Below are 115,343 nucleotides of genomic sequence, written 5' to 3' on the forward strand. Positions count from 1 at the left end.
CTCAACTTCGGACGAACCGCCCGATCTGCTGCCTGCTGACGACGAACCACTGAACACCTCCACGACGAGGTGTTGCGACGACCAGTTGAATCCGCCTTGGGATCCGGCGTCGGAGTGATGCCGGAGCTGGCCGGGACCGACGGGATGCCCGTCCCGGTCACGCCGCCACAGCGCCATCCGCAGCGGGATCATCACAAGGTCCGTGTGCTTGCTGGTCTGCGCATGCCAGGCGACGATGCGTTGCGAGAACACGTCGAGGATGAACGCGACATACACCCATCCGGCCCACGTCCGCACATACGTGAAGTCCGTCACCCACGTGTGATCCGGGCGCGGAGCGGTGAAGTCCCGGTTCAGCAGGTCCCCGGCACGGACCCCATCCTTGGCGGGGATCGTGGTGCGGATCGCTTTCGCCCGCGTGACCCCGGAAAGGCCCAGGGCCCGCATCGCGCGGTCCACCGCACCGCGAGACACGTCCTGGAGCAGGGCATCATTCCCAACCGCCTCGTCCCGGACCTGGTCTCGCGCATTCTCGAAGCGCGCGACGCGTACCTTACGGCCCACGATCTGGCGTGTCGGATGGGTGAGGCCACGCCGCCGGTTCGTGTCCGCGACGATCAGGGCGGCTGGGTGTGGGTAGACCCCGACCCGCTCGCTACGGGAGATCGGCTGACGACGTCAGGTCACGGAGTCGAACACGCCACATTGCGAGGATGTTGTGTTGTTTGTGCGCCTCATACGGCGCCTGAACAACACAACATCGTGCGCTCAGGCGCGGTTCGTGGCTGCGGGGCCGGGGCGGACCGAGACCATGTCGAGGTTGGCGTCCGGCGAGGCCGTCAACGCAGCGCGGACGGCGCCGGCCACCGACTCCGGGCGCAGGTAGTTCTCCGCGTCGTACTCGCGCCCCTCGAAGTCGTTGAGTTCGATCTGCATGTCCGTGGCCACGCGGCCCGGGTGAACGGAGGAGACACGGATCCCCGCCGGTCGAAGCTCCTCGCGCATCGCGTCGGTGAGTGCGCGAGCCGCGAACTTGGACGCCGAGTAGACGCCGCCGGGCCCGTTGGCCGTGAGCCCCGAACCCGAGTTGATGACGACGACCGTTCCGGACGCCTCCTCGAGAGCGGGCAGGGCGAGCCGAGTCAGATCCGCGACGGCGAACACGTTGACCTCGAAGGTGCGACGCCAGTCTTCACGCGAGAGGTCGCGGAAGGCGCCGCTGCCGAGTAGGCCAGCGGAATGCACGAGACCGTCGAGCCGCTCGAGGCCGAGCTCGTCAACCGCCCGCTCGACGGCGTCGGCGTCCGTGAGGTCGGCCGCGAACGGGCGGGCCGATGCGTAGCGCTCACAGGCCGCAGCGACCGCAGCGGGGTCGGTTCCGCCGACGATCAACTCGTGGTCGGAGGCCAGATCGTCACAGATCGCACGGCCGATGCCGCGCGTTCCACCGGTGACCAGGATGACGGGACGTTCGCTCATGACTCCACGCTATCGGCGTCCCCAGACAGACCGCATCCCCGACCGGTTCACGACCTCGCGCGGCCGGGGCGTCATGCGCGCTCCGGGCGAGCCACCGAGCGCACCGCATCGCGGCGCGGCCGTGCGCAACGGTGGGCGCCTCCCTGTCCGGAACCTGCGCAGGGATACCTGCTCCCGAGCCGTGTCACAACCACACAGGAGGGGACGTGATGAACATCAAGCGCGCAGTTTCAGCAACTCTGTTGGCCGGAGGGATTGCCGTCAAGGGCACCGGCGTTGCATCGTCCGCGTCAGCGGGACCGTCGATCGGCAAGACCTGGAATGCCGGAACCACGCTGTACTACGCCTACTACGCCGCGACCGACACCTTCTGCATCGGGCGAGGTTCATCGTCGCCCGCGCGACTCAGCGTTGCGTTCTCCAAGGGTGGCAGGGGGCTGCACTCCCTGACGCTGAACGCCAAGGTAGGCAAACAAGCGTGTTCGCAACTCAAGAAGAACTCTTCCCGTCTCTACGAGAACGACCGCGTGAAGTTCACGCTCGCGAACTGCCTCGGCGCCAAGTCCACCGGATACCTGCGCGTCTGACGCGCTCCTCGTGGTTCTCCAGGGCGCCGCGAGGACCAGGAGGCCCGTTTGCGTGGGGCAATCCATCAACATTGCGCATGTCATGCGACGCGGAACGTCGACCGGATCGCCGGGGTCGCGGAGCGTCAGACCCAGTGGCCGCGAGCCGGTTGAGGCGTCATGAGGTTGACATGCTCCGGCGTCAGGTCGTCGATCGCGTTGACGCCGACCAGACGCATCGTGCGTCGCATCGAGGTATGCATGAGGTCGAGCATGCGTGTGACGCCGCGCTGACCACCGGCCATGAGGCCATACATGTAGGCGCGCCCCACGAGCGCGTAGTCGGCGCCCAGCGCGACGGCGGCTACGACGTCGGCACCGTCCATGATCCCCGTGTCGATGCCGATCGAGAAGGCATCGCCGAGTTCGGCACGCACCTCGGGCAACAGGTGCAACGGGATCGGTGCACGGTCGAGCTGACGGCCCCCGTGGTTGGACAGGATGATCCCGTCGACACCGCCCTCGGCGATGCGGGCCGCGTCAGGCACGCTCTGCACGCCCTTGACGACGAGGCGCCCCGGCCACAGCTGGGCGAGCCACGCGATGTCGTCGTGGTCGAGTGACGGGTCGAACATGCGGTTGACGAGATCGGCCACGGTGCCCGAACTACGGGAGAGCGATGCGAATGACAGCGGCTCGTGGGTGAGGAAATCGAACCACCAGTGCGGGTGCGCCGCTGCGTCGAGGACCGTCCGGGCGGTCAGCTGCGGCGGGATGGAGAAGCCGTTGCGCGTGTCGCGCAGGCGTGCGCCCGCGATGGCTGTGTCCACCGTGACGACGAGCGTGCGAAAGCCTGCCTGCCAAGCCCGCTCGACGAGTGCTGCCGAAGCCTCGCGGTCGTTCCACAGGTAGAGCTGGAACCAGTTGTCACCGTCCGGCGCATGGGTCGCGACGTCCTCGATCGAGGCGGTGCCCATCGTCGAGAGGCAGAAGGGGATGTCGGCGTCGGCGGCGGCTGCGGAACCGGCGTATTCACCCTCGCTGTGCATCATCCGGGTGAAGCCGGTGGGGGCGATGCCGAGCGGCATCGCGACACGTCGCCCGAAGATCTCGGTCGAGGTGTCGGCATCCGAGACGTCGTGCAGGACGTGGGGCACGAATTCCACGTTCCGGTAGCTCAGCCGCGAGCGCCGCAGGGAGATCTCCGCCTCGGCGGCGCCGTCGACGTAGTCGAACGGAGCCTTCGGTGTGCGTCGCTTCGCGATCTCGCGCAGTTCCCAGACGCTCGTGGCTTTCTCCAGCCGACGCCCGACGCGATCGGTCGACGGTTTGGCGAACCGCACGAGCGATGCCAGTTCACGAACATCCGGCATGCGGCGTTCCAGCGCGGCGGGGATGGGGCGGGAGTGGTGCGAGGACGTCATCGCTCAACACTACGACCGCGGCCGAACAGACATCGGGCCGCGCCCCTGATCCTCCGGGGCGCGTTTTCCTCACACCGTCGCCGCTCGCTACCATGGTCGTAACGACGTTCGAGCCGTCATCAGCGGCGAGTCCCCGGAAGAACAGTGCCACCACATGGAGACACTCAGTAGAACCGGGCGGGAGTGGCCCGTCACAGCCGGCATGAAGCGGTCAGATCGCTCCCTGTGCACGCGGGTTCGAGATGGCAAGCAAGGTGGTACCGCGAGGTTCCGACACATGTCGGTGCCGTCGTCCTTGCACCCGACCTGACCGCGCAAAGGATGCCGCCATGACCTACCCAAAGGTCGACCTCACCCAGAATGCCACTGCCGCAGATCAGCACGCCGGTGAGGCATTCGGGATCAAGGGCGTGCCCTCCTCGCCCGCGTTCCCCGACATCGAACGCGCCGTCCTCGACTACTGGGCGGCCGACGACACCTTCCGCGCCTCGATCGAACAGCGTGACGCCGGTGAGAACGGGGAGAACGAGTTCGTCTTCTACGACGGCCCGCCCTTCGCCAACGGTCTGCCGCACTACGGCCACCTCCTCACGAGCTACGTCAAGGACCTCGTGCCGCGCTACATGACGATGCGCGGCAAGAAGGTCGACCGTGTCTTCGGGTGGGACACCCACGGCCTGCCCGCCGAACTCGAGGCGATGCGTCAGCTCGGTCTGAAGACCAAGGACGAGATCGTCGAGATGGGCATCGAGCAGTTCAACGACGCCGCCAAGGCGAGCGTCATGAAGTACGCCGACGAATGGGTCGCCTACGTGGGCCGCATGGGCCGCTGGGTCGACTTCGAGCGCGGCTACCGCACGTACAACGCCGGCTACATGGAGTCGGTCATCTGGGCGTTCAAATCGCTGTACGAGAAAGGCCTCATCTACGAAGGCCTGCGCGTGCTGCCGTACTGCTGGAACGACGAGACGCCGCTGTCCAACCACGAACTGCGCATGGACGAGGACGTCTACCAGAACCGTCAGGACCCGGCCGTGACGGTCGGCTTCACCCTGGAGACGGGCGAGAAGGCCCTCATCTGGACGACGACGCCCTGGACGCTGCCGAGCAACCTCACCGTTTCCGTCGGCCCCGACATCGACTACGTCGTCGTCGAGGCTGACGCCCCGACCGGCTCGAGCGAGCGCTACGTCATCGCCGAAGCGCGCCTCGCGGCCTACGCCAAGGACCTGTTCGGCGAGAAGCTGGACGCCGACGCCCTCGCAGGCAAGGTCGTCGAGCGACTCAAGGGCCGCGACCTCGTCGGCCGCCGGTACACCGCACCCTTCACGTACTTCGCGAACGACGAGAAGCTCGCGGGCACCGCCGCGTGGAGCATCCTGTCCGCCGACTACGTCACGACCGACGACGGTACGGGCCTCGTCCACATGGCCCCCGCCTTCGGTGAGGAGGACAAGGCCGCCACGGACGCCGCGGGCATCCCACCGGTCGTTCCCGTGGGCCCCGACGGCCGCTTCACCTACCCGGTGAGCGACTACGAAGGCATGCAGGTCTTCGACGCGAGCCCGCACATCATCGACCACCTCAAGGCGGCGACGAAGGGTGCGGGGGAGAAGGGCCACGTCAGCGACGGCACGCTTCTCGTGCGCCGCGAGAGCTACGACCACTCCTACCCGCACTGCTGGCGCTGCCGTCAGCCGCTCATCTACATGGCGGTGAGCTCCTGGTTCGTCGAGGTGACGAAGATCAAGGAGCGCATGCTCGCGCACAACGACGAGATCACCTGGGTGCCCGGCAACGTCAAGCACGGCCAGTTCGGCAAGTGGCTGGAGAACGCACGCGACTGGTCGATCACCCGTAACCGCTTCTGGGGCAGCCCCGTTCCGGTGTGGAAGTCGGACAACCCCGCCTACCCGCGCGTCGATGTGTACGGCTCCTTCGCCGACCTCGAGCGCGACTTCGGCACGCTGCCGGTGAACGCCGCCGGCGAACCCGACCTGCACCGTCCGTTCATCGACGAACTCACGCGCCCCAACCCGGACGACCCGAGCGGCCAGTCCACGATGCGCCGTGTCAGCGACGTGCTCGACGTCTGGTTCGACTCCGGCTCGATGAGCTACGCGCAGGTGCACTACCCGATGGAGAACGAGGCCTGGTTCGAGAACCACTTCCCGGCCGACTTCATCGTCGAGTACATCGGCCAGACGCGCGGCTGGTTCTACACGCTCCACATCCTCGCGACCGCGCTGTTCGACAAGCCGGCGTTCAGCTCCGTCATCTGCCACGGCATCGTGCTCGGCAGCGACGGGCAGAAGATGAGCAAGTCGCTGCGCAACTATCCCGACGTCTCGGAGGTCTTCGACCGTGACGGCGCCGACGCGATGCGCTGGTTCCTCATGTCGAGCCCGATCCTGCGCGGCGGCAATCTCTCTGTCACCGAGCAGGGCATCCGCGACGGCGTGCGTCAGGTCATGATGCCGCTGTGGAACGCCTGGTCGTTCTTCGCGCTGTACGCCAACGCGGCCAACGGCGGCGAGGGATACGAGGCCAAGTGGACGACGAGTTCGACCGACGTCCTCGACCGCTACCTGCTCGCCAAGCTGCGCGACCTCGTCGAGACGATGCAGGCGCAGCTGGACGCCTATGACATCGCCGGTGCCTGCGAGAGCGTGCGCGGCTTCCTCGACGTCCTGACGAACTGGTACATCCGCCGCAGCCGCGAGCGCTTCTGGGGCACGGGCGCCTCGGCGCAGACCGGTGACTCGCACGAGTCCCTGTCGGCCGAGGCCTTCGACACGCTCTACACGGCCCTCGAGGTCGTGACGCGCGTCGCCGCACCGCTTCTGCCCTTCGAGACGGAGCAGATCTGGCGCGGTCTCACGGGTGGCCGCTCCGTGCACCTCAGCGACTGGCCGGTCGCGGACGACCTGCCGGCGAACGACGAGCTCGTCGCCGCCATGGATCGTGCCCGTGAGGTCTGCTCGGTGACGCTCGGCCTGCGCAAGGCGGAGCGCCTGCGTGTGCGTCTGCCGCTCGCGAGCGTCACGGTGGTCGGTGAGAACCCGCACCAGCTCGAGGAGTTCGCGAGCCTCGTCTCCGACGAGGTCAACGTGCGTCACCTCGTCCTGGCCGACTCGGCCAGCGCCGACGCCGATCGCTTCGGTGTGAGCCAGCGCCTGTCGGTCAACGCTCGCGCTGCCGGCCCGCGCCTGGGCAAGAACGTCCAGCAGGCCATCAAGGGCAGCAAGTCGGGTGACTGGTCGGTCGACGCGAACGGCGTCGTCACCGCCGGCGGGCTCGAACTCGTCGAGGGCGAGTACACGCTCGACATGGCTGTCGACGCCGACAAGGCCGGCGCCAACACGGCGGCAGCGATGCTGCCGAGCGGCGGTTTCGTCGTCCTCGACACCGAAGTGAGCCCGGAGCTCGCCGCCGAGGGGCTCGCCCGTGACGTCGTGCGCGCCGTCCAGCAGGCCCGCCGCGACGCCGGACTCGACATCTCCGACCGCATCTCGCTCACCGTCACCGGTGACGACGAGGTCTGGGGCGCCACCGTCGCGCACCAGGACCTCATCATGCGCGAGACGCTCGCCGTCCAGTTCGGTTCGGCCGGTGCCGCGCACCAGCTGCCCGAGGGCGTCGGTACCGAGGCCGAGGTCGGCGACAAGCAGAAGGTCCGCATCGTCGTGAAGAAGGTGGAGGGCAAGTGACGCCCACGAAGCGAAGCGGCGCTCCTGACGCCGAGGCCCGCGAGGCCGAGCACCAGGCCGCGCTGCGCCTGCGGGTGCGCGAGATCGAGGACTCGATCCTCGCGCGCACCCCGGAGAACAACCCGGAGCCGTCGCTCGAGCGCGTGCGCCGGGCGATGGAACTGCTCGGCGACCCGCAGAAGACGTTCCCGATGATCCACCTCACGGGCACGAACGGGAAGACGACGACGACGCGCATCGTCGAGCGGGTGCTGCGCGAGCACGGCCTCAAGACAGGCCGGTTCACCTCGCCGCACCTGCACGACTTCCGTGAGCGCATCACGCTCAACGGGGAGCCGGTCGACCCGGAGCGCTTCGTCGCGGTCTGGGAGGACGTGGAGCCGTTCATCGCGATGGTCGACGCCGAATGCCTCGCCGCCGACGAGCCGACGATGACCTACTTCGAGGTCCTCGTCGTCCTCGCCTACGCCGTGTTCGCGGACGCGCCCGTCGACGTCGCCGTCGTCGAGGTCGGCCTCGGCGGCGTGTGGGACGCCACGAACGTGGCTGACGGCGTCGTCTCCGTCATCGCACCCGTGGCCATCGACCACACGCGCCTGCTCGGTGACACACTCGAGGACATCGCGGGGGAGAAGAAGGGCATCATCAAACCGGGCGGCATCGCCGTCGTCGCCGAACAGGCCCCCGAGGTCGACGAGATCGTGCGCGAGTACTGCCTCGAGGTCGACGCCACGATGCTGCGCGAGGACGACGCCTTCGGCGTGACAGCCCGCGAACCTGCCGTTGGCGGACAGATGATCTCCGTGCGTGGCCTCGCCGCCGAGTACGCCGATCTGTTCCTGCCGCTCTTCGGCGAGCACCAGGCGCACAACACGGCGCTCGCGATCGCGGCTGTCGAGGCGTTCCTCGGCGGGGGCGAGCAGAAGATCGACGACGACGTCCTGCGCGCAGCGCTCGAAGGCGTGACGTCGCCGGGTCGTCTCGAGATCGTTCGCCGTTCACCCACGGTCGTCGTGGACGCCGCGCACAACCCGGCCGGTGCGGCCGCGTTGCGTAAGGCGCTCGCCGACTCGTTCCAGTTCAACCGCCTCGTGGGTCTCGTCGCCGTGCTCGCGGACAAGGACGCCGAGGCCATCCTCACGGCCCTCGAGCCGACGCTCGACCACGTCGTCGTCACGCGCAACACCTCGCCGCGCTCGATGGCGCCGCGGGAGCTGGGCACGCTGGCGGCCGAGCTGTACGGCGACGACCGTGTCACCGTCATCGAGAACCTGCCGGACGCGCTCGACCACGCCGCACAGCTGGCCGACGAAGAGGGCATCGGCGGTGGTGTGCTCGCCACCGGGTCGGTCATCACGGCCGCCGAGGTGCGCATGCTCCTGGGGGTGACGAACTCGTGATCGCCGAATGGATCCGGCGCCTGCGTTTCACCGGCATCGGTGAGCGCAAGACGCGACAGCTCGCCGGCGCGACGATCGGCTGCCAGGCGTTCATCCTGTTCTTCTTCGCCCTCACGGCGTGGGGTCTGGAGAACGCCGAGCACCCCGACGGCGGCGGCAACCAGAGCCTCTACCTCTGGGGTGGCCTCGGTCTGGCTGTGCTTTGTCTGTACGCCTCCGCGTCGATGCGGAAGTCGATCGGCATCCCCCTAGGGTGGGTGCTTCAGGTGGCTACGTTGCTCACCGCGTTCATCGCACCACTGATGCTCATCGCCGGGTTGCTCTTCCTCGCGCTGTGGATCACCGCGCTCGTGCAGGGCGACAAGATGGACGAACTGACGCGCAACTTCGTTGGGAGTAATACATGAACTGGCTCGAGGCGATCGTCCTCGGCGTGGTGCAGGGGCTCACCGAGTTCCTGCCGATCTCGTCATCGGCGCACCAGCTCCTCGTCGGGCGCATCTTCTTCGGCAACGACGGTGGTGGCGCGGCCTTCACGGCGATCAACCAGCTGGGCACCGAGGCAGCCGTCCTCGTGTACTTCTGGAAGGACATCGTCCACATCGTCAAGCAGTGGTTCGGGTCGCTGACCGGCAAGGTCGAGAAGAACGACCCGGACGCTCGCATGGGTTGGCTCGTCATCATCGGCACCATCCCGATCGCCCTGCTCGGCATCCTGTTCAAGGATGCGATCGAGGGCACGCTGCGCAACCTGTGGATCACCGCGACGATGCTGCTCGTCTTCGCGCTCGTCATCATGGTGGCCGACATCCAGTCCGACAAGCGCCTCGAGAACAAGCAGACGGAGAAGGACCTCGAGCACCTGTCGTGGGCCGACGGCCTCAAGTTCGGTCTCTTCCAGGCGCTCGCGCTCATCCCGGGTGTCTCGCGTTCGGGCGGCACGATCGCCGGTGGTCTGTTCATGGGCTACTCGCGTCCGGCGGCAACGCGCTACGCATTCCTCCTCGCCATCCCGGCCGTGCTCGCCTCGGGCGCGTTGCAGGTCGTCGAGGTCGCCTCGGCCGGTAAGGACGCCGACTCGGGCAGTTGGGGCATGATCGGTATCGCCACCGTCATCGCCTTCGGTGTCGGCTACGCCGTCATCTCGTGGCTGATGAAGTACATCTCGACCCACAACTTCCGCCCGTTCGTCATCTACCGCATCGGGCTCGCGCTCGTCATCTACGTGCTGCTCGCCACCGGCGTCGTCGACGCCGCCGTGCACGCCTGACATCATCCGAAGCAAGCATTCGAAAACTTCCTCTGGAGGAACCCGTCATGACCGCACAGACCGAGCGTTCGCTCGTCATCGTCAAGCCCGACGGCTACCGTCGCGGCCTCACCGGCGAGGTCCTGCGCCGCATCGAGGCGAAGGGTTACACCCTCGCCGCGCTGCAGGTCACCGAGGCCACGCGTGAGCAGCTCGCCGAGCACTACGCCGAGCACGAGGGCAAGCCGTTCTACGAGCCGCTCGTGGAGTTCATGAGCTCCGGCCCCGTCGTCGTCGCCGTCATCGAGGGCAACGACTGCATCAAGGGCTTCCGTTCGCTCGCCGGCGCCACCAACCCGACGGAGGCCGCCCCCGGTTCGATCCGCGGCGACCTCGGCCGCGACTGGGGCCTCAAGGTGCAGCAGAACATCGTCCACGGCTCCGACTCCACGGAGTCTGCCGAGCGCGAGATCGGCATCTGGTTCCCCAACCTCTGATCGACCACGTGACGTGAAGGAGCGGCGCGCCCCGGTGGGCGCGCCGCTGCGTTTGCTTTTGATGGGTCACCCGGGGTTGACCCCGGCTCCGGCCAGGTACGCCGGGAGCCACAGCCGCTCCCACTCGGGAAACTCGTGTGCCCAGCGCACGTCACGCTCCGGCACTCGCTCGGCCAGCCGGTAGATGCCGGCCGAGCGCGTCCGGTAGCCGACGTTGACGAGTTCGCGGCGCAGGTACGCGACGTCCTCATGGACCGGTGCGAGCACAGCGCCCACCTCGGCTTCGGTGTACTCGCGATGTGGCTCGAAATGCCTCACGAGATCGAGAAGCACGGCCATGCGGGTGCTTCGTTTGGTCGGGATGGAGAGCAAGCGGCGCCCCTCGGCGTCGAAGAACGGGCGAATCGTGCGGCGCTGCTGTGCCGCCGCGCGCTCATGGGCCGTTGCGCCGGCGGTGGACGATCGGACGTCTGCGGATGCGTCGGCGCTCGCTTCGTCGTGTGGAGCGTCGTTCCTGGCGGGGTTGCGCGAAGCGTTCTCGAAGTGGCTTCGTGCGAGGGTGTAGTTCTCACCCGTCTCGCGCATCCGAGCTCGCACGAGTCGCTTGAAATCCTGGTCACGTGTCATGTCACACCTCACGGTCTGCGTCATCCCCAGCATGAACCGCAGCCGAACGTGTGCATGTGCGGTGAAGGCGTTTCGGCTCGAGAATCTGCTTCCCTTCACGCCGTCCGCGTGAGCTGGGGTCACGCGGTGCGCTGGGCGCGAGCCTGCGCCGACCCTCATTCTGCCCGTGGCAGGGCGAACGGCGCGAGTGGTTTTCGAGAAGACGAATGGCAGACGTGAGACCCTGAACGCGGGCGCCCGAGTTCACCTCGAGGAGGCATCGTGAGCGCATCGTGGAACGACCTGACCGAGCGAACCTTGCGTGAGATCGAGGGCGTGAACGAGCAGTTCCGCCCGACGAACTTCTGGGGGCCCGGCCTGCGTGAGCTTCTCCACGACCTGCAGGAGCGGGGCCTCGAGGAATTCAAGCGCTGGCCAACCGCGTCGTTCTGGTTCTATCCGCTCTACGGAGACGGTTTTTCCCCGGCGTTGAGCGAAGAGCTCCTCGACGTGGCACGAACGAGCCGGGAGGGCGTCAACCCGGGATACTTTCGGGCCGCACTCAGCGGCAGTCGCGACGCGTGGCGCGATCACGACGTCGCGAGCGCGTGGTGGAACACCGAGCAGTGGCCGTTCGATCTGCGCTCGCACGGTGAGAGTCGCGTGGGCCGTCCGCCGCAGGCGTTCCCCGTGACGAAGGACGATTCGGCGGTCACCGTCGGACGTGCCTACAACAACTACCTTCTCGTTCTCGCCGCGCTGTCGCAGCACGTCGACGCACCGCCGTCGAGCTTTCTCGAGATCGGCGGCGGCTTCGGCGCCCTCGGCGAGATCCTGATGAGCCGCGACGAGAACGTGCGGTACGTCGATGCCGACATCCCACCCCTCCTGACCGTTGCGTCCTGGTACCTCACCGAACTGTTCGGTGATCGTGTGACGACGTACCTCGACCGGCCGGATGCCGGCCCGCTCACCGTGCCGAACAGCGGCGTCGTTCCGAACTACCGTCTGCCGGACCTCGAGGAGGATTTCGAGGTCTTCGTCAACTCCTTCTCGTTCCAGGAGATGGAGCCCGACGTCGTCGAGAACTACGTCGATCTCGTCTGCGGCAAGGGTATTCGCTATGCCGTCTCGCTCAACTCGCGCGAGGGCAAACAGCGTGCCGCCGCGCCGGGCGAGCACGGGGCCCTGGATCCGGTGACCTCCGAGCGCATCGCCACGATGTTCGCCCGTCACGGGTTCGAGGTGGCCGGTCGCTACAACGACCCGTATGTGCGCAGCGCCGGGGAACTGCTCGTCATGAAGCGGCGCGGGTGAACACCGCTGCCGCGTCGAGGTGTCGACCGCGTGGACGTGCCGCGAACGTCCAGCCGAGTTTGAAATACTCGGCGGCGTGTTCGAGCGCCTGAGAAACCCGTCCCGCGACCTCGCGATCGACCTCGGCACCGCGAACACCCTCGTCTACGAAGCGGGGGAGGGCATCGTCGTCGACGAACCGAGCGTGGTCGCGCTCGACGCTGCCACGGGCCAGCTCCTCGCCGCAGGGTCCGATGCCAAGGAGATGCTCGGGCGAGCTCCGGCGAAGGTGCGCATCGTGCGTCCGCTCGCCGCGGGCGTCATCAGTGACGCCGACGCCGCCGAGCGGATGTTGCGCTACTTCATTGCCCGCTCCCGACCGTCGCGCCTCATCCGCCCGCGCATCGTCGTCTGTGTTCCTTCCGAGGTGACGGGCGTCGAACGTCGCGCGCTCGAGGACGCGGCGATGCGCGCCGGGGCGCGGCGGGTCGACGTCATCGAAGAGGCGGTCGCAGCTGCCCTCGGTGCCGGCCTGAACGTTCACGGGACGGCCGGCGCGATGGTCGTCGACATCGGCGGCGGCACGAGCGATGTCGCGGTCACGAGCCTCGGCGGCGTCGTGCGTGCCCACTCCGTGCGCATCGGGGGCCACGACCTCGACGAGGCCATCGCGAACCACGTCAAGAACGAGTACGCGCTCCTGCTCGGCGAGCGCAGCGCGGAGACGATCAAGACGGCCATCGGCTCGGCTTTCCCCATGAGTCACGAACTCACCCACGAGGTGCGCGGTCGCGACCTCATCACGGGCCTTCCGCGTGCGGTCACGCTGACGAGCGGGGAGATCCGCCGAGCCCTCGAACCGCACCTGCTCACGATCTGCGAGACGGTGCGCTCCACCCTCGACTCCTGCCCTCCCGAACTGGCCGGCGACGTCCTCGACGGCGGCATCGTCCTCACCGGCGGGGGAGCGATGCTGCGCGGCCTGGACGTGCGCATGAGCCACGAGTTGGGCGTTCCCGTCCGGTTGGCCGAGGATCCACTGACCGCGGTCGTCACGGGCGCGGGCACGTGCGTCGAGGATCCAGCAGCGACGCGGTCGCTGCTGTCGCAGGTGGAGCGTTGAGACGAGATTCGGGTGCGTCCGCGGCGGTGGCTGCGCCGGGACGCGGTACCCGGTCGCGCGCCCGACGCAGGCGCATCGGTGTCGCCGTCCTCCTCGTCATCGCGCTCGTCGTCAACCTCGTTCCGCCGGTGCGCGACGGCGTCAGTTCGCTCCTGTCACGTGGCGTGACGTCTCTCGTCTCGTCCCTCACCGGGCGCGACGCGGAGGTGAAGCGCCTGACGAAGGAGAACCTGGCCGCGAGCGAACGCGCTCGATCGGCCGAGGAGCGACTCGCAGCGGTCGAGGAATCGGCAACGCTCTCCGAACGATTCGGGGGCGGCAAGCACGATGTTGTCGTCGGTCATGCCGTCGCCTTCACGCCGGCACCTTCAACGGGTAGCGAGCGGAAGGTCGAACTCGACATCGGCTCGCGCGACGGCATCTCACTCTCGCAGGCCGTCGTGGGTGATCGCGGCCTCGTGGGGCGCATCACCGCAGTCCGGGCCGACTCCTCCACGGTCACGCTGCTCGCCGACCCCTCGTCCGTAGTGGGGGCGCGCGTCGAGCGCACCCGTTCCCTGGCCCGACTCAGCGGGAGCGCGCCGGCGGGTGTGGCCAAGCGAAGCGGCAGCGAGGTCAGCCTCGTCGTGGCCGGCGGAGGTTCGGTACGCATCGGCGACACCGTCGTCACGGCAGGCAGCCCGAACGGGTTCCCGTACCCCGCCGGTATTCCGCTCGGGAAGGTGAGCCGCGTCGAGGCCGACCACGGTCAGGCGGAGCGCAACGCCGTCGTGCGTCCCTTCGTCGACCCCGGTGCGCTCGAGGTCGTGGGTGTTCTCGTGCCGCAGGAGAACCACTGATGGCGCGCGTGGCTGCTGAAACCCCCGGTGCTCCCGGTCGCACGCCCCTGCGCGAGCCCACGACGATCGTGGCTCGGCCCTCCGCCGTCACGTGGAGCCGCGTTGCGTGGCTCGTTCTGACTCTCCTGCTCGCCGTCACCGTGTTGCCCCTCGTTCCCACCTGGGCGCCGTGGATGCTCGTGCCCCTGCTCGTCACCGCAGGCGTGACCGGCGGAGCGTGGTCCGCCGTCGCGTGGGCGATCGCCGCGGCGCTCCTGCTCGACCTTGCGCCGCCCGCGTCGTCGGCGCCGGGCCTCGCGCTCGTTCCCGCGGTTGCGGCGGCGTTCGTCGTCACCAGGGCCGCGAGGTCGTGGAACAGCGCCGCGTGGGTGCCGGCCATCGTGGGCGGCCTCGGAGCCCTCACCGCCTCCCTTGTCGTTCTCGCCCTGCGAGTGGTGGCGTCCGGCTCGGTTCAGGTCGATCCGTACTCGCTGCTCGGGTCGACGGCCACGACGGCCGTTCTCACCGCAGCCCTCGCTCCGACCTGGGTGCGGTGGACGTTGCGCGAGCAGGAACGAGGACGCGCATGACCCGGCTGCACCGAGGCACGCCGAGGGAACGCCGTCCGTTCGGACCGTTCCTCGTGCCGAGCTTCCGTGGGGCAGGTTCGCGTGGTGGGCGAGGGACGTCGGGACGTGCGCGGTTGCTCGTCATGGCTCTCGTCGTCGCTCTCGTCGCGACGGTCATGGTGGGTCGTCTCGTCCAACTGCAGATCGTCGACGGCGCGGAGAACGCGCGCGCTGCGGCGGACATCAACACGCGCCACGTCGTCGTGCCCGCGCAGCGCGGACGAATCCTCGCGGCAGACGGCACCGTGCTCGTCGGCAACGGCTCGACGACGACGCTGACCATCTCCCCGCAGGCTCTCGCACGTGATGATGCCCCGAAGCTCCTCGCGCGGGTCGCCTCGGCCATCGGCCGTGAACCGCAAAGCCTCATGGCCCGCACCAAGGCATGCGGCACAGAGGGCGCCGCGCCCTCGCCGGTCTGCTTCGCCGGGCACCCCTTCGAACCAGTACCGATCGCGTCCGATGTCGACGCCTCGGCCGCGAACGCGTTGCTCGAGCGACCTGAGGCATACCCCGGCATCGCGGTCCGACCGGCGGCCACCCGCACCTACGGCTCGCGCGGCGACTCCCTGGCCCAGGTCGCCGGCTACCTCACGGCAGCGACGGCCGACGACACCGACGTCGCGACCTCGGGGTCGGGTGTGCCGACGCTGCTCGGTCGCACGGGTGTCGAAAAGCAGTACGACGCCGTCCTGCGCGGACGCGACGGCAAGCGCTCCACCGCCATCGGACCCGACGGAACGGCGCAACGTCAGGTGGCGGACGTGCCGCCGGTGGCGGGCCAGGACGTCGTCACCTCGATCCGCCCCGCCGTGCAGGACGCCGCAGCGAAGGCGCTCGCCGACGGCATCGCAGCAGCCCGAGAACGCGGGCAGAAGGCCGGTTCGGGCAGCGTCGTCGTCCTCGAGGCGAACAGCGGCAACGTCGTCGCCATGACGAACCAGCCCACCTACGACCCGTCCGTGTGGAACGGCGGCGTGACGCAGGCCGAGTACGACTCGCTGCTCGACACCAGGGCCGCCGACCCGCTGACCAACCGCGCCATGTCCGTGGCCGGCCCGCCCGCGTCGACGTTCAAGGCGTTCTCCCTCTTCGCCGCGGCTCAGACCGGTGTGGATCCGAACGGCTCGTACTCCTGCCCGTCGTCGGTCATGATCGGCAACCGCTCCTACAGCAACTTCGAGTCGCAGGCGCACGGCACGATCGACATCCCGAAGGCGCTCGAGGTCTCCTGCGACACGGTTTTCTACCGGTGGGCGTACGACGCCTGGGTCAAGGCCGGGGGAGTGAAGGCGTCCACCGACGCTCCCGACCCGTACGCCAGCGTGGCCCGCGAGTTCGGCTACGGCGCGCGAACCGGGGTGGACCTGCCCGCGGAGGCGAGCGGCTCCATTCCCGACCGCGCGACGAAGCGCCGTGAGTGGGAGGCGACGAAGGCGGCTTCCTGCCGGCGGGCGAAGAGCGGGTACCCGGAGATCGCTGACAAGGACCGTGCCTCGTACCTCACGCAGGTGGCCAAGGAGAACTGCACGAGCGGCTACGTCGTGCGCGCCGGTGACGCGGTGAACTTCGCCATCGGCCAGGGTGACGTCGCCGCGACGCCGATGCAGGTCGCCACGTCGTTCGCCGCGCTCGCGACGAACGGGCGCGTACCGACGCCCCGCGTCGCCGTGGCAACCGCGCGTTCGGATGGCAGCGCCCGCACGGCGCTCGCGTCGCCCGAGGCCCGTGCGCTCAGCCTCGATGCCCGGATGTACGCCCGTGAACTCGAGGGACTCAAACGGGCGGTCTCGACGGGGACGGCCTCCGAGGCCTTCCGAGGCTTCGACCTCGACGCGCACGCCGTCTACGGCAAGACAGGGACGGCCGAGGTCTACGGCAAGCACGCCACCGCGTGGTTCGCCTCGTTCGGCGGGGCGGACGAGGACGGCAAGCGCTACGTCGTCGTCGTTCGGGTCGACGAAGGAGGCGAGGGTGGACGGACCGCCGCACCCATCGCGCGCTCCGTCTGGGACGCGCTCGTCAGGCGCTCTCGCTGAGACGAGGGCGCACGGCGGCTGGTGATAGCCTGGACGCGATCTTCGGCTCGTGCCGGAGTGCCGAGAACGAGGGGAAGCCGGTCGAATTCCGGCGCTGACCCGCAGCCGTAGATCAGTCCGCTGATGAGCCGGAATGCCTCGTCTCGGCTGTGTCTGATCACATCTGCCTCATCACACCCGTCGAGGTCAGCGGGAGGGGCCCGGCTCGTCGTTCGAGCAGGGTGTCGCCCACCGGCCACGCACCTGCCCGGAAGGTCATCATGACGACCCACCTGCGTCGCGCCGGATTCACCAGCGCCGCCCTCGTCGCTCTCGCTGCCGCAGCTTCGGCCCCCGCCACCGCAGCCCCGGCGACGGGAACCGACGCCGCGGCGTCCTTCCTCGCCGGGCAGTTCGCGGCGGGCGGGCACCAGCTCAGCTCCACCTACGCGGGTCAGACCTACCTCGACGCGGGCCTTTCCGCGGACGGCATCCTGGCCCTTACGTCGGCCGGCGTTGCGAGCAACGAAGCCGGTGCCGCCACGACAGCGTTCGCCAAGGGTGTGGGTGACTACGCCATGCCGGGCACCGACGTGTACGCCGGAGCTGTGGCGAAGTCCCTCATCGTCGCGAAGGCACAGGGGCAGAACCCGCGCGCGTTCGGCGGCGTCGACCTCGTCTCGAAGCTGCAGGGCCTCGAGAAGCCGAGCGGCCGCTTCTCCGACGTCTCGGCCTACGGCGACTACTCGAACGCCGTCACCCAGTCCCTCGCCGTCATCGCGCTGCAGAAGGCCGGCGCGCCCGCTGACGCGAAGGCCACGAACTACCTCCTCTCGCTGCGCTGCAATGACGGCGGATTCCGCTTGGCCGACGACGGTTCGGCGTGCGTCTCCGACCCCGACGCCACGTCGTTCGCCGTGCAGGCGCTCGCCGCCGCCGGCGGTCACGGCGCCGACGTGACGAAGGCCGTGAACTTCCTCGCCACGAAGCAGAACGCCGACGGTGGCGTCGCCGGCGGAACGGGCACGACCACCCCCAACGCCAACTCGACGGGCCTCGCGGCGGTGGCGTTCACCCTCGGCGGTCAGGGCGCGCGCGCTGTCAAGGCGCAGTCGTTCGTCGCCTCGCTGCAGTACGGCTGCTCGTTCCCCGCCGCTGTGCGTGGCGCCATCGCCTACGACCGCGCCGCGTTCGCGGCGATGAAGAGCGCCGGTGCCTCCGGCAAGCTCGCCGGCAACGAGACCCGCGCCACGTCCCAGGGTCTCTACGCGTTCACGAGGGCGCCCCTCGTCTCGTTGACGAAGGGTGGCGCCACCGCGACTCCCGCCATCTCGTGCTCCTCCGAGCCCACGTCGTCGCCCAACACCTCGACGTCCACGAGGAGCGCGCCGAAGCCGACGACCACCTCGTCGAGCAACTCGACGTCCACCTCCGCCACGCCGGCTCCCACGAGCACCGCGAGCACGGACGCCACCGCAGCGCCGACCTCGACGACGAGCCCGAGCGCGCCGTCCACGTCCACGGTGCCGCAGTCGACGTCGACGACGCCCGTCACCGGCCCGATCGTGAACACCGACAAGGTCTCGGACAACACCGTGCCGTTCGGCTTCGCCTTCGGCGCCGTCATCCTCGTCACCGCGGGAGGTGCCGTTGCGTACGCGCGTCGCCGCTGATCTCGCGCGCCTCGGCGCACCGGTTCTCGTCGGCGCCTCGGCCCTCGCGGGCCTCGGTGCCGTGACGACGGGTACCGCAGCGCCCGCGTCCGCTGCGGGTGCGTGCACGAGTGCGACGAGCGGCGTGACCGTCGTCGTCCAGTTCCCGAGCGGCTCGGCCACCGGCTGCGCGCCGGGTAGTCCGGGCACGGCGCTCCAGGCGCTGCGGGCCGCCGGGTTCTCGACGACCGGTTCCACGCAGTACCACGACGGCGTGCTCTGCGGCGTCAACGGGTACCCGTCGAGTTCGCCGTGCCGGATGCCTCCGCCGAACGCCTACTGGACGGTCTTCAGCGCCAAGCGCGGCGGCTCGTGGAACTACTCGAACCTCGGTGTCGCCTCGCTGCCCGCCACCCCGGGCGGAGTCGTCGGATTCCGCTTCGGCAACGGCACCGCGCCGTCGGTGCCCGTGCCTGCTGCGATCACGTCGCCGAAGCCGAGCACGACGAAGCCCACGACATCGACTCCGAGGCCCAGCTCGCCCAAGCCGAGCAGCACGAAGCCGACCACGTCGCAGCCGAAGCCGTCGAGTTCGAAGCCCTCGTCCAAGCCGTCCTCGACGAAGGCCGGCTCCACGACGGCTGCGCCGAAGCCGACGCCGAGCAAGCCGTCGTCGACGGCGGGTTCGACGAGCAGCCCCCAGCCGACCACCTCGGGGTCGAAGCCGGGCCAGGGTGCCACGTCGACTCCCACGGTCAAGGCAACGGCCCTCGTGACGAAGGACGGGAAGCCACTCAAGGTCATCACCTTCAGTGACGGCTCGTCGACGACGCTCGATGCGAACTCGAGCGATGCCAAGAAGTACAAGGTCGGTGTGAAGAAGAAGGGCGGTACGCCCGCCGCCACCAAGATGACCGGTACGAAGGTGCCCCAGCCGAAGAACACTGCTCACCCGAGCATCTCGACGTCGGGCAGTGTGCCCGGTCTCGCCGTGCCGGAGAAGAAGAGCTCAGGCAGCAACAACCTTCCCGGCATCATCGCCGGTGTCGGTGTGCTCGGCGTCGCAGCCGTGGGAGCCGGATACGCGGCACGTCGTCGCGGATGACCTCGGCCTCCGGCCATCGCCGTCGCGTCGTCCACCCCGGTGCGTGGTGGATGTGGGCGACGGCGATGGCCGTTGCCATCGCCACGACGACGAATCCCGTCCTGTTGGCCCTCGTGCTTGCCGTCGTGGTGCTCACGGTCGTCGCTCGGCGCCCCTATGCGCCGTGGGCCCGTAGCCTGCGCCTCTACGCGGCGCTCGGAGCCTTCGTCGTCGTGAGCCGCGTCGTTCTGCATGTCCTCGTGGGCATGAAGACGAGCGACACGATCGTCCTTCCGCTGCCGCAGGTGGAGCTTCCCGAGTGGGCTCGCGGCATCACTCTTCTCGGCCCGGTCGGTCTTGGCGGCCTCGTCGGTGCCTTCCTCGAGGGCCTGCGCCTCGCCACGATGCTGTTCTGCTTCGGCGCAGCCAACGCCCTCGCCAACCCCAAGCGCCTGCTCGCGGCCACCCCGCCGGCCGTCCGTGACATCGGGACGGCCACCGTCATTGCGTTGTCCGTGGCACCCCAGCTCGTCGAGAGCGTCCAGCGGGTGCGCAAGGCGCGCGTGCTGCGTGGCGACGCCCGCCGCGCCACGCGCGTCAAGCAGGTGGCCCTTCCCGTGCTGCACGACACGCTTGACCGCTCCATCTCCCTCGCGGCCTCGATGGAGGCACGCGGTTATGGCCGTCGGGCCGAGCGGCCCTTCGTGACGCGCTTCGTCATCGGCCTGCTCATGCTCGGAGGTGCGCTGCTCACGTGCGTCGGCGTCTACGGCACGATGCAGGGCTTCGGAGCCGAGGGAGTCGTGAGCGACGTTCCCTGGTGGACGACGGCGCCCGTGCTCGTCGTCGGCATCGTGGCGAGCGTGGTCGGGGTGGCATTCGCGGGATGTTCGATGCGTCGCACCCGCTACCGGCGCGACCCGTGGGGCCTGCTCGAGTGGGCCGTCGTTGCCTGCGGCATCGTGACGCTTGTGGCCGTTCGTACGGTTCTCGAGGACCAGCCCGACGCGCGCAACCTCTCGGTTTCGCCCCTCGCCATGCCCGTGGTACCCCTGTGGCTCCCGCTCGCGCTCGTGCCTGCGCTCCTGCCGGCGTTCTTCACACCCGAACCGGAACGCCCGCGGCGTACGAGTGCGCCCGAACGCACCCTCGACGACGCAGCTCCTGGGCGCGACGCGCGGGCCCTGCGAGGAGCCATCTCATGACCGAAACACGCAACACAACTCCCGCGGGGGACGTGGGTGGGCGTGACGCCGCCGCCGTCTGGACCAGAGAACCCGCCGTCATCATCGACGGCGCGACGCTGACGTACGACGGGGCCGAACACCCCTCGCTTCGCGACGTCGACCTGCGCATCGAACGCGGTGAACTCGTCGCCGTCATCGGCCGCACCGGTTCGGGCAAGTCGACGCTCCTCGGGCTGCTCACCGGACTCGTCCCGCACTTCACGGGCGGACTCCTGCAGGGCAGGGCCGTCATCGGCGGGCTCGACATCTCCGAGAACAAGCCCAGCGAACTCGCCTCCGTCGTCGGGTACGTCGGGCAGGACCCCCTCGCCGGCTTCGTCACCGACACCGTCGAGGAAGAACTCGCCTACGGCATGGAACAGCTCGGCGTCGCGCCGGAGGTCATGCGTCGGCGTGTCGAGGAGACGCTCGATCTGCTCGGTATCGCCGAGCTGCGCGAGGCTCCGTTGCGCGACCTGTCGGGCGGCCAGCAGCAGCGCGTCGCCATCGGCAGTGTGCTCGTCATGCACCCGCAGATCCTCGTCCTCGACGAACCCACCTCGGCGCTCGACCCCACGGCCGCCGAGGACGTTCTCGCCGTACTCACGCGCCTTGTCCAGGATGTCGGTTCGACCGTCGTCGTCGCGGAACACCGCATCGAGCGCGTGCTCCCGTTCGCCGACCAGGTCGTGCACGTAGGGGCGAACGGCGTCGTCACCTCCGGCGCTCCCGGCGAGGTGCTCGGGGCATCCGACGTCGCACCGCCGGTGGTCGCACTCGGTCGTGCCGCCGGTTGGTCGCCGCTGCCGCTGACGATCCGCGACGCGCGGCGGGTGCTCGTGGAGCGCGCCGCGAGTGCGCCCTTCACAGTCGAGGCACCGCCCATCCGCGGGACAGACGTGCCCTCGACTGCGCCGGTGCTCGAGGCGCGGGGCGTACGCGTTCGCCTGTCCGGCCTCGACGTCGTCGCGGGTGTGGACCTCGACCTTTGCGCCGGCACGGTGACGGCGCTCATGGGCCGCAACGGCTGCGGCAAGTCGACGCTCATGTGGGCGCTTCAGGGAAGTGGCCCGCGTGACGGCGGCAGCGTCGGCGTGGTCTCCGCACGAGGCGAATCGCTCGACCCCGCGAAACTGAACCCCGCGCAGCGCCGCGGTCTCGTCGGCATGGTGCCGCAGACCGCCGGGGACCTCCTCTACCTCGACACGGTGGGGGAGGAACTCGCGCAGGCCGATTCCGACGCCGGCCGCGAGCCCGGTGCTGCCCAGGCGTACCTCGCGAACCTGGCCCCAGGCATCGACCCGGCCATGCATCCCCGCGACCTGTCCGAAGGGCAGCGCCTCGCGCTCGTCCTCGCCGTCCAGCTCGTGGCCGAACCTCAGGTGCTCGTGCTCGACGAGCCGACCCGCGGTCTCGACTACGCCGGCAAGGAGGCCCTGCGGGCGATCCTGCGCACGCGCGCCGACGAAGGGCGGGCCGTTCTCGTGGCGACGCACGACGTCGAGTTTGCCGCTGCAGTGGCCGACGAGGTCATCCAGATGGCCGGGGGAGAGTTCATCGCGACCGGCAGTGCACGCGACGTGCTCACGGCGTCGCCCGCCCTGGCCCCACAGATGGCGAAGGTGCTCGCGCCCGTTCCCGCTCTCACGTTGAGAGATGCGCTGACGGTGCTCGGAGTGGCGTCATGAGTCCGCAGGCTTCTGCGAACCCGGAAGAGCGCGCGGGCACCGCCCGGCCGGTGAAACGCGCCGCCCGCTCGAAGGCAACGAGCGCCGTCCGTCTGAAGCCGCGCAGCGCCGCCACGATCCTCGTCGTCAGCCTGATCGGGTTGCTCGCGAACCTGTGGCCCCTCCTCGTCGAGGAGCAGTCGGCCGTCGCCGGCCACAGCCGTGACGCCCCGATGCTCTTCGCCATCCTCCTGCCGCTCATGCTCGTCGTGGTCCTGGCCGAGATCGCGGACGGCGGGATGGACGCGAAGGCCGTCGCGATGCTCGGCGTCCTGTCCGCCGTGGATGCCGTCCTGCGCCCCCTCGGTGCGGGGACCGGCGGTATCGAGGTGATGTTCTTCCTTCTCGTCCTCGGCGGCCGCGTCTTCGGAGCAGGCTTCGGCTTCGCGCTCGGCGCGACGAGCATGTTCGCCTCCGCCGTGCTCACTGCGGGCATCGGCCCGTGGTTGCCGTACCAGATGCTCGGAGCGGCCTGGGTCGCCATGGGCGCCGGCCTTCTGCCGTGGCGGCGCGGGCTCAGGTGGCCGCTCGAACTGCTCCTGCTGTGCGTCTACGGCGCCTTCGCGTCGCTCGCCTACGGGTTCGTGCTCAACATGTCCTTCTGGCCGTTCGCCACCGGCGACGACCCGGCCATCATGCCGGTGCCCGGCGCGCCGCTGGGCGACAACCTCGCACGCTTCGTCGCCTACACCCTGGCCACGTCGCTGGGTTGGGACCTCGGGCGCGTCATCACGAACGTCGCCCTCATCCTCGTCGCGGGTCGACCGATCATGGTTGCGCTGCGCCGTGCCTCGCGTCGTGCCGCGTTCGACGCGACGCCGCGCTTCGCCGAGGGCTCCCGCGCTGATTAGGTCGGCACCCGGCCCCGCTGATAATCTGAACTCTGCCGTCGATCGGCCGCGGACCAAGAGCGCCCCAGTGAACAGGCCTGGGAGCACCGCGCAACGATGTGTTGAAGGAGTTGGGCATGGCCCTGAATGCTGAGACGAAGAAGAAGATCATCGCCGAGTACGGCACGTCCGAAGGCGACACGGGCTCGCCCGAGGTGCAGGTTGCCCTCCTCACGGAGCGCATCAAGGGCCTGACGGAGCACGCTCGTCAGCACCCGCACGACCACCACACGCGTCGTGGTCTGCTCCTGCTCGTCGGTCAGCGCAAGCGCATGCTTCGCTACCTCGAGTCGGTCGACATCGAGCGTTACCGCTCGCTGATCAAGCGCCTCGGCCTGCGCCGTTGATCGCATTGATCACCATGATTTGACGCCGGACGGCGGTCACTCGTCTACGAGTGGCCGCCTTTCGGTGTTTCGAGGGGCCCGGACAGGTCGCTCGGCAGCAAGAAACGGGTCGCACACAACGACGATGTGCGCATCCGAGACGTAGATGAAACAAGAAGGAGGGCCCAAATGGAGGGTCCCGAGATCCAGTTCGCCGAAGCCGTCATCGACAACGGCTCGTTCGGCACCCGCACGGTTCGCTTCGAGACGGGACGTCTCGCGAAGCAGGCCAACGGCGCAGTCCTCGCCTACCTGGACGACGACACCTGCCTGCTGAGCACCACCACCGCCAGCAAGCAGCCCAAGGAGCACTTCGACTTCTTCCCCCTCACGGTGGACGTCGAGGAGCGCAGCTACGCGGCCGGCAAGATCCCCGGCTCGTTCTTCCGTCGTGAGGGTCGTCCCTCCACGGACGCGATCCTCACCTGCCGCCTCATCGACCGCCCGCTGCGCCCGGCCTTCAAGAAGGGCCTGCGCAACGAGGTCCAGGTCGTCATCACGGTTCTCGCGCAGAACCCGGACGTGCAGTACGACGTTCTCGCCATCAACGGCGCGTCGGCCTCCACGCAGATCTCCGGTCTGCCGTTCACCGGCCCGATCGGTGGCGTGCGCGTCTCGCTCATCGACGGCCAGTGGGTCGCCTTCCCGAACTTCTCGGACATCGAGCGCTCGGCGTTCGACATGGTCGTCGCCGGCCGTCTCGTCGGTGACGACGTCGCCATCATGATGGTCGAGGCCGAGTCCACCGAGTCGACGTGGAACCTGGTGGCCGAAGGCACCCAGGCCCCGACCGAAGAGGTCGTCGCCGAGGGCCTCGAGGCCGCGAAGAAGTTCATCCGCGTGCTCTGTGAGGCTCAGGTCGAGCTCGCGCAGCAGGCCGCCAAGGAGGTCCAGGACTTCCCGGTGTTCCTCGATTACCAGGACGATGTCTACGGTGCGGTCGAGAAGTCGGCCAAGGACCAGACGTCCGCTGCGATGACGATCGCAGGCAAGGCCGAGCGCGAGGACAAGCTCGACGAGATCAAGGACGCGCTCAAGGCCGAGCTCGCCGGCGAAGGCCGCGAGTTCGAGGGCCGCGAGTCCGAGGTTTCCGCCGCGTTCCGTTCGCTGCAGAAGCAGCTCGTGCGCGAGCGCATCCTGCGCGAGAAGGTCCGCATCGACGGCCGTGGCCTGGCGGACATCCGTGCGCTCTCGGCCGAGGTCGAGGTGCTGCCGCGCGTTCACGGTTCCGCGATCTTCGAGCGCGGCGAGACCCAGATCATGGGTGTCACGACGCTCAACATGCTGCGCATGGAGCAGCAGATCGACTCCCTGTCGCCGGTGACGCGCAAGCGCTACATGCACCACTACAACTTCCCGCCGTTCTCCACGGGTGAGACGGGCCGCGTCGGTTCGCCGAAGCGCCGCGAAATCGGTCACGGTGCTCTGGCCGAGCGTGCGCTCATGCCGGTGCTGCCGACGCGCGAGGAGTTCCCCTACGCCATCCGTCAGGTCTCCGAGGCTCTCGGCTCCAACGGTTCGACGTCCATGGGTTCGGTCTGCGCCTCGACCCTGTCGCTGCTCAACGCCGGTGTGCCGCTGCGCGCCCCGGTCGCCGGTATCGCGATGGGTCTCGTCTCCGCCGAGATCGACGGTCAGACGCAGTACGCGGCCCTCACCGACATCCTCGGTGCCGAGGACGCGTTCGGCGACATGGACTTCAAGGTTGCCGGTACCCGTGAGTTCGTCACGGCCATCCAGCTCGACACGAAGCTCGACGGCATCCCGGCCCAGGTTCTTGCCGGTGCACTGACGCAGGCGCGCGACGCTCGCCTGCACATCCTCGACGTGATGAACGAGGCGATCGACGCTCCCGACGAGATGTCGCCGTTCGCCCCGCGCGTTCTCGCGGTGAAGATCCCGGTCGACAAGATCGGTGAGGTCATCGGCCCGAAGGGCAAGATGATCAACCAGATCCAGGAGGACACGGGCGCCGACCTGTCCATCGAGGACGACGGCACGGTCTACATCGGTGCCACGGACGGCCCGAGCGCCGAGGCTGCGCGCGCCGCGGTCAACGCGATCGCCAACCCGCAGATGCCCGAGGTCGGCGAGCGCTTCCTCGGCACCGTCGTCAAGACGACGACCTTCGGTGCGTTCGTCTCGCTGCTTCCGGGCAAGGACGGCCTGCTGCACATCTCCGAGGTGCGCAAGCTCGTCGGCGGCAAGCGCATCGACGCTGTCGAGGACGTGCTGAAGATCGGCCAGAAGGTCCAGGTGGAGCTCAAGGAGGTCGACCCGCGCGGCAAGCTTTCGCTCGCCGTCGTCGAGGAGGCCAAGGCCGAGCCCGCGAACACGCCGGAGAACACGGACGCCGCGACGGCCGAGGCTGCTGCCGAGGTCGCCGACTCCGCCGGTCACATGGACCCGCACTCGGGTTCGGAGGACGATTCCGGTGACAAGAAGCCGCGTCAGCGTCGCCGTGGCGGTCGCGGTCGTGGCCGTGGCGCCGAGCAGGGCGAGGGCAACGCCGCCGCCGACCAGCTCGTCGACGCAGGCTCCGACGGCAACGAGGCGAAGGCGACCTCCGAGGACGCCTGAGCCACACCGGTTCGAGCATGAAGGCTCCGCTCCCGACGTTCGTCGGGGGCGGAGCTTTCCGCATGCGTGGAAGACGTTCCCTTTCACGGCCACGACTTTTCGGCGGGATTCGGGCTTCGTGGGAGGATGGGCGGGTGAGAGCAGTCGACCGGGCGGACGCGTTTCAGCGCCGTCACCCCGTGCTCGGGTACCCGATCGGTGTCGTGTACAAGTTCATCGACGACCAGGGCGCGTATCTCGCGGCGCTCATCACCTATTACGGCTTCCTCTCGGTCTTCCCGCTCATCCTGCTGCTGCAGTCGGCACTCGGCTTCTTCATTCACGGCAACGAGCGGCTGCACAAGCAGATCCTCGACTCGGTGCTCGGCCAGATTCCCGTGCTCGGCAACACGCTGAGCAACGCCGCGCCGAGCGCGTTGCGCGGCAGCGTCTCCGGCATCGTGCTCGGTTCGATCGTGGCCCTCTACGGTGGCCTCGGGGTGGCTCAGGCGCTTCAGCACACGAGCAACACGTGTTGGTCGGTGCCGCGCAACTCGCGCCCCAACCCCATCCTCATGCGCGTGCGCAGCGCTGCCGTGCTGCTCTTCCTCGGCGTCGCTCTCGTGTCCCTGGGGTGGCTCCCTCAGACGTGGCACGCGCCCGGTTGGCTCGTGCTGGCGCTCAACCTCGTGTTCGGCACCGTCATCTTCCTGCTCCTCATGAAGATGACGACGGCTCGCGGGCAGGGGTGGGGTCGTCTGGCTCCTGGCGCGCTGCTCGTGACGGTCGTGTGGCAGCTGTTCATGGCGGCGGGCAGTACCTTCACCAAGATCTTCGGCGCGCGTTCGAGCGACATCTACGGCACGTACGGCAGCATCCTGACGATTCTCGTCGCCTGCTACATCATGGCGGTCGCGTTCGTCGTGGGGTGCGAGGTCAACGTCGTGCTCCACCGCCGTCTGTACCCACGCTCGCTCATGACGCAGTTCACGGACGACGTCGACCTCACCCTGGCCGACCAGCAGGCGTACACCCTGCAGTCCACGATGCAGCGCTTCAAGAACTACCAAGCGATCGACGTCGTCTTCGACAAGAACAACGACGGTGTTGCCGATCAGCCCTCGGACCTCGACCTGCGGTGGCACGATGCAGTGGACGCCCACGAGGAATGGTTGAAGCGTGGGCATCCGACGCGGCCGTCCGGGATGTGGGGACTCACGGCCGAAGTGGAAGACAACCGCAGTGTCGACGGAAGCGAATGATGACGAACGACCTCAGGACGAACGAGCCGATCCAGCTCGGCCCCATGGTGCGCTATGCGGGGGAGCGCGAGGCGACGCTCTGGGCTCAGACGCGTGACGCGGGTGAGCTCACGGTGCGCATCGGCGAGAAGTCGTGGAGCGCACCCACGTTCGCGGCGCACGGGCATCACTACGCCCTCGTCCTGCTCGACGGCCTCGAGCCCGGCCAGGTGTACGAGTACACGGTCGAGGTGAACGGCGAACACGCGTGGCCGCAGCCCGATTCGCCGTTCCCCGCGCCGGTCGTCAAGATGCTCAAGGCCGATCGTCCGACGAAGATTGCCTTCGGCAGCTGCCGCACGAGCGTGCCGCACGACGCCAAGCACAACCGCACCAACGGCATCGACTCGCTGCGCGCCTACGCGCACGAAATGGCGCGTCACCCCAGGGACGAGCGGTGGCCCGACCTCGTCGTCCTGCTCGGTGACCAGGTGTACGCCGACATCACGTCGGAGGCCATGCAGGAGTTCATCGAGGAGAAGCGCGGCCTCGACAGCGAGCCCGGCGAGGAACTCAAGGACTACGTCGAGTACGCCCACCTCTACCGCCTCGCCTACAGCGAGCCGGCGGTGCGCTGGATGCTCTCGACGATGCCGAGCGCGATGATCTTCGACGACCACGACGTGCGCGACGACTGGAACACCTCGCTCGCGTGGCACGAGGAGATGAACAGGACCTCCTGGTGGCACGGTCGCATCGTCGGCGCGCTCTCGTCGTACTGGGTCTACCAGCACTGCGGTAACCTCTCGCCCGAGGCGCTCGCCGAGGACGAGGTCTGGCAGAAAATCACCGCGCACACCGGCAGCGACGAGCTCGACATCACCGACATGATCGAGGCCTTCGCGGAGAAGGTCGATCGGGACGCCCAGTCGTACCGCTTCTCGTACACGCGCGATCTCGGCGAGAGCAAGCTCATCGTCCTCGACTCGCGCGCCGCGCGCGATCTGCGCCCCGGCCACCGCGCGATGCTGGACGCCGAGGAGCTCGACTGGCTCGACGGTGAACTGCGCGGGGACGTGGAGCACCTGTTCATCGGTACGTCGCTGCCGTTCTTCATGCCCGAGGGCATCCACATGCTCGAGGCGCTCGACGAGGCCGCGTGCGACGGCGCGTGGGGCAAGACGATGGCGAGCCTCGGCGAGAGGATGCGTCAGACGATCGACCTCGAGCACTGGGCCGCGTTCAGCGACACGTTCTTCAAGGTGTCCGACATGGTGCTCGCCGTTGCGCGCGGCGAGCGCGGCGAGGCCCCGCGGACCGTGACGTTCCTCTCGGGCGACATCCACAACTCCTTCCTCTCGGAGGTGCAGGACGCCGAGGGCACCAAGTCGCGCATCTTCCAGGCCGTGTGCTCGCCGATCCGTAACCCGCTGCCGCGGCACGTGCGTGCCGGCCAGTCGATCATCGGCCGTGGTCTCGCGTGGCCGCTGCGCGAGGTCGTCAAGCGCACCCATGCCGTGCGTACCCCGCACTTCACGTGGCGCACGACCCACGGGCCGTGGTTCGACAACAACCTCGCCACCGTGGAAGTGATCGAGAACGGGCTTGAGTTCCGTTGGGAGGCGGGGGAGATCGTCGACGGCGACCTCGAGCACCCGCGTCTGCGGCTCGTCTCGGAAATCCGTGTCGACTCAGATGGTGACAGCAACCGGATGGACAGCAAGGGCGATCGCGGCCGGCTTCGGACGTGGCAGCCACTCGGCATGCGGATCGTCGAGCAGGTCAAGAAGCTGCGTCGTTAGGCTCGGGCCCATGAGCGAGACGATCAAGGTTGCAGTGATCGGCGCCGGTGGGCGCATGGGCAGCGAGGCCGCGAAGGCGGTCGAGGCGGCCCCGGACATGGAACTCGTCGGTCGCTTCGACGTCGGCGACGACCTCGGCGACCTGGGGGGCGCCGACGTTGCGATCGAGTTGACCGTGCCCGACGCGTCGCCCGGCAACCTCGCCCACTGTGTCTCTCAGGGCGTTTCGGCCGTCGTCGGTACGACGGGGTGGACCGAGGAGAAGCTCGCGACGCTGCGCTCGCAGGTGGACGCAGCCGACGGCGTCGGTGTGCTCATCGCGCCGAACTTCTCCATCGGGGCCCTGCTCATGATGAAGTTCGCGCGCGAGGCGGCGGCCTTCTACGAGTCGGTCGAGGTCGTCGAGATCCACCACCCGAACAAGGTCGACGCGCCCTCCGGCACGGCCGCGCACACAGCGCGCGCCATCGCCGAGGGCCGCCGCGAGGCCGGTCTCGGCGACGTTCCGGACGCCACGGAACACGACCCGGACGGCGCGCGCGGAGCCCGCATCGACGGCATCCCGGTGCACGCCATCCGCATGCGGGGGCGCGTCGCGCACCAGGAGGTGCAGTTCGGCGCGGAGGGTGAGGCCCTTACGATCCGTCACGACAGCTTCGAGCGCGTCAGCTTCATGCCCGGTGTGCTCACCGGCGTGCGGAACGTCGTGAAGACGCCCGGTCTCACCGTCGGGTTGGAGAACTTCCTGGGTTTGTAGTTGCTGGTCGACTTGGCGATATGTTCGGAGAAGGGAACCGGTGCCTCTGCAACCGCGCGCAGACTTCAGCGCGTTCAACTGATCGTGGGATTTTTCAACTGGAACTTCGAGAAGTCACTCAGGACGACACCTGATGCGCATGCCGTGTGTAGAAAGCGGACGCCGCCCTCGCTCGGAGCAGGCGGGCGGGTCCCTAGGCTCCTCACCTGCTGTGGACCGCGCGCGAGCCCGGTCTGGCTTAAGGGCCTACTGATCGATTGAAGCCTCTGTTCGGCGCTCTGAGTTCCAAACCAGTGCGCCGCACGACCTAAACTTGGGTGCCAGAATGGCTGCATGGAGCGGGCTTCAGCGGCATTCTTGAGAAGACCTTGGTGGGCGGTAGCAGGTCTGGTAGGGGTAGCCTTATGGCTGGAGGTGGCGCAGCGATGGCACGAGCTTTTTCCCGGCGCGCACGCGGTTGGCGAGGTCGTTAGAAATCTTGCCTACGCCCTGTTGGGCGCGGTTATCTTCGAGCGGATCATTGTGGAGATGCCAGCGCGGCGACGCCGCAAGTCATTTACGAGGGGCTTCGCCAGCGCTTTGAAGTCCTGCTAATGCCTGCAGCACTTGTGTGTCTCTACGATCAGGGTGCCAAAGAGTTGGGGATCGAAATCAACGTGTGGGATCGGCAGTCGATCGCTCAGGTGGGTGCCCGCCTTGAAGAGGTCGCGTCATGGGTCTTCGGCGAGGGTCGCGCCGGAATCGTTCGCTCCGCGAAGGTTGGGACCACAGCTGCCCTGCAGGACATTGATCGCCAACTCGTCTACCTCGACGAGGACGTGGCGTCGGCGGTGGCGCAGTTTCCACGCGTGGACGGGATCACGATGCTCCAACTTGAAGGCCGTGACGATGGGGGTATCACGGATGCTAGCGACGTACAGATCACGTGGGAGTTCCTGGAAGGTGCCCGCCGCCTGCTGAAGGCCCTCGTCGACGTCGGCGCCTACGAGACCTCGATTTTCAATGCTCGTTATGTCGATTCCGTGGCCGATCTCGCCGTGCCCTTGGATTGGGTCTACTGCAGCGCCTCCCGCCGAGACCAGCCTGCCTGATCGTGAGGCTGGCGAGAGGCAATGTTGCCCGTACCTGAGGGACTCGCCGTAGCCCCTGATGCCGGTGAGAGACCCACCCACCTCCTGCAGGAACGCACGTCTTGGCGACGCCTGGGCTCGGCACCGAACGAGATCAGATGAGCGCCGGAGCTCGTGGCGTTAGCCTCCGATGACTGGCCTCGTTGTGCGGGAATCAACTGTGTTGGAACACGTTCACTCCAGCTTCGGATCCTCGTCATGTCCGTTTCCTAGGTTCGGGCAATGACGGACGCGATCCTCGGGCCGCTCGAGCACCTCATGACCTCGTGGTGGGTGTACGCGGCGCTCTTCGGTCTGTGCACCGTGGACGCCCTCGTGCCGGTGTTCCCGAGTGAAGCGCCGCTCATCCTCGCCGGGGTCTACGCCGCGTCGGATCCGAACGGACCCGACGTCTTTCTGGTGGTGCTCGTCTCCGCGCTCGGCGCGTGCCTGGGTGACCACCTCTCCTACGGTCTCGGGCACGTGCTCGGAACGTCGTGGCTCGAGAAGAACCCGAAGCGCCGACGCACGGTCGAGCGCGTGCGCGGTGTCCTTCATCGGCGCGGTTCCTGGGCATTGCTCGTCGTGCGGTTCATCCCCGGAGGCCGCTGCGTGGCCACGCTCTCGCTCGGCGCGACCGGTTACCCGCTGCGCTCGTTCACCCCGTACGACCTGCTCGCCACCGTCGTGTGGGCCGTGCACGGCACGGTGATCGGCTACGTCGGCGGGCACGCGTTCGAGCACAACCCGCTCGCCGGAATCGCCACGGGTATGGGCATCGCCGTCGTCCTCGCGGGTCTGCTCGAGTGGCGCCGTCATCATGTCGACAAGCGGCCGGCCGCCTCGGCGGACGAGCGTGAACCCTCCTCGGCCGGTGCGCGGGGCTGACGCGGGGTGTCCCTGTTTTACCGAAGCAGATGGTGACGGTTGGGGTATATGGTGACGTTCGAACGTCACCAGATACCCCAACCGTCACCATGAGGGGCGGGCCTCTCGGTTCGATTCACCGGCCCGGCCGGTCCGCCGTGCAGCCCCTCACGCTCGCAGCACGACGAGGCACGCCGCGACGAAGTGGACGACAAACGCGGCCACCGTGCACGCGTGGAAGATCTCGTGGAAGCCGAACACCGTGGGCCACGGGTCGGGCTTCTTGAACCCGTAGACGACGGCGCCGATGGTGTAGAGGATGCCTCCCACGGCGATGAGCGTGATGACGGCGGTGCCGCCCGCGGCGTGCAGCGGGGCGGCGTAGAAGACGGCGACCCAGCCGAGGGCGACGTAGATCGGGGTGTAGAGCCAGCGCGGCGCGCCGACCCAGAACGTTCGGAACAGGACGCCGGCAACGGCACCGATCCACACGATGAGCAGGAGCGACAACCGCTGGTTGCCGCGCAACAGGACGAGAGCGAACGGCGTGTACGTGCCCGCGATGATGAGGTAGATGTTCGAGTGGTCGATGCGACGCAGGACTGCGTCGGCGCGCGGGCTCCAGTACCTGCGGTGGTAGAGCGCCGACGTGGCGAACAGCTGCGTCCCCGTCGCTCCGAGGACGAGGGCGCCTACGCGCCCGGCCGTCGTCGGCGCGAGGATCGCGAGCGCGAGACACCCCACGAGGCAGATCGGCGCGAGGACGAGGTGGAACCACCCGCGCAGCAGCGGCTTGGCCACGCGCACGACGTCCGCGTCGACGCCTTCGTGCGAGACGGGAGGCATTTCACCGGCATGCTGGCGTAGCGAGTCGCCGAGCGGCGTGCGCCAACGTTCGGTGGTCATCGTTCGTCCTTCGCGTCAGAGGTGGGTTCGGTGCGTGCCTCGACGAGGAGACCGAGCGTCAGTTCGAGCACGCGCCGCGGGTCGGTGAGGGCGTCGCCGTACAGTTCGCGCACCGTGTTCATGCGGTAGCGCACCGTCTGCGGGTGGACATGCAGGCGGCCGGCGACCTCGTCACGACGGCCCTGGTGCAGGAGCCAGCCGAGCAGCGTCTCGGCGAGCACCTCCCGTTTGGCGGGGGAGAGGTCCTCGAGGGGAGCCACAGCACGTTCGCGAAGTCGGGTGGCAACGAGAGGCGCTGAGTCCAGAGCGAGTTCGGGCAACAGCTCGTCGCAGTCGGCGCCGTCGTCGGCGCTCGCGAAACGCAGCGCGCGCAGTGCCTGACGGACTGATTCGCCGGCGTCGGTCCACGCCACGGTCGGCCCCAGAGCGGCGGGCGTACCGACGCAGCGCTCGAGAAGGCCGTTCCGAGCGTTGCTTCGCACGCCGGGGACGAGCACGACGGTGGGACCGTCGGCAATGGGAGACCACAGGGCGCGCTCGCCGAGGGCCGTGGCGAGCGCCGTGCGCGGTTCGCCGTCGACGACGAGGGCGGTGAGCGTTTCGGGCGCCTTCCACCGGGCCGATTCGGCGAGGTGCTCGAGGGCCGGGCGGGCCTCGCCCGCGACGAGGGCCGCCGTCAGCTGATCCCGGCGACGGGCCAGTTCACGGGTGCGGGCGGTGAGGGCCGCCGTGTGACCGGCGAGGCTCTGGGCGGACAGCTCGTCGATGAAGGCGAAGGTCTTCTCGGCGAGGGCCGCGACGTTCGCCGCCGGCTCCTCGGCGGCCACGGCGCTGCCGGCGAACTGAGCCCATGCGACACGAGCACCGACGCGGTAGGCGGCGAGCAGGGCGTCCGTGGAGCGACCGCTCGCTGCCTCTCCCTGTCCCAGCCGGTAGGCGCCGTCGAGGGTGGAACGGGAGGTCGCGCGGTCGCCCTCGATCTGGGTGGCGACGAACCCCGAGAGGGCCTGTTCGACGGCGCGCTCGATGTTGCTGCGTAATGCAGGATCGAAGGCGCGGTCGTAGCCGGGGACCTCCTCGACGATCGCCTCCACGCAGGCGCTCGCCGTCTCGGGCAGGGACGCCCGAAGCTCGGCCAGGGTACGCTCGGTGAGAATCGGCATGTTCACACTCTAAGAACAAATAGATCGAGAAACACGTCGGGTCTAGGCCAAGAATTGCGTCGATTGGGCTAAATAAACTGTCGACATGGCCGTAACCTCGCTTTCGCCCACTCGGACGACCTCGCTGCCGAGCGTGGCACAAACCTCTCCGGCGGGCTCGGCAACCCGCCTCGCCTGGCGTGCGGTGCGCGCCCTCACGACGCCTCTCGTGCCCGAGGACTACGTCGACCTCGTCGACCCGCTTCGCTCGCGCCGGTATCTGCGCGCCCGCGTCGTCGACGTCACGCCCGAGACGGCCGACGCCAGCACCGTGACGCTCCAGCCCGGCCGCGGTTGGCTCGGCCACCGCCCGGGCCAGTACATCCGTATCGGCGTCGACATCGACGGCGTGCGCCTGTGGCGCGCCTACTCCGTCACCTCCGGCCCGCGCGGCGACGGGAACATCTCCATCACGGTGAAGGCCCTCACCGGCGGGGTCGTGAGCGCGCACCTGCAGGAGAGCCTGCGTCCCGGTCAGATCGTCCAGATGGAGCAGGCCGACGGCGCCTTCACCTGGAACGGCGGCGCCGAGCCAGTTCTCTTCGTCACCGGCGGCTCCGGCATCACGCCCGTCATGGGCATGCTGCGTCACCGCATCGACGCCGAGGAGGCGTTCGCCGCCGACACCGAGCACGCCGAGAGTGCGCACGACATCGTCGTCCTGCACTCGGCGGCCCACCCCGAGGACGTCATCTTCGCCGACGAACTGCGCTCGCTCGACGCGACGGGCCGCATTCGCCTCGTCGAGCGTCACACCCAGGCCGAGGGGCGGCTCGAGCCTCGCGAGCTCGACGACCTCGTGCCCGACTGGCGCGATCGCACCACCTACGCGTGCGGTCCTGCGGGCATGCTGCGCGCGTTGCGGGAGTACGCCGACCTCAACGGCGTCGCCGATCACCTGCACACCGAGGAGTTCACCGTCGAACTGGCAGAGCCCGGCGAGGGCGGCGCGCTCACCCTCCACGACGGTTCGAACACGCTCGAACTCGACGTCGCCGGCGACACCGCCATCCTCGACGCCGCCGAGGCCGCCGGGGCCCTCGTGCCCTCCGGCTGCCGCATGGGCATCTGTTACGGCTGCGTGCTGCCCCTGCGCTCGGGAAACGTGCGCGATCTGCGCACCGGCGAGATCACCTCGGGAAGCGAAGGCGACGGCGTCATGGTGCAGACCTGCATCTCCAGCGTCGCCGGAGCTTGCGAGATCGGGCGATGAACCCCACACCCCACCACGCGAGGGACAACCGCCCCGGCGCCCACCGAACCCTTACGACTCACACGTCACCCCGACGAAAGGACGCACGATGACCGCGATGCAGAAGAAGGACGTCAACCCGGTCGCACACCTCACGCGCAGCGACATCGAGCGCCTCGGCGAGGAGCTGGATGCCGTGCGCGCCCGCATCGTCGAGAGCCGGGGCGCGAAGGACGCCGCGTACATCCGCGGCGTGATCAAGGGCCAGCGCTACCTCGAGATGGGCTCGCGCGCCCTGCTGCTGTTCTCCAAGAAGAAGCCGGCGTTCGTCGTCGGCACGGTCGGCCTGGCCGCCTCGAAGATCCTCGAGAACATGGAGATCGGCCACAACGTCATGCACGGCCAGTGGGACTGGATGCGCGACCCGAAGATCCACTCCTCGACGTGGGAGTGGGACAACGCGTCGCCGTCGGACCTGTGGAAGCACTCGCACAACGAACTGCACCACACGTACACGAACGTCATCGGCCGCGACAACGACCTCGGCTACGGCATCATGCGCGTCGACGAGGACCAGAAGTGGGTGCCGTTCTACCTCGGCCAGCCGGCGTGGAACTTCATCAACGCGTGCTTCTTCGAGTACGGCATCGCCGCGTACGACCTCGAGCTCGGCAAGTACCTCAAGGGCCGCAAGGACAAGGCCGTTTTCCAGCGTGACAGCCGCAAGGTGCTGCACAAGATCCGTGAGCAGTTCACGAAGGACTACGTCGCCCACCCGCTCCTCGCGGCGCTCACCGGTTCGGGCAAGCAGACGATCAAGGCCAACTTCATCGCCAACCTCACGCGCAACCTGTGGACGCACTCCGTCATCATGTGCGGTCACTTCCCGAGCGGCGTCGAGACCTTCACGAAGAAGTCGATCGTCGGCGAGAGCCGCGGCGACTGGTACCTGCGTCAGATGCTCGGCTCGGCGAACATCTCGGGCTCGAAGGCGATGCACGTGGCCACGGGCAACCTGAGCTACCAGATCGAGCACCATCTGTTCCCGGATCTGCCGAGCAACCGTTACGAGGAGATCAGCAAGGACGTGCAGGACATCTGCGAGCGCTACGGCCTGTCGTACGTCAGGGGCTCGCTGCCGCGCCAGGTCGCCTCGGCGTGGTGGACGATCATCCGTCTGTCGCTGCCCAACGACTTCGCCGCGAAGCTCGAGCGCAAGCCGCAGAACGTCACCGACCTCGTGCAGCGCCAGGTGCAGCCGAAGGCGGCCTGACGCCTGTCGACTCCCGTCAGCGGTGACGCCGACGAAAGAACCCGGCCTTCCCTCCTTGGGGGAGGCCGGGTCCGTTCGTTGTGTCGTTCCGTCGCCGGCCCGGTTCGTGACCGGGCCGGTCGACGGGTCAGATCAAGCGGATGAGCGCGGCCGTCGCGGCGGCCACGAGGACGACGACGATGAACGGCGCGCGCAACAGGAGCGCGACGACCGCGGCGAGCGCGGCGGCGGCGCGAGCGTCGAGCACCAGCTTGCCGTGGTCACCGACGAACGCCTGAACGCACACGAGTCCCGTCAGCAACGCGACGGGGAACAGGGCGACGACGTTCGACGTCTTCTTGCCTTCGAGGTACTTCGGCGGCAGGAGGTAGCCGATGAACTTGAGGACGAACGACAGGCCGCTCGCGAGCAGAACGGTGGTCCAGGTGCTCATGCGCCCGCCCCTTCCTCGGTGGCGTCGTCACTCGGCAGCGTCGGCACCTCGTCCGTGCGTGTCGACCACCACAGGCCGACCGCGATGGCCGCGACGACGGTGGCGAGCACCGGCAGGCCGGCCCGGGTGACGGGGGAGAGGCCGAGGGCGATGACGCCCGCGAGCCCGGCCGTCAGCTTGCCCTGGAGCGTGCCGAGGCGCGGCCACAGCAGGGCGAGGAACGCACCCACCGCTGCGGCGTCGAGGCCGTACTTCTTCGGATCGCCCATGGCGTTGCCCGCGATGGTGCCGACGAACGTCATGGAGTTCCAGAGCAGGTACACGCCGAAGCCGGTCCACCAGAAACCGATGCCCGACAGCTTCGCCGTCGGGCGACCGACGGCCATGGCGGCGGATTCGTCGATCGTCAACTGCGCAGCGACGACACGCCTGAGACCGCGGGGGCGCAGGATCGCGTTCAGCTGCAGGCCGTAAATGGAGTTGCGCACACCGAGGAGCGTCGAGGTCGCGACGGCGGATGCGCCCGTGCCGCCGGCACCGAGAACTCCGACGACGGCGAACTGCGAACCGCCCGAGAAGAGCAGGAGCGACAGCGCCATCGCCTGCCACGTGTTGAGGCCCGCCGCGATGGCGAGAGCCCCGAAGCTGATGCCGTAGACGCCGGTGGCGACGGCCAGTGAGATCGAGTCCTTCTTGACCGCGCCCTCGTCCTCGTGGAGCGCGTCCACGGGGCCGTCGTGTCGGCCGTCCACGTCGTGTTGCCCACCGCCGTGTTGTCCATTGCCGTGTTGTCCGTGACCGTGTTCCCCGTGACCCACGGCCGGCTCGACCTCGTCGCGCCGCTCGTCGGGCGTCATGCTTCGCGCCGTTCGTACGTGACGACGGTGAAGCCATCGCGCGGGTCGCGGTCGCTCTCGCGCCAGTGCTTCGGGTCGATGGTGGGGAAGTGGGCATCGCCCTCGGGCTCGAGGGGGATCTCGCTGATGAGCAGGTGTGTGACCTCGTCCATCGCGGCCTCGTAGATCTGTGCGCCACCGACGACGAAGGCGTCCTCGCCGGCGACCTCCTCGAGCGCCTCGTCGAGCGAGTGCACGACGACGACGTCGTCGCCCTTGGTGAGGTTCGGTGCGTACTCCGGGTTGCGCGTGACGACGATCGAGCGGCGGCCGGGCAACGCACCCATGCCCTCGAACGTGGTGCGCCCCATGATCATCGGGTGCCCCATCGTCGTGCGCTTGAAGTGTTTGAAGTCCTCCGGAATGTTCCAGACCATGTCTCCGTCGGCGCCGATGACGCCGTTGCGCGCGACGGCGGCGATGGATGTCAGGTGGCTCATGCCGGTTCCTTCGAACGCGCCGGGTCGGGAGCCGGCGAGGGGTGTTTCGGTGCGGTCAGACCGCGATCGGTGCCTTGATCGTGGGGTCGGCCTCGTAGCCCTCGAGGCGGATGTCGTCGAGGTCGAAGCCGTCGATGTCGCGAATCTCGGGGTTGAGCACGAGGCGCGGTAGCGGCTTCGGCGTGCGCGTCAGTTGCAGCTGCGCCTGCTCGAGGTGGTTGGAGTACAGGTGCGCGTCGCCGAGGGTGTGGACGAAGTCGCCGACCTCGAGGTCGGTCACCTGCGCCACCATGTGCGTGAGCAGCGCGTAGCTCGCGATGTTGAACGGCACCCCGAGGAACACGTCGGCGCTGCGCTGGTAGAGGCCGCACGAGAGCTTCCCGTCGGCGACGTAGAACTGGAACATCGTGTGGCACGGCGGCAGGGCCATGTCGTCGACGTCGGCGACGTTCCACGCGGAGACGATGTGGCGACGGCTGTTCGGGTTCGTCCTGATCGCCTCGACGACCTGCGCCAACTGGTCGACCTGCCGGCCGTCCGGGGTGGGCCAGCTGCGCCACTGGTGGCCGTAGATCGGGCCGAGGTCGCCGAACTCGTCGGCCCACTCGTCCCAGATCGAGATGCCGCGTTCGTGCAGCCAGCCGACATTGGTGTCACCGCGCAGGAACCACAGGAGTTCACCGAAGACCGAACGCAGGTGAAGCTTCTTCGTCGTGGTGACGGGAAAGCCCTGGGACAGATCGAAGCGCATCTGGTGGCCGAACACGCTGCGGGTGCCGGTACCGGTGCGATCGCCCTTGACGGCGCCTTCGTCGAGGATGCGCGTGAGGAGGTCGAGATACTGCTGCACCCGGCAACTGTACGGCGCTGCCCCCACACAGCCGTGCCCGTGTCGAGTGCCGGACTGCCTCGCGCGAGGCTTCGGGCCACAGCCGGAGGCCGTGCATTAGCCTGGGGCGCATGACGACGACACCTTTCGGACGCATGGTCACGGCCATGGTCACACCGATGAAACCTGACGGCTCCATCGACTACGAGGGTGTGGCTCGCCTCGCGAACCACCTCGTCGACAACGGACACGACGGCCTCGTCGTCAACGGCACCACCGGTGAGTCCGCGACGACCACGGACGAGGAGAACGTCGAGACCGTCCGCGCCGTCGTCGACGCCGTCGGCGACCGCTGCGCCGTCACCGCAGGCGTCGGAACGAACGACACCGCACACTCGGTGCGCGCGGCCAAGGCGCTCGCGGCCGTCGGCGCCGACGCCGTGCTCGTCGTGACTCCGTACTACAACAAGCCGACGCAGGCCGGCATCGTCGAACACTTCAAGGCCGTTGTCGGTGCCACCGATCTGCCCGCGATGGCGTACGACATTCCGAGCCGCACCGCCACGCCGCTCGCGAGCGACACGATCCGTGAACTGGCCAAGATCGACCAGATGCTCGCCGTGAAGGACGCCAAGGGCGACTTCTTCGAGGCGACCAAGCTCATGAACGAGACCGACCTGCTCTGGTACTCCGGTGACGACGTCTCCAACCTCATCTGGCTCAGCCTCGGCGCCGTCGGTCTCGTCTCCGTCGTCGGACACGTCGCCGGTAACGAGTTCCGCGCCATGATCGACGCCGTGGACGCCGGCGACATGACACGCGCCCGTGAGCTGCACACCCGGCTCATCCCGGCCATCGACGCCCTGATGAACACCTCGCAGGGCGCCATCATGGCCAAGGCCGCCATGGCCGACAAGGGTGTCATCGACAGTGACTTCATCCGCCTTCCGCTGCTGCCCGCCACGGACGACATGCGTGCGCGCCTGCGCGAAGGCCTGAGCGAATCGGGACTTTCGTGAACGACACCGCACTCGAACTGAGCGCACCGCCCGCCCTGGCCAAGAACGGCGTCCGCGTCGTCGCCCTCGGAGGCCTCGGCGAGGTAGGGCGCAACATGACCGTCGTCGAGTACGAGGGTCGACTGCTCATCATCGACTGCGGCGTGCTCTTCCCCGAGGACCATCCCGGCGTCGACCTCATCCTCCCGGACTTCGAGTACATCAAGGATCGCCTCGACGACATCGAGGCCATCGTGCTCACGCACGGCCACGAGGACCACATCGGCGCCGTGCCGTACCTGCTGCGCATGAAGAGCGACATCCCGCTCATCGGCTCGACGCTGACCCTCGCGCTCATCGAGGCGAAGCTCAAGGAGCACCGCATCCGCCCGTACACGATGGCGGTCAAGGAAGGTCAGCGCGAGCAGATCGGCCCGTTCGACTGCGAGTTCGTCGCCGTCAACCACTCCATCCCCGACGCCCTGGCCGTCTTCGTGCGCACCGGCGGCGGAACGATCCTCGGCACCGGCGACTTCAAGATGGACCAGCTGCCGCTCGACGGGCGCATCACCGACCTGCGCGCCTTCGCCCGCCTCGGTGAGGAGGGCGTCGACCTGTTCCTCACGGACTCGACGAACGCCGAGGTGCCCGGCTTCACCACGCCGGAGAAGGACATCACACCCGCCATCGAGCGCGTCTTCGAGCGCGCCGAGCGCCGCATCATCGTGGCCTGCTTCTCCTCACACGTGCACCGCGTCCAGCAGGTGCTCGACGCCGCCGAACTGTACGGCCGCAAGGTCGCCATGGTCGGCCGCTCCATGGTGCGCAACATGACGATCGCCGCCGACCTCGGCTACCTCAAGGTGCCCGACAACGTGCTCGTCGACGTCAAGAAGCTCGACCAGCTCGAGGACGACAAGGTCGTTCTCATCTGCACCGGCTCCCAGGGTGAGCCCATGGCCGCCCTCGCCCGCATGGCCAACCGCGACCACCGCATCGACGTCGGCCCCGGCGACACCATCCTCATGGCCAGCTCGCTCATCCCCGGCAACGAGAACGCCGTCTACGGCCTCATCAACGGCCTCATGCGCCTCGGCGCCAACGTCGTGCACAAGGGCAACGCCATGGTGCACGTCTCCGGTCACGCCTCCGCCGGCGAGTTGCTCTACTGCTACAACATCGTCAAGCCGAAGAACGTCATGCCGATCCACGGCGAATGGCGCCACCTCGTGGCCAACGGCAAGCTCGCCGCAGCCACCGGAGTGCCCGCCGAGCAGGTGCTCCTCGCCGAGAACGGCGTCGTCGTCGACCTCGTCGACGGCAAGGCCGCCATCACCGGCGCCGTGCCCGTCGGTTACGTCTACGTCGACGGCTCCCTCGTCGGCACCACCGACGAAGACATGCTCAAGGACCGCCGCGTCCTGCGCGACGAAGGCTTCATCACCATCACCGTCGTGCGCAACGCCTCCACCGGAGAGATCGTCGCCGGCCCCGACATCCGCACCCGCGGATTCGCCGAAGGCGACGAGGTCTTCGAACGCATCCGCCCCAAGATCGAGCAGGCCCTCGCCGACGCCCGCGGCAAGGGCATCACCGACACCCACCAGCTCCAGCAGGTCATCCGCCGCACCGTCGGCGGGTTCGTCGGAGGCAAGCTGCGCCGTCGGCCGATGATCATTCCGATTGTTCTGAACGCGTAGCCGGCGCTTCGCGCCGGCGGAGCGTTCAGAACAATCGGTCGCGGTGTGGTTTCACGCGCAGGGATGGACCTCGCAAGCTCGGCCTCCCCGGCGCGTGAAACCACACCGCTGCATTGTTTGGCGCGTCTTCCGGCCAGGCCCTGGCGGGCCTGTCTCGGTGCAACACACGGCCGTCCGCTTCTCGGAGTGGGCGGCTTTCGTATGGCTGTCACCGGCCCGTGGTCGGCGCAATTTCCGCCCGCCAAGCCATGGCGGCGTCTGGGTAGTCACTTGACGGTCGGACGCGGGCCCGGGCAACCGGGCGTACTGGTGCCCTTCTCGGCACTCCTTCCGGGCATCCTCCGGGCAAGGCCATTGCGAATGACTCGGGCCGCCGGTCCCCAGAACCGGCGGCCCGAGCCGTCCGTCACCAGGGGCGGGGCTCGCTCAGATCCCGCTCGTCACCCACCGGTGCCCAGCCGATGCCCGGCGTGTGCATGTACTCGAACGCCGGCCCGCGCTCCACGAGCGCACGCACCGCTGCGACGAGACGGTGCGCATGCTCCACCGTCGTCGCGAGGCCGATGGAGGCGCGCACCGCCGTAGCGCCCTTGCCGAGCCGCTCGTCACACAGCAGATGCGCACAGAAGCGGCCGTCGCGCACCGCAATGCCGTGCTCGTCCGCGAGCACCTGAGCCACGAGCGTCGGATCGTACCCGTCGACCGTGAACGTCGTGACGCCGACACCGTCGACAGGCTCCTCGTCGGAGCCGAGCACGTGAAGAATCTGCACACCCGGCAGCGCGCTCAAACCGTCGCGGATGATGCCGTGAACGCGGTGCTCGTGGTTCTCGATCGCGTGACGGTGAGCGCGCAGCTTCGCCGCGGCCGCCGCGAGAGCGATAGCGCCGACGGCGTTCGGCGTGCCGCCCTCGTGCCGTGCCGGGCCCTCGGACCACACGACGTCGTCCGTCGTCACCCGCTTGCTCGCACCGCCGGCCGGAAGGTACGGATCGGCTGCATCAAGCCAGTCTGCGCGACCCGCGAGAACGCCGGCGCCGTACGGGGCATACATCTTGTGACCCGAGAACGCGACGTAGTCGACGCCCCACGCGGCGACGTCGATGACGCGGTGCGGAGCCAGCTGCGCCGCATCGACGACCGACCGTGCCCCGTGGGAGCGCGCGACGGCGGCCAGTTCACCGATCGGCCAGATCTCCCCGGTCACGTTGCACGCGCCCGTGATGACGACGAGCGCGGGCGCATCCGACGTCGCGCGGAAGCGGGAGAGCGCGGCGTCGACGGTGGCGATCGCAGCCTCGGGGGAGGACGGCACCGACAGTCGCGTCGTGCGCTCGGCGGGCCAGGGGAGGAGCGCCGCGTGGTGCGCGGATTCGAAGACGAAGACCTGAGCGTTGTCGGGCAGGACGTGGGCGAGCAGAGCCAGCGCATCCGTGGTGTTGCGCGTGAAGACGACGTGGCTGTCCTTGCCGAGACCGACGAAGTGCGCCACCTCCGAACGCGCCTCCTCGAACCAGCTGGTCGTCAGACGCGAGGCGTACCCCGCCCCGCGATGAACCGAGCCGTAGGTGCGCAGGATGCGCTCCGCAGCCTCGGCAACGCCCACGAGGGCCGGAGCAGTGGCACCGTGATCGAGGTTCGCGAACTCGACAACCGTGTGGTGCAAGGTCGGCACACCGACGCCGTCCGAGACGGTTGCAGGGGTGGCCCGGGCGCTCGCCCGAACAGCAGAGAGGGAAGCGGGCAACGACTTCGGCTGACGGGTCGCAGCGAGCGTCGAAAGGACAGAACTCATAAGGAGACTCCTTCGTCAGGGGTCCGCCCGACGAGAGGCGTCGCGAACCCGCACTTGCTGCGTGCGGTCGCACGCAGCCAGGTCGTCACCCGGAGCACCCCACCGCGGTGGAGGGTTGCCGTCCAGCAAGCCGGGGCTGTGCGCTGGAACTCGTGACCGGGCAACACCGTGACACGCGACTCCTCGAACCGTCCACGAATGTGCCCGAGGTCGCCCGGATGGTGAGATGCGACTCGCTGTTCACGCCGCCCCTCGGGGCCGCCAGATCGTCGCGAGGTCCCCGGCGTGGGGCCGAAGAACTGCGCGCCTTCTCCCGTAATCTGGCCGGGTGGCGACACGGAAAACACCCCCGAACGACAGCGTTCTCGTAGCGAAGAAGAGTGCCCCGAACAGTCGGAGCACCACCTCCTCGCGCGCCCGCACCACCCCGGCGAAGAACGCGCCCCGCAAGCAGGCGCCCTCCAAGAGCGCGCCCGGCAAGGGGCGCGGTTCGAGCTCGGCTCAGCAGGGCCCGTCGGCCTCCAGCCGTGCCGCTCGTGGCGCCTGGATGGGGGTTTCCCACGTCGCCGGAGGCGCCGTGCGTCGTGTCGGCGCCAGCGCCGCCGAACTCGAGCCGGAGCACCGTCGCGACGGCATCGGCTTCTTCCTCCTCGCCCTCGGCATCGTTGTCGCGGCGCGCGAGTGGTGGAACCTGCCCGGCATGTTCGGTGACATCGTCCACGCCGTCGCCGCGGGAACGTTCGGCGTCATCGCCTACGTCCTGCCTGTCGTGTTCATCGGCATGGGTCTGCACATGTTCCGCCACCCGCGCGGCCACCAGCCCACCCACCGCATGTCGATCGGTCTCGGCATCCTCGCCCTCGGCTCCACCGGTATCGCTCACCTCGTCGGCGGACGCCCGGCCGCGGGTGACGTCGACGCCGTGCGTGACGCCGGCGGAGTGCTCGGCGTCATCTCCGGTGGCCCGCTGGCCGCAGGCCTGACGCTCTGGGGCGCCGGCGTCATCCTCGGCCTCGTGTCGTTCTTCGGTTTCCTCGTGCTGACGCGCACGCCGGTCAACCGCATCCCTCAGCGTCTGCGTGAGGTTGAGGCCACGATCTTCGGCGGTCACGCTCCGACCGAGGAGCGCGACTACGCCCAGCGCGACGCCGTCGCCGACGACCTGCACGGCGCCGACATCGGCAACCGTGCGCGCGGCGGAGCACCCCGCCGCGCCGCCGACGTGCACCACGGCGACGAGCCGTACGAGCAGGCAGCAGAGGTCGTCGGCCGCGGTCCGCGCGGTCGCGGGCGTGGCTCGCGCAAGACCCTCGGTCGTCAGCGCGGCGAGCAGCAGATCTACGACATCGACACGATCGAAGGCGGCGACCCGGCGGACGGCTCCGCCGACGAGGGCGAGCGCGCCACGTCGGCCGGCGCGGCAGCTCTGGCTCGGGCCCGCGGCTCGCGTGCGACCACGTCACGCCCGGCCACCACGGACGAGGCCGACACCGCCGCCGTCGAGACGGCCGGTGGCTCCAAGCAGCGTCCGGGCGAATCGCCCAAGGCCGCCGCAGCCCGCCAGGAGACGGCGCAGCGCCCGGCCGCCGAGGTGCCTCAACGTCAGGTCGAGGCTCAGCCGACGGAGCAGCTCCCACAGCGCGTCGAGCAGCTCGCCCTCGCCGGCGACATCACGTACACGCTGCCCGAGTCGACCCTCCTCGAGGAGGGCACGCCGCCCAAGGAGCGTTCGGCCGCGAACGACCGCGTCGTCGACGCGCTCACCGAGGTGCTCGACCAGTTCGGCATCGACGCCGTCGTCTCCGGTTTCACCCGCGGCCCGACGGTCACGCGTTACGAGGTCGAGCTCGGCCCCGGCGTCAAGGTCGACCGCGTCACGGGTCTGAGCAAGAACATCGCCTACGCCGTGGCCAGCGCCGACGTGCGCATCCTGTCGCCCATCCCGGGCAAGAAGGCCATCGGTATCGAGATCCCGAACGCCGACAAGGAACTTGTCAGCCTCGGTGACGTGCTGCGCAGCCAGGCGGCCCGCAACAATCACCACCCGATGGTCATGGGTGTCGGTAAGGACGTCGAGGGTGGCTACGTCGTGGCCAACCTCGCGAAGATGCCGCACATGCTCGTCGCCGGTGCCACCGGTGCCGGTAAGTCGAGCTTCGTCAACTCGATGATCACCTCACTCCTCATGCGGGCCACGCCCGAAGAGGTGCGCATGGTGCTCGTCGACCCCAAGCGCGTCGAGCTGACGGCGTACGAGGGCATCCCGCACCTCATCACGCCGATCATCACGAACCCGAAGAAGGCCGCCGAGGCTCTCGAGTGGGTCGTGCGCGAGATGGACGCGCGCTACGACGACCTCGCCGCGTTCGGCTACAAGCACATCGACGAGTTCAACAAGGCCGTGCGTGCGGGCAAGGTGACCCTCCCGCCGGACAGCAAGCGCAAGCTCGCGCCGTACCCGTACCTCCTCGTCGTCGTCGACGAGTTGGCGGACCTCATGCTCGTCGCGCCGCGTGACGTCGAGGCCTCGATCCAGCGCATCACGCAGCTCGCGCGTGCCGCCGGTATCCACCTCATCCTCGCGACGCAGCGCCCGTCGGTCGATGTCGTCACCGGCATCATCAAGGCCAACGTGCCGTCGCGTCTGGCGTTCGCGACGTCGTCGCTCGCCGACAGCCGCGTCGTGCTCGACCAGCCCGGCGCCGAGAAGCTCCTCGGTCAGGGTGACGCGCTCTTCCTGCCGATGGGCGCGAGCAAGCCGATGCGTGTGCAGGGCGCGTGGGTCAACGAGTCGGAGATCCACGGCGTCGTCGCGCACGTCAAGGCTCAGCTCGCGCCCAACTACCGCGAGGACGTTCAGCAGACGGCGCCCAAGAAGGAGATCGACGAGGACATCGGTGACGACCTCGACGTGTTGCTGCAGGCGGCCGAGCTCGTCATCACGACGCAGTTCGGTTCGACCTCGATGCTGCAGCGCAAGCTGCGCGTCGGCTTCGCCAAGGCCGGTCGCCTCATGGATCTGCTCGAATCGCGAGCCATCGTCGGCCCGTCCGAGGGGTCGAAGGCGCGCGACGTCCTCGTCAAACCCGAGGATCTGCCGACGACGCTGGCCCTCCTCAAGGGCGAGGACGTGCCGGAGCCGGACGGTGCTGGCGACGGCCCCGTCGACCTTGTGGCCCAGTCACAGGACGCGATCCCCGCCCAGGGGGAGCAGTACTACGACGGGCACGACGGCGGCGACGGCTCCGAGGACGCCTGGGAACTGACGCAGAACGGCCGCTGACGGAGAACTGAGACAACGACGACGGCGCCGCACCCGAGAGGTGCGCGCCGTCGTTCTGTCTGCTTCGCGGGGCGTGGCGTGTCCCGCCTCAGACGGGCTTGTTGTCAGCTTGGTCGTCACCGGCGTCCTCGGAACGGACGGCTCTGACCTCGCCGATGATCGCCTCCATCGTTGCCGTGATGTCGACCTGGCCGCTCACCGGGCCGGCGAGGAGGTGCTCGTCGGGACCGATGGCGAACAGCGATGGCGTGCCGAGGCGCATCATCGTCGCGACGGCGCGCGGCTCGTCGATGAGCGCGCGGTTCGGTTCGATGCCGTACGGCGCCAGCCCCTCGACCTCGGTCTCGTGGCCGACGATGCAGAAGATGGGAACGCCGCGCAGCGAGGCCTGCCACGTGGCGACGGAGTTCAGTACCTCCTTGCACGACCCGCATCCGGTGCTGACGTAGAGCAACACGGTCGGCCCGGCCCGGCCGATGTCCATGAGCGAGACCTTCGTGCCGGTGCCGTCGGTGAACAGCGCGTAGGGCGTCGGGCGCGTGACGTACTCGTCGTCTTCGACGACGTCTTGGGTCTCGGCCACTTCGGTGTCGGTCACCGGGAGGTCGGCAGCGTCGTCGACGGCGGGAGCGGGGGATGACTGGACCACGGGAGCCGGTGTCGCGCGGGCTGGCGGCGTCTCGAGGGACGTCTGCGTCACAGACGCGCCGGGAGCGTTCTCAGCGGCCGCGTCGTCATCGGCCGCAGGCTGTTCGACGGCCGACAGTTCTTCGCTGATCTCGTCGAGGAGCCCCAGGACGTTGCCCTTGCCGCTCACCGCACCGCCGGCGAGCATTCCGTCGGCGCCCAGCAGGACGGCGGTCGGGTTGCCGCCTGCGAACAGGCGGCCGATCTCGAAGGACGGGTCGAACATCACGTCGAAGTCGCCTTCGTCCTGCAGTCCGGTGGGTTCGTCCGGATCGCCGCTCAGCACGATGACGGTGCGCAGGTTCTCGTGCTTGTGCTGCCACGTACGGGCCCGCTCGATCACGGGGAGGCACGAACCGCAGTGCGGCGAGACGAGGAGCAGGAGGACAGGGCTGCTGTAGGCCATCTCGCGCAGGGTGACGCCGGCGTCCTCGCGGGTGCGCAGCACGGCGTAGGGGATGGGTTGACGCACATAGTCGTCGCCCGCGTCGCTGGGCGCAGATGCTTCCTGCCCGCCGCGGTGCCCCGCGATGAGCCACGTGAGCACGATGCCGACGAGCACGGCGAGGAGCCAGGCCCAGGCCTCGCCGTCGAAGTCGGCGCACCGCGCCACGACGCTGCGCCCGCGTGTCGCGTCGTAGAGCGTGACGAGCGCCAGGGCGACGAGCACCGCGTTGCGCACGGCGGTGAAACGGTCGACCGTCCCGAGACCCAGCTTGCCGAAGCACGAGCAGGTCACCGGCTCGTCGAAGCCCAGAGCGCGCACGATGACGACGAGGTACGCGACGAACACCGCGAGCGCGACGAGGGCGACGACGACGGCGAGCGCTCCTGACGTCACGAGAAGTGCCAACGCGAGCATTAGTTCCGCGAACGGCAGCAGCGTGGGTGCCTTCAGCCGAGTCAGCACGCCGGGAAGACGCAGGCTGACAAACGCTTCACCGACCGTCTCGCGGTCCACGAGCTTGGCCACCCCCGAGGCTGCGAGTACGAGCGACAGGAGCAACGGAGCAGTGGTCAGTGGCGCGTCATACACAGCGCTCAGCATAGGTGGCACCCCGCGCGTCGTCGGGCGCGGTGACGGTGCGCCACTACACTCGGTGCCATGACTTCCGCCCCCTCACGAAGCGTCGCCGTCGTCACCCTCGGGTGCGCGCGCAACGAGGTCGACTCCGAGGAACTGGCCGGTCGCCTCTCGGCCGAGGGCTGGACCCTCGTCGACGACGCCGCTCAGGCCGACGTCGCCGTCGTGAACACGTGTGGCTTCGTCGAGCAGGCGAAGAAGGACTCCATCGACGCTCTCCTCGAGGCGAGCGACCTCAAGGATTCGGGCCGCACGCAGGCCGTCGTCGCCGTCGGCTGCCTCGCCGAGCGTTACGGCAACCAACTCGCGGAGCAGCTTCCCGAGGCGGACGCCGTGCTCGGCTTCGACTCCTACTCCGACATGAGCTCCCACCTCACTGCCGTGCTCAACGGCCACAAGCCGGAGGCCCACACGCCAGGGGACCGTCGTAAGTTACTGCCGATCTCGCCGGCCAAGCGTCAGGAGGGAGCCTCCGGCCTCGCGCTGCCTGGCCACGGCGACGCTCCGACGCTCGAGCCCTCCGACGTGGAAGTCGCTTCGCCGGTGAGTACGCCGCGCGTCATTCGGGCTCGTCTTGACGGACGCCCGTGGGCCCCGCTCAAAATCGCTAGCGGTTGCGACCGACGGTGCGCGTTCTGCGCCATCCCGGCCTTCCGCGGCGCGTTCCTGTCCCGCCGTCCCTCCGACGTTCTCGCCGAAGCGCGTTGGCTCGCGGAGCACGACGTCAAGGAGGTCTTCCTCGTCTCGGAGAACTCGACGTCGTACGGCAAGGACCTCGGCGACCTGCGTCTGCTCGACACCATGCTTCCCGAACTCACCGCCATCGACGGCATCGAGCGTGTGCGTGTGTCGTACCTGCAGCCTGCGGAGATCCGCCCCGACCTGCTCGACGTCATGGCGAACACGCCCGGCGTCGCGCCGTACTACGACATCTCCTTCCAGCACGCCTCCGGGCCGCTCCTGCGCACGATGCGCCGCTTCGGTGACCGCGAGTCGTTCCTCACGCTCCTCGACGACGTGCGCCACCGCACGCCGAACGCCGGCATCCGCTCGAACGTCATCGTCGGCTTCCCCGGCGAGACCGAGAAGGATCTCGAGGAACTCGAGCAGTTCCTCGTCGCCGCGCGTCTCGACGTCGTCGGTGTCTTCGGTTACTCCGACGAGGACGGCACCGAGGCCGAGAGCTACGCGGACAAGGTACCCACGGACGAGATCGAAGCCCGCCTCGAGCACTTCCGTACGCTCACCGAGGAACTCAACCTCCAGCGAGCCGAGGAGCGCGTCGGAGAACGCCTCGACGTCCTCATCGAGGCGGAGGAGGACGAGGACGGCGAACTGCGTTTCGTCGGCCGCGCCGGACAGCAGGGCCCCGACGTCGACGGCGTCACCTACGTCGAGACGAGCGACGGGCGCCCCCTCGCCATCGGCGACATGGTGAGCGTCGAGGTCGTCGCCACCGAAGGCATCGACCTCGTCGCCGAGGTGCGGTGAAGCGGATGAGCGATCACGAGACCGAGACGCCCACCGGGGCGCGCAAGCCCGTCAGCACCTGGAACCTCGCGAACGTTCTCACGATGGGCCGTATTGCCCTCGTACCGTTCTTCGCCTGGTTCCTGCTCGCCGACGGCGGTGAGGACACCACCTACCGCATCATCGCGTTCGTCCTGTTCGTCGTCGCCTCGATCACCGACCGCATCGACGGCCAGATCGCCCGATCCCGCGGCCTCGAGACCGAGTTCGGCAAGCTCATGGACCCGATCGCCGACAAGGCGCTCATGGGCATGGCCTTCATCGGGCTGTCGATCATCGACGTGCTGCCGTGGTGGGCCACGATCGTCGTGCTCGCCCGCGAGCTCGCCATCACCGCGCTGCGCTTCGTCGTCATCCGTCACGGCGTGATGCCCGCGAGTCACGGCGGCAAGCTGAAGACGGCCCTGCAGGCGCTCGCCGCCGGGCTCTTCGTCCTGCCGCTTCCGGACTGGGGCCACATCGGGGCATGGGTCGTCATGGCGGCCGCCATCGTCGTCACCGTCGCGACAGGCATCGACTACTTCTTCCGCGCCGCCAAGCTGCGACGTGAGAGCGCCCGGACGGCGCGGGCGCGCTCGACGCAGTCATGGGCGAGCAGGACCGGCGCACCGTGACCGAGAACGACTCGGCCGATCTCGCGACGCGTCTCGTCGAGCAGCTGCGTGATCGTGGCCTGACGATCGCCACGGCCGAGTCCCTCACCGCCGGCCTCGTGAGCGCGGGTATCGCCGACGTTCCCGGCGCCAGCGCCGTGCTGCGCGGGGGAGCCGCGACCTACGCGACGCCCACCAAGGCCGCGGTGCTCGGCGTCGATGCCGACCTGCTGCGTGAGCGCGGTGCTGTCGACGCCGACGTCGCTCTCGAGATGGCTCACGGTGCCGTACGCCTCTTCGCGGCAGACCTCGCCGTGGCCACCACTGGCGTCGCAGGACCCGCCATCCAGGACGGCCAGGACGTCGGAACCTGTTACGTCGCCGTGGCGTTCTCCGGGGAATCTTCGGGTGAGCGAGGGCGTTGCCATGTCGACAGGTTTCAGTTCGTGGGGGATCGCGCCGAGATCCGTCGGGCAGCCGCCTGGGCGGCCTGGCAGATGGCGCTCGACCACACGCGGTGAACACCCGTTGGGGTTGTCACCCCTCAGCGCTATGTTGGAACCTGACATCGCCAATCGCGCGCACCGATGCGCCGTCGCCAGGAGGAAAGCATGATCTTGCTTCGCGAACAGCTCGGTGACGTGCTGCGCCAGCAGCGCCGCGCACAGGGGCGCACCCTGCGCGAGGTTTCGAAGACGGCCCGCATCTCGCTCGGATACCTCAGCGAGATCGAGCGCGGCGAGAAGGAAGCCTCCTCGGAGCTGCTCGCTGCGGTTTGCGAGGCTCTCGAGCTGCCCATGTCCGAGACGCTGTCGCTCGTCGCCGCGAGCGTTCAGGCAGCGGAGAAGGCCAGCGCCCCCGTCGTGCTGCACCCGCAGCGTGACGCGGTGGCCCGCGCCGCCTGACGCATCACGCCAGGACGAGGCCCGTCACCCGCTTCGAGCGGCTGGCGGGCCTTCGTCATGCTCGGACCGCGGAACGTCAGCGGCGTTTGCGGATGCCCTGGGGTGAGGAATGGAAGCCCGCCTCCAGCAGCGCCGCGACGAGGGGAGCCTCGTTGCCGAGGGCGGTGATGCCATTGACCGTACGCACGGTGAGCGACGAGAGCGCACCACGCGTCACGAGGTCGGCGAGGGCGCGGGCTACGGGTGCCCAGGCGGCGTCGTCAGCCGGCCACGTGAGGGCGGTTCGACCGCCACGTTCGAGATAGGTGACGAGCTCGCCGTCGGCGATGGCGACGAGGGCACCCGCCTTACGGCCAGGACGATGCCCGGCGTGAGCATCCTGGGCGGCCGGCCACGGCAGGGCCGCGCCGAACGGGTTGGCGGGATCGCAGGCAGCGAGCACGAGGATCTCCGGTTGGCGTCGACCCCACGGATCGGGCTCGGGCGCTCGTGTGGCACGCAGCGAGTCGACGGCGACGGCGGCCCCGAACTGGGACGCCCCCAGGCCCTCGACGAAGTAGCCGCGGCGCACGAGGCCACGCTCCTCGGCGCCGGCGAGCACCCGGTAGACGGCGGAGAACCCGCCGGGTACTTCTTCGTCCACGACGGCGCCGCGCGTGACGACCCCGTGTCGGACGAGCAGGAGTTCAGCAGCCATGAACGTGCGCTCGGTGAGGTCGTCGTGGGCCTCCGGCAGGAGCCGCCACCGGCCCGCGCCGTGCGCCGGTCCACGACCGTCGCGAGACCGGCGGCGGTCGGTCGCGAGCGGGTGGAGAGCGACGGGCCACGCAGGCGCGCGTACCGAGAACCGCGGTTACTCGGAACCCGCGGCTTGTGGGCACTGGCGCCGCCGCTGAGCAGGGCCCGCACCGGCGCGAAGGTGTCACCGCTCGCGGCGCCCTCCCACACGAGTTGCCAGAGGGCTGTCGCGACGGCGGTGTCATCGTGTGATCCGAGAGCTCCCGCGATGTCACGGAACAGGTGACTTCCGCCGCGGGCGAGGACGTCGCGCACCGAGCGCGACGTGACGCGCTGCGCAGCGACAGCGGTCTCGTGGCTCGTGGTGGTGTCAGTGTCGGTGGTGTGCGCTTCGGTGTGATCGGTGGTCTCGTCGTGGGCGCGCGGCGCAGGAGCGTGAGCATCGACTGAATCGCCGGCCGGTGCGTCGCCGGCGCCCGACCGAAGCGTCAAAGGTGCCGAGTCGGGCGTGTGGAAACTGATCCATCCGTCGTCGGCCGAGATACTGCCGTGGCCCTGCCAGAGCAGTTCACCCGAGGCGAGCAGTTCGTCGAGGTCGGCGGGCCGGTAGCCGCGAACCCGCGCCGGCAGGACGAGGCTCTCGATCGCGGACGCCGGCATGGGCACACCGAGCAGGGGTTCGAGCGCGGCCAGCACGCCGTCGGCACCGCGCAACGTGTCGCCAACCTGCTGCCAGCGGGGCAGGAACCGGGCGTACTGCGTGGCGGACACCGGTTCGATCTCGGCGCGAAGAGCCGCGAGGGACAGTCGACGCAGGGAACGCAGGACGGCGTTGTCGCAGTATTCCCCGGAGACGTCGCCGCCGCCCAGCGCGTCGGGTAGCAGGGCGCCATGCGTGAGGCGTCCGGCTCGTGTGAGGCGCGTGAGGGCGTTTCGAACGACGGACACCCCGAGGGCGAAGGCCTCGGCCGCCTGCTGCGCCGTGAACGGTGCGTGGCACGCGGCGTACCGCGTGAGCAGATCGTCGAGGGGCGTGTCGCCGGGCTCGAGGAAGGCCTGTGGGACGCCGGGCGGCAGGGCGACTCCGAGTGCGTCGCGCAAGCGAGCTGCGTCCTCGACGGCTGCGAGCCTCGTCCGAGAGCCCCACCGAACCTCTATGGCGCGGCGCTCACCGACGAGGGCGTTCCACCAGGCACGGCACTCGTCGGAACTCAGATTCGGGGCGGCAACGCTGTCCGGTGAGGCATCAGGTTCCCCGGTGTCCCGGCTCCCGGAATCATCGTCATCGGAGTCGTGACGCCCCGAGCGCGCAACGATCTCGTCGAGCGTCAACGGGCCGAGGGTGCGCAATGCGTCCGCGAGGTCTTCCGCGTGACGCATCCGGCGGCTCGGATCGAGCAGTTGCAGTCGGCGTTCGTGGCGACGGACGACGTCGGGGTCGAGCAGTTCCGCGATCGACAGGCCACCGGCCGAGCCGAGCAGGTCGGCGAGCAACTCCGGGTCGAGGGACAGAGCGGCGGCGCGGCGTTCGGCGAGCGGCGAGTCGCCCTCGTAGAGGAACTGGGCCACGTAGCTGAACAGCATGGCCTTGGCGTACGGACTGGGTGACGTCGTCTCGGTGTGCACCACCTGGATGGCGCGGCGCTCCACCGAGCGCATGAGCTCGACGAGGCCCGGCACGTCGTAGACGTCCTGGAGGACCTCGCGCACGGCCTCGAGCACGATGGGAAAGCTCGGATAGTCGCTCGCCACCTCGAGGAGCTGGGCGGCCCGCTGGCGTTGCTGCCACAGCGCCTGGCGGCGTCCCGGGTTCTGACGCGGGAGCAGAAGCGCCCGGGCGGCGCACTCCCGGAAGCGGGAGGCGAACAGCGCGGTGCCGCCCACCTCGTCGGTGACGCGGGCGGTGATCTCGTCGGGGTCGAGCACGATCGCTTCGAGCAAGGCCGCCGTGAGGGTGTCGTCGTCGCCCTCGGTGTCGAGCAGCCGGAAGACGAGACCGTCATCGGTGTGCATGGCCTGGACGTCGGCGCCGAAGCGTTCGCGCATCCGCGCGCCCACGACGAGGGCCCAGGGCGCGTGGACGGCTGCGCCGAAGGGGGAGTGGACGACGACCCGCCAGTCGCCCATCTCGTCGCGGAAGCGCTCGACGACGATGGTGCGGTCGCTGGGGAGGCGTCCGGTCGACTCCTGCTGCTCACGCAGGTACGTGACGAGGTTGCGGGAAGCGAGGTCGTCGAGACCGACGGCGCGAGCCCGGGCGGTGGCTGCGGCGTCGTCGAGGTCGCCGAGTTCGCGGGCGAACGCTCCGATGGCCCGCCCCAGTTCGAGTGGACGACCCAAGGAGTCGCCCTTCCAGAACGGCAAGCGCGCTGCCTGGCCCGGAGCCGGCGTCACGAGCACCTGGTCGCGCGTGATGTCCTCGATGCGCCACGTGCTCGTGCCGAGCGTGAAGACGTCGCCGACACGGCTCTCGTAGACCATCTCCTCGTCGAGCTCACCGACGCGACGGCCGGGGCCGTCACCGCCCGCGAGGAAGACTCCGTACAGCCCACGGTCGGGAATCGTGCCGCCGGACGTGACCGCGAGACGTTGGGCGCCCGGGCGTGAGCGCAGGATGTCGTCGGTGCGATCCCACACGATGCGTGCGCGCAGCTCGCGGAACGAGTCGCTCGGGTAGAGGCCGGACAGCATGTCGAGGACGGAGTCGAGCACCCCGGAGGTGAGCGAGGCGAACGGCGCGCTGCGCTGCATGAGCGCGAGCAGATCGGCGCGGGGGACGTCGTCCATCGCCACCATGGCGACGACCTGCTGGGCGAGGACGTCGAGGGGGTTGCTCGGCACCCGCAGAGGTTCGATCTCACCCGAGCGCATGCGCTCGACGACGACAGCTGCCGAGAGGAGGTCGCCACGGTACTTCGGGAAGAGCACACCGTGGCTCGTCGCACCCACCTGGTGGCCCGCGCGTCCGATGCGCTGCAGGCCGCTCGCCACGCTCGGCGGCGACTCCACCTGGACGACGAGGTCGATGGCGCCCATGTCGATGCCGAGTTCCAGCGAACTCGTGGCGACGACGGCCGGCAGGCGCCCTGCCTTGAGTTCGGTCTCGATGTCGGCGCGCACGTCCTTGCTCACGGAGCCGTGGTGCGCGCGGGCCAGGACGGCGGGAGCGCCTCGGCTCGTGCCCGCACCACCGATGAGTTGGGCGGCCGGCTTGCTCGCCCGGGCGTCGTAGCCGTGCATGAACCCCCCGGAATCAACGTCGGCTTCCGGCTCGTGCGCGTCTGCGGGCTCGCCGGGGTCCTCGGATTCCCCTGCGCTCGTGGCACGCTCGGCCTCGGCCGCCTCGAGGCGTTCGCTCCAGATCTCGTTGAGTCGCGCCGTGAGGCGTTCGGCGAGGCGCCGCGAGTTGGCGAACACCAGTGTCGAGGTGTGCGAGGCCACGAGGTCGACGATGCGCTCCTCCACGTGTGGCCAGATCGAGGCCGTCGCTTCGGGCGCGTGATCGTCGTACGAGGCCTCGTCGTCCGGTCTGGGCGTCGTCGCGAGGTCGGCCATGTCCTCCACGGGCACCACGACGTCGAGCTCCCAGTTCTTCGTGCTGGGCGGCTGCACCGTCGTGACCGGGCGTCCCCCGGCGAGGAAGCGCTCCACCTCACTCACCGGGCTGACCGTCGCCGACAACCCGATGCGCTGCGCCGGAGAGTCGAGCAACGCATCGAGCCGCTCGAGCGTCACGGCGAGGTGCGCTCCGCGTTTCGTGCCGGCGACGGCGTGGATCTCGTCGACGATGACGTACTCGACGCCCCGCAGGCGCTCGCGGGCGCTACTCGTGAGGAGGAGGAACAACGATTCCGGCGTCGTGATGAGAACGTCCGCCGAGCGCGACGAGAACGCGCGGCGCTCCGCCGGCGTCGTGTCGCCCGAGCGGACGGCGACGCCGAGATTCGGCTCCTCGAGGCCGAGGCGCGTGCTGGCGTGCCTGATGCCGACGAGCGGTGAGCGCAGGTTGCGCTCCACGTCGACGGCGAGGGCCTTCATCGGCGAGACGTAGAGCACTCGGCAGCGACGGTCGACGTCGTCGGGGCGCGGCGTGCTCGCGAGCCGATCGAGCGCCCAGAGGAACGCACTGAGGGTCTTACCCGAACCGGTCGGGGCGACGACCAGCGTGTGCCGACCTTCACTGATGGATTCCCACGCGCCCTCCTGCGCGGGAGTGGGCTCACCGAACGTTCCCGTGAACCACTCACGCGTGGCAGGGGAGAAGCGCTCGACGACGGAACTGCTCATGACGGAAGCCTCCCACGAGCCGCCGACAACACCGTCGTCTCGGTGTTTACCCGAAGCGTCACCGGCGTCGGTGGGCTCTCAATCACGCCGTGCGTCGGGGCGCATCCGGTTCGACGCGCAGCACACGCAGCGTCGCGGCGAGCATGACGTAGTGGTTGGTGAGCTGGACGAGTTCGATGGCCTCGCGCTCACTGAGCTGACCGCGCACTCGCTGCCAGGTCGCGTCGGTGAGGTCACCCGTGCGGGCCAACTCGTCCGCGGCTGCGAGCACGGTGAGTTCCCGCTCGCTCCACAGCGCCGGGCTGAGGTCGCCCGTGTCGTTGGCGTCGTCGACCTGGGCCGCGCTCAAGCCCGCGCGCTCGCCGAGGTGACGGTGGTGGGCGCTCTCGTAGGCGCACCCAGTGACGGCCGCGACGCGCAGGATGACCGACTCGCTCTCGCGCCGCGTCAGCGTGCCGAAGGGCATGAGTGAACCGGCGAACGCGAGCCACCCCCAGAACTGCCGCCGTCCCCGCCCGAGCGTCGTGATGAAGGCCGGTGGCTCGGTTCCTGTGACCCAACCCGCGATCCGCGAGCCCAGCCAGGCGACGGCTCCGATCTCGCGACGGCCGCCGGGTGCGATGCGCGCCGTCATCGTGCGTGCTCCCCGTGACGTGCGCTCGGCCTGCCGTCGGGCTGCGGAGTCGTCCACGGGGCGTCCTCGCTGCGGGCCACCTCGAGGGCTTCGCGCAGGTTGGAAAAGCCCCGCAACTCGACGGCACGCTGGGCCAAATGACGCAGCGGGACGACAGGGCGCACCCACGCCGGGGCGCAGACGGTGCGAGAACGGCGGGCGATGCCGCGTTCGATGCGGTCGACGGCCTGGGGCAGGGAGCCGAGGCCACTCAACGTGCCCCGGGACCCGAGCAGGGCGTGCGCTGCTCCCGTGTCGAACCCGCGGGAGGTCATCTCTGTGTCGAGTTCGGCGAAATAGGCGACGCCGACGCGGGCTCCGTCGGGGCGCAGTTCGATGCGCAGCGTGTCGCCGACCGCCTCGACGGCCGCCTTCGACGCCGAGTACGCACCGAGCAACGGTAGGTGCACCGCCGCCGCGAGCGAGGACGTCATGAGGAGGTAGCCGCCGGGGTGCGCCACGTGTCGCGCGGCCGCGCGGGCCGTGTAGTACGCGCCGAGGGTGTTGACCTCGAGCATGCGCTCCATGACACTCGGGTCGCCGCCCGTCATCGGCAGTTGCCGTGCGATGCCGGCGTTCGCGACGACGACGTCGAGGCCGCCGAAGTCGGCTGCGACGCGATCGACGACCTCGTCGACGGCGTCACGGTCGCTGACATCGAGTGCGTAGGAAGGGCTGTCGGCGGCCGAAGCAGCCGCTTCGAGCGCGTCGGGCTCGATACCGGTGAAGGCGACACGTGCGCCGTGGGAGGCGAGTTGCGTGGCCAGCGCGGCTCCGATGCCACGTGCAGCGCCGGTGACGAGCACTCGGGTTCCGGGGCGGACATGGGCGGGCGTACGTTCCAGCATGTTCTCCACCCTGGCACGCAGGGACGTGGCGCGTCCGCGGAGTCGGGGAGGTCGGCCGTCGGGCAAGGCGCTCGTTTGGCGAACCGAGTGCGGGCGGGAGAGTCTGGGGGAGTGCGTGAGAGTGAGTTCAATCGTCTGATGCTCGGCGAGTTCGGTGATGCCTACGGCCCGATGGTCGCCTCGAGCCACGTGCTCACCGACCTCGGCGGGCGCACCGCGAACGAGGCGCTCGCCGAGGGGGTACCCGCGCGCCGCGTGTGGGAGGCCGTGTGCGACGCCTTCGAGGTGCCGGAGTCGCGCCGTCTGGGTGAGGATCTCCCCATCGTCGAGCGCCCCTTCGAGTAGCCGGGACGCCTCCCGCCACGCCACGCTACACGTGATCGAACGCGTGTTCTAACTTTCGTGTATCGTCATCCACAGATGCGACGCCGGGGAACCCCCGTCCACAACGTGCGTGGGCTGTCATTGCGGGGTTGTCGGTGTTCGCCTCTAGCGTCTGATTCGACACCAGGTCACCCGCACGTGGACCGAGGGCTCGATCGTCTGTAGGCGCGCTCATCCACGATTCGACGAAGGAGAACGCCATGGCCAAGTCCCAGGCTCCCACCACTTCCCCAGGCGGCGACAAGATGAAGTCGCTCGACACCGTGATGGCTCAGATCGAGAAGGCTCACGGCAAGGGCTCGATCATGCGCCTCGGTGAGGACGTGCGCCCGCCCATCGAGGTCATCCCGACCAGCTCGATCGCGCTCGACGTCGCGCTCGGTATCGGCGGTCTTCCGCGTGGTCGTGTCGTGGAGATCTACGGCCCGGAATCGTCCGGTAAGACGACCGTCGCGCTGCACGCCGTGGCCAACGCCCAGAAGTCCGGCGGCATCGCCGCCTTCATCGACGCCGAGCACGCGCTCGACCCGGAGTACGCCCGCAAGCTGGGCGTCGACACCGACTCGCTCCTCGTCAGCCAGCCCGACACCGGTGAGCAGGCGCTCGAGATCGCCGACATGCTCATCCGCTCCGGTTCGCTCGACATCATCGTCATCGACTCGGTCGCCGCACTCGTGCCCCGCGCCGAGATCGAGGGCGAGATGGGCGACAGCCACGTCGGTCTGCAGGCGCGCCTCATGTCCCAGGCACTGCGCAAGATCACGGGTGCGCTCAACTCCACCGGCACGACGGCGATCTTCATCAACCAGCTGCGCGAGAAGATCGGTGTCATGTTCGGCTCCCCGGAGACGACCACCGGTGGTAAGGCGCTCAAGTTCTACGCCTCGGTTCGCATCGACGTGCGCCGCATCGAAACGCTCAAGGACGGTTCGGAGCCCGTGGGTAACCGCACCCGCGCCAAGATCGTCAAGAACAAGGTCGCTCCGCCGTTCAAGCAGGCCGAGTTCGACATCCTCTACGGCCAGGGCATCTCCCGTGAGGGTGGTCTCATCGACATGGGTGTCGAGCAGGGCTTCGTGCGCAAGTCCGGTGCTTGGTACACGTACGAAGGAGACCAGCTCGGTCAGGGCAAGGAGAACGCCCGCAACTTCCTCAAGGACAACCCGCAGCTCACCGACGAGCTCGAGCTGAAGATCAAGCGGAAGCTGGGCATCCTCGTCGACCCGGACGCCGAGGACGCGGCAGGCGTTCTCGACCCGGATGCGCCGATCGACGCCGAGGTTGCGGTCGACTTCTGATCGACGCCGGCGCGCGACCGGTAACCCGGCGCGCGCCGACTCGTGCACGCGCATGAACCACCGACCTGACGACGTCGGGCAGTCTCTGGGGCTGCCCGACTTCATCGACCCCTCCGACGTCGTCGAGGCGAGCTTCGACGCATCGACCACCTGGGGTGAGGAGCGCTCGAGCCCGGCATCGGGTGGTCTCGAGCCTCGCGATGATGAGCAGTCGTCTTCGGCCGGCTGGCGAGGCTCCTCGGGTTCGTCCTTCGGCGAGGGCGCACGGTCGTCGGGCCGTGGCGCCAAGGGCAAGGGGCGTAAGAAGAAGCAGCTCACGTGGGCCGAGAAGGCCGAGCGCCGGGAGAAGCGGGCGCAGAAGCGCCGCGAGGAAGAGGCGGCCGAGCGCGAGAAGGATCCGCTGGGGTTTGCTCGCGAGATCGTTCTGCGTCAGCTCACGGCCGCCCCGAAGAGTCGAGCGCAGCTCGCGGACAGGCTGCGCGAGAAGGAGGTCGACGACGACGTGGCGGAAGCCGTGCTCGACCGCATGGAGGACGTGAAGCTCGTCGACGACGAGGCCTACGCGGGCATGCTCGTGCGTTCACAGGTCGCCTCCCGCGGACTGGCGCGCAAGGCGCTCGCGCAGGAGCTCAAGCGCAAGGGCATCACCCCCGAGGTGGCCGAGGGCGCCCTCGAACAGGTCGACGACGACGCCGAGCGCGCCGTCGCCCTCCAACTCGCGCGCAAGAAGATGACAACGATGTCGCGCCTCGACGAACAGACGCAGACGAGGCGTCTCGCCGGGCTCCTCGCCCGCAAGGGATATCCGCCGTCGCTCGTGTGGTCGGTCATCAAGGAAATCCAGGGTTCGGCCGCACCCGACGAGGCGCACTAGAATCGATGGGCCATGGCTAAGACGTATGAGGTGCGCACCCACGGGTGCCAGATGAATGTCCACGACTCCGAGCGCATCTCGGGCCTGCTCGAGCAGGCCGGGTACACCGACTTCGCTGCGGTGCCCGACACCGAGCGCCCGGAGAACCCCGACCTCGTCGTGTTCAACACGTGCGCGGTGCGTGAGAACGCCTCGAACAAGCTGTACGGCAACCTCGGCCACCTGCGCCCGGTCAAGGACAAGACGCCGGGCATGCAGATCGCCGTCGGTGGCTGTCTCGCGCAGAAGGACCGCTCCGACATCGTCAGCCGCGCCCCCTGGGTCGACGTCGTCTTCGGAACGCACAACGTCGGCTCCCTGCCGGTGCTGCTCGAGCGCGCGCGCCACAACGCCGAGGCGCAGGTCGAGATCCTCGAATCCCTCGAGGTCTTCCCCTCGACGCTGCCGACGCGCCGTGACTCTGCCTACTCGGGCTGGGTCTCCATCTCGGTGGGCTGCAACAACACCTGCACGTTCTGCATCGTGCCCGCGTTGCGCGGCAAGGAGAAGGACCGCCGACCCGGCGAGATCCTCAACGAGGTCAAGGCACTCGTCGACCAGGGCGTCGTCGAGATCACCCTGCTCGGCCAGAACGTCAACACCTACGGCGTGGAGTTCGGCGACCGCCAGGCCTTCAGCAAGCTGCTGCGCGCCTGCGGTGAGATCGAAGGCCTCGAGCGGGTCCGGTTCACGAGTCCGCACCCGGCCGCCTTCACCGACGACGTCATCGAGGCCATGGCCGAGACGCCGAACGTCATGCCGAGCCTGCACATGCCCCTGCAGTCGGGCAGTGACAAGGTGCTCAAGGACATGCGTCGCAGCTACCGCAGCAAGAAGTTCCTCGGCATCATCGACAAGGTGCGCGAGCGCATGCCCGACGCTGCCATCACTACCGACATCATCGTCGGCTTCCCCGGCGAGACGGAGGAGGACTTCCAGGGCACGCTCGACGTCGTCGAGAAGTCGCGCTTCAGCTCCGCGTTCACGTTCCAGTACTCCATTCGCCCCGGCACCCCGGCGGCCACGATGGACGGCCAGATCCCCAAGGAAGTCGTGCAGGAGCGCTTCGAGCGCCTGATCGAGCTCCAGGAGCGCGTCTCCTGGGCGGGCAACCGTGAGCAGGAGGGTCGCACGGTCGAGGTGCTCGTCGCCCCGACCGAGGGCCGCAAGGACGCCGAGACCAACCGCATGTCGGGCCGTGCCCGCGACAACCGTCTCGTCCACTTCGCCGTTCCCGAGGGAGCCGAGCGCCCTCGCCCGGGCGACATGGTGACGGTCGAGGTCACCTACGGTGCGCCGCACCACCTCGTCGCGGACTCCGGTCTCGATTGGGGCACGTACGACGTGCGTCGCACTCGCGGCGGCGACGCCTGGCAGGCTCTGCAGGATGCGGCCTCAGCGGGAACGCCGGCCGGCGCGGCCAAGCCCGCCGTCGCGCTCGGCATGCCGTCGATCGGCAAGCCGGATACCCCGGCGCCGAGCGCCCCCGCCTGCGGCATCGGCTGACGCCGCTCCGCATCCCACGCCACGCGCCCCTACTGCCCGAAAGGTAGTGGGGGCGCTTCCGCGTCGGCGAGCGAACGTGCCACGGCGGGGAGCACCCGATCGGCGGCGCGCACGATGCCGATCTCGCGCGTGAGTGCCGGGTCGCACAGAGTCACGAGGCGCACACCGTCCGCGCCTGATCGACGCTGTTCGCGGGGGAGCAGGGCTACGCCCAGCCCCGCTTCGACGAGCCCGCGCACCGTACCCAACTCCTGGCACTCGGTCCCCAGACGCGGGCGGAATCCGGCCTCGGCGCAGGCCTCGTCGAGCACGCGTCGCATGCCGTAGTGAGCCGGCATGGTGACGAAGGTTTCCTCGGCTGCGTCGCGTAGCGTCACTTCCCCGCGTGAGGCCAACGGGTGGTCTTCGGGAACGGCCAGGGCGATCGGTTGCTGGATGAGCGAGCGCCACTGGAGGCCTTCCTCCACGCGCGGCTTCGGAGAGACGATCCCGACGTCGAGGTCACCTTCGCGCACGAGGCGACAGATCGTCTCGGCGGCGTCCTGCACGAGTTGGAAGCGTGCGTGCGGGTGACTCCGACGCACGTGGCCCAGCAGGTGGGGCACGAGCCAGGGGCCGAAACTGTGGAGGAAGCCGAGGCGCAGTTCGTCGTCGCCTCCGTGCATCTCGGCGATGCGCGCGCGGGCGACGGCCATCGTGAAGTCCGCGCGGCGGGCCGCGTCGACGTAGATGCGTCCGGCGTCGTTGAGACGCAGCCGCCGCCCCGGTCGATCGAACAACGACGCTCCGAGCGCTGATTCGAGCGTCGCAAGCCTCCGGGAGAGGGTCGGCTGGGTCGTCCCGAGCATCGCCGCGGCATCGGTGACGTTCTCCACCTCGGCCAGGGTCACGATCCAGCTGTGACCTGAGAGAACCTCCGGATCCTGTTCATGCGTCATGTGCATCAGTGTGGCACTGAGAGCGTATTTCCGTATGTGCGTCGCCCGGCGCAGAGTGAGGGACATGACAGCGACGGCGGAGACCGAGCAGCCCGGGGCGGCACAGCTCCCCGATGCACCGCGTGGCTATGTGCGCGGCGACGCCGGCTATACCCGCATCACGACGGCGCTCTTCGCGGCCGGTATGGCGACCTTCGTGTCGATGTACTCGGCGCAGGCCGTCCTGCCCGACCTCGCGCGTGAGTTCGATGCGTCCCCGGCCGTGGCAGCCCTCGCCGTCAGCGCGACGACCGGTGTGCTCGCCTTCGCCATCGTTCCGGCCAGCATCCTCTCGGAACGCTTCGGACGCAGCCGCGTCATGGTCGCCTCGGCGTTGCTCTCCGCGATCATCGGCCTGCTCATTCCTCTCGCGACCTCGCTCGAGGTCGTCCTCGCCGGCCGTGCCCTCCAGGGCCTGACCCTCGCCGGTGTGCCCGCCGTTGCCATGGCCTACCTCGCCGAGGAGGTGGACGGAGCGTCCCTCGGAACGGCCATGGGCCGCTACATCGCAGGCACGACGATCGGTGGGTTGGCCGGACGCATCGTGGCCTCGTTCGCGCTCGACGTCACGACGTGGCGGTGGGCACTCGAAGCGGCTGCCGTCGTCGCGCTGGTGTTCACCGCCCTCTTCGTGAAGCTCGCCCCCGCGAGCCGATTCTTCGAACCCAAGCGGATCGGTCTTCGCGCGTCGAGCGCCAATCTGGCCCGTCACCTGCGCAACCCGCGCATCATGGCACTCGTGGCTGTTGCCTTCCTCCTCATGGGCGGCTTCGTCTCGATCTACAACGTGCTCGGGTTCCGCCTCCTGCGCGAGCCGTTCACTCTGCCGCGGGCCGTGGTCGGCCTCGTGTTCTGCCTCTACCTGTCGGGCACGCTCACGTCCGCCTGGGCCGGACGCTTGGCCGACCGGTACGGTCGCGGGCCGGTACTCGTCGTCTCGACCCTGACGATGGCTCTCGGCCTGCTCCTCACCTGGTTCGACAACCTCGCGACGCTGCTCGTCGGCATGCTGGCGTTCACCGGTGGCTTCTTCGCCGCCCACGCGAGCGCCAGCGGGTGGGTGACGGCCCTCGCAACGCGCCATCGCGCCGAGGCGAGCTCGCTCTATCTGTTCGGTTACTACACGGGCTCGTCTGTCATCGGTGCGCTGGCCGGGTGGCCCTTCGCCACGCTGGGATGGGGCGGGACGCTCGTCCTCGTGCTTGCCGCCGTCCTCGCGGCGCTCGGTCTCGCCCTCACCCTGTGGCGTCGCGCGGGCCAGACGCCGACTCCCGCCGCGGCGTAAGCACCGCCGTGCGCGGCTGGTGCAAGCGTGCTCCGAGCTTTGGGAGAATAGGCGCGTGAACACCCCCGGTACCGATCGAGCGCTCGTGCGACCGCGCGTCATCGCCGTCGTCGGCCCGACGGCAACCGGCAAGAGCGATCTCTCGCTCGACCTTGCCGAGCGACTCGGCGGCGAGATCGTCAACGCGGATGCGTCGCAGTTCTACCGCGGTATGGACATCGGTACGGCCAAGCTGCCTGTGGGGGAGCGGCGCGGCATCCCGCACCACCAGATCGACACCCTCGACATCCTCGACGAGGCGACGATCGCGCGCTTCCAGCGCGAGGCTCGGGCCGACATTCAAGGGGTGCTGGCTCGGGGCAACGTTCCGATCGTCGTGGGTGGCTCCGGCCTCTACCTGCGGGCCGCGCTTGACGTCCTGGAGATCCCGCCGACAGATCCGCAGGTGCGCGCCCGCTTCGAGCGGCGCCTCGAGGACGAGGGCTCCGGCGCCCTTCACCGGGAGTTGGCCGAGCAGGATCCCGTGGCGGCTGCCGACATCCTTGCGAGCAACGGGCGCAGGGTCGTGCGCGCGCTCGAGGTGATCGCGTTGACCGGACGCCCCTTCAGCGCCACGGCGCCGACGAAAACCTTCCTCGAACCGACGATCGCGCTCGGCCTCCAGGCCGACCCGACGGAACTCGTGACCCGCATCGAGCGACGTGTCGATCTCATGTGGGAGCGCGGGTTGCTCGACGAGGTGCGTGAACTCGACGCCCGGGACATGCGCAACGGGCGGACAGCGAGTCGGGCCATCGGCTACTCCCAGGCGCTCGAGCACCTCGACGGCCTTCTCGACGAGCGGGCAGCCAAGGAAGCGACGGCGATCGCAACGCGCCAGTTCGCCCGCCGTCAGCGCGCGTGGTTCCGCCCGGATCCGCGGCCGGTGTGGCTGCCCTACGACGCACCCGATCTCCTCGCCCGCGCCCTGGCGGAGGTCGACGGCTACAGCCCGGCGCGGCACGGAAGGGTCGCGGCTGCGTCTGACGCCGTGTGACACGATGAGCGCGTGACGCGCATTCCATTCACCAAGGGCCACGGCACGCAGAACGACTTCGTCCTCGTGCCCGATCATGACGGCACCCTCGACCTCAGCGTCGACGACGTCGCCTTCCTGTGTGACCGCCGCGCCGGCATTGGCGGCGACGGCATGATCCGCGTCGTGCGCACGGCTGCGGTCCCCGAGGTCGCGGCGCTCGCCGGAGAGCTGAGTGGTTCATGGACTACCGCAACGCCGACGGGTCGCTCGCCGAGATGTGCGGCAACGGAACGCGCGTCTTCGCCGAATACCTGCGCTCGCGCGGACTCGTCGCGAGCGAGCAGTTCGCCATCGCGACGCGCGCCGGCGTCAAGGAGATGGTGGCCGTCCCGCACGGCTGGGCCGTCGAGCTCGGCCAGTGGCGCCTCGCCCGGGAAGAGGAGGCCGAGCGCCGCGGTATGGACTCCGTCGTCCAGGTCCACGGTTCGCCCGACCCCTTGCCCGCGCTCAGCCTCGACCTCGGCAACCCGCACACCGTCGTCGCGCTACCTCCGTCGGTGCACCTGGGCTCCCTCGAGCTGCACGAGGCACCGCACGTCGACCCTCACCCGGAGCACGGCAGCAACGTCGAGTTCGTCCATGCGATCGAGCACGCCCACATCAGCATGCGCGTGCACGAGCGCGGCAGCGGCGAGACGCGCTCGTGCGGCACCGGCGCTGCGGCCGCGGCCATCGCGACGTGGTGGTGGGGCGGCAAGCCTGAGGGCCAGCTCGACTGGAAGGTCGACGTTCTCGGCGGCACGCTCGGCGTGCACATCAAGGGCGACGAGGTTGCGCTCTCGGGGCCGGCTCAGCTCGTCGCCGACGGTGAGGTCGACCTGCCGCAACGCTGAGTCGCCCGGTCGGACAACGCTCGACGTGTGGTCGGCGAAACGGTGTGTGACCCAACGAAAAACGTCGTCAGTGAACGTGAACCTGAGCGATACTCAATGGCCTAGACGTCCGCGTTTGGCGCCGGTGCGCCAGTGTCCTCCGCAGCCTCCAAGGGCGTGGGTCCGCCGTCGGACGTGCGCACCACTTCGAGAATGCGGAACCCCTTGACCGATGTCAGGCGCGTGACCTCGTAGGCGTCGCCCAACTGCTCCACGAGCCACTTCGCCAGTGAGTCCGAGCCGAGGTTGCGCTGGACGACGAGGTAGGCGCGCCCGCCGACGACGAGGCGGGGTAGCCAAGTGAGCAGCATCGAATGCAGCACCTTCTTGCCCACCCTGATCGGCGGGTTGGACCAGATGAGATCGAACCGAACGTCGGCCGTAACCTGCGACGGGCGAGCGGTCGTCACGTTTGAACACCCCTGAGCCGCAACGTTCGTCGCGCACAGATCGAGGGCGCGTTCGTTGACGTCCACCGCCCACACGTGCGCATCCGGGCTCTCCAACGCGAGCGTCGTCGCGATCGGACCCCAGCCGCACCCCATGTCCAGGAAAGTGCCTGCCTCGGGCGGGGTCGGTGCGTGGTTGAGAAGAACAGCAGTGCCCGAGTCGAGACGGTCGGGGCAGAAGACACCGGGTGCGGTCTGCATGGCGACGCTGCGCCCGGCCAGGCGCAAGGTGAGGGTGCGCCGTTCGTCGGGTGACGCCGGCTCCGCAGAGAAGTAGTGATCGCTCATCACGGCACAGCCTACGACCGCCGCATTGGCTCGAGAACCGGCGCGGGAGCGGAGAACTCCGCCCGGGCGAGTCGCAACCGCGGGAGTAAATCGCTGGCCTCGCTCGTTGAACCCTGCAACGATCGAACTCTGCGCATCACCTCGACCGCAGCGACGCACAACGTGAGGATCAGCCCTGAACGAGCGCAACCCCGCCGACTTCCTTTCCCGCCGAGCCCAGGCGCTTGCGGACGGCGACGACACAACGGTTGTCTACGACGACCGCGGCTTTGTCGTCGACTCCTACGACGGTGACCAGATCGAGCGTGAAGAGCGCGCCGCTCTGCGCCGTGTGCACGGTCTGTCGACGGAGCTCGAGGACGTCTCCGAGGTCGAGTACCGCCAACTGCGCCTCGAGCGCGTCGTCCTGGCGGGCGTCTGGTCCGAGGGTTCGAGCGAGGACGCCGAGAACTCCCTGCGCGAGCTCGCCGCTCTCGCGGAGACGGCCGGCTCCCAGGTGCTCGCGGGCGTCGTCCAGCGTCGCCTGCGTCCCGACCCGGGTACCTGGCTCGGCAAGGGTAAGGCCGAGGAACTCAAGGAGATCGTCGTCGCCGAAGGTGCCGACACCGTCATCGCCAACGGTGAACTCGCCCCGAGCCAGCGCCGCGCCCTCGAGGACGTCGTCAAGGTGAAGGTCATCGACCGCACCGCGCTCATCCTCGACATCTTCGCCCAGCACGCGAAGAGCAAGGAGGGTAAGGCTCAGGTCGAGCTCGCTCAGATGCAGTACCTCCTGCCGCGTCTTCGTGGTTGGGGTGAGTCGATGTCCCGTCAGGCCGGTGGTCAGGCCGCCGGCGGCCAGGGCATGGGTTCGCGAGGTCCCGGTGAGACGAAGATCGAGCTCGATCGCCGTCGCATCAACACGCGCATGGCCAAGCTGCGCCGCGAGATCGCGGAGATGAAGACGACTCGCGACACCAAGCGCAGCGGGCGCCGTAACAACAACGTGCCGAGCGTCGCCATCGCCGGCTACACGAACGCCGGCAAGAGCTCGATCCTCAACCGCCTCACCAACGCCGGTGTGCTCGTGCAGAACCAACTGTTCGCCACGCTCGACCCGACGGTCCGCCGCGCCGAGACGCCGGACGGGCGCGGTTACACGCTGGCCGACACCGTCGGTTTTGTGCGCGACCTGCCACACCAGCTCGTCGAGGCCTTCCGCTCGACGCTGGAGGAAGTGGCCGACGCCGACCTGCTCCTGCACGTCGTCGACGGCTCCCACCCCGACCCGGAGTCGCAGATCTCCGCGGTGCGCGAGGTGCTCGCCGACGTCGACGCGAGCGATGTCAAGGAAGTCATCGTCATCAACAAGGCCGACATCGCCGCCCCCGACGTCATCGACCGCCTGATGCGCCACGAGAAGCACTGCATCGCCGTGTCGGCTCGTACGGGTGAGGGGTTGCCCGAACTGCTGCAACTCATCGCGGACGAACTGCCCCGCCCCGACGTGCGGGTCGAACTCCTGCTGCCGTACGAGCGAGGTGACCTCCTCAGCCGCGTGCACGCCGACGGTGACGTGCTCGGCGTCGAGCACCGCCCCGAAGGCACCCACGTGCACGCCAAGGTGACGAAGGAACTGGCCGGCGAGTTGGAGCCGTACCTGACGTCCAGCGTCGCCTGAGCTTCGCGCCACGGATTCGTCCGTCCCCAGCGGGCCTCAATAGGATGCGCTCGTGAGTTCGTCTTCCCGCACCACGGCCACCGCCGAACACCGCCGTCTGGCCCAGGCACCGAAGGACAGCGACCCGTGGCGTCTGTGGGGGCCGTACATGGCCGCTCGCCAGTGGGGCACGGTCCGTGAGGACTACTCTGCCGACGGCAACGCGTGGACTTACCTGCCGTTCGACCACGCCCACCAGCGCGCCTACCGCTGGGGCGAGGACGGACTGGCGGGTCTGTGCGACCGCTTCGGGTTCTTCAACGTCTCGCTGGCGTTGTGGAACGGTGAGGACGACCGCCTCAAGGAACGTCTGTTCGGCCTGACGAACGGTGAAGGCAACCACGGCGAGGACGTCAAGGAGGTCTGGTGGCCCACCGACGCCACCCCCACCCACTCCTACGGCACGTGGCTCTATCGCTACCCACAGGCCGCGTTCCCGTACAACCACCTGCGCGCCGAGGCCGCCTCGCGCGGGCGAACCGACGACGAGTACGAGCTCATCGACACGGGAGTCTTCGACGAGAACCGCTTCTTCGACATCGAGGTCACGCACGCCAAGGCGAACCCGACCGACATCTGCCTCGAGTACACCGCGACCAACCACGGCCCCGACGCCGCGCCGCTCGACCTCGTGCCGCAGGCGTGGTTCCGCAACACGTGGTCGTGGGGACGAGACGAGCGTGAACCCTCGATCTCCCTCGTCACGGAGAACTGCGTGCGCGCCGAACACGGCTGGCTCGGCGACTACGAACTGCTCGCCGACGGCGAGCCGCGCATCATCTTCTGCGACAACGAGACGAACGAGATCGCCGTGTTCGGCGCGGAGACCAACCCCCGTGAGCTGACGAAGGACGGCATCAACCAGCGCATCGTGGCGGGGGAGAGCGACGGCATCCGCCTCGACCACGGCACGAAGGTCGGCTTCTGGTACCACTTCGAGGCCATCGCGCCGGGTGAGAGCGTCACCGTGCGGCTGCGTCTGCGCGGCGTCGGGCGCTCGAACGCCCACCAGCCCAAGGGAACCGCCCACCAGGAGCCGGTGCCCGGCGACCCGGCCTTCGGTGAGGGCTTCGACATCGTCCGTCGGGTGCGCGCCGAGGAGGCCGACGAGTTCTACGCCGCGGTCATCCCGGCCACGGTGAGCGACGACGACCGTCACATTGCCCGTCGCGCTTTCGCGGGCCTGCTGTGGGGCAAGCAGCTCTACCGCTACTACGTCGAGGAATGGCTCGAGGGCGACCCGGCCGTCAAGGCGCCGCCGCGTGAGCGCGTCACCGGCGTCGAGGGCCGACACGGACGCAACGTCGGCTGGCGCCACCTCGCCCTGGCCGACGTCATCTCGATGCCGGACGAGTGGGAGTACCCCTGGTTCGCCGCGTGGGATCTGGCGTTCCACACCGTGCCGCTCGCGCACATCGACCCCGAGTTCGCCAAGCACCAGCTCGTGCTCATGTGCCGGGAGTGGGCCCAGCACCCCAACGGTCAGCTGCCCGCGTACGAATGGGCCTTCGAGGACGTCAACCCGCCCGTCCACGCGTGGGCCTGCTGGCAGGTCTACGCCATCGACGGCGGACAGGACCAGGCCTTCCTCATCCAGGTCTTCAACAAGCTGCTTCTCAACTTCTCGTGGTGGGTCAACCGCAAGGACGCCGAGGGCTCCTACCTCTTCGAGGGCGGCTTCCTCGGCATGGACAACATCGCGCTGTTCGACCGCTCGACCGCCGTGCCCCCGGGCTACAAGCTGGAACAGTCCGACGCGACGAGCTGGATGGCGTTCTTCTCGCTGTCGATGCTGCGCATGGCCCTCGAACTCGCGCGCCACGAGCGGGCCTACGACAACACGGCCACGACGTTCCTGCAGTACTTCATCAACCTTGCCCACGCGATGGACCGCACGACGCCGGAGAAGGTGTCGAGCCTGTGGAACGAGGAGGACGGCTTCTTCTACGACGCCCTCCAGCGCGAGGACGGCGAGATCATCCAGCTGCGCGTTCGCTCGATGGTCGGCCTGCTGCCGCTCATGGCCGTGCTCATCGCCCCGAGTTGGGTGCAGCACGAACTGCCCGACTTCGTACGCGAGGTCGAGTGGATGATCGAGCGCGAGCCGGCCATGATGAAGGCCATCACGCAGGCCGAGGCCGACTCCGGCGGCGAGAAGCTGACGATGACGCTCATCTCCAAGCGACGCCGCGGCCTGCTGCTCGAACGACTCTTCGACGAGAACGAGTTCCTCTCCGAGTTCGGTATCCGTTCGCTGTCCGCGGCCTACCGCGAGGAGTACACGGCGGAGATCGGCGGACGCTCGATGTCGATCCGCTACACCCCCGGAGAGTCCGACATCGACCTGTTTGGCGGCAACTCCAACTGGCGTGGGCCGGTGTGGTTCCCGGTCAACTTCCTCGTCGTCGACTCGCTGCGTCTGTACGCCGCGTCGGCGGAGGGCGACGTCGAGTACGAGTACCCGACCGGATCGGGGCGGATGGTCAAGCTGTCCGAGATCGTCTCCGACCTCGAGGACCGGCTCGTCAATCTCTTCCGTCTCGGACCCAACGGCCGCCCGGGCGACCAGCGTGAGTACCCGAACGGGCCGCTGTGGGACGAGCACGTCACGTTCAGCGAGTACTTCCACGGCGACACCGGAGTCGGCCTCGGCGCCGCGCACCAGACGGGGTGGACGGCGCTCGTGGCGCACTACATTTGCTCCGATCACGCGCCGCACCTGCCGGGGGTTCTGCCCGGCGAGTGAGCCGTGCGCTGTGGCCTGTGCGGGCGTCGTCCACAGTGACGACGCCCGCACAGTCGTTTCCACAGCCGTGCCCGCGTCGCGACTCGGAGGGCGTCCCGGTGCTGCCATAGGGTGGGCGCATGCCCGAACTGCCCTCGCTCGACGAACTCATGTCCGCGGCCGTCTCCGGCGTCGGCGGCGTCCCGCGGCCGGGGCAGTCGACGATGGCGAACGCCGTCCAGGAGGCCATCGAGCGCGACGAGCACCTGCTCGTGCAGGCGGGTACGGGCACGGGAAAGTCGCTGGCCTACCTCGTGCCCGCGATCCGTCACGCGTTCGAGGTGAACAAGCCGGCCATCGTGGCCACGGCGACGCTCGCCCTCCAGGCGCAGATCGTCGATCGCGACATGCCGCGCCTCGCCGACGCGCTCGAACCGCTGCTCGGGCGCCGGCCCACGTACGCGCTCGTCAAGGGGCGGCGTAACTACCTGTGCCAGCACAAGCTCACCGGTGGTTACCCGGACGACGACGAGGGCACGCTCATGGGCGTCGGCCAGGTCGACGAACACGCCGGACGCACCGGCCGCGAGGTCGTGCGCCTGCGGGAGTGGGCCGACGAGACCGAATCCGGCGACCGCGACGAACTCGTGCCCGGCGTGTCCGAGAGGGCGTGGCGCCAGGTCTCCGTCTCGAGTCACGAGTGCCTCGGCAGCAAGTGCCCCGTCGTCGAGGACTGCTTCGTCGAAATGGCACGCGCCGACGCGAAGGAGGTCGACGTCGTCGTGACGAACCACTCCTTCATGGCGATCGACGCCTTCGAGGGGCGCCAGATGCTGCCCGAGCACGACCTGCTCGTCGTCGACGAGGCCCACGAGCTCGTCGACCGCGTCACCGCGACCATCACCGACGAACTGACGACCGGAACGATCAACGCGGCCGCCAAGCGCTGTGGCCGCCTCGCCGAGACCGACGACCTCAAGCGCGGGGCCGAGGTGCTGGGCGAGGCACTCGAGCAACACCAGGAAGGGCGGCTGCTCGGAGTCTCCGACGTTCTCGAGGCGGCCCTGCGCACGATTCTCGACGCCTCACGTTCCATCGCCTCGGAACTGAAGCCGAAGAACCCGCAGGACAACGACGGCGTTCGCCAGATGGCTCGGGCCGCGATCGACGAGATCTTCGAGACGTGCGAACGCATCCTCGAGGAGCGGGAGCTCGACGTCCTGTGGGTCTCCCACAACCAGCGCACCGGCGTCTCCGCGCTGCGTGTCGCGCCGATGAGCGTGGCCATGCTCATGCGGGACAAGATCTTCGGTGAGCGATCGGTCGTCATGACGTCGGCCACCCTCGAACTCGGTGGCTCGTTCGACGCCGTGGCCGGAACCCTCGGCCTGCGCGGAGCGGGCGGCCCGCAGTGGAAGGGCCTCGACGTCGGCTCGCCGTTCGACTACCCCAAGCAGGGCATCGCCTACGTCGCCCAGCACCTTCCTCCGCCCGGGCGTGACGGACTCTCACCGCAGGCCCTCGACGAGATCGAGACGCTCGTGCGCGCGGCCGGTGGACGCACGCTCGGCCTCTTCTCCTCGATGCGCGCCGCCCAGGCCGCCGCCGAGGCGATGCGGGAGCGCTTCGGCGACGAGATCCCCGTGCTGTGCCAGGGCGAGGACCAGATGGGCACCCTCGTGCGCACCTTCGCCGCCGACGCCCGCACGTGCCTCTTCGGCACGCTGACGCTGTGGCAGGGCGTCGATGTGCCCGGAAGCAGCCTCCAACTCGTCATCATCGACCGCATCCCGTTCCCGCGACCGGACGACCCCCTCGCCTCGGCTCGCTCGCAGGCCATCGCGAAGATGGGCGGCAACGGGTTCATGGCCGTCTCGGCCACCCACGCCGCGCTGCGCCTCGCGCAGGGCGCCGGGCGCCTCATCCGGCACACCGACGACCGTGGCGTCGTCGCGTTCCTCGACTCGCGCATGATGACGGCCCGCTACGCCGGTTTCCTCCAGCGCTCGTTGCCGCCGTTCTGGCCGACCACCGATCGTGCGCTCATCCTCAAGGCGCTCGCTCGTCTCGACGAGAATGCCCCGGACGTCACCCCTCCGCCGGCGGCCGGTACGCGTTCGACGAAGCAGCCGTCAGTTCCCAGCCCCTCGTCGAGTTCCGTCCGCTCCTCGGGCGCTTCGTCGGCGTCCTCGGCAGCGTCGTCGAGGTCGTCGGCAGGTTCCTCGGCGGACGCGAAGGAGCGGGCGCTCGCCGCCGCAGCGGCAGCCGGCGTCAGCGGAATGGGGACGGCCAGCGCCATCAAGGCACCGACCAAGTCGACGCCGCCTCCGGTCGACGACACGGCCCGAACCGCCGTCACCGGCGGCGAGGCGTGGACGGCGGAGTCCGACGAGGAACTGCGCGAGGGCGTCAGCATGGGCCTGTCAGCCGAAGAGCTGGCCGACCACCTCGAACTCTCGGCGGAGTCGGTGCTCGCCCGTTGCGCGCAACTCGGCATCCGCCCGGCGGGGGAGTGACGTTCGCTGTGAGCAGCACGACGATCGGGGTGTTCGTCTCGCGAGGTGTGCTTGCCTCAGCGCACACGCAGCGGTCGCTGATCCGGTCGGCGCCCCGGTTGTCGGTGGCCGATGAGAGGCTGACGCCATGAACGAATCGTTGGCGCTGCCTCAGCTGGTGCTCATCACCGGCCCCGAGCGTGTGCTCGCGCAACGAGCGCTCTCGCACGTGCTCGAGGCCCTGGGTTCGAGCCACCCCGACGCGGAGGTCATCCGCCTCGACGCGCTCGAGTACGAGCCGGGCCGCCTGACGATGGACCTGTCACCGAGCCTATTCGGCGGGCACCGCGTCGTCGTCGTGCGCGACCTCGACGAGGCCACCGATCCGCTCGTCGACGAACTCTCCGACGTGCTCAAGCATCCGCTCGACGACGCCCACCTCGTCGTCCTCCACAAGGGCGGCAACCGCGCTAAGCGTGTCCTCGACGCGATGAAGAAGGCGAAGGCCCACGTCATCGAGGCGCCGGCCATGAAGTCGGACCGCGACAAGTCGGCCTTCATCACGAACGAGTTCCGTATCGCGCGCCGTAAGATCACCCCCGAGGCCGTGCGGGCGTTGCTCGAGGCAGCGGGCAAGGACACGTCGGAGCTGGCTGCGGCGTGCAAGCAACTCGTCGACGACACGACGGGCGTGGTCGACGAGAACGTCGTCGCCACCTATCACTCGGGCAAGGTCGAGGCCACGGGCTTCCGGGTTGCCGACGCCGCCATCGCCGGCAATGCTCCCGAAGCGCTTCGACTCCTGCGTCACGCGTTCGCCTCCGGGCTCGACCCGGTTCCGGTCGTGGCGGTCCTCGCCTCACAGCTGCGGCAGGTTGCCAAGGTGGCCACCGCCGGGGGAGGACGCAGCGCTGAACTCGCCAAGCAGCTCGGTATGCCCCCGTGGCAGATCGATCGTGCCCGCGGGGCGTCGCGAGGCTGGGACGGCGTCAGGCTCGGCCGGGCGATCCAGACCGTGGCGGCGGCCGACTTCGCCGTCAAGGGCGGCGGACGCGATCCGCAGTACGCTGTCGAGCACGCCGTGCTCGAGATCTGCAAGCAGCGTCACGCGCCACCCGAGCGAGGCTGAAGCCGATCGGACGCCCAGCGCGCCGGCCGATTGCGTGCCCGCGGGTTCCGGCTGGTAAGTTTGGACGAGTGCGTGTGGGCTCAGGTCGTGCGCACACGCAAGCAGTAACCAGCGGTCTCTCATCGCCAGGTGTCCCCACGCCATATCCGAGAGGCCGACTGTCGCCCTCACGACAGAACCATTCGACCGAAGAAGTGAGTTTTCGTGGCAAACATCAAGTCGCAGATGAAGCGGATCAAGACGAACGCTGTTCGTACGGAGCGCAACAAGTCCTACAAGGCTGAGCTGCGTACCTGGATCCGCAAGTTCCGCGCCGAGGTCGAGGCCGGTAACAAGGACGCCGCTACCACGGCCCTTGCTGCCGCTTCGAAGAAGCTGGACAAGGCTGTCTCCAAGGGAGTCATCCACAAGAACCAGGCCGCCAACAAGAAGTCGGCCATGGCGAAGCAGCTCAACAACCTCTGAGTTCTACCGTGAGTCCTCACGAGGACTCAGCACGACGAAGGGTCGTCACCGTCCGCGGTGACGACCCTTCGATGTTGAGCGGGGACCGCGGCACAGGTGCCGCGTTTCCGAGGCAACATCGAAGGTCGCCAGAGCCCGGTGCCCGGGCGGCGACGGCGGCTGCTGACATAATGACGGGCGAACAATCCGGCGTCGCGCTGACGCCGTACGACGCGAGTGAGGTACTTCCTTGAGCGACACCGAGCACGGCCACCGCTACACCGCCGAACTGGCGGGGCAGATCGAGAAGCAGTGGCAGGACGTGTGGGAGGAGCAGGGAACCTTCGAGGCCCCCAACCCCACGGGGCCGTGGGCCGACCCGCAGGGCGTGGCCGAGCGCGAGAAGGTCATGATCCAGGACATGTTCCCCTACCCCTCCGGTGCGGGACTGCACGTTGGGCACCCGCTCGGCTACATCGCCACCGACGTCTACGCGCGCTACCAGCGCACCCAGGGCAAGAACGTCCTCTACACCCTCGGTTACGACGCGTTCGGCCTGCCGGCGGAGCAGTACGCCGTCCAGACCGGCCAGCACCCGCGCAAGACGACCGAGGACAACATGGTCAACATGCGTCGCCAGCTGCGTCAGCTCGGGCTGTCGCACGACATGCGTCGCACCTTCGCCACGATCGAGCCGTCCTACTACAAGTGGACGCAGTGGATCTTCCTGCAGATCTTCAACGCATGGTACGACGAGGACGCGGGTAAGGCCCGTCCGATCGACACGCTCGTCGAAGCCCTCGAAAGTGGTCGCGTCGCCACGCCGGACGGCCGCGCATGGGCCGAACTGAACGCCACCGAGCGCGCCGCTGCCGTCAACGCCCGTCGCCTCGCGTACAAGTCGGACGCTCCGGTCAACTGGTCGCCCGGCCTCGGCACCGTCGTGGCGAACGAGGAGGTGACGGCCGACGGCCGCACCGAGCGCGGCAACTTCCCGGTCTTCAAGCGCAATCTGCCGCAGTGGATGATGCGTATCACCGCCTACGCCGACCGCCTCGTCGACGACCTCGAGCGCCTCGACTGGCCGGAGTCGATCAAGCTGCAGCAGCGCAACTGGATCGGTCGCAGCAACGGCGCGAGCATCCGCTTCGACGTCGAGAACCACGAGGGCGCTCAGCTCGAGGTCTTCACGACGCGCCCCGACACGATCTTCGGCGCGACGTTCATGGTGGTCGCCCCGGAGCATCCGCTCGTCGACACGCTCGTGCCCGACACGTGGCCCGAGGGCACGAAGGACGCGTGGAGCGGGGGCGCGACCAGCCCGCGCGAGGCCGTCGACACCTATCGTCGTGAGGCCTCCCGCAAGAGCGACCTCGAGCGTCAGACCGGCGAGAAGGGCAAGACCGGTGTCTTCACCGGTGCCTTCGCCACGAACCCGGTGACGGGTCGACGCATGCCCGTCTTCGTCGCCGACTACGTCCTCATGGGTTACGGCACCGGCGCCATCATGGCCGTGCCCGCGCAGGACGAGCGCGACTGGGACTTCGCGGCCGCGTACGACCTCGACGTCATCCGCACCGTGCAGCCGTCCGAGGGCCACCCGGAGAACAAGCCGTTCACCGGCGCGGGCGTCGCCATCAACTCGGCCACCTCGGGCCTCAGCCTCGACGGGCTCGGCATCGAGGACGCCAAGGTCAAGATCATCGAGTGGCTCGAGGCGAACGAGCGCGGAAGCGGCACGACGACCTACCGCCTGCGCGACTGGCTGTTCAGCCGCCAGCGCTACTGGGGCGAGCCCTTCCCGGTGGTCTACGACGAGAACGGCGAGGCGCACGCCCTGCCGGAGTCGATGCTGCCGGTCGAACTGCCCGACGTCGCGGACTACTCGCCGAAGACCTACGACCCGGAGGACGCCCAGTCCATGCCGGAGTCGCCCTTGTCGCGTGCGAGCGAGTGGGTGAGCGTCGAGCTCGACCTCGGTGACGGTCGCAAGACGTACACGCGCGAGACGAACACGATGCCCAACTGGGCCGGTTCGTGCTGGTACGAACTGCGTTACGCAGACCCCGCAAACGACGAGCGCTTCGTCGACACGGGCTGTGAGGAGTACTGGCTCGGCAAGGGCCGCGGCTTCGGCAAGGGCGTCGCGAACGACCCGGGCGGCGTCGACCTCTACGTCGGCGGGGCCGAGCACGCCGTCCTGCACCTGCTGTACGCGCGTTTTTGGCACAAGGTGTTGTTCGACCTCGGCCTCATCTCGAGCGAGGAGCCATTCCGCAAGCTCTACAACCAGGGCATGGTGCAGGCCTACGCGTACCGTGACGGGCGCGGCCAGCCGGTGCCGGCTGCCGAGGTCACCGAGCGCGAGGTCGACGGCGAGACGGTGTTCGAGTGGCAGGGCGAGCGCGTCACCCGTGAGTACGGGAAGATGGGCAAGTCGCTCAAGAACGTCGTCACGCCGGACGAGATGTGCGACGCGTTCGGCGCCGACACCTTCCGCGTCTACGAGATGTCGATGGGCCCCCTCGACGCGTCGCGTCCATGGGAGACCCGTGCCGCCGTCGGCTCGCAGCGCTTCCTGCAGCGTCTGTGGCGCAACGTCGTCGACGAGGGCAGCGGCGAGGTCACCGTCACCGATGCGCCGATGGATGACGCCACGAAGCGCGCACTCCACCAGACGATCGACGCGGTGAGCGCCGACTTCGAGAACCTGTGTTTCAACACGGCGGTCGCTCGACTCATCGAGCTCAACAACACGCTGACGAAGCTCGACGCCGTGCCCCGTGAGGCGGCCGAGGCGCTCGTGCTCATGACGGCGCCGCTGGCCCCGCACATCGGTGAGGAGCTGTGGAAGCGTCTGGGTCACGACACGACGCTGGCGTTCGAGCCGTTCCCGGTCGCCGACCCGGCGTTCCTCGTGCAGGACACCGTTGTGGCCGTCGTCCAGGTGGCCGGCAAGGTGCGCGATCGCCTCGACGTCGCCGCCGACATCAGCGAGGCCGACCTCGAGGCCGCAGCCATGGCGAGCGAGCGCGTGCAGTCGTTCCTCGAGGGCAAGACGGTTCGCAAGGTCATCGTCCGAGCTCCCAAGCTCGTCAACATCGTCGCGAACTGATGGCTGCGCGACGACGGGACGCCCCTCGTGTGGGCGTCGTCACGGACTCGACGGCGTGCCTGCCGGACGAGCTCGTGGCGGCGCTCGGCGGGACGCTCGCCGTCGTGCCGCTCACCGTGACGATCGACGGTCGCTCGCTCGTCGAGGGTGAGGGCGTCACCGGGGAGACGGTGGCCCAAGCCGAGGAGAACGAGCGGGAACTGTCGACGTCCCGGCCGGCGCCTGCGCGCATGGTCGGGGCCTACGAGTACCTCGCGGGTCAGGGCTGCACCGAGATCGTCTCCGTTCACGCGGCGGCCCAGCTGTCGTCCACGGTGAGTTCGGCGCGCCTCGCGGCGGCCGAATCGCCTGTGCCCGTCTCCGTCGTGGACTCCACGACGATGGGTATGGCGATGGGTTTTGCGGCGCTCGCCGGGGCTCGTTCGGCCGTGCGCGGTGAAGGCTTCGCCGCGGTCGAGGAGGTCATCCGTTCCGTGGCGACGACGTCGCGCACGGCGCTCTACGTCGACTCGCTGGAACCGCTGCGCCGCGGTGGTCGCGTCGGTCGGGCCGGTGCCCTTCTCGGCTCCGCGCTGTCGATCAAGCCGCTGCTGCGCCTCGAGGACGGTGTGATCGAGCCCTTGGCACGCGTGCGAACGACGGGCAAGGCCATCGAACGCCTGGGGCGGTGGGCGCTCGCGGAGGCGCGGGCCCTCGGACCGGGCCCGGTCGTCTGCGCCGTGCACTCCGTGACGCGACAGGACCTTGCCGAGCGACTCACGGGGCTCCTCACGGAATCGGCGGAGAAGGACACTGACGGAGCAGAGCCGGTGACCTGGGCAGAACCCATCGTGCAGGCACCGCTGGCCGCCGCCGTCACGGCGCACATCGGCAGCGGGGCGATCGGCGTGGCCGTGGCGCGGATGCCGGAGGATTCGTCGGGGCCGACCCGAACGGGGAAACCGACGCCGCGTGACGGTCTGATTCCGTCGTGAGCCGGGCGGGCAGCGTCCGAGCTTTCATCCACAGGCGTGATGCCTGCGCATGACCCCGAACTGTCGCTGCGGGCGCTTCCACAGGCTCAAGCGGCGCAGGATGGTGTTCACTCCGGAGGCCTTCGTAGCGTCACGCCATGACGACTCGATACGACAGCGACGACCGGCTCGACGAAGTGCTCGCGGAGATCGAACGGGCACGTCGCGAACCCGCGTGGACCCCTGAGCCGGAGCGCACGCCCCGACGGCTCATCCGCCCTCCTGCTCCGCTCGACGAGGCTCGCTGGGCGCCGTCACGCACGGCCGTTGTCGTGGTTGCACTGTGTGCACTGCTCGCTGCTCTCGTCTTCGGTGTGCGTGTCATGCTCACGCCGGACACATCGAGCGCCGCAACAGGCTCTTCAGCCAAACCGCTGCAGGTCGCGGGTCGTGCCACGGTGTCGAGCACCCCATCGGGCGCTGCCGCGGCGCCCACGAACGCTGCCTCGACAGCGGCCACCCCCGCCGCTGCGGCGTCGCCCTCGGTGCTCAATATCCACGTCGTCGGGGCGGTGCGCACTCCCGGCGTCGTCACGGTCACACCGGGCGCCAGGGTCGAGGACGCCGTCAGGGCAGCCGGTGGGCTGAAGGGAGCCGATGCTTCCGGCATCAATCTCGCGCGGCCACTCGCCGACGGAGAGCAGGTCATCGTGCCGAGGCCGGGGGAGTCCCCGCCGGTTCCCAGCCCGCCCGCGGCTCCGGCGGGTGGTCAACCGTCAGCGGGTGCAGCGGCCATCACACCGGGAACCCCGGGGGCCTCTGCAGGGGCGTCCGCCCTCGTCAATCTCAACACGGCCGACGCGGCCGCGCTCGACACCCTGCCCGGAGTGGGACCGGTCCTCGCGCAGAGAATCCTCGACTGGCGCACAGAACACGGCCGATTCTCGAGCGTCGAGGAGTTGGGTGAGGTCAGCGGCATCGGTGACAAGGCCCTGGAGCGGCTGCGCTCCAAGGTCACGGTGTGAGGAGCGAGCACGACCTCCGGCTGCTCGGCGCGGCATGTTGTGGCTGGGGCGTGCTCGCCGTGTTGCTCGCACTACGAGCCTCGGCCACCGAGGTCCTCGTGGTGGCGCTCGCCGCCGCAGCGCTGGGGGGAGCGCTGTTCCTGTCGCGGGTTCGGCGCGCGCTCGTCGTGGCCGTTGCCTTCTGTGCGGTCGTCACGGCGCTGATCGCCACGGCGGCCGGAGGACAACTCGCTCACCAACGTCAGGGGCCGCTCGCCGAGTTGGCGGCCGAACGAGCCAGCGGAACGTTCGAGGCCGTCGTCACGGGGCAACCCCGCGCCCTTGAACCTAAGGGGCCGGGCGCTGCGGAGACGCGGTATCTCGTTCCCCTCACCGTGCACCGAGTCCAGGCCCGCGGAACGCGGGTCGACGTGGCGACGCCGGTCGTCCTGATCGGTGACGGGCGGTGGCGGACCGTGCCGTGGAGAGCTCGGCTCGATGTGAAGGCCAGACTCGCGCCCTCGGAACGGCTCGGGTCTGCCCAGGCGCTGCTCGTGGCGCGCGGTGGACCTCATGTCCTTGACGGGTCGCCACCGGTCATCGCACAACTCGAAGTCTTGCGCCGGGGTCTGTCGCACGCGGCTCGAAACCTCCCGGACGACCCGCGCGGCCTCGTGCCGGCTCTCGTCGTCGGTGACGTTGCCGCGATCCCGACCGAGTTGAACGACGACATGAGCGTCACGGGCATGTCGCACCTCAACGCGGTGAGCGGGTCGAACGTCACCATTGTGCTCGTCGCGGCGTCGTGGTGTCTGTCCTGGTCTGGTCTGCGTCGGCGCGCCCGCACAGTGGCGGCTCTTCTTGTCGTCCTCCTCTACGTGCTCGTGTGCCATCCGGATCCGAGCGTTGTCCGTGCCGGAGCGATGGGCATCGTCGGCTTGCTCGGCACGTCGTGGGGCAGACCGAAAGCTGCCTGCCCGGCGCTCGGGGCGGCCATCACGCTGCTCCTCATGTGGGATCCGTGGCTCGCCGTGAGTGCGGGGTTCGCGCTCTCGGCGCTCGCCACGCTCGGCCTCGTGCTCTTCGCGAAGCGATGGGCGAACGCCCTGACGGAACGGTTGCCGCAAACGCCGTCGTCGAAGCTGACCCACGCGATCGAACTGTGTCTCATTCCCGTCGCCGCCCAGGCGCTGTGCTTGCCCATCCTCGTGGCGCTGAGTGGTGCCGTGTCGCTCGTTTCCCTGCCGGCGAACGTTCTCGCGGAGCCCTTTGTCGCACCGGCCACGCTCGCGGGGACGGTCGTTCTGCTCGTGGCACCACTCGTCCCGGCTCTGGCCGATCTGCTCGTGTGGGCGGCGGGTCTTCCCGCCTGGGTCATTTCCACGATTGCCCACGTCGCCGCGTCCGTGCCAGGGGGCTCGTTGCCGTGGCCGAGCGGGGCGCCCGGCATCGTGCTGGCCGTCGTCCTCCTCGCGGCGCTCCTGTTCGGGTGGCGAATCGTCCCGTGGCTCGGCCTTCGAGGGTGGGCATCCGTCACGTTGGTGGCGCTCGTCCCCGCGGCCCTGTGGCTTCCGATCCCCGGAGAGGGACGCGCAGATCCGGGGTGGCTGTATGCCCAGTGCGACGTCGGGCAGGGAGATGCCGCCTTGGTACGCACCGGTGAGCAGGCGGCGATCCTCGTCGACACCGGACCCGAGGAAGGGGACGTCACCGGGTGCCTCGATCGTCACGGCGTGACGCGTGTGGACGCCGTCGTGCTCACGCACCTGCATGCCGACCACGTCGATGGTCTTGGGGCCGTACTCGAGCGGCAGCCGTCGGCCGAGGTCTTCGTGACGTGGCTGACGAGCCACAGCTCGAGCCCTCGTGGTGGCCGAGGGGAGAGGGATGCCGATGCCCAGACGAGGCAGGTGTTGCGCCGTTACGGGAAGGTTGCGCAACGCCTCGCACCGGGTCAGCAGGTCCGTGTCGGTGACGCCGTGCTCGACGTCCTCTGGCCGCGCCGAGCGTTGGCGGCGGGTTCGCCGGTCAACAATGCTTCCCTCGTGCTCGATGTGGCGACGCCGAGCGTGCATGCGCTCATGCTCGGCGACGTCGAACGGGAGGCGCAGGCCGCGTGCATCGGGGAGGTGACGCGCCGAGCAGCGACGCGTCCCTACGACCTCGTCAAGGTCGCTCACCACGGCAGCGCGAACCAGAGTGCCGGGCTCTATCGGGCGGCTTCGGCGCGGGTCGGCCTCATCGGGGTGGGGGAGGGCAACGATTACGGGCACCCGAAGGAATCGCTCCTGTCGTTACTCGCCCAGAGCGGAACAGCCGTCTACCGAACGGACCTTTCAGGAGACCTCGACGTCGTACCCGTCGGTAGATCGCTCACGGTCGAACCGCAGAGATGACACCGGTGAGAGTCGCAGGAGATTTCACTCGCGAGCCGGAGGGAACCGTCTACAGGTTCGGCAGAGCGTCGGTTGCTTCCCGCAGCGCGTCGAGGGTGGCCTTGACCGCCGGCACACGCTGGAGGTCGGGCGTGGTGACAGCCTGAACCGAACGCCGGCTCGCCGGCTCGATGGCGATGGTGGCCACGCGGGGGTGCTGGGTCGAACGCAGGATGAGCTCCGGGATGAGGGCCACGCCCAACCCCTCGGCCACGAGTCCGAGCACGGTGACGTAGTCCTCGGTCTCGAACGCGACGTCAGGGGTGTAACCCGCCGAGGTGGCGAGCGAGAGCAGGTGGCCCCGGCAGCGCGGGCATCCGGCGATCCACGACGCGGACTCGAGCTCCTCCATCGACACGGAGCCCCTTCCGGCAAACGGGTGATCGGCCGGTACGGCGAGGCGCACCTCGTCCTCGAGCAGGTCGAGCGTGGTGAACCCCTCGAGATCCTCCGCGTGTGCCGCGATCTCGTCGCCGTCGTAGGAGAACGCGACTGCAACATCGCAATCTCCCGCCCGAAGCGCCGCGAGTGACTCCGGCGGCTCCGCTTCCGCGAAGGTGACCTGAACGTCGGGGTAGCGCTGCTTGACGAGCGACAGCGCTCGTGGGACGACGGTCGACGAGGCCGAGGGGAAGGCCATGAGGCGCACTCGTCCCGCCCTCAGGCCGGCGATCGAGGCCACTTCGCCCTCCGCCGCCTCGAGAGCGGCGAGCACCGGAGTGGCTGTGCGGGCGAGCACGTGGCCCGCCTCGGTCAGACGCACCGAACGTCCGAGGCGCTCGACGAGAGCCGTGCCCGTCTTGTCCTCCAAGCGGCGCACCATCTGGGACACGGCAGGCTGGGAGTAGCCCAGGGAAGCAGCGGCAGCGGTGAAGCTACCCTCCTGGGCAATGGCTTTCATGACCCGAAGGCCGGCGGCGTCGATCATCCGTAGAGAATAACCCGGCGTTATCGGATGTTGTAGTTTCTATCGATTGTCGAATGAGAGGGGCCACCTGTGACTGCAGAGTTGGCGGAGTTCGTCGCGCGGGGCGACCTGTTCGTGCTCACCGGGGCGGGTCTCTCGACCGAGTCGGGCATTCCCGACTACCGCAAGCCTGACGGCACCCGCCGAACGGTTCCCATGACGTTCCAGCAGTTCCTCAGCGGGGACGACGCGCGCCGACGCTACTGGGTTCGCAGCGCCGTCGGGTGGGAACGTTTCGCCGCGGCTCGGCCCAACGGCGGCCACCACGCTGTTGCAGCCTTGCAGCGCGCAGGTCTCGTGCAACACCTCGTGACGCAGAACGTCGACGGTCTTCATGCGGCCTCCGGAGCGGACGCCCTCGAACTGCACGGTTCTCTCTCCTCGGTGCAGTGCGTCGAGTGCGGCAGCCGCTCGGATCGATCCGAGTTCCAGGGACGCATCCGCGACGCCAACCCGAACCTCCCGCGCGACGTGGCCCTGTTGGCCGACGGAGACGCCGAGGTTGCCCGGAGTGCAGAGGATGCGTTCGTCCTCGTGGCCTGTCCGCACTGTGGTTCGCTCGTCGTCAAGCCCGACGTCGTGATGTTCGGCGAGAGCGTGCCCACCGCGACGGTTGAGCACTGCTACGCGCAGCTCGAACTGTCACGGGCGGTTCTCGTTCTCGGAAGTTCGCTCAAGGTGATGTCGGGCTTCCGGTTCGTCTCGGCCGCGCTCAAGGCGGGCAAGCCCGTGGCCCTGGTCGGTCTGGGAAGCATGCGCGGTTCGGAGCGCGCCGATCTCGTGCTGCACGAACCGCTTGGTGCCACCCTCACCGCGACATGCGAACGCCTCGGCCTGCAGGTGCAGACCGAGGCGAACGCGACGACGTGAGGGTGGGCGAGAGTCAGACGCTGCGCAGCACCGCCGTGACCTTGCCCATGATGCTGGCTTCGTCGCCGTCGATCGGCTCGTAGTTCTCGTTCGCGGGCAGGAGCCACGTCTTGCCGTTCGTGCGCTTGAACGTCTTCACGGTGGCCTCGCCGTCGAGCAGCGCCGCCACGATCTCACCGTTGGACGCCTCCGGCTGCTGGCGCACGACGACCCAGTCGCCGTCGCAGATGGCGGCTTCGATCATCGAGTCGCCGACGACCTTGAGCAGGAACAGTTCGCCGTCACCGACGATCTGACGGGGGAGGGGGAACACGTCCTCGACGGCCTGCTCGGCCAGGATCGGCCCGCCGGCGGCGATGCGTCCGACGACGGGGACGAAGGAGGCCTGCGGACGCTCGTTGCCCGAGTCGGTCTCGTCGTACGTGCTCTCGGACGCTGCACGCACCGAGGTGCCTCCGCGGTAACCGCGGGTGTCGGCGCCGTCGTCGGGGGAGACGACCTCCATGGCGCGAGGGCGGTTGGGGTCGCGACGCAGGTAACCCTTGCGCTCGAGCGTGGCGAGCTGGTGTGCGACGGAGCTCGGGCTCGTCAGCCCGACGGCCTCACCGATCTCGCGCAGACTCGGCGGGTAACCGCGCTCGTCGACCGAGCGCCGGATGACGGTGAGCACTTTCTGCTGGCGCGGGGTCAGTTTGCCCTTCGCGCGGTTGTTCATGGAGTGGACCTCACCCATGGCGTCTCCTCACATCGACGAAAACAGTGATCTCGCGGACGCGGACCTCGGTGCGGAGCCCTGATTCTCCCCGGAATTCCGGGGTTGTCGGTGGCCGCTGATTCGGTGTGAGCGTTCGGGATCAACGTAGGCACCACCGTACACAGTTTTCGCAAACATGTACGAGAAACACGCCGCCGACAGCCTTGCTTTCGAACGTTTGTGTCGTACAGTTGTTCTATCGCACGGATGTTCGATGCATCCGCGCCGAGTCAGGAGGAATGAACATGAGTGCTGTGCCCAGTCTGGACGTCCCGGCGGTCGCGCCGAGCCCCCGTCGTCACCTGCACCTCGTTCCGTCGGGGCCTGCGGTCGTCGATTCCCTCGAGGGTGGTCGTAGCACGCGGCGCGCCCCGTTGACGCGTCGTGCCGTTCTCGCTCGCCGTCGCTTCGCCGCCCTTCTGGCGCTTCTGGTTCTCGTCGGCGGTGGCCTCCTTGCGGCCAAGGCCGTGGCCGAAGCTAACCCTGCCGGTGGCGCGACGTCGGTCACGGTGAAGGACGGGGAGACCCTTTCTCAGATCGCCGCTCGTGAGCTGCCGTCCCTGCGTAACGACCGTGGTGTCGTGGCCATCCAGGAGGCCAACAGCATGAGCTCGATGCACGTTCAGGCCGGCCAGCGAATTCTCGTTCCGGCAGGCTGAGCGGCCCCCTCGGCGTGTCGCTGGGGCGAGCCGCACATCTTTTCCGCGTCATTGCTGGGGTTGGTGCGCCGGGTTTGCCGACACGGTTGCGAGCGGTCGCCAACGCAACCTAGGATTCCTAGATGTAGGGCACAGGTGCCCTAATGCCCCCAACATGTGGTTGTTTGCGGAAGAATTCCCGCGATGCCGGTGTTGGGGTTCATACCGTCACGAGGCGGTGGAATCCTGCGATCGAGAGGCGTGGCCCGTGCACTGTCCCTTCTGCCGCAACGCCGACTCCCGTGTGGTCGACTCCCGTTCGACCGAGGACGGCACCTGCATCAAGCGTCGCCGCCAGTGCCCCGACTGCGGCAAGCGTTTCTCCACCGTCGAGACCGCGAGCCTCACGGTCGTCAAGCGCTCCGGTGTGAGCGAACCCTTCTCTCGCGACAAGGTCATGTCGGGCGTGCGCAAGGCCTGCCAGGGCCGCCCGGTTTCCGACGATCAGCTCGCCGTCCTCGCTCAGCAGGTGGAGGAGTCGATCCGCTCCAAGGGGGCTGCGGAGATCGACGCCCACGATGTCGGCATCGAGATCCTCGGCCCGCTGCGCGAACTCGACCACGTCGCGTACCTGCGGTTCGCGTCCGTGTACCAGGCCTTCGAGTCACTGACTGACTTCGAGGACGCCGTCGCCGACCTGCGCAGGCACGCTCTGCGCGACGCCGGCTGAGCTCCACCGGCTTACCCCCTACTTCACGACACACCACACCTAACCCACGAGAAGTGCCAGGAGGCATGCGGTCATGACCGAGACCACGAAGGCTCGAGCCAAGTCGGGTCGCCGGAACAACGGCGTCACGATCGAGCGGATCTTCACCACCCCGGGCGTCCACCCCTACGACGCGGTGACCTGGGAGCTGCGTGATGTCGTCCAGCAGAACTGGAAGACCGGCGAGACGATCTTCGAGCAGCGTGGTGTCGAGTTCCCCGACTTCTGGTCGCTCAACGCCTCCACCATCGTCACGACGAAGTACTTCCGTGGCGCGCTGGGGTCGGACGCTCGCGAGAAGTCGCTCAAGCAGCTCATCGACCGCGTCGTGCTCACGTACACGAAGGCCGGCAAGGACAACGGCTACTTCGCGTCCGACGCCGACGCCGAGATCTTCGAGCACGAGCTCACGTACGCCTTGCTGCACCAGGTCTTCTCGTTCAACTCGCCGGTGTGGTTCAACGTGGGTACGGCGAGCCCGCAGCAGGTCAGCGCGTGCTTCATCCTGTCCGTCGACGACTCGATGGACTCGATCCTCAACTGGTACAAGGAAGAGGGCTTCATCTTCAAGGGCGGGTCCGGTGCCGGCCTCAACCTCTCGCGTATCCGTTCCTCGAAGGAGTTGCTGTCCTCCGGTGGCACCGCCTCCGGCCCGGTCTCGTTCATGCGCGGCGCCGACGCCTCGGCAGGCACCATCAAGTCCGGCGGCGCCACGCGTCGTGCGGCCAAGATGGTCGTCCTCGACGTCGACCACCCGGACATCGAGGAGTTCATCGAGACGAAGGCGCGCGAGGAGGACAAGATCCGTGCGCTGCGTGACGCCGGTTTCGACATGGACCTCGGTGGCCGCGACATCGTCTCCGTGCAGTACCAGAACGCGAACAACTCCGTTCGTGTCAGCGACGAGTTCATGAAGGCCGTCGTGGACGGCACAACCTTCGGCCTGCGTGCCCGTGACACGGGTGAGGTCATCGAGTCGGTCGACGCCCGCGAGCTGTTCGACAAGATCAACAAGGCCGCGTGGGAGTGCGCCGACCCGGGTGTGCAGTACGACGACACGATCAACGCGTGGCACACGAACCCGGAGACGGGCCGCATCACGGCGTCCAACCCGTGCTCGGAGTACATGTCGCTCGACAACTCCAGCTGCAACCTGGCCTCGCTCAACCTCCTGAAGTTCCTCAAGGACGACGACACGTTCGACGCCGTCACCTTCCAGAAGGTCGTCGAGCTCGTCATCACGGCGATGGACATCTCCATCTGCTTCGCCGACTTCCCGACGGAGTCCATCGGCAAGACGACGGTCGACTACCGCCAGCTCGGCATCGGTTACGCCAACCTCGGTGCGCTCCTCATGGCCACCGGCCACGGCTACGACTCGGACGGCGGCCGTGCGCTGGCCGGTTCCATCACGTCGCTGCTCACGGGTGCCGCCTACAAGCGCTCCGCCGAGATGGCTTCCGTCGTCGGACCGTACGCCGGTTACGCCCGCAACGCCGACGCTCACAACCGCGTCATGCGCAAGCACCGTGCCGCGAACGACGAGCTCGCCTCGCACAAGGACATGGGCGCCATGGCCAGCGACATCCACGCGCTCGCGACGAAGGCCTGGGCCGACGTCGTCGAGAACGGTGAGAAGGGCGGCTTCCGCAACGCGCAGGCCTCCGTCCTCGCGCCCACCGGCACCATCGGCTTCATGATGGACTGCGACACCACCGGTATCGAGCCGGACTTCTCGCTCGTGAAGTTCAAGAAGCTCGTCGGCGGCGGTTCGATGCAGATCGTCAACCAGACGATTCCGCGCGCGCTGAAGAAGCTCGGCTACCAGGAAGAGCAGATCGAGGCGATCGTCGAGCACATCGCCGACAAGGGCCACGTCATCGACGCTCCCGGCCTCAAGCCGGAGCACTACGAGGTCTTCGACTGCGCCATGGGTGCGCGCTCCATCTCCCCGATGGGCCACGTCCGCATGATGGCCGCCTGCCAGCCGTTCCTGTCGGGTGCTATCTCCAAGACGGTCAACCTGCCGGAGTCGGCCTCGGTCGAGGACATCGCCGAGGTGCACCTTGAGGGTTGGAAGCTCGGTCTCAAGGCCATCGCCGTCTACCGTGACAACTGCAAGGTCGGCCAGCCGCTCTCGTCGGGCAAGAACGAGAAGAGCTCCGAGCCCGCGACGGCCACGGAGACCGTCGCCGAGACGCCGGTCGAGAAGATCGTCGAGTACCGCCCCGTGCGCAAGCGCCTACCGAAGCGTCGCTCGTCGCAGACGACGTCGTTCGCCGTGGGTGGCGCGGAGGGTTACCTCACCGCCGGCACGTACGAGAACGGCGATCTCGGTGAGCTTTTCCTCAAGTTCGGTAAGCAGGGTTCGACGCTCGCCGGTGTCATGGATGCGTTCTCCATCGCCGTGTCGATCGGCCTGCAGTACGGCGTGCCGCTCGAGACGTTCGTCGAGAAGTTCACGAACCTGCGCTTCGAGCCGGCCGGTATGACGGACGACCCGGACGTGCGTATGGCGCAGTCGATCATGGACTATGTCTTCCGCCGCCTGGCGCTCGACTACCTCGACTTCGACACGCGTTCGTTCATGGGCATCCACACGGCCGAGGAACGCGCTCGCCAGCTCGAGACCGGCTCCTACACGCCGATCGAGAGCGACGACGAGCCGTTCGACGCCGAGTCCAACTCGCAGTCCGTCGCCCCGGCGGCGGCACGCGGTGAGCGTCCGGCAGCTGCCACCTCCACGGAGGAGCACGCCGACGAGGTGAAGTCCGGTTCCGGTGCGGCCTCCGCCCGTGAGGTCGGCTCCGAGATCCACAGTTCGGCCGAGCTCATGGAGAAGTTCCAGGGCAAGGCAGCCGACGCCCCGATGTGCATGACCTGCGGCACGAAGATGCGTCCCGCCGGCTCCTGCTACGTCTGCGAGGGCTGCGGAAGCACCTCCGGCTGCAGCTGATCGCTCAGCCCTGATCGAGTGCGGGGCGTCGTCCTTCGGGGCGGCGCCCCGCGCTCGTCTTATTTCGTGAGATGCGTCGGCGTCCGCGGCGCCCGGTGCTGTCTCATGATGTGAGCAGCCCGCGACCTCATTGGCGGGCGCAACCGCCACACCGGAAAGGAACTCTCCCTGTGAAGGCACTGCTGCTCGAGAACGTCCACCCCCTCGGTGAGTCCTTGCTCCGTGATGCCGGTTTCGAGGTCGAGACCCGCGTCGGGGCTCTCGACGAGGACGAGCTCATCGAGGCGCTCGAGGGTGTTCAGCTGCTCGGCATCCGCTCCAAGACCGAGGTGACGGCCCGCGTCCTCGAGAACGCGGCGAGCCTCGAGGCCATCGGAGCCTTCTGCATCGGCACGAACCAGATCGACCTGGACGTGGCAGCGCAGAAGGGCGTCGTCGTGTTCAACGCGCCGTTCTCCAACACGCGCTCGGTCGTCGAGCTCGCCATCGCCGAAATCATCATCATGGCCCGCCGTCTCACCGAGAAGGATCGCGCGCTGCACGACGGAGTCTGGTTCAAGGACGCCAAGGGCAGCCACGAGGTGCGCGGTCGCCGCCTCGGCATCGTCGGGTACGGCAACATCGGTTCCCAGCTGTCCGTCGTCGCCGAGATGCTCGGTTTCAAGGTCTACTTCTACGACACCGACGACAAGCTCGCGCTCGGAAACGCCACGCGGTGCAGCTCCCTCGAGGAGCTGCTGTCGGTCGCCGAGGTCGTCACGCTCCACGTCGACGGTCGCTCCGGCAACGCCGGCTTCTTCGGCGCCGAGCAGTTCGCAGCCATGCGTCCGCGGGCGCTGTTCCTCAACCTCTCGCGCGGCTTCGTCGTCGACTACGACGCGCTCAAGACGCACCTCGAGTCCGGCCACATCGCCGGTGCCGCCGTCGACGTATTCCCCGAGGAGCCCAAGTCGAAGGGTGAACCGTTCAGCTCGCCCCTGCAGGGCCTCGCGAACGTCGTCCTCACCCCGCACATCGGCGGCTCGACCGAGGAGGCGCAGGAGGACATCGGTCGCTTCGTCGCCGCGAAGCTGCGCGACTACATCCAGCGCGGTTCGACGACGCTCAACGTCAACCTGCCCTCGCTCAACCTGCCCGAGCGTCCCGGCCAGCACCGCCTCATCCACTTCCACCAGAACGTCCCCGGCGTCCTGGCCCGGATGAACGGTATCCTCGCCGAGCACGGCGTCAACATCGAGGGCCAGATGCTCGACACCTCGGCCGAGAGCGGCTACGTCGTCACCGACGTCGTTTCCCAGCTGTCCGAGGCGCTGCTCGACCAGCTGCGGTCGATGCCGGAGACGATCCGTCTGCGCGTCGTCAACTGAGGAGCCTGACGAGGCGCCCCGGGCCTTCCGCCGTGCGGCGAAGCGCCCGGGGAACGCCCGAGGACCGGAGGAGTCGTACGGGCGTTCCATGTCGTGCTGCGACGTAGGATGGATTCCGCTGCCTCGGTGACGAGACCTCACCTCGAGGCCGCGGACGAAGCATTCACGACGAACGGACGACAGGTAACCGATGGACGTGCACGCGCCGCCGCCTGACGAAGCGGAAGCCGCCCAGCGTCGGCTCGACCTCGCCCGGTGGGCGAGCACGTTCGACCTCATGCGAGCTCGGGCCGAAGCGGATCCGGTGTTCGTCGGGTCCGGGCACCAGCTTGACGCCCTCGCTCCCGTGCGGTGCGGCGAGGCGCGCGAGTTCATCGCCGACATGATGCGCTCGCCGGACGTCGACCTCTTCACGTCCCGTCTGGAGGAGTGGGCCGCTCGTCCCGGCCCGTACTCGGCTGCCGTGTCGCTGGCACGGCACTGGCTGCCGCGCGTCGTGGCCCACTGTGAGGGCCGACGTAGTGAACTCGAGGCGGCACTTGCCTGGGCGCTGCACACACCCACGTCCTACGACGAAGCCACGGCCGCGATCCGTCTCGTCGAGGAGACCGTGGGGGGAGCAGGCCCGGACCTTTCACGCATTCCGTCGGTGCTGTCGCTCATGTGGGCCACGGACACGGAGGCCGATTGGCCGATCCTGTGGCCGGGTGGATCGGACACGTTCCAGACCCTGGGATGGATGGGCCGTCATCTCACCCATGCGGAGCGCTACGTCGCGTTCGTCGACCTCGCACGCGCTTTCGCGCCCGGGCAATCGCACATCGCCCAGCGCGTCGTCAGCCACCTCGGTGACGACCCCTCGTTCGTCGGCTTCGGCGAGGCACTGCCCGCCCTCACGGAGGAAGCCGCTCGCCTGCACGCCACGTACACCCCCGGTGTCGGCTACGCCGCCGCGGAGGACGAGGCACGCGCTGCATCCCTTGCACTGCAGCTGCGTGGTCACGCCGCTCTCGTCGCGCGCGCCCTGCACAAGGCGCTCGAGCGTGTCACCGGCGTCGACCTCGCGGAGACGAGCCTGCAGACTCGTACCGACACGACGGCACGCGCCGCGTACCGCTGTGACTCGCACACGACGTGGCTGCTGCCTGCGAGCAGCGGTGGCGCACCCGGCATCCGGGTCTGGCTCACGCGCTCCGGCATCGCCGTCGGTCTGGTCTCCGGGGGGGAGGGCGCCTCGAGCTCCGCGCGTCACGAAGCGCTCGGCACGCGCCTCGACGGTGCCCTACCCGAAGGCCTCGAGTTCATTCATGTGGCGCCCACCTCGTCGTCGGACCGTCTGCGTCCGACGGGCGACACCTACGAGGGCGGCGACGTCTTCGTGGGGCGCTGGTTCCCGCATCCCGAAGGAGTGGGAAGCATCGACTTCGGCGACGAGATCGAGGAGACGGTTCGCCGTCTCATGCCGCTCGTCGACATCATGCGTGGCGCCGACACACGCGGCGCCGGCGTCGACGAGGAACTCGCCGTCGCCCTGCGCACGTTCCTCGCCGAGCGTCCGTACCCGGCCGAGCGCGACCAGTGGCACATCGAACGACGCCGTGAGTTCGCCGCGTCGTTGGAGCCCGAGGCGCTCGCGGCGTTCGACCTCGCGACGTTCCGGCGCATCATCGCCGGGGGAGCGTACGGCTCCACCGGCACGCACTCGGTCCTCGACGCCCGCCTCGCCGCGCTCGACGCGCAGGGCCTGGAGAACCTCTCGCGCACCCTGACGCACCTGCTGTGGGGCGAAGGCGACGACGCCGACCGCATCGACGCGGCCCTCGCGCCCACGAACTCCGACGACGTGGCACTCGACGAGTCCGTCGTCATGAAGCTTCTCGCCATCGCGCACCCGCACCGCTACTTGCCCGTCTACGCGATGGCCGGACGCGATGGCAAGGTGGCCATGGCGCAGGCCCTCGACGTGTCGCTGCCGCGCCGCCGTGAGCTCTCGCGCGGACGCCTGCACGTCCTCGCGGGCGATCGCCTGCGTGCCAAGCTCGAGCCCCTCCTGCCCGCCGATCCGTGGGGTCAGGCCCAGTTCGCCCACTGGCTGCTGCGCACCGGTGAGTCGAGCATCGACCCCGAGCGCGACCTGCTCGCCGAGGCCGCCGCCGACCTGCTCGTCGACGAGGAGTTCGTCCGCGAGATCGACGGCCTGCTCAAGGACAAGAAGCAGGTCATCTTCTACGGCCCGCCCGGTACTGGCAAGACGTTCATGGCTCAGCGCTTCGCCGCCGCGCTCCAGCCGGACCCCGCCAAGCGCGCCATCGTCCAGTTCCACCCCTCGACCTCCTACGAGGACTTCTTCGAGGGCTATCGCCCGCGCCTCGACGCCGGCGGCGCGATGGTCTACGAACTGCGTAAGGGCCCGCTGGCGCTGCTCGCCGAGGCGGCCGAGGCCGACCCGACGACGCCGCACGTCATGATCATCGACGAGATCAACCGCGCCAACCTGCCGCGCGTCTTCGGTGAACTGCTCTTCCTGCTCGAGTACCGCTCCCACTCGGTCATGACGAGCTACCGCCCCGACGAAGGCTTCCAGCTGCCGGCGAACCTGTACTTCATCGGCACGATGAACACGGCCGACCGGTCCATCGCGCTCGTCGACGCGGCGCTGCGTCGTCGCTTCCACTTCCTGCCGTTCATGCCGCACGAGGGTCCGATGGAGGGACTGCTCGCGCGCTGGCTCGCCAAGAACGACGGCCCCGTGTGGGTGGCCGGTCTCGTCGACCGCGTGAACGACGAACTGCGTCAGATCCTGCGCGGCCCGCACCTGCAGATCGGTCACAGCCATTTCATGTCGACCGATCTCGACGACGAGAAGTTGCGCCGGGTGTGGCAGTACGGCATCTACCCGTTCATCGAGGACCAGCTCTACGGCCGCGAGGACGTGCTCGCCACGTTCACGTGGGACGCCGTCGAGGCGCGCCACGGCGAAGCCGCTCGTGCGGAGGCCGCTTCCGACAGCGCCACGGCGCGCGACGGCGGATGACCGAGGCGGTGGCCGGCGAACAGGTGAAGACGGTCGTCGTCGGTGAGCATGCCCGCTCCGCACCGGTCCGCCTGAGCGCCGAAGGACGCAGCGCCCTCTTCGCCGTCGCCGACGACAAGGTCAAGGTGCTCGCCACCGCCGACCCGCAGACGGTCGTCCTCGAGACGACGTCATGGGTCGGATCGATCAGCGTGCCGGGCCTGCAGATCCGTATTACTCCGGCCGCGCCGATGCACTCGCTCTTCGCGATGCTGGCCGGCCTCGGCGACGAGGTCGTCTGGGGGCAGGGCACGAGCGGTTTCGCGAGTGACGAACTGCTCGACGGGTCAGCCCTCGCGGTCCTGCGGGCCATCGAAGCGGCCACCCGTCGCGGCCTTCTGCACGGTTACCAGTCGCGTCAGGAACCACTCGCCACGATCCGTGGGCGCCTGCTTGTCGAGGAGATTGCCCGACGTCCGTGGACCGCTGCGCAGCCCGAGTGCCGCTACGACGACTTCACGGCCGACATCGAGGAGAACCGCGTCCTCGCCGCCGCGGTGCGCGTCATCCTCACGGGTCACGGCTTGTCGCCGCCCACTCGGCGTCGAGCCGTCGAACTGCTCGCCCGCTTCGAGGGCGTCGGCTCGCCGTCCGCCGCCGAGCGCGCACCGGACATCGTCATCACGCGACTCAACGAGCACTACGAACAGGCGCTCGACCTCGCGCGTCTCGCGCTCGACGGTTTCGCCATCCGGCACGAGGAGGGCGTACAGCAGGCGCACGCGTTCCTGCTCGACGTCGAGTACGTCTTCCTGCGCTTCGTGGCCGGTGAGCTGCGCTCGCGTCTATGGCCCGGGCTGCGTGTCGAACAGACCGAACAGCTCGCCCCGGGGGAGTCGAGTGGGGTGCAGGCCAACGCCGACGTTCTCGTCAGTGGCCCGCGCGGTCCGGTGCTCGTGTTGGGCACCTGCTACCACCTCGGCACGCCGGACGCCGTCACCTCCGACGTGACGGCCCGCGCCCTGCAGCGCAGCGCAATGCCGCCATCGTTCGGCGCCATGACCGGCACCCGATCCCGCGGAGCGGCCGCTTCGGCGATGACGGCCATCGCGAACGACGCCGCCACGTTCTTCCCCGTCGTTGTCCAGGCCTCGTCCCTCGGCCTCGCGAACGCCCTCGTCGTCTACGCCCACGCGGCGCGCCGTCCGGCCTCACGCATTCGGATGCCAGGTACCGGAACCGTCGTCCACGCGCGCCACATCGACCTCGAACAGACCTGGCCCGAGATCCAGCAACAGCTCGATTCCCTCGCCAATACCGTGAGGCGTCTCGCCACCTGACGCACGCTCGCTATTCTGTCGGGGTGTCGACGAGCCTCGCCCTTCCCGAATCCGACGAACAGCGCCGAGCCGCCCTGCGCCGCATGCGCTTCGTGGCCACGGGCCTGCTGGCGTTCGCGGCGCTCGTCTTCGTCCTGACACACGGCCGAGCCGGCGTCTGGGGCTATGTCAACGCCGCCTCCGAGGCCGCGATGGTGGGTGCCGTCGCCGACTGGTTCGCCGTGACGGCGTTGTTCCGCCACCCGCTCGGCCTCAAGGTGCCGCACACCGCCATCATCCCGACGCGCAAGGACCAGCTCGGCAAGAGCCTCGAGGAGTTCGTCGGCTCGAACTTCCTCACGCCCGAACTCGTCACCGAACGTATCGGTCAGGCCGAGATTCCACGCCGGCTCGGTGAGTGGATCGAGCGTCCCGGCAATGCGGAGCGTGTCGTCGCCGACGCGGCCCCGGCCCTCTGTCGCGCCGTCGAAACCCTCGACGACGACGAGGTGCGCCACTTCCTCGACACCGTCCTCCTGCCGCGACTGCGCCGCGAACCCATCGGTGAACTCGCCGGCCATCTGCTCGAGGGCATCGTCGCCGACGGCACCCACCACGGTTTCGTCGACGTGTGTGTCACCGAGATGCACGTGTGGGTGAGCGAGAACAAGGAAGCCGTCTCCCGCATCGTCGGTGCCAAGGCCCCCTGGTGGTCACCGCAGTGGCTCGACGACGCCGTCGTCGATCGCATCCACCTCGAGATCGTCAAGTGGCTCGCCGAGGTGCGCGACACCCCGAACCACAACATGCGCAAGGCCATCGACGCCTTCCTCGCCCGCGCCGCCCACGACCTGCAGCACGACGAGCGTACGCAGGAGCAGGCGGAGAACATCAAGGAGCGTTTCCTCGACCATCCGAGCGTCGCCGACTCGGCGATCGCCCTGTGGGGGTCGGTACGCCGCATGCTCACTGACGCGCTCCTCGACGAGCAGGGTGCCCTGCGCGAGCGGATGGTCGAACACCTGCGCGCCCTCGGCGACCGGCTCCAGCACGACGAGGCATTGCGCGCCACCGTGGAGCGACGCCTCGAGTCGGGCGCGGCCAGCTTCGTCACGAGTTACGGCCACGAGATCACGACCCTCATCTCCTCGACGGTCGAGCGCTGGGACGCGCAGGACGCGTCGGATCGCATCGAGACGTTCGTCGGGCGCGACCTGCAGTTCATCCGTATCAACGGCACCGTCGTCGGTGGCCTCGTCGGCCTCTTCATCCACGCCGTCTCGCAGCTGCTTCCCTGACGATGACGCCGCGCCGGAGCAGGCCAACACGAGTGCGACATCGCCGTGTCGCACTCGTGGGGGCCACCGGCCTCACGCTCGCCTTCGCTGGCTGCACGCTCAACGTCCCCGATTCCACCGATCGCATCGGGTCGCGACCCTTTCTCGACAAGGCCGACAAGGCGCTCGCGGTCGCACCGAACGCTCTCGTGCGCAGCGAGTGCAGTGCCGAGAAACGTGCAGTCACACGGGCGTCGGCCGCCGAGCGGGAAAGCGACATGGCGTCGTTGTCGCTCGCGACCTGGCGCAGCGGCGACGTCGGGGTGACGACCCCGCTCAGCGATGGACGGGTGCTCTGGATCTTCGGCGACACCACACGGGCGAAGGGCACGAACCCCCGTGTGGTCGCCAACAGCATGCTCGTCGGGACGGGGCGGTGCTTCGACGAGGTGCGCGCTCCGGGAAACGGCCCGGTCATCGGCGGATTCGAGGGACGCCGTGTGTGCTGGCCCAACAGCGCCATGACGGTGCCGATGCGCGGTGCCGACATCGTCCTCGTCGGGTGCTCCCGGATCGAACCGGGGGAGGAGGGCCTCTTCGACTTCTCCTACCGCGGCATGACGATGGCCGTCTACGCCGTCGAGCGTGGCGGCGCGCCGCAGCCCGTCACCCGATTCGACGTGACGCCCGACAACGCCGATGCCGAGCAGATCAACTGGGGTTCGGCGCTTGTCGGCGACGAGGGCTGGGTCTACGTCTACGGCAGCCAGCAGCCAAAGGGCAGCACCGGAAAGGGTGCGTACGTGGCGCGAACCCGACTCGCGCAGCTGTCCGACGGCCCGGAGTGGCAGTTCTGGAACGGCCGCACGTTCGTCACCGACGCGGGGGCTGCCCGTCCGTTCCTTCTCGCGCACGAGGGTGTCTCACAGACCTTCTCCGTCGTGCGCCGAGGCGAGCGCTTCGTGCTCGTGTCGAAGCAGGGCGGTGAGTTCGGGCAGAACATCGGGGTGTGGAGCGCGCCCACCCCGTCGGGGCCCTGGCGGGGCGAACGGGCCGTGGCCGAACCGTACTCCCAAGGTGACGGCGTCGTCGCCTACCAGCCGCTCGCGCATCCGGAACTCGCGACGCCGAGTGGAGACCTCCTCGTCACGCTCTCGCGCAACACCGAGTCGTTCGCCGACCTCCTGGCCGATCCGCGTAAGGGACGCCCGAAGTTCCTCGAGGTACCGGCGCACTGAGCGGTGCTCTGACGGTTCTCCCACAGGGTTGACCACCGAAATCGCCTTGCCGAGCCGTGAGAGACTGGAGGAACTGTGACCAGTTCAGTGAATCCGTCCCCGTCCGCCGTATCCGAGGCTCTCGCAGCCGACGCGCAGGAGAGCGCTCCGTTCGTCCTCAACTACCCGGCGCACCTGCCCGTCGCCGAGGCTCGCGAGGAGATCATCGAGGCGATCCGTGACCACCAGGTCGTCGTCGTCGCGGGTGAGACCGGATCGGGCAAGACGACCCAGTTGCCGAAGTTCTGCCTGGAAATCGGTCGCGGCCTCGGCGGCGCCATCGGGCACACGCAGCCACGACGCATCGCTGCCCGCTCGGTCGCGGAACGTCTCGCCGAGGAACTCGAGGTCGAGCTCGGTGACGTCGTCGGGTACCAGGTCCGCTTCGTCGACGAGTCGTCGAAGAAGACGCGTGTGCGCGTCATGACCGACGGCATCCTGCTGTCGCAGATGCAGCGCGACCGCGACCTGCGTCAGTACGACACCCTCATCATCGACGAGGCGCACGAGCGCAGCCTCAACATCGACTTCATCCTGGGCTACCTCAAGCAGCTGCTTCCCCGCCGGCCCGACCTCAAGGTCATCATCACGTCGGCGACGATCGACCCGGAGCGCTTCGCGGAGCACTTCGCGAGCGATAAGGGCCCGGCGCCCATCATCGAGGTCTCCGGGCGGACGTTTCCGGTGGAGATGCGCTACCGCCCGCTCGTGCGCGAGATCGCGCCCTCGTCACCCAAGGACGAGCCCAGGGTCGAGGACATCGACCAGGTCACCGGCATCGTCGAGGCCGCCCAGGAGTTGTGGCGTTCCGGCAGTGGCGACGGTTCGAGCCAGGACATCCTCGTCTTCTGCTCCGGCGAACGCGAGATCCGCGACGCAGCCGACGCCTTGCGCGGCGCCGACTGGGGTCGCGCCCGGCACGACGTCGAGATCGTTCCGCTCTACGCCCGACTCTCCGCGGCCGAGCAGCACAAGGTGTTCGCGCCGCACAACGGCCGACGCATCGTCCTCGCGACGAACGTCGCCGAGACGTCGCTGACGGTGCCGGGCATCCGCTACGTCATCGACACCGGCACGGCTCGCATCTCGCGCTACAGCCAACGCACGAAGGTCCAGCGGCTGCCCATCGAGCCGATCTCGCAGGCGTCGGCCCGACAGCGCGCCGGCCGCTGCGGACGTGTGGCCGACGGCATCTGCATCCGCCTCTACTCGGAGGAGGACTTCGAGTCGCGTCCGGAGTTCACCGACCCGGAGATCCTGCGCACCAACCTCGCGAGCGTCATCCTGCAGATGACGTCGCTCGGCCTTGGCGACATCGCGTGCTTCCCCTTCGTCGATGCGCCCGACGCCCGTCAGATCAAGGACGGCCTGGCGCTCCTCGAGGAGCTGCACGCGCTCGACACGAAGGCGAGCGGGCAGCGCAAGAAGCTCACACCGACGGGCCGCACCCTCGCGCGCCTGCCCGTCGACCCGCGCATGGGGCGGATGCTCGTCGCCGCCGCGGCCAACGGGTCGCTGCGCGAGGTGCTCATCATCGTTGCTGCCATGTCGATCCAGGATCCGCGGGAGCGACCGGCCGACGCGCAGGCCCAGGCCGACCAGCAGCACGCCCGGTTCAAGCACGAATCGAGCGACTTCCTCGGCTACCTCAACCTGTGGAACTACGTGCGTGAGAAGCAGCGGGAGCTCTCCTCGAGCGCCTTCCGCCGCCTCGCCAAGCGCGAGTACCTGCACTATCTGCGCCTTCGGGAGTGGCAGGACCTGCACGCGCAGCTCAAGGCGGCCTGCAAGCAGGCGAAGCTGTTCATGAGTGACAACGCCGCGAGCGAGAACGCCATCCACGAAGCGCTGCTCACGGGACTGCTCAGTCACGTTGGTGTGCGTGATCGGGAGAAGCGTGAGTACCTCGGTGCCCGCAACGCGCGCTTCGCCATCCAGCCCGGATCGACGCTCTTCCGCCGCCAGCCCGACTGGGTCATGGCGGGCGAACTCGTGGAGACCACCCGGATGTGGGCGCGCACCAACGCCGTCGTCGACCCGCTGTGGGTCGAGAAAGCCGGCGCGCATCTCGTCAAGCGTTCGCACGCGGAGCCGCACTGGGAGCGCAAGCGGGCGTCCGCCGTCGCGCTCGAACGCGTCACGCTCTACGGCGTCCCGCTCGTCGTCGGGCGCCGGGTGGCGCTCGGACCGCTCGAACCCGAGACGGCCCGGGACCTGTTCATCCGTCACGCTCTCGTCGAGGGTGACTGGGATGCGCAGCACGCTTTTCTCAAGGACAACGCCCGCCTCATGGCCCGCATGGCCGACCTCGAAGCGCGCGCTCGCCGCCGCGATCTCGTCGTCGACGACGACACGCTCTTCGACTTCTACGACGAGCGCGTGCCCGCATCCATCGTCTCGGGTGCGCACTTCGACAGGTGGTGGAAGGAGAAGCGGCGCACCGAGCCCGATCTCCTCACCTTTACCGAGGACTTCCTCGTCGCCGACGACGCGGAGGCCGTGGACGAGACGGCCTACCCGAAGTCGTGGCGCCAAGGGAAGCTCAAGCTGAGGTTGACGTACCAGTTCGAGCCGGGCGCGGACGCCGACGGGTTGACTGTTCACATCCCACTGCCGGTGCTCAACCAGGTCAGCGACGAGGGCTTCGACTGGCTCGTGCCCGGTATGCGCGAGGAACTCGCCACGGCGCTCGTGAAGTCGCTACCGAAGAACGTACGTCGCAACTTCGTGCCCGCGCCGGATCATGCGCGTCGGGCGCTCGCACTCATGGACGCGGGTGGCGCGGCGGGCGAGCGTCCGTTCACCGACGAGCTCGCCGACGCCCTGTTCGACCTCGCCAAGGTGCGTGTGCCCGAGGGGAGTTGGGACACCGACCGCCTGCCCGATCACCTCAAGGTCACCTTCAGGGTGGAGGATGCTCGGGGCAAACGACTGCGTGAGGGCAAGCACCTCGCCGAGCTTCAGGACGCGCTCGCGGGACGTCTGCGTCAGTCGATGTCCAGGGCCGCCGGCGACCTCGAGAAGAAGGGCCTCACGGCCTGGACCCTCGACGACCTGCCGTCCACCTTCACGAAGAGCACGGGGCGCCAGCGCATCACCGGCTACCCGGCCCTCGTCGATCACGGCGAGAGCGTGGCCGTCGAGGTGCTCGGAACGCGCTCCGAAGCGACGCAGGCGAGCCGCCTCGGCACGCGTCGACTTCTGCTGCTCAACACCCAGGTGCCGTGGAAACGGATCCTCGGTCTGATGTCGAACCGCCAGAAGCTGGCCCTGGGCAACAACCCGCACGGTTCGATGACGGCCCTCATGGACGACGTGCTCGCCGCGGCGGTCGACTCCGTCGTCGCGGGGATGCCGAACCACGAGGTGCGCACGCCCGAACAGTTCGAGGATGCGCTGCGCACGGTCCGTCAGCAGGTGGCACCGCTCGTTCTCGAGGCGTCGGAGAAGCTCGCCCCGGTGCTCGAGCACGCGCACGAGGTGGAGCTCGCGCTGGGCAAACTCACGTCGCCGGCTGCCAAGGCGTTGCACGACGACGTCGCAGCCCACCTCGTCGCGCTCATCCATCCGGGTTTCGTCGCGCAGACCGGCATGGCTCGCTTGCCGCGCCTCGACGTCTACGTCCGCGCGCTGCTCGAGCGTGTGACGAAGGGCGTCACCGACACCGCGCGGGACGCCGACCGAGCCGATCAGCTCGCCACCGTGCGCGCCGAGTACGAGGACATGCTCGCGGCGCTGCGCCCCGAACGCCTCACCGACGCCGACGTAGTCGACATCCGCTGGATGATCGAGGAACTCGCCGTGAGCCTGTTCGCGCAGCGCCTCGGCACGGCTCATCCTGTCTCGCCCCAGCGCATCTACAAGGCGATGGACGCTGCCGAAGCGCTCTGATCTCCTCTAGGTTGGAGACATGGCGAGCATCTTCACGCAGATCATCGACGGCAACATCCCCGGTCACTTCGTCTGGCAGGACGAGACGTGTGTGGCCTTTCTCGTGATCGACCCGATCACCGACGGGCACATCGTCGTCGTGCCCCGCGAGGAGATCGAGGAGTGGACGGCCGCGGACCCGCAGGTGCTCTCGCACCTGATGGACGTGGCGCAGAAGATCGGGCAGGCACAGCAGGAGGCCTGGTCGGCCAAGCGCATCGGCCTGCTCGCGGAGGGCTACGAGGTGGCCCACCTGCACCTGCACGTGTGGCCGACGCAGTCGCCTGCGGACTTCGACCCGCACGACGTCGTTCACGGCCAGGACCAGCAGATCCTCGCAGCCAACGCGCAGAAGCTGCGCGAGAGCCTGCGCAGCGCCGGTCACGGCGAGCACGTCGTGGACGCGGCCGCGAACTGAGCGTTCCGCGAGTCGGTTGTTCGCCCGCAGCGATGCGGGAATCTTCCGTGTGACGGGGACGTTGCACCAGGCACATCGAATCGAAGGAGAGGCCAGTGCTCGACCCGGCTCAGCTGTTTCGTCTGGAGACGGACACGACCTCGCACGACCTGCGTGCGAGCACGATGGTCGTCGCCCTCGGCGGCTTCATCGATGCGGGCTTCGCTCAGAAGCTCATGTCCCAGCATATCCTCGGCACCCTCGAGCACACGGTCGTCGCGTCGTTCGACCTCGACCAGCTGCTCGACTACCGCGGCCGTCGTCCGGTCATGACGTTCGACCGCGACCGCTTCAGCGAGTACGACGACCCGTCGCTCGTGCTCTACCGCGTCATCGACGCCGAGGGCACGCCGTTCCTCCTGCTCACCGGCCCTGAGCCCGACTACCAGTGGGAGCGCGTCGCCGAGGCCACGCGCATGCTCGCCTCGATGTTCGGCGTCAGTCTCATGGTGAGCGCACACGGCATCCCGATGGCGGTACCGCACACGCGTCCCATCGGCTTCACGCGCTACGCCTCGAACCAGCGCTATCTCACCGAGAACGAGCCGCTGTTCGGAAACGTCCAGATCCCGGCCAGCGCCGAGGGGCTGCTTCACATTCGTCTCGCCGAGGCCGGCATCGACACGGCCGGATTCGCCGTCCACGTGCCGCACTACCTCGTGCAGGTCGAGTACGGCGACGCCGCCATCGCGGCTCTCGAGTGCGTCACCGGGCTCACCGGTCTCGCGATTCCGGCGCAGGAGCTGGCCGCCATCGCCGGGTTGCACCGGGCCGACATCGCCAAGCAGGTCGGGGAGAACGACGAGGTCACCGAGGTGGTCTCCGGCCTCGAGCAGCAGTACGACACGTTCACCGAGGGCCGCCGGCGCCGGTCGTTGCTCGCGGCCGAGTTGAACGAACTGCCCAGCGCCGACGAGATCGGCGAGGAACTCGAGCAGTTCCTGCGTTCGGGCAGCGACGAGAAAGAGGACACGCCCGGCGGCGAGCGTGGCGCCGCCCACCACGCCGACGACTCGGACGACTCCGACGGTTCGCCGAATCGCCCCCAGGCCGACTGACGAGGCCCGCGTTCGCGGTACCGGTTGCCCAGTCATCGGTGCGCTGCAAGGATCAGCCCATGTTCGGATTCGGTAAAGACAAAGACGACAAGCAAATTGAGCCGGCTCAGGGCTCGAACGGAACCTTCGATCGCGCCGCCAACTCCCTGGCCCAGCACCTCATCTCCACCGGGATCGACGGCGTCGCCACCTTCGGCTCCGCGGCGAAGGTGGCCGACGAGGCGTTGAAGAAGAACGGTTCACGCGAAGCCGCGGTCGACGCCATCGTGCGTTCACACACGAAGCTCGCGGGTGCGAACGGGTTCGTCACCAACCTCGGTGGCTTTATCACGATGCCCGTGGCCCTGCCCGCCAACATCGTCGGCTTCTACACCGTTGCCACGCGCATGGTGGCCTCCATCGCGCACCTGTACGGCCACAACCTGCGCGACGAGTCGGTCCGTTCGGCCATCCTGCTCGACCTCATCGGCGCCGATGCCACGCAGGTTCTCAAGGCCATGGGTGCGTTCAGCGGCGGTGTCGCGACGAACGTTGCGACCCGTCGTCTGCCCCCGGCGGCGCTCGCGGTCGTCAACAAGTCCGTCGCGTTCCGCCTGGGCACGCAGGTCGGGCGCAAGTTCCTCTCGCGCATCCCGCGCGTCATCCCGGTTGCGGGTGGCTTCATCGGTGCGGGGCTCGACGTCATGCTCCTGCGCAAGATCGCCGACGCGGCGCGCAAGGACTTCATGGCGGCCGTGCCGCCCACGGCCTGACGCTCCGCCGATCGTGACGACGCCGGCGCCCGCGGAATGCACCGCGTGGCGTCGGCGTTGTTGCTTTGTTCACCTGAATGCTCGTCAACCGGAGGCACTTCGATGGCACGTCCCACCTCGCTCGGTCGCCGCGTCACCCGACTCGCCGGCCTGAAATCCCTCGCTGCTGCAGTGACGGCGGCGTCCGCCGCCGGAGGTCCCTCGCTCACGACCCGCCTCAGCGCACTTCCGCGCCTGGCTCGCGCTGTGCGCTCCGGTTCGTACCGGGGCGTGAGCACCGCGCAGCTCGCGCTGCTCACGGCTGCTGCGGCCTACGTCGCCTCGCCGGTCGATCTGCTGCCCGAGGCGCTCCTGGGAGTCGTGGGTCTTGCGGACGACGCCGCCGTCCTCACGTGGCTGGCGAGCTCGCTCGTGCACGTCACCGACGACTTCCTCGACTGGGAGAAGCGCACAGGTGTGACGCTGGCGGGGGAGCGCGTGCGCTGAGGACGCCCTTGTCCACAGGTGCCAGCGCCTCGCACTGGTCGTGAGAAGTGTGGTCATGGCTTCGTGAAGCCATGACCACACTTCATCTCTCGGGCATGGGCCCGCTGCTCGCCCTCATGCCGTACGAGTTCGGCTTCGCTCCGACGGCGTCCCTCGTCGTCACGTTCATGGACGGCGGGCGAGTTGCGGGGGCTGCCCGCTTCGACGAAGCCGTCGTCACCCCGGAGCACGTTCACCACGTGCGCGATCGCGTCGTCGAGGCGTCGAATCGTCTCGGCACGAGTGGCGTCGTCGTCACGGCCTACCAGTGCAATCCCGGCGTCGATCTCGACCTGGTCACGCGGGCTCTCGCACCGGCCGTCGAGGTGGAGCACGCCCTCGTCGTGGCCCCTGACGTCTGGTGGGCAACGACGTGCACCAAAGGCTGTTGTGACGGTGCACTGGCCCCAGTGCCGACTGCCTCCGATGAGCCCTCCCTCGCATCGGCCCTCGAGGGACGCCTCGAACCGGCGTCATCGCGTGACGAAGCCGTGGCGGCCCTCCACGCGGTTTCGCCACTGGCCCAACGGGCCGTCGCCGACCTGCTCGTCGGGCTACCGGGCGAGACCGGCCGGGTGCGCGCGGCCTGGCGTGAGGTGGCCTCAGGCTCCGGGCACCCCCACAGCACTCGCGACCGTGAGGCTCTGGCGCTCGTCGTCGACGCCATGCCCGATCCACTCCTGCGCGACGAGATGGTGTGGAGCGTCGTGCCCGAACTGGCCGCGGGAGCCCGTACCACGCGGCAGTGCTGGTCCGAACCGGTGGGTTCGCAGCGCCTGTTGGAGATCCTCGTCGCCGTGCCCGAGCCGGCGCGAGCCCATTGGCTGTGTCTCGTGGCGCTCGCGCGCTGGCGGGAAGGGGAGCGGCCCAGCGCTGTGCTCGCCGCCGCCGAGGCCCAGGAACGGGGCGCGCGCCTACCTCTCGTCGACCTCGTCGTGAGGATGACCTCCTCCGGCATGGCGTACGAGGACTTCCTGCGGCCGACGAGGCCGAATCGTGCGGCGCGGCGCCGTCGCTGACGTCGTGGCGACGAGGCGAGAGAGTGCGGGCAGCCACCGGGCCGGCGCTTCACATCGTGGACATCAACAGGGGCCTTCCTGGCGCCTTCGCTGCACTCGCCCTAGTCTCGGAGCGTCAAGAGTCTCAGTCACACAAGCCCCGGCTGACTGAGCGGCAACCCTCCACCGCGGTGGGGTGCCCCGGGTGACGACAGGGCCGTGAACGCTGCGGCAAGCGCGGACTCGCCAGTCGCCTCGGCGAGTCCTTCGAGGAGGACACATGGCGAGCTCTCATTCAGCGCACGTCGCACCGGCCGCTGCGCGTCCTGTGCAGGCGTCGAGTGGGTTCAACGCGCAGGCACGAGCCGTCGCTCTGGGAGACGTCGTTCTCGAAAGTGGCCGCACGCTGCCGGACGTCGTCATGACCTACGAGTGCTGGGGCGAGTTGAACGACGACGCGTCGAACGTCGTCCTTGTCGAGCACGCGCTCACGGGTGATTCGCACGTCGTCGGCGATACTGGCGACGGGCAGCCCACCCCGGGTTGGTGGCCAGGAATCATCGGCCCCGGCGCAGCACTCGACACCGACGAGTACTTCGTCGTCGCCATCAACGTTCTCGGTGGATGCCGTGGCAGTACCGGCCCCATCTCGCTCGCTCCGGACGGCGAGCCCTGGGGCGGACGTTTCCCGCAGGTGACCGTCCGAGACCAGGTCCGCGCCGAGGCGGCGTGCCTCGAAGCGCTCGGTGTGCGACGTCTGCACGCCGTCATCGGAGGCTCCTTCGGGGGGATGCGCACGGCCGAGTGGGTCGCGGGGTTCCCGGACCGCGTCGAGCGGGCATTGGTCGTGGCGAGCAGTGGCTGCGCGACCGCGGACCAGATTGCCTGGGGTCACACCCAGGTCGTCGCCATCACGTCCGACCCGGAATTCCGCGACGGCGACTACCTGCGTCACGGCACGTTTCCCACGAACGGCCTCGCCTTGGCCCGCCAGATCGCTCACGCCTCGTATCGCAGCGCAAGCGAGTTCGAGGCACGGTTCGGCGCCGAGCCCCAGCCAGGTGAGGACCCGCTCGAGGGCGGTCGCTTCAGCGTCGAGGGCTACCTCGACCACCACGGGGCCAAACTCGCGCGACGCTTCGACCCGCTGGCCTACGTGCGCCTGACGCAGGCCATGGCGACCCACGACATCGGGCGAGGACGCGGCGGGCTCGACGCGGTGCTGGAGGCGTACGAAGGAGAACTCCTCGTGGCCGCAGTCGACTCCGATCGACTCTTTCCCGTGAGCGCATCGACGCGGATGGTGCGCGCCTACGGTCGCGGACGACTGCGCATGATCCACTCGCCCTACGGCCACGACGGATTCCTCATCGAGGCCGACCAGATCGCTTCGCTCGTGCATGAACTCGTCCAGCGACCGTTGCGCGTAACACCGCGGCTCGTGCGCGGCGTCGCATGAGTGGCCCACCGCAGGGGCCTCGGGTAGCGTGACGGCAGATTCCGAATTTCGCGAGTGAGGTCGCCATGTCCGTCATCGTCAGTTTCGCGCCCGGCCCCGAGGGCGAAGCCGCCCTCGCCGAGGCAGCTCGCCAGTCGAAGGATCTGGGTCGCCCGCTCATCGTGGTGTGCACGGTGCCCTCGGACGAGGCTCGCACCGCGGCCCGCAAGGCGGCCGAGGAGTACACCGGCGCACAGGTCGTCGATGTGCAGGACGGCGCCGACGCCGTGGAATCCATCCTCGAGGAGATTTCCCGAGTGCAGCCCGCCCTGCTCGTCATCGGGCTGCGCAGGCGCACCCCTGTCGGCAAGTTGATCCTGGGCACGAGTGCTCAGCGCTTGTTGCTCGACGCCCCGTGCCCCGTGCTCGCCGTCAAGCCCTGAGGCTCCCGAACGCCCTTCAGTTGCTGAGATGGCGGCCGATCCGGGGCAGGGAATGAACGTCAATCGAAGCTCGTTGAACCCCGTGATTCTGCGGTTTCGTGCGTCGAGTTTTATAATGGGTGAAGAAGCGGTCACCACCCGGAGCGCCAAGCGCGGGGTTTCGTGATCGCACTCCTCGTTCCGGTGTCGCTTCGATCGTCGCTGCCCTGCGGCCGACGACGGCGACGCATTACTTTCGGAAGGTAGTTGGTGACGACAGTGTCGAAGACCACGCAGCCCCCCGCACTTCCCGCGGATGTCGACCACCCGGCTCTGGCAGCTCTGTTCGAATCGGGTCGTGAGACGGGCTCGGTGGACAGCGTCGCATTGAAGGACGCGATCGAAGAGGCACAGGTGTCGTCCGCCAAGCAGAAGTCCGTGTTGAAGGCGCTGGCCGCCGAGAACATCGAGGTCGTCCTCGACCAGGCCCACGCCGAGCAGGCCGTGGCCACCACAGCCGGACGTCGTAAGACGGCCGTGAAGAAGACGACGGCCAAGACCACTGCGGCCAAGAAGACCACCGGCAAGAAGGCGACGGCGAAGACCGCGACCGCGAAGGTTGCGGCTGTCGAGGAGTCGAGCGAGGCGGACGAGACCGCTAACGAGGCTCCCGCCAAGAAGACGACGGCCAAGAAGGCTGCCGCGAAGAAGACCACGGCCAAGAAGGCTGCCGCCAAGACGGCCACGGCCAAGACCGCGACGGCGAAGAAGGCTGCTGCGAAGAAGGCAGGTAAGGCCGCCGACGAGCCCGAGGTCGACGAGGTCGAGCCGGTCGACATCGCGGCCGAAACCGGTGACGATGTCGAGACGCCCGAGCAGGCCTCCGACAGCAAGGCCGGCGACACCTCCGAGCCGGAGGACGAGAAGGGCGGCTTCGTCCTGCGTCAGGGCGACGAGGACGACGCTCCTGCTCAGCAGGTCGTCACGGCAGGCGCCACGGCAGACCCGGTCAAGGACTACCTCAAGCAGATCGGTAAGGTCGCGCTGCTCAACGCCGAGCAGGAGGTCGAGCTCGCCAAGCGCATCGAGGCCGGCCTGTTCGCGGAGCAGAAGCTCGACTCCGGCGACAAGATCGACATGAAGCTCAAGCGTGAGCTGTGGTGGATCGCCTCGGACGGCAAGAACGCCAAGAACCACCTCCTCGAGGCCAACCTGCGTCTCGTCGTGTCGCTCGCCAAGCGCTACACCGGTCGCGGAATGCTCTTCCTCGACCTCATCCAGGAAGGCAACCTGGGCCTCATCCGTGCGGTCGAGAAGTTCGACTACACCAAGGGCTACAAGTTCTCGACCTACGCGACGTGGTGGATTCGTCAGGCCATCACCCGCGCCATGGCCGACCAGGCGCGTACCATCCGCATCCCGGTGCACATGGTCGAGGTCATCAACAAGCTGGCCCGCGTCCAGCGCCAGATGCTCCAGGACCTGGGCCGCGAGCCCACCCCGGACGAGCTGGCCAAGGAACTCGACATGACCCCCGAGAAGGTCGTGGAGGTTCAGAAGTACGGTCGCGAGCCGATCTCCCTGCACACCCCGCTCGGCGAGGACGGTGACAGCGAGTTCGGTGACCTCATCGAGGACTCCGAGGCCGTCGTCCCGGCCGACGCCGTGAGCTTCACGCTGCTGCAGGAGCAGCTGCACTCGGTGCTCGACACGCTGAGCGAGCGCGAAGCGGGCGTCGTCTCGATGCGCTTCGGTCTCACCGACGGTCAGCCGAAGACGCTCGACGAGATCGGCAAGGTCTACGGCGTGACGCGCGAGCGTATCCGTCAGATCGAGAGCAAGACGATGAGCAAGCTGCGTCACCCGTCGCGCTCGCAGGTTCTGCGCGACTACCTCGACTGAGTAGCGGCTTTCACCGCCGAAGGGCGCATCCCATGGGGGATGCGCCCTTCGGCGTGTGCACGTCGTCGGAACCCTTCACGCCGAAGGATGGTGGGTTTGGCTGAAGGTGGCAGGGATATCGGTCGCATCTTCGGCCAAACCCAGCACCAGCGTTCGCCCGCGTGGCGTCGGACGGAGGATCGGCGCGAAAACGGACGAACCCGGCTCCACGCGTCAGGGGAGAGCCGGGGTCATCTCGTGTGCGTCAGGGGCGGTTCCGGCGGCCGAGTGCCGTGAGGTAGGCGCGACCCGAGGCAGGGACGAGGAGGGCCTTCACCCGCGCACCCCACGATGCTTCGTCCCGTGCAGCCCGGACCACCCGGTCACACGCTGACGCCTGGGACCGGCCCGTCGTCGGCGCGTAGCGCGAGGCTTCCATACCTGAACACGCTCGCTCGAGGGCCTCACGCACCGTGGTGCCCGACTCCGGGTTGTCCCGGGTGAACGCCTCTGCGGTGGCTCGTGGCGACAAGCCCTCCGGCGTCGTGTAACCGAGATCGCGCAGCGACCAGAGCATGGCGTGCCACGCTCCCTCGTCACGTTCGCGATCCGTCGATGCCGTACGGGTGACCTCCTGCCGCTTACGTCGACCCGCCAGGGGCAGGACCGACGCGAGCAGCGCGACCAGGGCAAGACCCCCCAGCACCGCGAGCACGTGGGCCCAAGGGAAGGAGTCCGAGTCGGGCTTGGCCGGCTGGGTCGTGCTCGACGAGGTGCTCGTCTCGCTCGACGGGCGCACGCTCGAGGTGGACGAGGACGTGCTCGTCGAGCTCGTGGGCGCACTCGAGGACGAGGACGCCGACGAGTCGCCGGTGGGGGTGTCCGGCGCGTAGGGCGGCGGCGCACCCGAACGCAGGCCGGGCGTCGGGTCGAAGCGCGTCCACCCCATACCGGGGAAGTAGACCTCCGCCCAGGCGTGGGCGTCCGCAGCTCGCACCTCGTACGTGCCGCTGCGCTCCGTGCCGGGCAGGAAGCCGATGGCCACACGCGCGGGCAGCCCCATCTGCCGCGCTCCCATGACCATGGCCGTCGCGAACTGAGTGCAGTAGCCCCGTCGCGTCTCCAGGAAGTTCGACAGCGGATCGAGCTCGCGACCGTTCTCCGAACGGGTCGGGGCCAACCTGAGCGAGTACGTGAACGACGGGTCGGTACGCAGATAGCGCTGCAGCGCGACGGCCTGCTCGAACGGTGTTCCCGCGTCGGCGGCCCCGGAGGACTGATTGAGCCGAGTGATGCGCTGCTTCGCCGCCTCCGGGAGTGTTGCGGTGTCGAGATCCTTCGCCGTGACACTGCCACCGACTCCCGCGCGCTCGTTGCTCGTGGGTCGTGCGGCCGCAGTGTACTCGCGGTAGAGCACCGAGTAGGCCGGCGCGGGCTGCGACAGGAACGGCACACCGTTGTTCGTGCCGACACGGAAGGTCGGGTTCGCGGAACCGAAGTTGGCCGCACGCAGCTGCGCAGGCGCCGCGACGAACGGCGGTCGCATGCCGTTGAGGGTCACGGACATGCGTTCCGTGCGCGCCGGCATCGAATCCTCGGCGCCGGGGTTCGGCAACTCGGTGTTGGGGCGGGCATCGGTGAACGGGCCCGACGACTCGGCGCGCCAGACGCCGTCAGCGTAGGAAGAGCTCGTCGTGGCACGCAACGGCGCAGGAGTGGTTGCCTGGGTCGTGTAGGTGAGCACGGGCGCGGCATTGCGAGAGTTCAGGCTCTTGCTGAGGTCGAGCGTCTCGGAGAAGTCGACCGAGTTGTTGACGCCCTGTGCTCCGCCCTCGGCGAGCGCGGGGGTGGCTCGCTGTGGCACTGAGGGGGCCAGGACGAGAGCCGTGAGTACGGCAACCGCCGTCATGGCGGCGAACACCGGCAGGGAGCGCATGAGGCCGGTGCGCAAGCTCGAGCCTTCGGCGAAGGACGCTGCCAGGACGACGAAGGCCCAGGCGATCGCCGCCGCGACGAAGTAGCGCGCGCGAAGGGTGTCACCGAGTGCGGTGGTGGCCAGGATGAAGGGCGCCGCCACCGGAAGGACCGTGAGCATGGGCATACGTGCGGTGCCGCCCACGTAGTCGACGACGAGCGTGACGAGACCCGCGGCGAGAGCCAGCATGACGAGGACGCCGAGCATCGCCGGCAACGGAGCGACGGAGGTGTTCGCCGCTTCCTGGGCAGAGGCGGCCGTTGCCTTCACGGACGCCGCAGTGAGTGACCCTCCCTTGGCGACGAAGACTCCCAGGGTGGCGACGGCGAGTGCGACGAGCTGTGCCGTCACGATGAAAGCCGGTGTGCGGTGTGTGAAGCGGCACACAGCGCCGACGAACCACACGAGAGCGACGACGGCGAGTGCGGGCCCCACGAGGGCAGAGCTGCTCGTCAGTTCCACCAGCGGCCAACTCGCGGCCAGCGCCAGGAGCAGGAGGGCGACGTCGGAGGGGATTTGACGACTCTTCATCGAAGATCACCTCCGGACATCGCGGGGTACAGGGACTCGGCGATGGAGTCGTAGGGGGAGATGGCGACGGCGTCCCAACCCAACCGGGTCAGTTCGTTCGCGCCGTCCTCCGCGCTCGCGCCGCCCACCCAGGCGAACGCCGGGGAGTGGTGTGGGGCCGGGGGGAAGTGATCGGCGCTCGTGTGCAGGAAGAGCAAGGTGGGGCTCTCCTCGATGGTCAAACGGTCGGGCAGACTCTCACCGGCGCGAGCCAGGGCGTCGAGGATGTCGTCATGGTTGTCGTACTCGCGCTCGCCGACGGTCGCAAGGGTTGCGAGGTTGTGGTTCTCGAGCTCGGTGCATGCCGAGGCCGCTGCGCTGATCAGCCACTCCCACGGCTCGTTGGTACCGGGTCGTGGCACGTTGCCGAGCACGACCACATGGATGCGGGGCTGGGCCGGCGGGTCGAACTGACGCACCATGAGCTCGCCCCGGTGCGCCGTGGCGGGCCAGTGCACGGTGCGCAGGTCGTCGCCCTGGACGTACTCGCGGATGCTGGCACCGGGTCGCCCGGCGTGGGTCGCGTGAGCGGAGATGACGGTGTCGTCGCCGTCACCCTGAGCGACGGTTTGCGGCGTCTCGAGACTCACCGTGTGGGCGCGCACGAGCCAGGTCGAGGCACGGCCCTGCTCGAGCGACGTCTCGAAGAGGCCGAAGGGATCGGACGCGACGAGTCGCGCCGGTCCACTCGTGAAGGAGCCACGGTGACGTGCGGTGACGTCGTAGGCCGCCCGACCCCCTTGAACCTGCGAAAGGGGCCACCTCGCCACGCCGTGGCGGGTGAACGTGTGTGGCTCCTCGAGCGTCGTCTCGATCCATCCCGCACGCCGGGCCTTCACGCCGAGCGTGATCTGCCCCTCGTCACCGACGCTGAGGCGCTCCGGGGGGCCGTGACGGGTCACGTCGACCCGACCGGTCCGAGCGGCGACGGCGATGAGGAAGGCCAGCAGCGCCAGCACCAGGACGAAGATGCCTGCACGCACCACATCGGTGAAGCCTGAGGCCGCCCCCACGACGACGAGGAGTGCCCCCGCCACGAGGACGAGCAAACCTCGGCGGGTGGGGCGCGGCAGCGACTTCACCGGGAGGCGCGCTGGGTCGGCACGCGCACGTCGGCGATGACGTCGGCGACGACCTCGCTCGCGCTGAGGTCGTTGCGGCCGCGGCGCAGAAGCACGCGGTGGCCGAGCACGGCCGGTGCCATCGCGGTGACGTCTTCGGGGATGACGTGGTCGCGGCCGGCGAGTGCGGCGTGGGCGCGCGCGGCGCGCAGCAGCTGCAGGGACGCACGCGGGCTGGCGCCGAGGCGGACGCTTGGGTGCTCGCGCGTGGCGGAGACGACATCGACGACGTACTGCCGCAGTGCTTCACTCGTGTGAAGACGGGAGATCGCACCCACGCAGGCGGCGATCTCGGCGGCGCTCGTCACCGGACGCAGAACGCTGAGGGGATCGGTGACACCGTGGTGCTCGAGCATGTCGAACTCGGCTCGGGGCGAGGGGTAGCCCATGCTCACCTGCGCCATGAACCGGTCTCGCTGTGCCTCGGGCAGCGGGAAGGTTCCGTCCATCTCGACGGGGTTCTGCGTGGCGACGACCATGAACGGGTCGGGCAGCGCACGCGTCGTGCCGTCGATCGTCACTTGGTGTTCTTCCATGGCCTCGAGCAGCGCAGCCTGCGTCTTGGGGGACGCGCGGTTGATCTCGTCGCCGATGACCACGTTGGCGAAGACGGCGCCGGGACGGAAACGGAACTCGCCGCTCGTCTGGTCGTAGATCGTCACGCCGGTGATGTCGCTCGGAAGCAGGTCGGGCGTGAACTGGATGCGGCGCAAGGATGCGTCGACAGAACGGGCCAGGGCTTTGGCCAGCACCGTCTTGCCGACGCCGGGCACGTCCTCGACAAGCAGGTGCCCGCCGGCGAAGAGCACCGTCGTGGCCACCCGGACGACGTCCGGCTTGCCCTCGATGACCTGCTCGACGTTGCGTCGCACAGCGTCAGCCGTCGCGATGACGTCGACGCCCGAGCGGCGGCTGGAAGCGGGGGCGGGGTAGCCGTGATCGCGTGACGAGGTGTCCATACGAACCGATCTTGCCAAATACGGCGGCCCCCTGTCCTGCACAGGCACGTGGGGATGGTCGAAGGTGTGCCTTCCCACGCCGCTCCACCCTGCTCCACCCCGTCCTCCACCGCGCTCCCCACTTCGCCCCACGAGGCGTGAGTCCGCTGTGGAGCGCGCTTCGTCCTTGGTGGAATATCGCGGAATTCCGCGGAAGTCCCTGCGGTCCATTCGCCGTGGAGCGTCGTGGGGCAAGCTTCTGCCGGGTCTGGCGCACGATTCTCCTCCACCGCACTCCACTCGTGAATTTCCTTGCAACCACTGGGGCGCTTCACCAACTCGCCGGTCGATTCCGGGCAAGGGGGGAGACTTTGTGGGGTGAAGTGGAGTAGAGTGGGGGACATCGGATCGACGTGTCGGTGACGGGAGGTGCCCAGCCGTGTTTCTGGGTACCCATTCGCCTCGACTCGACGACAAGGGCCGCATGTTCCTTCCGGCGAAGTTCCGCGAACGTCTCGCCGGCGGGCTGGTCATGACTCGAGGACAGGAACGCTGCCTCTACGTCTTTCCGATGGCCGAGTTCGAGCGCATCGCCACGGCGATGAACACGACGCC

General features: G+C 68.8%; 86 protein-coding genes, 3 pseudogenes and 3 riboswitches (1 of these 92 running past the window's edge). Of the genes and pseudogenes, 67 read left to right on the forward strand and 22 right to left on the reverse strand.

Annotated features, from left to right (window positions below; translation table 11 throughout):
• Positions 1-90: 90 nt before the first annotated feature.
• Positions 91-483: pseudogene (locus tag D1832_RS05885) on the reverse strand (DDE-type integrase/transposase/recombinase); the annotation flags it as partial.
• Positions 484-768: 285 nt separating this feature from the next.
• Positions 769-1,479 carry an SDR family oxidoreductase gene (locus tag D1832_RS05890; RefSeq protein WP_118913043.1) on the reverse strand — a complete coding sequence of 237 codons (711 nt, stop codon included), beginning with the start codon at positions 1,477-1,479 and terminating at the stop codon, positions 769-771.
• A gap of 206 nt (positions 1,480-1,685) precedes the next feature.
• Between D1832_RS05890 and D1832_RS05895 the strand changes: the two genes are divergently transcribed.
• Complete coding sequence (locus tag D1832_RS05895) at positions 1,686-2,066, forward strand: hypothetical protein (protein WP_147362626.1); 381 nt, start codon at positions 1,686-1,688, stop codon at positions 2,064-2,066.
• 125 nt (positions 2,067-2,191) lie between these two features.
• Here the strand turns inward: D1832_RS05895 and D1832_RS05900 are convergent, their stop codons facing one another.
• Positions 2,192-3,469, reverse strand: a complete 1,278-nt coding sequence (locus tag D1832_RS05900) for an alpha-hydroxy acid oxidase (RefSeq protein ID WP_118913045.1) — start codon at positions 3,467-3,469, stop codon at positions 2,192-2,194.
• Between the two features lie 329 nt (positions 3,470-3,798).
• Between D1832_RS05900 and ileS the strand changes: the two genes are divergently transcribed.
• From ileS to ndk, 5 genes are read left to right on the forward strand one after another with little or no spacing between them, the layout of a single operon-like run.
• The gene (gene ileS / locus D1832_RS05905; protein WP_118913046.1) at positions 3,799-7,179 is read left to right on the forward strand and encodes an isoleucine--tRNA ligase; all 3,381 of its coding nucleotides are present in this window, start codon (positions 3,799-3,801) and stop codon (positions 7,177-7,179) included.
• Positions 7,176-8,579, forward strand: a complete 1,404-nt coding sequence (locus D1832_RS05910; RefSeq protein ID WP_118913047.1) for a bifunctional folylpolyglutamate synthase/dihydrofolate synthase — start codon at positions 7,176-7,178, stop codon at positions 8,577-8,579. The genes ileS and D1832_RS05910 overlap by 4 nt, the downstream gene beginning before the upstream one ends.
• Complete coding sequence (locus D1832_RS05915; protein WP_118913048.1) at positions 8,576-8,986, forward strand: DUF4233 domain-containing protein; 411 nt, start codon at positions 8,576-8,578, stop codon at positions 8,984-8,986. Before D1832_RS05910 ends, D1832_RS05915 begins: the two co-directional genes overlap by 4 nt.
• Positions 8,983-9,849, forward strand: a complete 867-nt coding sequence (locus D1832_RS05920; protein WP_118913049.1) for an undecaprenyl-diphosphate phosphatase — start codon at positions 8,983-8,985, stop codon at positions 9,847-9,849. The genes D1832_RS05915 and D1832_RS05920 overlap by 4 nt, the downstream gene beginning before the upstream one ends.
• A gap of 47 nt (positions 9,850-9,896) precedes the next feature.
• A complete protein-coding gene (gene ndk, locus D1832_RS05925) occupies positions 9,897-10,325 on the forward strand; it encodes a nucleoside-diphosphate kinase (RefSeq protein WP_118913050.1) in 429 nt (142 codons plus the stop codon).
• A 66-nt stretch (positions 10,326-10,391) separates the two neighbouring features.
• On the opposite strand, the gene D1832_RS05930 is transcribed toward ndk, so the two are convergent.
• Complete coding sequence (locus D1832_RS05930) at positions 10,392-10,952, reverse strand: DUF2087 domain-containing protein (protein ID WP_118913051.1); 561 nt, start codon at positions 10,950-10,952, stop codon at positions 10,392-10,394.
• A gap of 261 nt (positions 10,953-11,213) precedes the next feature.
• Here D1832_RS05930 and D1832_RS05935 point away from each other — a divergent pair, with 261 nt between their 5' ends.
• The 17 genes from D1832_RS05935 (at position 11,214) to D1832_RS06020 (ending at position 32,136) form a co-directional block, all read left to right on the forward strand.
• Positions 11,214-12,248 (forward strand): putative sugar O-methyltransferase, encoded by a 1,035-nt coding sequence (locus D1832_RS05935; protein ID WP_182434680.1) that lies wholly within the window; start codon positions 11,214-11,216, stop codon positions 12,246-12,248.
• 76 nt (positions 12,249-12,324) lie between these two features.
• Positions 12,325-13,350 carry a rod shape-determining protein gene (mreB, locus tag D1832_RS05940; protein ID WP_118913053.1) on the forward strand — a complete coding sequence of 342 codons (1,026 nt, stop codon included), beginning with the start codon at positions 12,325-12,327 and terminating at the stop codon, positions 13,348-13,350.
• Positions 13,347-14,189: a rod shape-determining protein MreC gene (gene mreC / locus D1832_RS05945; protein ID WP_182434681.1), complete on the forward strand. Its 843-nt coding sequence runs from the start codon at positions 13,347-13,349 to the stop codon at positions 14,187-14,189. The genes mreB and mreC overlap by 4 nt, the downstream gene beginning before the upstream one ends.
• An 8-nt stretch (positions 14,190-14,197) precedes the next feature.
• Positions 14,198-14,758 carry a hypothetical protein gene (locus tag D1832_RS05950; RefSeq protein WP_147362627.1) on the forward strand — a complete coding sequence of 187 codons (561 nt, stop codon included), beginning with the start codon at positions 14,198-14,200 and terminating at the stop codon, positions 14,756-14,758.
• Positions 14,755-16,836 carry a penicillin-binding transpeptidase domain-containing protein gene (locus D1832_RS05955; RefSeq protein WP_118913056.1) on the forward strand — a complete coding sequence of 694 codons (2,082 nt, stop codon included), beginning with the start codon at positions 14,755-14,757 and terminating at the stop codon, positions 16,834-16,836. Before D1832_RS05950 ends, D1832_RS05955 begins: the two co-directional genes overlap by 4 nt.
• 19 nt (positions 16,837-16,855) lie before the next feature.
• Positions 16,856-16,996, forward strand: a riboswitch (cobalamin riboswitch).
• A gap of 100 nt (positions 16,997-17,096) precedes the next feature.
• The gene (locus D1832_RS05960; protein ID WP_147362628.1) at positions 17,097-18,488 is read left to right on the forward strand and encodes a prenyltransferase/squalene oxidase repeat-containing protein; all 1,392 of its coding nucleotides are present in this window, start codon (positions 17,097-17,099) and stop codon (positions 18,486-18,488) included.
• Positions 18,466-19,572, forward strand: coding sequence for a hypothetical protein (locus tag D1832_RS05965; protein ID WP_147362629.1), 1,107 nt, complete (start codon positions 18,466-18,468; stop codon positions 19,570-19,572). The genes D1832_RS05960 and D1832_RS05965 overlap by 23 nt, the downstream gene beginning before the upstream one ends.
• A complete protein-coding gene (locus D1832_RS05970) occupies positions 19,569-20,756 on the forward strand; it encodes an energy-coupling factor transporter transmembrane component T (RefSeq protein ID WP_118913059.1) in 1,188 nt (395 codons plus the stop codon). The genes D1832_RS05965 and D1832_RS05970 overlap by 4 nt, the downstream gene beginning before the upstream one ends.
• Complete coding sequence (locus tag D1832_RS05975; RefSeq protein WP_118913060.1) at positions 20,753-22,465, forward strand: ABC transporter ATP-binding protein; 1,713 nt, start codon at positions 20,753-20,755, stop codon at positions 22,463-22,465. Before D1832_RS05970 ends, D1832_RS05975 begins: the two co-directional genes overlap by 4 nt.
• Complete coding sequence (locus tag D1832_RS05980; protein ID WP_118913061.1) at positions 22,462-23,355, forward strand: ECF transporter S component; 894 nt, start codon at positions 22,462-22,464, stop codon at positions 23,353-23,355. The genes D1832_RS05975 and D1832_RS05980 overlap by 4 nt, the downstream gene beginning before the upstream one ends.
• Positions 23,356-23,471: 116 nt before the next feature.
• Positions 23,472-23,741, forward strand: coding sequence for a 30S ribosomal protein S15 (gene rpsO / locus D1832_RS05985; RefSeq protein ID WP_047311375.1), 270 nt, complete (start codon positions 23,472-23,474; stop codon positions 23,739-23,741).
• 168 nt (positions 23,742-23,909) lie between these two features.
• Positions 23,910-26,360: a polyribonucleotide nucleotidyltransferase gene (locus tag D1832_RS05990; RefSeq protein WP_118913062.1), complete on the forward strand. Its 2,451-nt coding sequence runs from the start codon at positions 23,910-23,912 to the stop codon at positions 26,358-26,360.
• Positions 26,361-26,494: 134 nt separating this feature from the next.
• A complete protein-coding gene (locus tag D1832_RS05995; RefSeq protein WP_118913063.1) occupies positions 26,495-27,601 on the forward strand; it encodes a YihY/virulence factor BrkB family protein in 1,107 nt (368 codons plus the stop codon).
• Positions 27,601-29,382 carry an alkaline phosphatase D family protein gene (locus D1832_RS06000; RefSeq protein ID WP_241510890.1) on the forward strand — a complete coding sequence of 594 codons (1,782 nt, stop codon included), beginning with the start codon at positions 27,601-27,603 and terminating at the stop codon, positions 29,380-29,382. The genes D1832_RS05995 and D1832_RS06000 overlap by 1 nt, the downstream gene beginning before the upstream one ends.
• A gap of 10 nt (positions 29,383-29,392) precedes the next feature.
• Positions 29,393-30,139, forward strand: coding sequence for a 4-hydroxy-tetrahydrodipicolinate reductase (gene dapB / locus D1832_RS06005; protein ID WP_118913064.1), 747 nt, complete (start codon positions 29,393-29,395; stop codon positions 30,137-30,139).
• A 593-nt stretch (positions 30,140-30,732) separates the two neighbouring features.
• Positions 30,733-31,230 carry a hypothetical protein gene (locus D1832_RS06015; RefSeq protein WP_147362630.1) on the forward strand — a complete coding sequence of 166 codons (498 nt, stop codon included), beginning with the start codon at positions 30,733-30,735 and terminating at the stop codon, positions 31,228-31,230.
• Positions 31,231-31,491: 261 nt separating this feature from the next.
• Positions 31,492-32,136 (forward strand): DedA family protein, encoded by a 645-nt coding sequence (locus D1832_RS06020; protein WP_118913067.1) that lies wholly within the window; start codon positions 31,492-31,494, stop codon positions 32,134-32,136.
• A gap of 147 nt (positions 32,137-32,283) precedes the next feature.
• Here the strand turns inward: D1832_RS06020 and trhA are convergent, their stop codons facing one another.
• Together trhA and D1832_RS06030 are read right to left on the reverse strand one after the other, a co-directional pair.
• Positions 32,284-33,021 (reverse strand): PAQR family membrane homeostasis protein TrhA, encoded by a 738-nt coding sequence (gene trhA / locus D1832_RS06025; protein ID WP_241510891.1) that lies wholly within the window; start codon positions 33,019-33,021, stop codon positions 32,284-32,286.
• On the reverse strand, positions 33,018-34,184 hold the full coding sequence (locus tag D1832_RS06030) for a PucR family transcriptional regulator (protein ID WP_147362631.1): 1,167 nt from the start codon (positions 34,182-34,184) through the stop codon (positions 33,018-33,020). The genes trhA and D1832_RS06030 overlap by 4 nt, the downstream gene beginning before the upstream one ends.
• An 85-nt stretch (positions 34,185-34,269) precedes the next feature.
• Here D1832_RS06030 and D1832_RS06035 point away from each other — a divergent pair, with 85 nt between their 5' ends.
• Both D1832_RS06035 and D1832_RS06040 read left to right on the forward strand, forming a co-directional pair.
• A complete protein-coding gene (locus D1832_RS06035; RefSeq protein WP_118913069.1) occupies positions 34,270-35,436 on the forward strand; it encodes a ferredoxin reductase in 1,167 nt (388 codons plus the stop codon).
• 88 nt (positions 35,437-35,524) lie between these two features.
• Complete coding sequence (locus D1832_RS06040) at positions 35,525-36,688, forward strand: fatty acid desaturase family protein (protein ID WP_118913070.1); 1,164 nt, start codon at positions 35,525-35,527, stop codon at positions 36,686-36,688.
• Positions 36,689-36,815: 127 nt separating this feature from the next.
• On the opposite strand, the gene D1832_RS06045 is transcribed toward D1832_RS06040, so the two are convergent.
• Genes D1832_RS06045 through D1832_RS06060 form a run of 4 tightly spaced genes read right to left on the reverse strand, consistent with a single transcriptional unit; the run spans position 36,816 to position 39,307 of the window.
• Entirely contained in the window at positions 36,816-37,121 is a 306-nt protein-coding gene (locus D1832_RS06045; protein WP_118913071.1) for an AzlD domain-containing protein, read from the reverse strand.
• The gene (locus tag D1832_RS06050) at positions 37,118-37,978 is read right to left on the reverse strand and encodes an AzlC family ABC transporter permease (protein ID WP_118913072.1); all 861 of its coding nucleotides are present in this window, start codon (positions 37,976-37,978) and stop codon (positions 37,118-37,120) included. Before D1832_RS06050 ends, D1832_RS06045 begins: the two co-directional genes overlap by 4 nt.
• On the reverse strand, positions 37,975-38,457 hold the full coding sequence (locus tag D1832_RS06055) for a dihydrofolate reductase (RefSeq protein ID WP_047311386.1): 483 nt from the start codon (positions 38,455-38,457) through the stop codon (positions 37,975-37,977). The genes D1832_RS06050 and D1832_RS06055 overlap by 4 nt, the downstream gene beginning before the upstream one ends.
• A 55-nt stretch (positions 38,458-38,512) precedes the next feature.
• Positions 38,513-39,307, reverse strand: a complete 795-nt coding sequence (locus D1832_RS06060; protein ID WP_118913073.1) for a thymidylate synthase — start codon at positions 39,305-39,307, stop codon at positions 38,513-38,515.
• A 110-nt stretch (positions 39,308-39,417) separates the two neighbouring features.
• Here D1832_RS06060 and dapA point away from each other — a divergent pair, with 110 nt between their 5' ends.
• Complete coding sequence (dapA, locus tag D1832_RS06065; RefSeq protein ID WP_118913074.1) at positions 39,418-40,305, forward strand: 4-hydroxy-tetrahydrodipicolinate synthase; 888 nt, start codon at positions 39,418-39,420, stop codon at positions 40,303-40,305.
• The gene (locus tag D1832_RS06070) at positions 40,302-41,984 is read left to right on the forward strand and encodes a ribonuclease J (protein ID WP_047311389.1); all 1,683 of its coding nucleotides are present in this window, start codon (positions 40,302-40,304) and stop codon (positions 41,982-41,984) included. The genes dapA and D1832_RS06070 overlap by 4 nt, the downstream gene beginning before the upstream one ends.
• Positions 41,985-42,390: 406 nt before the next feature.
• Here the strand turns inward: D1832_RS06070 and D1832_RS06075 are convergent, their stop codons facing one another.
• Positions 42,391-43,779: an aminotransferase class V-fold PLP-dependent enzyme gene (locus tag D1832_RS06075; RefSeq protein ID WP_118913075.1), complete on the reverse strand. Its 1,389-nt coding sequence runs from the start codon at positions 43,777-43,779 to the stop codon at positions 42,391-42,393.
• Between the two features lie 45 nt (positions 43,780-43,824).
• A riboswitch (SAM riboswitch) is annotated at positions 43,825-43,937 on the reverse strand.
• 389 nt (positions 43,938-44,326) lie between these two features.
• Here D1832_RS06075 and D1832_RS06080 point away from each other — a divergent pair.
• The gene (locus D1832_RS06080; protein WP_182434696.1) at positions 44,327-47,062 is read left to right on the forward strand and encodes an FtsK/SpoIIIE family DNA translocase; all 2,736 of its coding nucleotides are present in this window, start codon (positions 44,327-44,329) and stop codon (positions 47,060-47,062) included.
• 88 nt (positions 47,063-47,150) lie between these two features.
• Here D1832_RS06080 and D1832_RS06085 read toward each other — a convergent pair whose 3' ends face one another.
• The gene (locus D1832_RS06085) at positions 47,151-48,785 is read right to left on the reverse strand and encodes a MauE/DoxX family redox-associated membrane protein (RefSeq protein WP_147362632.1); all 1,635 of its coding nucleotides are present in this window, start codon (positions 48,783-48,785) and stop codon (positions 47,151-47,153) included.
• A gap of 69 nt (positions 48,786-48,854) precedes the next feature.
• On the opposite strand from D1832_RS06085, the gene rimO reads away from it, so the two are divergent.
• From rimO to D1832_RS06105, 4 genes are all read left to right on the forward strand, one after another.
• A complete protein-coding gene (gene rimO / locus D1832_RS06090; protein WP_118913078.1) occupies positions 48,855-50,324 on the forward strand; it encodes a 30S ribosomal protein S12 methylthiotransferase RimO in 1,470 nt (489 codons plus the stop codon).
• Positions 50,325-50,329: 5 nt separating this feature from the next.
• A complete protein-coding gene (pgsA, locus tag D1832_RS06095; protein ID WP_118913079.1) occupies positions 50,330-50,977 on the forward strand; it encodes a CDP-diacylglycerol--glycerol-3-phosphate 3-phosphatidyltransferase in 648 nt (215 codons plus the stop codon).
• Positions 50,974-51,477: a CinA family protein gene (locus D1832_RS06100; RefSeq protein ID WP_241510892.1), complete on the forward strand. Its 504-nt coding sequence runs from the start codon at positions 50,974-50,976 to the stop codon at positions 51,475-51,477. Before pgsA ends, D1832_RS06100 begins: the two co-directional genes overlap by 4 nt.
• A 90-nt stretch (positions 51,478-51,567) precedes the next feature.
• Entirely contained in the window at positions 51,568-51,861 is a 294-nt protein-coding gene (locus D1832_RS06105) for a helix-turn-helix domain-containing protein (protein WP_047311399.1), read from the forward strand.
• Positions 51,862-51,937: 76 nt separating this feature from the next.
• Here the strand turns inward: D1832_RS06105 and D1832_RS06110 are convergent.
• The 3 genes and pseudogenes from D1832_RS06110 to D1832_RS06120 all read right to left on the reverse strand — a co-directional run bounded on the left by D1832_RS06110 (position 51,938) and on the right by D1832_RS06120 (position 58,407).
• A pseudogene (locus D1832_RS06110) lies at positions 51,938-56,886 on the reverse strand (DEAD/DEAH box helicase).
• A gap of 82 nt (positions 56,887-56,968) precedes the next feature.
• Positions 56,969-57,577, reverse strand: coding sequence for a carboxymuconolactone decarboxylase family protein (locus tag D1832_RS06115; RefSeq protein WP_241510893.1), 609 nt, complete (start codon positions 57,575-57,577; stop codon positions 56,969-56,971).
• Positions 57,517-58,407: an SDR family NAD(P)-dependent oxidoreductase gene (locus D1832_RS06120; RefSeq protein WP_118913082.1), complete on the reverse strand. Its 891-nt coding sequence runs from the start codon at positions 58,405-58,407 to the stop codon at positions 57,517-57,519. The genes D1832_RS06115 and D1832_RS06120 overlap by 61 nt, the downstream gene beginning before the upstream one ends.
• A gap of 111 nt (positions 58,408-58,518) precedes the next feature.
• Here D1832_RS06120 and D1832_RS15305 point away from each other — a divergent pair, with 111 nt between their 5' ends.
• The 4 genes from D1832_RS15305 (at position 58,519) to miaB (ending at position 62,508) form a co-directional block, all read left to right on the forward strand.
• A complete protein-coding gene (locus D1832_RS15305) occupies positions 58,519-58,752 on the forward strand; it encodes a DUF3046 domain-containing protein (protein WP_182434682.1) in 234 nt (77 codons plus the stop codon).
• 284 nt (positions 58,753-59,036) lie between these two features.
• Positions 59,037-60,089 carry a recombinase RecA gene (gene recA, locus D1832_RS06130; protein WP_369798772.1) on the forward strand — a complete coding sequence of 351 codons (1,053 nt, stop codon included), beginning with the start codon at positions 59,037-59,039 and terminating at the stop codon, positions 60,087-60,089.
• Positions 60,090-60,141: 52 nt separating this feature from the next.
• Positions 60,142-60,963 carry a regulatory protein RecX gene (locus D1832_RS06135; RefSeq protein WP_118913084.1) on the forward strand — a complete coding sequence of 274 codons (822 nt, stop codon included), beginning with the start codon at positions 60,142-60,144 and terminating at the stop codon, positions 60,961-60,963.
• A gap of 12 nt (positions 60,964-60,975) precedes the next feature.
• Positions 60,976-62,508, forward strand: a complete 1,533-nt coding sequence (gene miaB, locus D1832_RS06140) for a tRNA (N6-isopentenyl adenosine(37)-C2)-methylthiotransferase MiaB (protein ID WP_118913085.1) — start codon at positions 60,976-60,978, stop codon at positions 62,506-62,508.
• 29 nt (positions 62,509-62,537) lie between these two features.
• Here the strand turns inward: miaB and D1832_RS06145 are convergent, their stop codons facing one another.
• On the reverse strand, positions 62,538-63,446 hold the full coding sequence (locus tag D1832_RS06145) for a LysR family transcriptional regulator (protein ID WP_182434683.1): 909 nt from the start codon (positions 63,444-63,446) through the stop codon (positions 62,538-62,540).
• Positions 63,447-63,510: 64 nt separating this feature from the next.
• On the opposite strand from D1832_RS06145, the gene D1832_RS06150 reads away from it, so the two are divergent.
• The 3 genes and pseudogenes from D1832_RS06150 to dapF all read left to right on the forward strand — a co-directional run bounded on the left by D1832_RS06150 (position 63,511) and on the right by dapF (position 66,681).
• On the forward strand, positions 63,511-64,770 hold the full coding sequence (locus tag D1832_RS06150) for an MFS transporter (protein ID WP_118913087.1): 1,260 nt from the start codon (positions 63,511-63,513) through the stop codon (positions 64,768-64,770).
• Between the two features lie 55 nt (positions 64,771-64,825).
• Entirely contained in the window at positions 64,826-65,806 is a 981-nt protein-coding gene (miaA, locus tag D1832_RS06155; protein ID WP_241510894.1) for a tRNA (adenosine(37)-N6)-dimethylallyltransferase MiaA, read from the forward strand.
• A 12-nt stretch (positions 65,807-65,818) separates the two neighbouring features.
• A pseudogene (gene dapF / locus D1832_RS06160) lies at positions 65,819-66,681 on the forward strand (diaminopimelate epimerase).
• A 101-nt stretch (positions 66,682-66,782) separates the two neighbouring features.
• Here dapF and D1832_RS06165 read toward each other — a convergent pair.
• Positions 66,783-67,457 (reverse strand): class I SAM-dependent methyltransferase, encoded by a 675-nt coding sequence (locus tag D1832_RS06165; protein ID WP_118913088.1) that lies wholly within the window; start codon positions 67,455-67,457, stop codon positions 66,783-66,785.
• A gap of 175 nt (positions 67,458-67,632) precedes the next feature.
• Between D1832_RS06165 and hflX the strand changes: the two genes are divergently transcribed.
• The 9 genes from hflX (at position 67,633) to D1832_RS06210 (ending at position 83,417) form a co-directional block, all read left to right on the forward strand.
• Entirely contained in the window at positions 67,633-69,117 is a 1,485-nt protein-coding gene (gene hflX, locus D1832_RS06170; RefSeq protein WP_118913089.1) for a GTPase HflX, read from the forward strand.
• Between the two features lie 52 nt (positions 69,118-69,169).
• Positions 69,170-71,902 (forward strand): MGH1-like glycoside hydrolase domain-containing protein, encoded by a 2,733-nt coding sequence (locus D1832_RS06175; RefSeq protein ID WP_118913090.1) that lies wholly within the window; start codon positions 69,170-69,172, stop codon positions 71,900-71,902.
• Positions 71,903-72,021: 119 nt separating this feature from the next.
• The gene (locus D1832_RS06180; RefSeq protein WP_118913091.1) at positions 72,022-74,397 is read left to right on the forward strand and encodes an ATP-dependent DNA helicase; all 2,376 of its coding nucleotides are present in this window, start codon (positions 72,022-72,024) and stop codon (positions 74,395-74,397) included.
• Between the two features lie 127 nt (positions 74,398-74,524).
• The gene (gene holA, locus D1832_RS06185) at positions 74,525-75,505 is read left to right on the forward strand and encodes a DNA polymerase III subunit delta (protein WP_118913092.1); all 981 of its coding nucleotides are present in this window, start codon (positions 74,525-74,527) and stop codon (positions 75,503-75,505) included.
• Between the two features lie 204 nt (positions 75,506-75,709).
• Positions 75,710-75,970, forward strand: coding sequence for a 30S ribosomal protein S20 (gene rpsT, locus D1832_RS06190; RefSeq protein ID WP_047311410.1), 261 nt, complete (start codon positions 75,710-75,712; stop codon positions 75,968-75,970).
• 229 nt (positions 75,971-76,199) lie between these two features.
• Positions 76,200-79,064: a leucine--tRNA ligase gene (gene leuS, locus D1832_RS06195; protein ID WP_118913093.1), complete on the forward strand. Its 2,865-nt coding sequence runs from the start codon at positions 76,200-76,202 to the stop codon at positions 79,062-79,064.
• A gap of 29 nt (positions 79,065-79,093) precedes the next feature.
• On the forward strand, positions 79,094-80,038 hold the full coding sequence (locus D1832_RS06200; protein WP_182434684.1) for a DegV family protein: 945 nt from the start codon (positions 79,094-79,096) through the stop codon (positions 80,036-80,038).
• A 137-nt stretch (positions 80,039-80,175) separates the two neighbouring features.
• Entirely contained in the window at positions 80,176-81,042 is an 867-nt protein-coding gene (locus D1832_RS06205) for a ComEA family DNA-binding protein (protein WP_241510895.1), read from the forward strand.
• Positions 81,039-83,417: a ComEC/Rec2 family competence protein gene (locus tag D1832_RS06210; protein WP_118913095.1), complete on the forward strand. Its 2,379-nt coding sequence runs from the start codon at positions 81,039-81,041 to the stop codon at positions 83,415-83,417. Before D1832_RS06205 ends, D1832_RS06210 begins: the two co-directional genes overlap by 4 nt.
• A 49-nt stretch (positions 83,418-83,466) precedes the next feature.
• Here the strand turns inward: D1832_RS06210 and D1832_RS06215 are convergent, their stop codons facing one another.
• A complete protein-coding gene (locus D1832_RS06215) occupies positions 83,467-84,384 on the reverse strand; it encodes a LysR family transcriptional regulator (RefSeq protein WP_118913096.1) in 918 nt (305 codons plus the stop codon).
• A 69-nt stretch (positions 84,385-84,453) separates the two neighbouring features.
• Here D1832_RS06215 and D1832_RS06220 point away from each other — a divergent pair, with 69 nt between their 5' ends.
• Positions 84,454-85,293 carry a Sir2 family NAD-dependent protein deacetylase gene (locus tag D1832_RS06220; RefSeq protein WP_118913097.1) on the forward strand — a complete coding sequence of 280 codons (840 nt, stop codon included), beginning with the start codon at positions 84,454-84,456 and terminating at the stop codon, positions 85,291-85,293.
• A 13-nt stretch (positions 85,294-85,306) separates the two neighbouring features.
• On the opposite strand, the gene lexA is transcribed toward D1832_RS06220, so the two are convergent.
• A complete protein-coding gene (gene lexA, locus D1832_RS06225; RefSeq protein ID WP_047311416.1) occupies positions 85,307-86,026 on the reverse strand; it encodes a transcriptional repressor LexA in 720 nt (239 codons plus the stop codon).
• 266 nt (positions 86,027-86,292) lie between these two features.
• Between lexA and D1832_RS06230 the strand changes: the two genes are divergently transcribed.
• The 17 genes from D1832_RS06230 (at position 86,293) to D1832_RS06310 (ending at position 110,145) form a co-directional block, all read left to right on the forward strand.
• Positions 86,293-86,706 (forward strand): LysM peptidoglycan-binding domain-containing protein, encoded by a 414-nt coding sequence (locus D1832_RS06230; protein WP_182434685.1) that lies wholly within the window; start codon positions 86,293-86,295, stop codon positions 86,704-86,706.
• A gap of 247 nt (positions 86,707-86,953) precedes the next feature.
• A complete protein-coding gene (gene nrdR / locus D1832_RS06235) occupies positions 86,954-87,415 on the forward strand; it encodes a transcriptional regulator NrdR (protein WP_047311683.1) in 462 nt (153 codons plus the stop codon).
• A gap of 73 nt (positions 87,416-87,488) precedes the next feature.
• Complete coding sequence (locus D1832_RS06240; RefSeq protein ID WP_118913099.1) at positions 87,489-90,410, forward strand: vitamin B12-dependent ribonucleotide reductase; 2,922 nt, start codon at positions 87,489-87,491, stop codon at positions 90,408-90,410.
• A gap of 170 nt (positions 90,411-90,580) precedes the next feature.
• Positions 90,581-91,777, forward strand: a complete 1,197-nt coding sequence (gene serA / locus D1832_RS06245; protein ID WP_118913100.1) for a phosphoglycerate dehydrogenase — start codon at positions 90,581-90,583, stop codon at positions 91,775-91,777.
• Between the two features lie 190 nt (positions 91,778-91,967).
• On the forward strand, positions 91,968-94,811 hold the full coding sequence (locus D1832_RS06250) for an McrB family protein (RefSeq protein WP_118913101.1): 2,844 nt from the start codon (positions 91,968-91,970) through the stop codon (positions 94,809-94,811).
• On the forward strand, positions 94,808-96,130 hold the full coding sequence (locus tag D1832_RS06255; protein ID WP_118913102.1) for an McrC family protein: 1,323 nt from the start codon (positions 94,808-94,810) through the stop codon (positions 96,128-96,130). Before D1832_RS06250 ends, D1832_RS06255 begins: the two co-directional genes overlap by 4 nt.
• Before the next feature lie 23 nt (positions 96,131-96,153).
• On the forward strand, positions 96,154-97,407 hold the full coding sequence (locus D1832_RS06260) for a DUF445 domain-containing protein (protein WP_118913103.1): 1,254 nt from the start codon (positions 96,154-96,156) through the stop codon (positions 97,405-97,407).
• 56 nt (positions 97,408-97,463) lie between these two features.
• Positions 97,464-98,624 carry a DUF4185 domain-containing protein gene (locus D1832_RS06265; protein ID WP_182434688.1) on the forward strand — a complete coding sequence of 387 codons (1,161 nt, stop codon included), beginning with the start codon at positions 97,464-97,466 and terminating at the stop codon, positions 98,622-98,624.
• A 75-nt stretch (positions 98,625-98,699) separates the two neighbouring features.
• Positions 98,700-102,554 carry an ATP-dependent RNA helicase HrpA gene (gene hrpA, locus D1832_RS06270; RefSeq protein WP_118913105.1) on the forward strand — a complete coding sequence of 1,285 codons (3,855 nt, stop codon included), beginning with the start codon at positions 98,700-98,702 and terminating at the stop codon, positions 102,552-102,554.
• Positions 102,555-102,573: 19 nt separating this feature from the next.
• Entirely contained in the window at positions 102,574-103,011 is a 438-nt protein-coding gene (locus D1832_RS06275; protein ID WP_118913106.1) for an HIT family protein, read from the forward strand.
• Positions 103,012-103,106: 95 nt separating this feature from the next.
• The gene (locus D1832_RS06280) at positions 103,107-104,108 is read left to right on the forward strand and encodes a PAC2 family protein (RefSeq protein WP_118913107.1); all 1,002 of its coding nucleotides are present in this window, start codon (positions 103,107-103,109) and stop codon (positions 104,106-104,108) included.
• A gap of 59 nt (positions 104,109-104,167) precedes the next feature.
• Positions 104,168-104,860: an EcsC family protein gene (locus tag D1832_RS06285; protein WP_118913154.1), complete on the forward strand. Its 693-nt coding sequence runs from the start codon at positions 104,168-104,170 to the stop codon at positions 104,858-104,860.
• A gap of 102 nt (positions 104,861-104,962) precedes the next feature.
• Entirely contained in the window at positions 104,963-105,346 is a 384-nt protein-coding gene (locus D1832_RS06290; RefSeq protein WP_047311425.1) for a YkvA family protein, read from the forward strand.
• A 71-nt stretch (positions 105,347-105,417) separates the two neighbouring features.
• Positions 105,418-106,404 carry a DUF4192 family protein gene (locus D1832_RS06295; protein ID WP_118913108.1) on the forward strand — a complete coding sequence of 329 codons (987 nt, stop codon included), beginning with the start codon at positions 105,418-105,420 and terminating at the stop codon, positions 106,402-106,404.
• Between the two features lie 113 nt (positions 106,405-106,517).
• Positions 106,518-106,627, forward strand: a riboswitch (SAM riboswitch).
• A 36-nt stretch (positions 106,628-106,663) separates the two neighbouring features.
• Positions 106,664-107,842, forward strand: a complete 1,179-nt coding sequence (gene metX, locus D1832_RS06300; protein WP_118913109.1) for a homoserine O-acetyltransferase MetX — start codon at positions 106,664-106,666, stop codon at positions 107,840-107,842.
• Positions 107,843-107,907: 65 nt separating this feature from the next.
• Positions 107,908-108,264 (forward strand): universal stress protein, encoded by a 357-nt coding sequence (locus D1832_RS06305; protein ID WP_047311427.1) that lies wholly within the window; start codon positions 107,908-107,910, stop codon positions 108,262-108,264.
• Positions 108,265-108,522: 258 nt separating this feature from the next.
• Positions 108,523-110,145 carry an RNA polymerase sigma factor gene (locus tag D1832_RS06310; RefSeq protein WP_118913110.1) on the forward strand — a complete coding sequence of 541 codons (1,623 nt, stop codon included), beginning with the start codon at positions 108,523-108,525 and terminating at the stop codon, positions 110,143-110,145.
• Positions 110,146-110,389: 244 nt separating this feature from the next.
• Here the strand turns inward: D1832_RS06310 and D1832_RS06315 are convergent, their stop codons facing one another.
• Genes D1832_RS06315 through D1832_RS06325 form a run of 3 tightly spaced genes read right to left on the reverse strand, consistent with a single transcriptional unit; the run spans position 110,390 to position 114,749 of the window.
• A complete protein-coding gene (locus D1832_RS06315; protein ID WP_118913111.1) occupies positions 110,390-112,630 on the reverse strand; it encodes a transglutaminase TgpA family protein in 2,241 nt (746 codons plus the stop codon).
• The gene (locus D1832_RS06320; protein ID WP_182434689.1) at positions 112,627-113,706 is read right to left on the reverse strand and encodes a DUF58 domain-containing protein; all 1,080 of its coding nucleotides are present in this window, start codon (positions 113,704-113,706) and stop codon (positions 112,627-112,629) included. The genes D1832_RS06315 and D1832_RS06320 overlap by 4 nt, the downstream gene beginning before the upstream one ends.
• A gap of 41 nt (positions 113,707-113,747) precedes the next feature.
• Positions 113,748-114,749, reverse strand: coding sequence for an AAA family ATPase (locus D1832_RS06325; protein WP_118913113.1), 1,002 nt, complete (start codon positions 114,747-114,749; stop codon positions 113,748-113,750).
• A 418-nt stretch (positions 114,750-115,167) separates the two neighbouring features.
• On the opposite strand from D1832_RS06325, the gene mraZ reads away from it, so the two are divergent.
• Positions 115,168-115,343: the 5' portion of a division/cell wall cluster transcriptional repressor MraZ gene (gene mraZ / locus D1832_RS06330; RefSeq protein WP_118913114.1), read on the forward strand. It continues 256 nt past the right edge of the window; the window shows 176 of its 432 coding nt (coding positions 1-176); the start codon lies at positions 115,168-115,170; the stop codon falls past the right edge of the window.

This window comes from Dermacoccus abyssi (assembly GCF_003515945.1).
In the GTDB taxonomy this organism is placed as follows: domain Bacteria; phylum Actinomycetota; class Actinomycetes; order Actinomycetales; family Dermatophilaceae; genus Dermacoccus; species Dermacoccus abyssi.

Coding starts and splice junctions, on each gene's coding strand:
- D1832_RS05890 (WP_118913043.1), bottom strand. CDS start 1,479: ATGAGCGAACGTCCCGTCATCCTGGTCACCGGTGGAACGCGCGGCATC.
- D1832_RS05900 (WP_118913045.1), bottom strand. CDS start 3,469: ATGACGTCCTCGCACCACTCCCGCCCCATCCCCGCCGCGCTGGAACGC.
- ileS (WP_118913046.1), top strand. CDS start 3,799: ATGACCTACCCAAAGGTCGACCTCACCCAGAATGCCACTGCCGCAGAT.
- D1832_RS05920 (WP_118913049.1), top strand. CDS start 8,983: ATGAACTGGCTCGAGGCGATCGTCCTCGGCGTGGTGCAGGGGCTCACC.
- ndk (WP_118913050.1), top strand. CDS start 9,897: ATGACCGCACAGACCGAGCGTTCGCTCGTCATCGTCAAGCCCGACGGC.
- D1832_RS05930 (WP_118913051.1), bottom strand. CDS start 10,952: ATGACACGTGACCAGGATTTCAAGCGACTCGTGCGAGCTCGGATGCGC.
- D1832_RS05955 (WP_118913056.1), top strand. CDS start 14,755: ATGACCCGGCTGCACCGAGGCACGCCGAGGGAACGCCGTCCGTTCGGA.
- D1832_RS05960 (WP_147362628.1), top strand. CDS start 17,097: ATGACGACCCACCTGCGTCGCGCCGGATTCACCAGCGCCGCCCTCGTC.
- D1832_RS05970 (WP_118913059.1), top strand. CDS start 19,569: ATGACCTCGGCCTCCGGCCATCGCCGTCGCGTCGTCCACCCCGGTGCG.
- D1832_RS05975 (WP_118913060.1), top strand. CDS start 20,753: ATGACCGAAACACGCAACACAACTCCCGCGGGGGACGTGGGTGGGCGT.
- D1832_RS05980 (WP_118913061.1), top strand. CDS start 22,462: ATGAGTCCGCAGGCTTCTGCGAACCCGGAAGAGCGCGCGGGCACCGCC.
- rpsO (WP_047311375.1), top strand. CDS start 23,472: ATGGCCCTGAATGCTGAGACGAAGAAGAAGATCATCGCCGAGTACGGC.
- D1832_RS05990 (WP_118913062.1), top strand. CDS start 23,910: ATGGAGGGTCCCGAGATCCAGTTCGCCGAAGCCGTCATCGACAACGGC.
- D1832_RS06000 (WP_241510890.1), top strand. CDS start 27,601: ATGACGAACGACCTCAGGACGAACGAGCCGATCCAGCTCGGCCCCATG.
- dapB (WP_118913064.1), top strand. CDS start 29,393: ATGAGCGAGACGATCAAGGTTGCAGTGATCGGCGCCGGTGGGCGCATG.
- D1832_RS06015 (WP_147362630.1), top strand. CDS start 30,733: ATGCCTGCAGCACTTGTGTGTCTCTACGATCAGGGTGCCAAAGAGTTG.
- D1832_RS06020 (WP_118913067.1), top strand. CDS start 31,492: ATGACGGACGCGATCCTCGGGCCGCTCGAGCACCTCATGACCTCGTGG.
- trhA (WP_241510891.1), bottom strand. CDS start 33,021: ATGACCACCGAACGTTGGCGCACGCCGCTCGGCGACTCGCTACGCCAG.
- D1832_RS06030 (WP_147362631.1), bottom strand. CDS start 34,184: ATGCCGATTCTCACCGAGCGTACCCTGGCCGAGCTTCGGGCGTCCCTG.
- D1832_RS06035 (WP_118913069.1), top strand. CDS start 34,270: ATGGCCGTAACCTCGCTTTCGCCCACTCGGACGACCTCGCTGCCGAGC.
- D1832_RS06040 (WP_118913070.1), top strand. CDS start 35,525: ATGACCGCGATGCAGAAGAAGGACGTCAACCCGGTCGCACACCTCACG.
- D1832_RS06045 (WP_118913071.1), bottom strand. CDS start 37,121: ATGAGCACCTGGACCACCGTTCTGCTCGCGAGCGGCCTGTCGTTCGTC.
- D1832_RS06050 (WP_118913072.1), bottom strand. CDS start 37,978: ATGACGCCCGACGAGCGGCGCGACGAGGTCGAGCCGGCCGTGGGTCAC.
- D1832_RS06055 (WP_047311386.1), bottom strand. CDS start 38,457: ATGAGCCACCTGACATCCATCGCCGCCGTCGCGCGCAACGGCGTCATC.
- dapA (WP_118913074.1), top strand. CDS start 39,418: ATGACGACGACACCTTTCGGACGCATGGTCACGGCCATGGTCACACCG.
- D1832_RS06075 (WP_118913075.1), bottom strand. CDS start 43,779: ATGAGTTCTGTCCTTTCGACGCTCGCTGCGACCCGTCAGCCGAAGTCG.
- D1832_RS06080 (WP_182434696.1), top strand. CDS start 44,327: ATGGGGGTTTCCCACGTCGCCGGAGGCGCCGTGCGTCGTGTCGGCGCC.
- rimO (WP_118913078.1), top strand. CDS start 48,855: ATGACTTCCGCCCCCTCACGAAGCGTCGCCGTCGTCACCCTCGGGTGC.
- pgsA (WP_118913079.1), top strand. CDS start 50,330: ATGAGCGATCACGAGACCGAGACGCCCACCGGGGCGCGCAAGCCCGTC.
- D1832_RS06105 (WP_047311399.1), top strand. CDS start 51,568: ATGATCTTGCTTCGCGAACAGCTCGGTGACGTGCTGCGCCAGCAGCGC.
- D1832_RS06120 (WP_118913082.1), bottom strand. CDS start 58,407: ATGCTGGAACGTACGCCCGCCCATGTCCGCCCCGGAACCCGAGTGCTC.
- recA (WP_369798772.1), top strand. CDS start 59,037: ATGAAGTCGCTCGACACCGTGATGGCTCAGATCGAGAAGGCTCACGGC.
- D1832_RS06135 (WP_118913084.1), top strand. CDS start 60,142: ATGAACCACCGACCTGACGACGTCGGGCAGTCTCTGGGGCTGCCCGAC.
- miaB (WP_118913085.1), top strand. CDS start 60,976: ATGGCTAAGACGTATGAGGTGCGCACCCACGGGTGCCAGATGAATGTC.
- D1832_RS06145 (WP_182434683.1), bottom strand. CDS start 63,446: ATGACGCATGAACAGGATCCGGAGGTTCTCTCAGGTCACAGCTGGATC.
- D1832_RS06150 (WP_118913087.1), top strand. CDS start 63,511: ATGACAGCGACGGCGGAGACCGAGCAGCCCGGGGCGGCACAGCTCCCC.
- D1832_RS06165 (WP_118913088.1), bottom strand. CDS start 67,457: ATGAGCGATCACTACTTCTCTGCGGAGCCGGCGTCACCCGACGAACGG.
- D1832_RS06180 (WP_118913091.1), top strand. CDS start 72,022: ATGCCCGAACTGCCCTCGCTCGACGAACTCATGTCCGCGGCCGTCTCC.
- holA (WP_118913092.1), top strand. CDS start 74,525: ATGAACGAATCGTTGGCGCTGCCTCAGCTGGTGCTCATCACCGGCCCC.
- D1832_RS06205 (WP_241510895.1), top strand. CDS start 80,176: ATGACGACTCGATACGACAGCGACGACCGGCTCGACGAAGTGCTCGCG.
- D1832_RS06215 (WP_118913096.1), bottom strand. CDS start 84,384: ATGATCGACGCCGCCGGCCTTCGGGTCATGAAAGCCATTGCCCAGGAG.
- lexA (WP_047311416.1), bottom strand. CDS start 86,026: ATGGGTGAGGTCCACTCCATGAACAACCGCGCGAAGGGCAAACTGACC.
- D1832_RS06230 (WP_182434685.1), top strand. CDS start 86,293: ATGAGTGCTGTGCCCAGTCTGGACGTCCCGGCGGTCGCGCCGAGCCCC.
- D1832_RS06240 (WP_118913099.1), top strand. CDS start 87,489: ATGACCGAGACCACGAAGGCTCGAGCCAAGTCGGGTCGCCGGAACAAC.
- D1832_RS06250 (WP_118913101.1), top strand. CDS start 91,968: ATGGACGTGCACGCGCCGCCGCCTGACGAAGCGGAAGCCGCCCAGCGT.
- D1832_RS06255 (WP_118913102.1), top strand. CDS start 94,808: ATGACCGAGGCGGTGGCCGGCGAACAGGTGAAGACGGTCGTCGTCGGT.
- D1832_RS06275 (WP_118913106.1), top strand. CDS start 102,574: ATGGCGAGCATCTTCACGCAGATCATCGACGGCAACATCCCCGGTCAC.
- D1832_RS06285 (WP_118913154.1), top strand. CDS start 104,168: ATGTTCGGATTCGGTAAAGACAAAGACGACAAGCAAATTGAGCCGGCT.
- D1832_RS06290 (WP_047311425.1), top strand. CDS start 104,963: ATGGCACGTCCCACCTCGCTCGGTCGCCGCGTCACCCGACTCGCCGGC.
- D1832_RS06295 (WP_118913108.1), top strand. CDS start 105,418: ATGACCACACTTCATCTCTCGGGCATGGGCCCGCTGCTCGCCCTCATG.
- metX (WP_118913109.1), top strand. CDS start 106,664: ATGGCGAGCTCTCATTCAGCGCACGTCGCACCGGCCGCTGCGCGTCCT.
- D1832_RS06305 (WP_047311427.1), top strand. CDS start 107,908: ATGTCCGTCATCGTCAGTTTCGCGCCCGGCCCCGAGGGCGAAGCCGCC.
- D1832_RS06315 (WP_118913111.1), bottom strand. CDS start 112,630: ATGAAGAGTCGTCAAATCCCCTCCGACGTCGCCCTCCTGCTCCTGGCG.
- D1832_RS06325 (WP_118913113.1), bottom strand. CDS start 114,749: ATGGACACCTCGTCACGCGATCACGGCTACCCCGCCCCCGCTTCCAGC.